General features: G+C 34.7%; 89 protein-coding genes (1 of these 89 running past the window's edge). 73 read left to right on the top strand and 16 right to left on the bottom strand.

What is annotated here, in order from left to right; all coding sequences use genetic code 11:
- Positions 1–877 carry the 3' portion of a hypothetical protein gene (locus ACIEHO_RS11370; protein ID WP_406971757.1) on the top strand. 818 nt of this gene lie to the left of the window's left edge, so the window shows 877 of its 1,695 coding nt (coding positions 819–1,695); the start codon falls outside the window, past its left edge; the stop codon is at positions 875–877.
- An 87-nt stretch (positions 878–964) separates the two neighbouring features.
- Entirely contained in the window at positions 965–1,426 is a 462-nt protein-coding gene (locus ACIEHO_RS11365) for a hypothetical protein (RefSeq protein ID WP_406971755.1), read from the top strand.
- 199 nt (positions 1,427–1,625) lie between these two features.
- Here ACIEHO_RS11365 and ACIEHO_RS11360 read toward each other — a convergent pair whose 3' ends face one another.
- Positions 1,626–2,645, bottom strand: coding sequence for a formimidoylglutamase (locus ACIEHO_RS11360; protein WP_406971753.1), 1,020 nt, complete (start codon positions 2,643–2,645; stop codon positions 1,626–1,628).
- A gap of 109 nt (positions 2,646–2,754) precedes the next feature.
- Here ACIEHO_RS11360 and ACIEHO_RS11355 point away from each other — a divergent pair, with 109 nt between their 5' ends.
- Both ACIEHO_RS11355 and ACIEHO_RS11350 read left to right on the top strand, forming a co-directional pair.
- A complete protein-coding gene (locus ACIEHO_RS11355; RefSeq protein ID WP_406971751.1) occupies positions 2,755–3,639 on the top strand; it encodes a chromosome partitioning protein ParA in 885 nt (294 codons plus the stop codon).
- A 235-nt stretch (positions 3,640–3,874) separates the two neighbouring features.
- Positions 3,875–4,450, top strand: a complete 576-nt coding sequence (locus ACIEHO_RS11350; protein WP_406971749.1) for a Crp/Fnr family transcriptional regulator — start codon at positions 3,875–3,877, stop codon at positions 4,448–4,450.
- A gap of 170 nt (positions 4,451–4,620) precedes the next feature.
- Here the strand turns inward: ACIEHO_RS11350 and ACIEHO_RS11345 are convergent, their stop codons facing one another.
- From ACIEHO_RS11345 to ACIEHO_RS11330, 4 genes are all read right to left on the bottom strand, one after another.
- The gene (locus ACIEHO_RS11345; RefSeq protein WP_406971747.1) at positions 4,621–4,878 is read right to left on the bottom strand and encodes a DUF6952 family protein; all 258 of its coding nucleotides are present in this window, start codon (positions 4,876–4,878) and stop codon (positions 4,621–4,623) included.
- A complete protein-coding gene (locus tag ACIEHO_RS11340) occupies positions 4,859–5,173 on the bottom strand; it encodes a thioredoxin family protein (RefSeq protein ID WP_406971745.1) in 315 nt (104 codons plus the stop codon). The genes ACIEHO_RS11345 and ACIEHO_RS11340 overlap by 20 nt, the downstream gene beginning before the upstream one ends.
- Positions 5,174–5,242: 69 nt before the next feature.
- Complete coding sequence (locus ACIEHO_RS11335; RefSeq protein ID WP_406971743.1) at positions 5,243–5,881, bottom strand: peroxiredoxin; 639 nt, start codon at positions 5,879–5,881, stop codon at positions 5,243–5,245.
- Between the two features lie 193 nt (positions 5,882–6,074).
- Positions 6,075–7,556, bottom strand: a complete 1,482-nt coding sequence (locus ACIEHO_RS11330) for a Na+/H+ antiporter NhaC family protein (protein ID WP_406971741.1) — start codon at positions 7,554–7,556, stop codon at positions 6,075–6,077.
- 95 nt (positions 7,557–7,651) lie between these two features.
- Here ACIEHO_RS11330 and ACIEHO_RS11325 point away from each other — a divergent pair, with 95 nt between their 5' ends.
- Positions 7,652–8,674 (top strand): metal-dependent hydrolase, encoded by a 1,023-nt coding sequence (locus ACIEHO_RS11325; RefSeq protein WP_406971739.1) that lies wholly within the window; start codon positions 7,652–7,654, stop codon positions 8,672–8,674.
- A gap of 3 nt (positions 8,675–8,677) precedes the next feature.
- On the opposite strand, the gene ACIEHO_RS11320 is transcribed toward ACIEHO_RS11325, so the two are convergent.
- A complete protein-coding gene (locus tag ACIEHO_RS11320) occupies positions 8,678–9,877 on the bottom strand; it encodes an aminotransferase class I/II-fold pyridoxal phosphate-dependent enzyme (protein WP_406971737.1) in 1,200 nt (399 codons plus the stop codon).
- A gap of 152 nt (positions 9,878–10,029) precedes the next feature.
- Between ACIEHO_RS11320 and ACIEHO_RS11315 the strand changes: the two genes are divergently transcribed.
- The 9 genes from ACIEHO_RS11315 (at position 10,030) to ACIEHO_RS11275 (ending at position 18,013) form a co-directional block, all read left to right on the top strand.
- Entirely contained in the window at positions 10,030–10,491 is a 462-nt protein-coding gene (locus ACIEHO_RS11315) for an Lrp/AsnC family transcriptional regulator (RefSeq protein ID WP_406971735.1), read from the top strand.
- A gap of 134 nt (positions 10,492–10,625) precedes the next feature.
- On the top strand, positions 10,626–11,114 hold the full coding sequence (locus tag ACIEHO_RS11310) for a CPBP family intramembrane glutamic endopeptidase (RefSeq protein WP_406971733.1): 489 nt from the start codon (positions 10,626–10,628) through the stop codon (positions 11,112–11,114).
- A gap of 68 nt (positions 11,115–11,182) precedes the next feature.
- The gene (locus tag ACIEHO_RS11305; protein WP_406971731.1) at positions 11,183–11,707 is read left to right on the top strand and encodes a hypothetical protein; all 525 of its coding nucleotides are present in this window, start codon (positions 11,183–11,185) and stop codon (positions 11,705–11,707) included.
- 700 nt (positions 11,708–12,407) lie between these two features.
- The gene (locus ACIEHO_RS11300; protein WP_406971729.1) at positions 12,408–13,208 is read left to right on the top strand and encodes a sensor histidine kinase; all 801 of its coding nucleotides are present in this window, start codon (positions 12,408–12,410) and stop codon (positions 13,206–13,208) included.
- An 88-nt stretch (positions 13,209–13,296) separates the two neighbouring features.
- Positions 13,297–13,719: a PaaI family thioesterase gene (locus tag ACIEHO_RS11295; RefSeq protein WP_406971727.1), complete on the top strand. Its 423-nt coding sequence runs from the start codon at positions 13,297–13,299 to the stop codon at positions 13,717–13,719.
- A 2-nt stretch (positions 13,720–13,721) separates the two neighbouring features.
- The gene (locus ACIEHO_RS11290) at positions 13,722–14,837 is read left to right on the top strand and encodes a chorismate-binding protein (RefSeq protein ID WP_406971725.1); all 1,116 of its coding nucleotides are present in this window, start codon (positions 13,722–13,724) and stop codon (positions 14,835–14,837) included.
- A gap of 52 nt (positions 14,838–14,889) precedes the next feature.
- A complete protein-coding gene (menD, locus tag ACIEHO_RS11285; protein ID WP_406971723.1) occupies positions 14,890–16,650 on the top strand; it encodes a 2-succinyl-5-enolpyruvyl-6-hydroxy-3-cyclohexene-1-carboxylate synthase in 1,761 nt (586 codons plus the stop codon).
- A gap of 93 nt (positions 16,651–16,743) precedes the next feature.
- Entirely contained in the window at positions 16,744–17,082 is a 339-nt protein-coding gene (locus ACIEHO_RS11280; protein WP_406971721.1) for a DUF2853 family protein, read from the top strand.
- Between the two features lie 100 nt (positions 17,083–17,182).
- The gene (locus ACIEHO_RS11275) at positions 17,183–18,013 is read left to right on the top strand and encodes a CvfB family protein (protein ID WP_406971719.1); all 831 of its coding nucleotides are present in this window, start codon (positions 17,183–17,185) and stop codon (positions 18,011–18,013) included.
- Here the strand turns inward: ACIEHO_RS11275 and ACIEHO_RS11270 are convergent.
- Positions 18,005–18,430 carry a hypothetical protein gene (locus tag ACIEHO_RS11270; protein ID WP_406971717.1) on the bottom strand — a complete coding sequence of 142 codons (426 nt, stop codon included), beginning with the start codon at positions 18,428–18,430 and terminating at the stop codon, positions 18,005–18,007. The genes ACIEHO_RS11275 and ACIEHO_RS11270 overlap by 9 nt on opposite strands.
- A gap of 253 nt (positions 18,431–18,683) precedes the next feature.
- Here ACIEHO_RS11270 and mnmE point away from each other — a divergent pair, with 253 nt between their 5' ends.
- The 30 genes from mnmE (at position 18,684) to ACIEHO_RS11120 (ending at position 56,710) form a co-directional block, all read left to right on the top strand.
- On the top strand, positions 18,684–20,084 hold the full coding sequence (mnmE, locus tag ACIEHO_RS11265; protein WP_406971715.1) for a tRNA uridine-5-carboxymethylaminomethyl(34) synthesis GTPase MnmE: 1,401 nt from the start codon (positions 18,684–18,686) through the stop codon (positions 20,082–20,084).
- 130 nt (positions 20,085–20,214) lie between these two features.
- Entirely contained in the window at positions 20,215–20,667 is a 453-nt protein-coding gene (locus ACIEHO_RS11260; RefSeq protein WP_235898267.1) for a helix-turn-helix domain-containing protein, read from the top strand.
- A 7-nt stretch (positions 20,668–20,674) separates the two neighbouring features.
- A complete protein-coding gene (locus tag ACIEHO_RS11255) occupies positions 20,675–21,769 on the top strand; it encodes a site-specific integrase (RefSeq protein WP_106688403.1) in 1,095 nt (364 codons plus the stop codon).
- Positions 21,769–22,716, top strand: a complete 948-nt coding sequence (locus ACIEHO_RS11250; protein ID WP_105473072.1) for a DUF6617 family protein — start codon at positions 21,769–21,771, stop codon at positions 22,714–22,716. Before ACIEHO_RS11255 ends, ACIEHO_RS11250 begins: the two co-directional genes overlap by 1 nt.
- 160 nt (positions 22,717–22,876) lie before the next feature.
- Positions 22,877–23,176, top strand: coding sequence for a helix-turn-helix domain-containing protein (locus ACIEHO_RS11245; RefSeq protein WP_036122936.1), 300 nt, complete (start codon positions 22,877–22,879; stop codon positions 23,174–23,176).
- Positions 23,173–23,469 (top strand): helix-turn-helix domain-containing protein, encoded by a 297-nt coding sequence (locus ACIEHO_RS11240; RefSeq protein WP_155087804.1) that lies wholly within the window; start codon positions 23,173–23,175, stop codon positions 23,467–23,469. Before ACIEHO_RS11245 ends, ACIEHO_RS11240 begins: the two co-directional genes overlap by 4 nt.
- The gene (locus ACIEHO_RS11235; RefSeq protein ID WP_406971711.1) at positions 23,456–24,364 is read left to right on the top strand and encodes a BT4734/BF3469 family protein; all 909 of its coding nucleotides are present in this window, start codon (positions 23,456–23,458) and stop codon (positions 24,362–24,364) included. Before ACIEHO_RS11240 ends, ACIEHO_RS11235 begins: the two co-directional genes overlap by 14 nt.
- A complete protein-coding gene (locus ACIEHO_RS11230) occupies positions 24,361–26,112 on the top strand; it encodes a DUF3987 domain-containing protein (RefSeq protein WP_406971709.1) in 1,752 nt (583 codons plus the stop codon). The genes ACIEHO_RS11235 and ACIEHO_RS11230 overlap by 4 nt, the downstream gene beginning before the upstream one ends.
- 155 nt (positions 26,113–26,267) lie before the next feature.
- The gene (locus tag ACIEHO_RS11225; protein WP_331810357.1) at positions 26,268–26,567 is read left to right on the top strand and encodes a helix-turn-helix domain-containing protein; all 300 of its coding nucleotides are present in this window, start codon (positions 26,268–26,270) and stop codon (positions 26,565–26,567) included.
- 6 nt (positions 26,568–26,573) lie between these two features.
- The gene (locus ACIEHO_RS11220) at positions 26,574–29,753 is read left to right on the top strand and encodes an Eco57I restriction-modification methylase domain-containing protein (RefSeq protein WP_406971707.1); all 3,180 of its coding nucleotides are present in this window, start codon (positions 26,574–26,576) and stop codon (positions 29,751–29,753) included.
- Positions 29,754–29,963: 210 nt separating this feature from the next.
- Positions 29,964–30,881: an Abi family protein gene (locus ACIEHO_RS11215; protein WP_406971705.1), complete on the top strand. Its 918-nt coding sequence runs from the start codon at positions 29,964–29,966 to the stop codon at positions 30,879–30,881.
- 17 nt (positions 30,882–30,898) lie between these two features.
- On the top strand, positions 30,899–33,010 hold the full coding sequence (locus ACIEHO_RS11210) for a Piwi domain-containing protein (RefSeq protein WP_406971703.1): 2,112 nt from the start codon (positions 30,899–30,901) through the stop codon (positions 33,008–33,010).
- A 51-nt stretch (positions 33,011–33,061) separates the two neighbouring features.
- Positions 33,062–33,457, top strand: coding sequence for a hypothetical protein (locus ACIEHO_RS11205; protein WP_406971701.1), 396 nt, complete (start codon positions 33,062–33,064; stop codon positions 33,455–33,457).
- Positions 33,458–33,550: 93 nt separating this feature from the next.
- Positions 33,551–37,885: a CusA/CzcA family heavy metal efflux RND transporter gene (locus tag ACIEHO_RS11200; protein ID WP_406971699.1), complete on the top strand. Its 4,335-nt coding sequence runs from the start codon at positions 33,551–33,553 to the stop codon at positions 37,883–37,885.
- A gap of 64 nt (positions 37,886–37,949) precedes the next feature.
- Positions 37,950–39,155, top strand: a complete 1,206-nt coding sequence (locus tag ACIEHO_RS11195) for an efflux RND transporter periplasmic adaptor subunit (RefSeq protein ID WP_406971697.1) — start codon at positions 37,950–37,952, stop codon at positions 39,153–39,155.
- A gap of 2 nt (positions 39,156–39,157) precedes the next feature.
- Positions 39,158–39,571 (top strand): Fur family transcriptional regulator, encoded by a 414-nt coding sequence (locus ACIEHO_RS11190; protein WP_406971695.1) that lies wholly within the window; start codon positions 39,158–39,160, stop codon positions 39,569–39,571.
- Positions 39,572–39,627: 56 nt separating this feature from the next.
- Positions 39,628–39,990, top strand: a complete 363-nt coding sequence (locus tag ACIEHO_RS11185) for a DUF3703 domain-containing protein (protein ID WP_120201175.1) — start codon at positions 39,628–39,630, stop codon at positions 39,988–39,990.
- Complete coding sequence (merTP, locus tag ACIEHO_RS11180) at positions 39,987–40,580, top strand: mercuric transport protein MerTP (RefSeq protein ID WP_406971693.1); 594 nt, start codon at positions 39,987–39,989, stop codon at positions 40,578–40,580. Before ACIEHO_RS11185 ends, merTP begins: the two co-directional genes overlap by 4 nt.
- Positions 40,580–40,786 carry a GDCCVxC domain-containing (seleno)protein gene (locus tag ACIEHO_RS11175; RefSeq protein WP_081653185.1) on the top strand — a complete coding sequence of 69 codons (207 nt, stop codon included), beginning with the start codon at positions 40,580–40,582 and terminating at the stop codon, positions 40,784–40,786. The genes merTP and ACIEHO_RS11175 overlap by 1 nt, the downstream gene beginning before the upstream one ends.
- Before the next feature lie 11 nt (positions 40,787–40,797).
- A complete protein-coding gene (locus ACIEHO_RS11170; RefSeq protein ID WP_406971690.1) occupies positions 40,798–42,759 on the top strand; it encodes a heavy metal translocating P-type ATPase in 1,962 nt (653 codons plus the stop codon).
- 71 nt (positions 42,760–42,830) lie between these two features.
- Positions 42,831–43,244, top strand: a complete 414-nt coding sequence (locus tag ACIEHO_RS11165) for an HYC_CC_PP family protein (protein ID WP_224476888.1) — start codon at positions 42,831–42,833, stop codon at positions 43,242–43,244.
- 109 nt (positions 43,245–43,353) lie between these two features.
- The gene (locus ACIEHO_RS11160; protein ID WP_406971688.1) at positions 43,354–47,058 is read left to right on the top strand and encodes an efflux RND transporter permease subunit; all 3,705 of its coding nucleotides are present in this window, start codon (positions 43,354–43,356) and stop codon (positions 47,056–47,058) included.
- On the top strand, positions 47,058–48,293 hold the full coding sequence (locus tag ACIEHO_RS11155; RefSeq protein ID WP_406971686.1) for a TolC family protein: 1,236 nt from the start codon (positions 47,058–47,060) through the stop codon (positions 48,291–48,293). The genes ACIEHO_RS11160 and ACIEHO_RS11155 overlap by 1 nt, the downstream gene beginning before the upstream one ends.
- A gap of 4 nt (positions 48,294–48,297) precedes the next feature.
- Positions 48,298–50,799 carry a heavy metal translocating P-type ATPase gene (locus tag ACIEHO_RS11150; protein ID WP_406971684.1) on the top strand — a complete coding sequence of 834 codons (2,502 nt, stop codon included), beginning with the start codon at positions 48,298–48,300 and terminating at the stop codon, positions 50,797–50,799.
- A gap of 17 nt (positions 50,800–50,816) precedes the next feature.
- Positions 50,817–51,404: a DUF2911 domain-containing protein gene (locus tag ACIEHO_RS11145; RefSeq protein ID WP_406971682.1), complete on the top strand. Its 588-nt coding sequence runs from the start codon at positions 50,817–50,819 to the stop codon at positions 51,402–51,404.
- A 3-nt stretch (positions 51,405–51,407) separates the two neighbouring features.
- The gene (locus tag ACIEHO_RS11140; RefSeq protein WP_406971680.1) at positions 51,408–52,118 is read left to right on the top strand and encodes a PepSY domain-containing protein; all 711 of its coding nucleotides are present in this window, start codon (positions 51,408–51,410) and stop codon (positions 52,116–52,118) included.
- Positions 52,119–52,120: 2 nt separating this feature from the next.
- On the top strand, positions 52,121–53,893 hold the full coding sequence (locus tag ACIEHO_RS11135) for an efflux RND transporter periplasmic adaptor subunit (RefSeq protein ID WP_406971678.1): 1,773 nt from the start codon (positions 52,121–52,123) through the stop codon (positions 53,891–53,893).
- A gap of 32 nt (positions 53,894–53,925) precedes the next feature.
- The gene (locus tag ACIEHO_RS11130) at positions 53,926–54,420 is read left to right on the top strand and encodes a heavy-metal-associated domain-containing protein (protein WP_051881039.1); all 495 of its coding nucleotides are present in this window, start codon (positions 53,926–53,928) and stop codon (positions 54,418–54,420) included.
- Positions 54,421–55,502: 1,082 nt separating this feature from the next.
- Positions 55,503–55,943, top strand: coding sequence for a DUF6943 family protein (locus ACIEHO_RS11125; RefSeq protein ID WP_406971675.1), 441 nt, complete (start codon positions 55,503–55,505; stop codon positions 55,941–55,943).
- Between the two features lie 125 nt (positions 55,944–56,068).
- Positions 56,069–56,710, top strand: a complete 642-nt coding sequence (locus ACIEHO_RS11120) for a DUF6266 family protein (RefSeq protein ID WP_054724105.1) — start codon at positions 56,069–56,071, stop codon at positions 56,708–56,710.
- Positions 56,711–57,191: 481 nt separating this feature from the next.
- On the opposite strand, the gene ACIEHO_RS11115 is transcribed toward ACIEHO_RS11120, so the two are convergent.
- Both ACIEHO_RS11115 and ACIEHO_RS11110 read right to left on the bottom strand, forming a co-directional pair.
- On the bottom strand, positions 57,192–59,231 hold the full coding sequence (locus ACIEHO_RS11115; RefSeq protein WP_406971672.1) for a glycoside hydrolase family 65 protein: 2,040 nt from the start codon (positions 59,229–59,231) through the stop codon (positions 57,192–57,194).
- 119 nt (positions 59,232–59,350) lie between these two features.
- Positions 59,351–59,776: a doxx family protein gene (locus ACIEHO_RS11110; protein ID WP_406971670.1), complete on the bottom strand. Its 426-nt coding sequence runs from the start codon at positions 59,774–59,776 to the stop codon at positions 59,351–59,353.
- A gap of 234 nt (positions 59,777–60,010) precedes the next feature.
- On the opposite strand from ACIEHO_RS11110, the gene ACIEHO_RS11105 reads away from it, so the two are divergent.
- The 3 genes from ACIEHO_RS11105 (at position 60,011) to ACIEHO_RS11095 (ending at position 63,944) form a co-directional block, all read left to right on the top strand.
- Positions 60,011–61,336: a sugar porter family MFS transporter gene (locus ACIEHO_RS11105; protein WP_406971668.1), complete on the top strand. Its 1,326-nt coding sequence runs from the start codon at positions 60,011–60,013 to the stop codon at positions 61,334–61,336.
- Complete coding sequence (locus ACIEHO_RS11100; protein WP_406971666.1) at positions 61,326–62,933, top strand: glycoside hydrolase family 32 protein; 1,608 nt, start codon at positions 61,326–61,328, stop codon at positions 62,931–62,933. The genes ACIEHO_RS11105 and ACIEHO_RS11100 overlap by 11 nt, the downstream gene beginning before the upstream one ends.
- Before the next feature lie 234 nt (positions 62,934–63,167).
- Positions 63,168–63,944 (top strand): hypothetical protein, encoded by a 777-nt coding sequence (locus ACIEHO_RS11095; RefSeq protein WP_406971664.1) that lies wholly within the window; start codon positions 63,168–63,170, stop codon positions 63,942–63,944.
- Positions 63,945–64,016: 72 nt separating this feature from the next.
- Here ACIEHO_RS11095 and ACIEHO_RS11090 read toward each other — a convergent pair whose 3' ends face one another.
- On the bottom strand, positions 64,017–65,039 hold the full coding sequence (locus tag ACIEHO_RS11090) for a LacI family DNA-binding transcriptional regulator (RefSeq protein ID WP_406971662.1): 1,023 nt from the start codon (positions 65,037–65,039) through the stop codon (positions 64,017–64,019).
- 382 nt (positions 65,040–65,421) lie between these two features.
- Between ACIEHO_RS11090 and ACIEHO_RS11085 the strand changes: the two genes are divergently transcribed.
- The 17 genes from ACIEHO_RS11085 to ACIEHO_RS11005 all read left to right on the top strand — a co-directional run bounded on the left by ACIEHO_RS11085 (position 65,422) and on the right by ACIEHO_RS11005 (position 95,929).
- Positions 65,422–68,451 (top strand): SusC/RagA family TonB-linked outer membrane protein, encoded by a 3,030-nt coding sequence (locus ACIEHO_RS11085; protein ID WP_406971660.1) that lies wholly within the window; start codon positions 65,422–65,424, stop codon positions 68,449–68,451.
- Between the two features lie 11 nt (positions 68,452–68,462).
- Positions 68,463–69,974, top strand: coding sequence for a RagB/SusD family nutrient uptake outer membrane protein (locus ACIEHO_RS11080; RefSeq protein WP_406971658.1), 1,512 nt, complete (start codon positions 68,463–68,465; stop codon positions 69,972–69,974).
- A 147-nt stretch (positions 69,975–70,121) separates the two neighbouring features.
- Positions 70,122–73,442 (top strand): VCBS repeat-containing protein, encoded by a 3,321-nt coding sequence (locus ACIEHO_RS11075; RefSeq protein ID WP_406971656.1) that lies wholly within the window; start codon positions 70,122–70,124, stop codon positions 73,440–73,442.
- Positions 73,435–76,674 (top strand): VCBS repeat-containing protein, encoded by a 3,240-nt coding sequence (locus ACIEHO_RS11070; protein ID WP_406971654.1) that lies wholly within the window; start codon positions 73,435–73,437, stop codon positions 76,672–76,674. The genes ACIEHO_RS11075 and ACIEHO_RS11070 overlap by 8 nt, the downstream gene beginning before the upstream one ends.
- Positions 76,661–77,986, top strand: coding sequence for a vanadium-dependent haloperoxidase (locus ACIEHO_RS11065; protein WP_406971652.1), 1,326 nt, complete (start codon positions 76,661–76,663; stop codon positions 77,984–77,986). Before ACIEHO_RS11070 ends, ACIEHO_RS11065 begins: the two co-directional genes overlap by 14 nt.
- 9 nt (positions 77,987–77,995) lie before the next feature.
- Positions 77,996–78,907, top strand: a complete 912-nt coding sequence (locus ACIEHO_RS11060; protein WP_406971650.1) for a GyrI-like domain-containing protein — start codon at positions 77,996–77,998, stop codon at positions 78,905–78,907.
- 244 nt (positions 78,908–79,151) lie between these two features.
- Positions 79,152–80,804, top strand: coding sequence for a glycoside hydrolase family 13 protein (locus tag ACIEHO_RS11055; RefSeq protein ID WP_406971648.1), 1,653 nt, complete (start codon positions 79,152–79,154; stop codon positions 80,802–80,804).
- Between the two features lie 15 nt (positions 80,805–80,819).
- Complete coding sequence (locus ACIEHO_RS11050; protein WP_406971646.1) at positions 80,820–82,571, top strand: glycoside hydrolase family 13 protein; 1,752 nt, start codon at positions 80,820–80,822, stop codon at positions 82,569–82,571.
- Positions 82,572–82,595: 24 nt separating this feature from the next.
- Positions 82,596–84,731 carry a glycoside hydrolase family 97 protein gene (locus tag ACIEHO_RS11045; RefSeq protein ID WP_406971644.1) on the top strand — a complete coding sequence of 712 codons (2,136 nt, stop codon included), beginning with the start codon at positions 82,596–82,598 and terminating at the stop codon, positions 84,729–84,731.
- A gap of 31 nt (positions 84,732–84,762) precedes the next feature.
- The gene (locus ACIEHO_RS11040) at positions 84,763–86,115 is read left to right on the top strand and encodes an MFS transporter (RefSeq protein WP_406971642.1); all 1,353 of its coding nucleotides are present in this window, start codon (positions 84,763–84,765) and stop codon (positions 86,113–86,115) included.
- 17 nt (positions 86,116–86,132) lie between these two features.
- Positions 86,133–87,365 (top strand): MFS transporter, encoded by a 1,233-nt coding sequence (locus ACIEHO_RS11035; RefSeq protein WP_406971640.1) that lies wholly within the window; start codon positions 86,133–86,135, stop codon positions 87,363–87,365.
- A complete protein-coding gene (locus ACIEHO_RS11030) occupies positions 87,362–89,227 on the top strand; it encodes a trehalase family glycosidase (protein WP_406971638.1) in 1,866 nt (621 codons plus the stop codon). Before ACIEHO_RS11035 ends, ACIEHO_RS11030 begins: the two co-directional genes overlap by 4 nt.
- 6 nt (positions 89,228–89,233) lie before the next feature.
- Positions 89,234–90,421: an MFS transporter gene (locus ACIEHO_RS11025; RefSeq protein WP_406971636.1), complete on the top strand. Its 1,188-nt coding sequence runs from the start codon at positions 89,234–89,236 to the stop codon at positions 90,419–90,421.
- A 33-nt stretch (positions 90,422–90,454) separates the two neighbouring features.
- Positions 90,455–91,675: a multiheme c-type cytochrome gene (locus ACIEHO_RS11020; RefSeq protein WP_406971634.1), complete on the top strand. Its 1,221-nt coding sequence runs from the start codon at positions 90,455–90,457 to the stop codon at positions 91,673–91,675.
- A gap of 62 nt (positions 91,676–91,737) precedes the next feature.
- The gene (locus ACIEHO_RS11015) at positions 91,738–93,108 is read left to right on the top strand and encodes an alpha-amylase family glycosyl hydrolase (RefSeq protein ID WP_406971632.1); all 1,371 of its coding nucleotides are present in this window, start codon (positions 91,738–91,740) and stop codon (positions 93,106–93,108) included.
- Between the two features lie 147 nt (positions 93,109–93,255).
- Positions 93,256–94,182, top strand: a complete 927-nt coding sequence (locus tag ACIEHO_RS11010; RefSeq protein ID WP_406971630.1) for a carbohydrate kinase family protein — start codon at positions 93,256–93,258, stop codon at positions 94,180–94,182.
- Positions 94,183–94,189: 7 nt separating this feature from the next.
- Positions 94,190–95,929, top strand: coding sequence for an alpha-amylase family protein (locus tag ACIEHO_RS11005; protein WP_406971628.1), 1,740 nt, complete (start codon positions 94,190–94,192; stop codon positions 95,927–95,929).
- A 52-nt stretch (positions 95,930–95,981) separates the two neighbouring features.
- Here the strand turns inward: ACIEHO_RS11005 and ACIEHO_RS11000 are convergent, their stop codons facing one another.
- Positions 95,982–96,362, bottom strand: coding sequence for a RidA family protein (locus ACIEHO_RS11000; RefSeq protein WP_406971626.1), 381 nt, complete (start codon positions 96,360–96,362; stop codon positions 95,982–95,984).
- Positions 96,363–96,378: 16 nt separating this feature from the next.
- Positions 96,379–99,141: a putative LPS assembly protein LptD gene (locus ACIEHO_RS10995; RefSeq protein WP_406971624.1), complete on the bottom strand. Its 2,763-nt coding sequence runs from the start codon at positions 99,139–99,141 to the stop codon at positions 96,379–96,381.
- A 165-nt stretch (positions 99,142–99,306) separates the two neighbouring features.
- On the opposite strand from ACIEHO_RS10995, the gene ACIEHO_RS10990 reads away from it, so the two are divergent.
- The 9 genes from ACIEHO_RS10990 (at position 99,307) to ACIEHO_RS10950 (ending at position 110,327) form a co-directional block, all read left to right on the top strand.
- Complete coding sequence (locus ACIEHO_RS10990; RefSeq protein ID WP_406971622.1) at positions 99,307–100,407, top strand: N-acetylmuramoyl-L-alanine amidase family protein; 1,101 nt, start codon at positions 99,307–99,309, stop codon at positions 100,405–100,407.
- Between the two features lie 51 nt (positions 100,408–100,458).
- Positions 100,459–101,421, top strand: a complete 963-nt coding sequence (locus ACIEHO_RS10985; RefSeq protein ID WP_406971620.1) for an MlaD family protein — start codon at positions 100,459–100,461, stop codon at positions 101,419–101,421.
- A 13-nt stretch (positions 101,422–101,434) separates the two neighbouring features.
- The gene (locus ACIEHO_RS10980) at positions 101,435–102,748 is read left to right on the top strand and encodes a 4Fe-4S dicluster domain-containing protein (RefSeq protein WP_406971618.1); all 1,314 of its coding nucleotides are present in this window, start codon (positions 101,435–101,437) and stop codon (positions 102,746–102,748) included.
- A gap of 7 nt (positions 102,749–102,755) precedes the next feature.
- Entirely contained in the window at positions 102,756–103,136 is a 381-nt protein-coding gene (locus ACIEHO_RS10975) for a hypothetical protein (protein ID WP_406971616.1), read from the top strand.
- Between the two features lie 29 nt (positions 103,137–103,165).
- Positions 103,166–103,960: a (Fe-S)-binding protein gene (locus ACIEHO_RS10970; protein WP_406971614.1), complete on the top strand. Its 795-nt coding sequence runs from the start codon at positions 103,166–103,168 to the stop codon at positions 103,958–103,960.
- Between the two features lie 54 nt (positions 103,961–104,014).
- On the top strand, positions 104,015–104,500 hold the full coding sequence (locus ACIEHO_RS10965; RefSeq protein ID WP_406971612.1) for an ABC transporter ATPase: 486 nt from the start codon (positions 104,015–104,017) through the stop codon (positions 104,498–104,500).
- A gap of 116 nt (positions 104,501–104,616) precedes the next feature.
- Entirely contained in the window at positions 104,617–107,535 is a 2,919-nt protein-coding gene (locus ACIEHO_RS10960; RefSeq protein WP_406971610.1) for a glycoside hydrolase family 3 N-terminal domain-containing protein, read from the top strand.
- A 43-nt stretch (positions 107,536–107,578) separates the two neighbouring features.
- On the top strand, positions 107,579–108,718 hold the full coding sequence (gene bshA / locus ACIEHO_RS10955; protein WP_406971608.1) for an N-acetyl-alpha-D-glucosaminyl L-malate synthase BshA: 1,140 nt from the start codon (positions 107,579–107,581) through the stop codon (positions 108,716–108,718).
- 82 nt (positions 108,719–108,800) lie between these two features.
- Positions 108,801–110,327, top strand: coding sequence for a GH3 family domain-containing protein (locus tag ACIEHO_RS10950; RefSeq protein ID WP_406971606.1), 1,527 nt, complete (start codon positions 108,801–108,803; stop codon positions 110,325–110,327).
- On the opposite strand, the gene ACIEHO_RS10945 is transcribed toward ACIEHO_RS10950, so the two are convergent.
- The 4 genes from ACIEHO_RS10945 to ACIEHO_RS10930 all read right to left on the bottom strand — a co-directional run.
- Entirely contained in the window at positions 110,324–110,887 is a 564-nt protein-coding gene (locus ACIEHO_RS10945) for a hypothetical protein (RefSeq protein ID WP_406971604.1), read from the bottom strand. The genes ACIEHO_RS10950 and ACIEHO_RS10945 overlap by 4 nt on opposite strands.
- Before the next feature lie 158 nt (positions 110,888–111,045).
- Complete coding sequence (locus ACIEHO_RS10940; protein ID WP_406971602.1) at positions 111,046–112,962, bottom strand: OmpA family protein; 1,917 nt, start codon at positions 112,960–112,962, stop codon at positions 111,046–111,048.
- Between the two features lie 15 nt (positions 112,963–112,977).
- The gene (locus tag ACIEHO_RS10935) at positions 112,978–113,901 is read right to left on the bottom strand and encodes a PorP/SprF family type IX secretion system membrane protein (protein ID WP_406971600.1); all 924 of its coding nucleotides are present in this window, start codon (positions 113,899–113,901) and stop codon (positions 112,978–112,980) included.
- Between the two features lie 11 nt (positions 113,902–113,912).
- The coding region (locus ACIEHO_RS10930; RefSeq protein WP_406971598.1) for a gliding motility-associated C-terminal domain-containing protein at positions 113,913–115,343 on the bottom strand (1,431 nt) is incomplete at its 5' end.

Below are 115,343 nucleotides of genomic sequence, written 5' to 3'. Positions count from 1 at the left end.
GCACAATTTTAACGATTATATCGAACGTATTTTAATCGGCAAGGGAACGTATATAAGTCCGGAGAAAATGAAAAACCATCCGTATTTAACTCGGCAAAATACACTGGCCGAAAAGGTTTCCAGATTGCAGGCGGAATCATTAAAGTTTTTAGGAGGCTTTAGTGACCCTTTACCTTGGAATATGGAAACGGCCGTTAAGATTCCACAAATGCCAAAAGACCAAAATCAGCAACCTTATGTAACCGATTTTGATTTTTCGGATACGGATTTGAATGCCTACAGTGGGCTTTATCATTGGTTTGGATTAGAACCAGTGGGTGAGGAGCGTACCAGTTTAAGTTTTAGTGTATTTGTTCCCGCTGATGGCACAGATAAATTATACTATTATAATCACGCAGCTAAAAAGCAGGGCTATGCAGGTGTTTCAGCCATGCCCTTAAAAGTGCAGGAATCTCGAAAAGAGTATGATTGGACGGCTAATACCCCCGTAGAGTTTAGGCCGTACATTAAAAATATTGCAGGTAAAAAGCGTATGTTTTTTATGGGTACGGTTTCGGCGATTAGTAAAAATAACGCCAATCAGTTTGATGGTTCGGCAACTCCAGATTTAGTATTGGTGGATAGCGAATACCGTGATGTGGTTTGGATAGATGTAAAACACCCTAGCCAATGGGACAAAACTGTTTACGACCAATTACATGAAGCTTGGAGAGCCAGTGAAGGCATTGGGTACTATTTTGTTGAAGAATTAAAAGAAATTGATTTGGCTAAAACCGTTCAGGATTCTATAGGTAAGGTCATTCCCGTAAAAGATGAAAAAACCGAGTTGTTGGAAAAACTCCAAAAACAAATTGATTCTTTGAAGGCATCAAATTAATTGGTTTGCCCATTTAAAGAGTGTAACAATATCTTTTAATTTTAGACCTATATGTAAAGATTTATTATGGGTTACATGGGGTTTGGCATGCAAAAATGGATTTATTCTAGAAGTCCAAAAAAGAGGCTTTTTGAAAAAAGAAGGCTTCCATCTTTTAACGAAATTCCAAAATACAGCCGAACGTTCTCTTTAAAACCTAACAAAAAAGAAAATAAAGAGCTTAATGGTGTGCTAATTGTTTTAATTGTTGTGGGGTTACTATTTGTTGTATTCAGCTCACTAACTAGTTTTAAGCATTATTCAAATCATCATACCAAACAAGTTGCCCAATATAAAAACTACCGAAATACTAAAGCGTTCGAATTTTTAATGGATTCGGGTAAATCTAGATTGCATCAAGGTAGAATTCTAGATGCTTATTCAGAATTTAAATTAGCTCATAAAATTCATCCTAAGGACAAAGAATTGAATGAAATTTTAACTGAAACGTTGAGTATCCTCTGTGATAGAAATAGTCAATTTTGTAAGGAATTAGATGATTTGTTGTAAAGTAAATAAAACATCAACACCAATCAAATATCGCAATGCTTGTAAAGGCTATTGAGGCATGGCCACCTTTGTTAATGATAAGCTTTTCGGGATTGCTTAAAACCTCTTGATTATAAGCTTCAATATAAAAACCGTTTCCAAACATTCTTTATTTAGCTCATAAAAATCTTTTGAGGACGGTTTGTTAAATGAAATAATATCAAAAGTCGTTGGCTTTTATGAAATCTGTTATTAGGTAGGTAATGAGCTTACCTACTTGGTTTGCGGTTTTTTTTGATGGTGCAGCCTCGCAAATATGGAGGTAAATGGCATTTTTATGTTGGGCGAAGTAATTCACAAAACATCTAGCTTGATTAACAGAAAAGCCGCTAGGTGTCATGGCACTACTAGGAATATTTTCTATGGCATCACAGTCCATTTCAATTCCGAAATTAGTATTGGACACATGATTTAAAGCACGCTCCATTTCTTTTTTGAAGCTGATTATTTTCCTGATTTTTAAATCCTCAAATGTATTATAATCGATATTTTCTTCTTTGTCTAATGTGTTAAAAACTTTTTCTGGTGTATAATTTTCATGAAGTCCAAAAACAAAATAGTTTTCTAAAAATCCTTCCGTATAAGCGTAAGTAAATCCATTTCCACTATGGCGTCCTTCTTCAGCTCTAAAATCAGAATGGGCATCGAAGTTTACTACATTTATAGGGTTGGTTATCCCCAGACTTGTTCCCTTAATGTTTCCGTAGGCATTATTATGTCCACCACCAACAATGATGGGCTTTTTTCCTGCAGCAACAATTTGGTAGATAATATGCGACACGTGCACATCAATTTTCTCAACAATTTTTCGAGCTTTTAAAACATCCTTTTTCTTGAAAGGTTTTAATTTTGATATTTTGTTTAACTCTTCAGTAAAGTCTAAATGTCCTAAAATCAAAACGTCTTTGGCTTTTGTATACGAATTGCTCTGAATGTTTAATAAAAATTTAAGTGTGGCTTCCCAAGCAGCATAAGCTCCTGGTTTTCCGTGATTTGCAAATACGCCAACATCTTCGGGAAGACCTAAAATCACATAGGTAACATCCAAATTATAAAGTTGTTCGTATATATTGGAAATGCTGGTTAATATTTGAACGTGTTGACCAAACTTGGATTCACTGGAGCGTTTGTTTATTAATTTATTGCGCAAAGTGTTATTAAATAAAACCAGTTTATCCATGTCAATTCATAAATTGTTTTGAGTAATAAAAATACAGCATTATTTGTTTATGGCATTATAAAATTATAGATTAAAAAAAATTTAACCTTAACACATTAATTAAAAGATTATGGAAAACAACAAGAGTAGCACAGGGCTTAAAGTAGCTTTGGGTATAGCACTGGTTTTATTTTTAGCTACGGGATTTTACACAATGAACCTGTACAAGAAAAGTAACGAAACCAAAAAAGAACTTACCGAAGAAAAAGAGTTGGTAATGAACGATTTAAACGCCATGGCTAAGCAATATGATGAGGCTATTGGAGAAAATGAGATAGCTAACGCCAATTTGTTAGACGCTAGGTCTCGCATTCAAGGATTGATAGACTCATTGAAGATTTCTGAAACCAATGTAAAGAGCTTGTGGAGGTACAAAAGTAAATACATATCACTTCAAAAAGAAATGGATGTGCTGTTGGCTCAAAATGATTCATTAAGAGTTGAAAATTCATATTTGGCAACTTCATTAGACAGTACGCGTGTACGCTTAGAAGAGCGCAGTATTTTTACAGATTCACTTTTGGTGCAAAACAATGCTTTAGCTGAAGTTGTTGAGAATGCAGCTGTATTAAATACGGTAGGTCTTAAAGGTTTTGGTGTTATTGAAAGAACAACTGGCAAGTTAATACCAACGGAAAGAGCTAGAAGAGTTGATAAAATTAGAGTATGTTTTACCGTGGCCAAAAACGCATTGGTTTCTGCAGGAGATCAAGAGCTTTATGTGCAAGTTATTGGTCCGGGTAATAATATTTTAGGATTAAACGAGCAAGTTCAGTTTGGTGAAAAAACATTAAACTACAGTGTTATTAGTAAGTTTAACTATGAAAATTCAAGTCTTAATATATGCGAATTTGTTACCTCAAAAGGTGATAACGATTATAAAGAAGGACGCTATGTTGTAAATGTATTTAACGAAAAAGACTTGGTGTCAACCTCAGAATTTACTCTGAAGTAAATTATATATTCACTTAAGCTTTAAAAAGCCCCGAACAATATTGTTCGGGGCTTTTTATTTATAAGATATTGATTGTTGTATATACAACTAAACTAGTTTATTCGTAAATTAGAGATAAATTTTAATTAGAATATTAAAAGATGTTATTTTTGCATAATAAAATGTTTTTTAGTCTGAAAGATATCTCTAAAAATTCTATTGCATTTTATAGAACCAACCCATAACCCAATAAAGAATGAATAGTAGCTTTGAATTTTTAAATTCCATTGGAGATGTTTCAGAAGATTTGTTTAGAGAATTACAAGAAATAAGTGAGTTAAAAAAAATTCCATCAGGAACGCAAGTTGTTAAGTTGCATGAAGTTCCGAACAAAGTTTATTTATTGGTTTCTGGAGTTATACGTTGTTACTTGTGCTCAGAATCCGGAAAAGAATATAATAAAAGCTTCTACTTTTCTACATCATTTATGGGGTCACTAACTGCTTTGGTTAAAAATAAACCTTCTGCATTTGTTTTTGAATCCATTACGGAATGTGAGCTTTATGAGGTGGATTTCGGAAAGCTAATGGAGCTATACCAAAGTAACGATGTTCTCAAAACATTTTATAGTAAAGTTTTAGAAATGACTTATATACAATATGAAAAGCGTTTGGTAGATTTAATATCGCTTGATGCGACAGGGCGTTATTTAGAACTTAAAAAACAAAATCCAGATATTGATAGTTTGGTTTCTCAATACCATATTGCATCATATTTAGGAATAACTCCTGTGCAATTAAGCAGAATAAGAAAGAAAATAGGAGGCGATTAACATTTGTTATTTATTTATAGCTACCAAAGATATATATTTGACTCCATTTCCTTTGATTGAAACTTTTAAACAAGAAAGGATTGATAGCTAACCAACCAAAAAAACAGGTAAATAAATTTACCTGTTTTTTTATTGATTATATTCCAAAGCTTTAGGTTGTTATAAAAACATTATTTATCAATAGAACCCATTACTCTTGACATAAAAGTGTTTAAAGCTTCTTTTTTAGGCATACCGTCCTTGGTCATTTTGTTAACTTCCAAAGCACCATACATGTTTGAAATAAGTTCGCCAATAAGATCGAGTTCTTCATCCTTTAAAGAAGAGACTTCTGTTAAAGCCTCTAACGTTTCGATGGTTTCGATGATAAAATCTTCGTCGTTTTCTTCAATAAACTGTGTTAAGTGTTTAATTACCGGTAACTTCATTTACTAAATCTTTTAGAACATCAAACTTATTGGTTTGAACTTGGCTAACAAAGGTGCCGTTTTTAAACGTAGCGAACGTGGGTAAGTTGTCTACTGTAGCCAATTTACGAGATTCTGGGAATTTTTCAGCATCAGCTATTACAAAAGAAGTACCTTCATTTTCGGAAGCTAGTTTTTTAAACTTAGGCTTCATGATTCTGCAGTTACCGCACCAAGCAGCCGAAAACTGAACAACAACCAAATCGTTGCTTGAAACGATTTCACCTAAACTATCTTTTTCTAATTCTTGCAACATAGTTTTTTTATTTTGAAATGCCATTGCCAAACCATGCATTAAGTTGATTAGGCAATGGCTGTTAATTTCTTAGTGACTTGCTAAATACTCAGCAGTAGCTTTGGCATTGGCGTTCATAGCCTCTTTACCTTCTTCCCAGTTTGCTGGGCATACTTCACCTTTTTCTTGTACATGAGTTAAGGCGTCAACTAAACGAATGTATTCGTTTACGTTTCTTCCTAAAGGCATGTTGTTGATGCTCTCGTGTTGCACAACACCGTCTTCATCAATTATATAAGTAGCTCTATAAGTTACATTATCACCTTCAACTTGCACTGTTCCGGTAGCCTCATCAAAAGTTTCGTTAGTAATATCCAAAATATCTAAAATATTAGATAAGTTTCTGTTGCTATCTGCAATGATTGGGTAAGTTACGCCTTCAATACCGCCGTTGTCTTTTGAAGTGCTTAACCACGCAAAGTGAACTTCTGGAGTATCGCAAGAAGCTCCAATAACAATAGTATTTCGTTTTTCAAACTCTGGCAATGCTGCTTGAAATGCGTGTAGTTCTGTTGGACAAACAAAAGTGAAATCTTTTGGGTACCAAAACAATACTACTTTTTTCTTGTTATCTCTTGCTGCTTCAAGAACATTTAATTTAAAAGTGTCGCCCATTTCGTTCATTGCGTCAACGTTTAAATCTGGAAATTTTTTTCCTACTAGTGCCATATTTTAATTATTTTTTTAATTATTAATTTGAAGCAAATCTAGAAGAATAAAAGAGTTGACAAGATAAAGTTTGATTATAAAATTTTATACGACAATAAGGATTACGAATGGATATAAGAAAATAGGTTTTGCTTTATTAATACCACAAAAAATAGCTATTAAAACTAAGGAATTAGAAGATTTTTGCTTGAAATCATGAGAATGCTTTAGAGCTAGGTAGTTGCTTAATTTTAATTTGAAAAGCAGCAAAGAAAAGTGTGGTAATTGGGCTTAACCAATTGAAGATGGCATACATAAAATATTCACCAACACCAACGCCTAGAACACTTGACTGGTATGCCCCGCAACCATTCCAAGGGATTAAAACAGAAGTTACAGTTCCAGAGTCTTCCAAAGTTCTACTTAAATTTTCAGGAGCCAGACCTTTGTCATCAAATGCCTGTTTGAACATTTTTCCAGGAATTACAATAGCCAAGTACTGATCGGAGGCAATAACGTTTAATCCAAAACAGCTTAATACTGTACTAGCAAAAAGACCAAAAATAGAAGAAGCAATTGAAAGTAGTGCTTTGGTTATTCTGGCTAATGCGCCAATGCCATCCATAATACCGCCAAATACCATGGCACAAATAATAAGATAGATGGTCCATAGCATACCGTTCATTCCGCCTGACGAAAAAAGTTCGTTCAGTTTTTCGTTATCAGTTGCTATTTGGGTCTCAGTTAGTATGGAAGTAAATACAGAGTTGATTTTGGTTTCCCCCAGATTAGTCAATACATCAGATTGAAAAATAAAAGAGAAATTTACCGCTAACAAAACACCTGTCGCTAACGCAACCAAAGGTTTAGTTTTTATCAATATTAGGGCAATTACGGCTAAGGGAACCACAAAAAGCCAGGGTGTAATATTGAAGCTTGCTTTTATAGAAGTCAATAAATTGGTTATATCTACATTTCCGGCCGATTCTCCCATTGCACTTAAAATTCCAAATGCTACTAATGTGATTAAAATAGAGGGAACTGTTGTTATGGTCATGTAGCGAATGTGCGTAAAAAGGTCTGTTCCGGCGATGGCAGGAGCAAGGTTGGTAGTATCACTTAATGGTGACATTTTATCTCCAAAATAGGCACCAGAAATAACTGCCCCAGCAATCATTCCATTGTTTACACCCAAAGCGGTTCCAATTCCTACCAAAGCAATCCCAACTGTTGCCGAAGTTGTCCAAGAACTTCCAGTAGCAATAGAAATAATAGAGCAAATAATAACACAGGTTGGTAAAAATATAGTTGGACTTAAAACTTGCAAACCGTAATAAACCATGGCTGGAATAACACCACTAATTAACCATGTGCCTGCCAAAGCACCAACCAGAAGTAAAATTACAATGGGGATAAAAACACTTTTAAGGTTTTCCCAAACTTCGGTAAGTATTCTATGAATTGAAACTTTATTAAAAAAACCAACTACCGCAGCCACTAAGCCTCCAATAAGTAGAATGATTTGATTGGTATATGTTCCTAGCCATTCTTGTCCTTCAACTAAAAAAATGTTATAGGCTAAGAACCCCATTAGTATCATCACTGGAATCAACGCTTCCCAAATATTTAGCTCTGTGTTTTCAATAACATTTTGCTTGTCAGATTTAAATTCAGAAATGTTTTTACCGTTTTCCATTCAATAAATTTTGGTTATGTAATGTTACAACTTTCCCGTAATGTATGCAAATAGCGGCAGTTGTGTACATTTACATTTTGTAATTTAGCATTCAAATGGATTCATTAACTCAAATTGTTTTAGGAGCGGCCTGTGGCGAAGCTGTCTTAGGAAAAAGAATAGGCAATAAAGCTTTGTTGTTTGGTGCTATAGGTGGCACGATACCAGATTTGGACGTATATGTTGGTAATCTGCTTTACGGGAACGAAATTGATGTTATGTTGTTCCACAGAGGATTTATGCATTCTATTTTGTTCGCTGTTTTAGCGGCCTTCATACTTGGATGGGGTATTTTTAAACTTTATGATTCTGGTAAACGATTTGGTGCCACAACTAAGTGGGATTGGATTAGCTTATTTTTTTGGTCGTTATTTACTCATCTTATTCTTGATTGTTTCACGCCATACGGAACCCAACTTTTTTCACCATTCAGCAATTATAGAGTCGCCTTAAATAATATTGCTGTTGCAGATTCCGCCTATACTTTGCCCTTTTTAATTTGTATGATAGTGTTGATGTTTTTTAACCGAACATCAATTAAAAGGAGACTTTGTCTAAAACTCGGACTGGGAATAAGTACTGCATATTTATTGTTTACTATTGGCAACAAACTTTATGTGGATTTGATTTTTAGAAAATCAATTAAAGAGCAAGGGATTGAAATTTATCGTTTTTCGACGCAGCCCACTATTTTCAACAATGTTTTATGGTACGCTATTGCAGAAACAAAAGATGCTTATTTTGTAGCCGATTATTCTTTAATGGACCGAAAAAACCAGTTTTCGAATTTCAGGAAAATACCAAAACATCATGACTTGCTTCAAGAAGAATACAATGATATTAAAAACTTAGCTTGGTTTAGCAATCAATATTTTAGCGTTCATAAAATTAATGAAAGTGAATACCGTTATAATGATTTGCGCTACCCGCTTTTAGATAGTACGGACTCTAACAGTTCAGTGTTTAGTATGTTACTTTTTGTTGAAGATAGTCGATTGGACATGGAACCATTTGAACCTAAATTTGAAAATATAGAAACGGTTTTGTCTGCGTTATGGGAGCGTGTTAAAGGTGTTTAGACGTTATAGAATATTTAGTTCCCTCATACATTGGTTCATCATCTGGTAGGTGCGTTCAATATCTGCATCCAGTCCTATTGAAAATCGAATTAGTCCGTCGCTTAGACCCATTTCCTTTTGCTCATGTTCAGGAATTTCAGAAGAGGTAGAGCTTCCTGGCGCACTAAACAAGGTTTTGTAAAATCCAAGACTTACAGCCAAATATCCTAAATTTCTGTGTTGCATTAGTTCCATGAGTTCATTGGCTTTTTCCAAAGAGCCGACATCAATGGTGAGCATGCCACCAAAACCATATTCATCATTCATCATTTTTTTAAATTGTTGATGCGATGGATGCGATTTTAAACCAGGATAAACGGTTTTTAAACCGTTGGATTCAAATTTTTTTGCTAAGTACAAAGCATTATTGCTATGTTGTTGTATCCTAATATGAAGTGTTCTTAAGTTTTTCAAAATAGAGGCTGCTCTAAGGCTATCCATGGTAGAACCTAAAAGCATCGAAGCCCCGTCATTAACATTTCGAAGTTGGTCAATAAAATCTTGTGTGCCACAAACCACGCCGCTAACGGTGTCGCTAGAGCCATTTATAAATTTGGTTAGACTATGGATGGTTACATGGGCGCCTAAAACTGAAGGAGAGATGGATAATGGCGAAAACGTATTGTCTACCACCAACTTTAAGTTATGTTTTTTAGCAAGATTGGATAATGCTGTAATATTGGCAACTTCCAAAAGCGGGTTACTAACAGATTCGCAGTATAAAACCTTGGTGTTTGTAGTTATGGCGGCTTCAACATCATCTAAATTTGTAATGTCAACAAATGTAGTTTCAATATTAAATCTCGTGGTAAAATTTTTTAAAAATGCATAAGTACCACCATAAATGGTCCTGCTTGAAATCACATGGTCGCCCGCACCACATAATTGCAAAATTACGGCAGTTATGGCGCCCATTCCTGAGGCAAAAACACTGGCTGTTTCGGTATTTTCCATGGCTGCTAAGGCTTGCCCCAAATATAGATTTGAGGGCGAAGAATGACGCGAGTACAAATAACAGCCATCGGCGTTGCCTTCAAAAGTGTCAAACATCGTTTTTGCCGATAAAAAGGTGTATGTTGATGAATCTGAAATAGATGGGTTAACCCCTCCAAATTCACCGAAATACTGTAAGTCTTGTATATGATTTGCTGGTTTGTATGTCATAGCGGCTTAATTTGTTTAAAATTACATTTAATTAGTTTTATAATCAATCCGTATGAATAATTATGGATAATAAATCTAACTATTTAATTATTATTAGAATATTTATTTATAATTTTATTTGATAAGTGTTTAAACATGAAAAATTTTCAATTATGATATTTGATGCTACCGACAAAAAATTATTAGAATATTTGCAGGCCGATAGTAAACAAACTACTAAAGAATTGTCGATTAAATTGAACCTTTCGGTAACTGCTGTTTACGAACGCGTTAAGAAACTGGAAAGAGAAGGCTACATAGAAGGTTATACAGTGCTTGTAAACAAAGAAAAAATCAATAAAAATTTTGTGGTATTTTGCAATGTTAAATTACTGCAGCATAGCCAAGAGTATGTAATTAGTTTCGAGAGAGAAGTTAAGAGGTTAAATGAGGTTTTAGAATGTTACCATATTAGTGGCGATTACGACTATTTGCTCAAGGTTTTGGTAAGCGATATGGCTGCGTTTCGTGAGTTTATGGTGAAAAAATTAACTAACATAAGTCATATTGGGAGTACGCACAGTATGTTCGTCATTAACGCAGTAAAGCATACTACAGTAATTAGTTTTTCATGAGGTCAATTCGATTTAAAACAATAGAATTTTCGATACTTTATATTCTGGTGCCGGCTAGTTTTGTAATCAACTATCCGAATGATATAAAACTTGTTATTGGGTGTTTAGGCTTTCTGTATATCACATATGTTCTTTTGAAAGTAGAAAAAGAAAAATTTAAAATAACAGAGAGGCTTAACTGGGTTCTTTTCTGGAAACAAACGGCTGTTAAGTTTTGCGTTGTGGCTTTGCTTACGTTAGTTTATGTATATGTCACAAACCCGGAATATTTATTTGCTATTATGCTAAATAAACCTAAAATGTGGCTATTGTTGCTTTGTATTTATATCGTTTTTTCCGTTTACCCTCAGGAATTGATTTACAGGACATTTTTTTTTAAACGATACAGCGATTTATTTGAGAATGAGAATCAATTAATTTTTTTCAATGCATTGGTGTTTTCATTAGGACATTTGTTTTTTAGAAATTTTTTGGTTTTGACTCTAACATTTCTAGGTGGTATTATATTTGCACACACTTTCATTAAAACAAAATCAACTGTTTTAGTGTCTATTGAACATGCTCTATATGGTTGTTGGCTTTTCACAGTAGGAATGGGGACAATGCTCGGCTTTCCTGAGTAAAAATACTTACAAACAAAAATATTTTTACTACATTAGTACATCTATAATTAAACTAAAACCCATTTTAAATGAAAAAACTAAGTTACATTATTTTAGGATTTATTATTGGAGCCATTTTAACTTATTTATTTTGTCCCCGGCAGGACGGTGATATACATGCGCTTGATACTAAAATTGTAAAGCCTAAAGGTGTGATTTCGGTTGAAGAAGCCGAAGAACTCAATAATAATTGGACTAAATTCAGAAAAGCTGCCGTAGATTCAGCGGCAAAAAAGCAAGGGCGTAACCAAGATGACCGTTCGGTGTATTGGGATTTAAAAGATGTTAAAGAATACTTAGCATATGCCGAGCATTATTCTGATAGTATTGGTTACAAAATGACGGGTATTCAGGTGTATTTAGGTGTTTATGGAAAAAACGCTGGCCAAAGTAAGAAAGATTTAACTACTATGTTTATGGCGCCAACAGGTAGAATGAAGTCAGACTCAAAAGGAAGTATGATGCCATTTAAAACAAAATTGAGGGTTAATGGCAACCCACGTGTGCCAGCATTGAATAGAGGAAGTGGGGGTGGAGGAGGATATCCTCAATAGTTTTGGAAGAATTTTTTCTAAAGAATTATTCGTTATTAACGCATTCAGTTGAGGCTTTAGCAGCTTTAACTGGGGTTGTTTTATTTAAAAAATTTAAAAGTAGTTACGCAAAATACTTTATATATTTTTTGATTTATGTAGCTGTTTTTGATTCTATCGGTACTTACACACATTATGTATATCCGGGTGCTCCTTTAGAATTTTTTATTGGGACGATTTTTGAGAAAAACCACTGGATATATACAATATTTTGGGGCATAGGGGCTATAATGTTTTATTCTTTTTATTATTTTAAAATATTGGTAACCAAAAGCTTTAAGAAAATCATTATATATGCTAGCACCGTATTTTTAATTGTGTCTGTTGCTCACATTCTATTAAATAGGCATGCATTTTTCAGTACATTTTTCCCAATAATTTCAGTTTTAGGAGCTTTTGTTATTTTAAGTTGCACTGTTTTCTATTTTTTAGAAACATTACTGAGTGATAAAATATTAACCTTTTATAAATCCATCAATTTTTATATTAGTTCCGCTATTTTTATTTGGTGGCTCATTATTACGCCAATTGTTTTTTACGATAATTATTCGAGGTATGAAGCTATGGTCTATGAGAGAGATTGGAACTATATAAGGTTGGAAAATTTGATTTATTTGTTTTCCAATATATTTATGTATTTAACCTTTACTTTTGCTTTTATATGGTGCAAACCGGAGAACGATTAGCAAGTACAGCTGCCGAGCGATATTTATTGGTATATATGATAGCCGTTTTGGTTATTGTAAGTGCCTTAATAGTTGTTTTTTTTGTTGTGTTTTTAAAGAGAAAAAACAAACTTCTTCAGGAAAAAATGGAACAGCAGCGTGCTTTCGAAGCCGAAATAACTCAAGCACAAACGGAAACCCAAGAACAGACATTGAAAAATGTGGGATGGGAGCTGCACGACAATGTCGGGCAGCTGTTGTCGTTTGCCAATATGCAACTTAGTATTTTAAAAATGCAGATGGCCGATGACGTTAAGGAAAAATTTAAAGATACCACAGAAGCCATAAAAGAGAGCTTGGCCGAAGTACGAGCTCTATCAAAAACCTTAAACAACGATGTAATTTTAAACAACGGTTTTGAAAAATCCATTAACAATGAATTAAAACGACTTAAGAAAATGAAATTTGATTCAGCCGAGCTTAACATTATTGGTGAAAAACAAGACTTTGTAGATCGAAAACACGAAATTATCGTTTTTAGGATTCTTCAAGAGTTTTTGTCAAACTCCGTTAAATATTCCAAAGCCAAAAACATTGAAATTGTTTTAGATTATCAACCAAAGGAATTGATAATACTTGCTAAAGATAATGGGAATGGTTTTAATGTTAATGATGTTGAAAAAGGTTCCGGTTTAATAAATATGAAAAGCAGAGCTGCTTTAATAAATGCTAACCTAAATTTGATTTCGAAACCTGGCCACGGTACAAAGCTAACACTTACTTACCCTTTGGTTTAAAAAACATTAATGGCTTTTAACAACACTTTATCAACTATTTTAGTTGTGTTTTGTACATTTACGCTTGCTAAAAAACACAATTATTTTAATGAAATTATCTAAAGAAGTTGTCTTAGAACAAGCCAATAAAGTGTGCAAGAACACCTTAATGGAAACTCTAAACATAGAAATGATAGATTTTGGCAAGGATTACTTGGTTGCGCGCATGCCTGTAAATTCTAAGGTTTATCAACCCGATGGTGTTTTGCACGGTGGTGCTACAGTGGCATTGGCTGAAAGCGTGGGGAGTTTTGCTTCGCAAATTTTTGTTGATACCGACAAGTTTTTTGTTCGTGGTATAGAAATTTCGGCCAATCATTTAAAAAGTGTAAAAGAAGGATTCGTTTATGCTAAGGCGACATTTTTGCATAAAGGCAGAACCACACAATTGTTGGATATTAGGATTACAGATGATAGCGACAATTTAATTTCCATTTGTAAATTATCAACGATTTCCCTGCCTAAAAAGTAATAATGACTTCGGAATATTTTTTTGACCACATCTCTGCACACTTTAGCAAACAATTACCATTTGTAGTTTATAGAAAGCCAAACAGAAAGGGGCTTAAAGCTTTTCTGCAGTCTGATGCAGTATTGTTTTATTCTGATGATTTTACTGAAAAAGGTTTCGTGTTTTCTCCTTTTGATGATTTTGAAAAATCGGTATTGATTCCTTTTGAAAAATCGGAAATGATTTCTGAGACCTATGGAAGTTACGTTGAAACTGAAACATTTCAAAGTATAAATACTCCGAATAAAACTGAAAAACAAAATCATATAAAACTTGTAAAGAAGGGGGTTGATGCGATTAAGCACAATCAATTTAAAAAGGTGGTGCTTTCAAGGACTGAAACAATCGAACTTTCTGAAAGTAATCCTTTAAATATTTTCAAAAGACTTTTAAGTACCTATCCTTCGGCATTTGTGTATTGTTGGTATCATCCTAAAGTAGGGTTGTGGTTAGGTGCGACACCTGAAACTTTAATAAAAATTGAGGATAGCCAGTTTTCCATTATGGCACTAGCGGGTACACAAGATTATAATGGAACACTAAATGTAAATTGGCAGGAAAAGGAAAAACAAGAACAGCAGTATGTCACTGATTTCATTGTTAAGAACCTGCAGCCTTCGGTGGAGCGTTTGCAAGTTTCGGATGTTGAAACCGTAAAAGCTGGTAATTTATTGCATTTAAAAACTATGGTCTCGGCACGATTAAAATCCAATACCTCGTTGAAAAATATTATTGAATCATTACACCCAACACCTGCCGTATGTGGATTACCAAAGACAGTGGCCAAGCAATTCATATTAAAAAACGAAAATTACAACAGAGAGTTTTACACAGGCTTTTTAGGAGAATTGAATATGGACAAAAAAGTTGAACCACGTTCGGGTAAGCGAAATATTGAAAATAGGGCGTATGCTATGAAAAAGAAAAGCACACAGCTTTATGTCAATTTAAGATGTATGCAAATCAAAGATGAAAAAGCAATAATTTACGTTGGTGGGGGTATAACTGAAAACTCTAACCCAGATAGTGAGTGGCGAGAAACACAGCTAAAATCATTGGTAATTAAAAACATTTTATAAGCGTTTTTATTAGCCTTCTAATTTCTTATTTTTGGCTATTGAATAGAACTAAATGACGTATCCAAAAATTCCCCTTGCCCAAACCATTGTTCAATTGTGCAAGGCTAAAGGCGTGAGGCATATTGTAATTTCTCCAGGTAGCCGAAATGCGCCGTTAACCATAGGTTTTACAAATGACGATTACTTTAAGAGTTATAGCATTGTTGATGAACGTTGTGCGGCATTTTTTGCCATAGGCATTGCCCAAAAATCACAAGAGCCTACAGCCGTAGTTTGTACGTCTGGTAGTGCTTTGTTGAATTATTACCCAGCTGTGGCTGAAGCCTTTTATAGTAATATTCCGTTGGTGGTACTTTCAGCTGATAGGCCAAAGCATTTAATAGGTATAGGCGATGGGCAAACCATCAATCAGAAAAATGTATTTGAAAACCATATTTTATACTCGGCTAATTTAAAACTCGATTTAAAGGACGAAAAAAACGTACCGAGCCATGAAGAATTGCCCATTTTTAAAAATCTAGAAGATAGGTTTGAGCGTTTTTTAGGCATTCAAAAGGATATTCAAACCTTTAATGAAGAAGAGATTAATGCGGCTATTAATTTTTCAAAATTAAAAAGGGGTCCGGTACATATTAATGTTCCATTTGATGAACCTTTATATGAAACGGTTGATAAGCCAACAGTTAACCCAAAGTTAATTGATGAACAAGCTAAGCAAAACGATATTGAAGATTATCTTTTAAAATCGTGTTTAGAGGATTGGAATTCGGCGACAAAAAAGATGGTTTTGGTTGGTGTAAATCAACCAAATCAAATTGAAAAAAAATGGCTGGACGAATTGGCTGAAGATGATAGCGTTATAGTGCTTACCGAAACAACCTCAAATTTACATCATCCCAGTTTTTTTCCAAGTATCGACCAACTAATTGCACCACTTACAACCGAAGAGAAAAAAGAACTACAGCCTGATATTTTGATGACATTTGGAGGCTTGATAGTTTCAAAAAAAATAAAGCAATTATTACGCAAGTTTCAGCCCAGACACCATTGGCACATTGACACTAAAACCGCCTACGATACCTTCTTTTGTTTGGAGAATCATATCGAGTCAACACCAAACCAGTTTTTTGAAGCTTTCTTGCCCAAAGTTACCCATTATGTAAAAAGTACATATAAGACAAAGTGGGCAAGTGTAAAACAACGCAGATTAAAGAGGCACAAAGAATATTTAGAACAAATTCCGTTTTCAGATTTTAAGGTGTTCAGCAGTTTGTTAAAATCTATTCCTAGCCATTCTATTTTACAGGTAGGAAATAGTTCTGCCATTCGTTATACACAGTTGTTTAAACTGGATAAAACCTTGGAAGTGTTTTGTAATCGTGGTACAAGCGGTATCGATGGTAGTACTTCTACAGCTATAGGTTGTGCCGTGTCTAGTGCTAAACCAACTGTCTTTATAACTGGCGACTTAAGTTTTCTGTACGATAGTAATGCGCTTTGGAACAATCATATTCCGAAAAATTTTAGGATTGTTGTGGTGAACAACCAAGGGGGAGGTATTTTTAGAATACTGCCAGGGCACAAAAACAGTGATAACTTCGAAAGGTATTTTGAAACCCATCACAAGCATAATGCCAAACATTTGTGTGATATGTATGGTTTTAAATATGAGTCTGTATCAGAGGAAGAATCTTTGGGTTTAGTTTTAAAATCATTTTATCTAAAAGAGGATTGTCCCAAATTATTGGAAATCTTCACCCCAAAAAATGTAAACGACGAAGTGCTTTTAAATTACTTCGACTTCATCAAATAAATATGTGACTTTTAAATTTTTTTGTGTCCAATTACATAGTTACCTTTAAGTGGAGAATAATTAATAGTTTACTAATATTTAAATAAAATTATCATGAGTAAAAGAGACGAACTTATTGTAAAATACGCTGACGATTTAAAAGAAAAATGTGGTGTTAAGGCAGACATGGATTTATTAACCAAAGTAACCATTGGATGTGGTCCATCAATTTACAATGCTGATTCTGCAACAGTTTCTGGGTCGGACGAAAGTGAGTTGGCAAGAGTAAAAAATAACTTTTTAATTAAAAAATTAGGATTGAGCGATGGTCCAGATTTAGATAATGGCATCCAGGCTGTTATGGATCAGTACGGTCAATCTAACCGTAAAAAATACAGAGCCGTTGTATATTACTTATTGACCAAACATTTTGAAAAGGAATCGGTTTATTAAAAAAACCGAATCTATATAAAAGTTTAGGCGGTGCATTTTTTGCAACGCTTTTTTTGTTAGTTTATATGATTATGAAAACCGCTATCGTTACCTTTGCAAAATGATAAAGTTAGGTGAAATTAATACCATGGAAATACTTCGTGAAACTGACCACGGAGTGTATTTGATTGATCAGGATGATGAAGAAGTACTGCTTCCGAATCGTTATGTTCCAGAAAATTTTAAAATTTGGGATAAGCTAGACGTTTTTGTTTATCTGGATAATGAGGAACGGCCTGTTGCCACAACCGATATGCCTTATATTATGAAAGGTGACTTTGCTTTGTTAAGGTGCAATCAAATTACTGATTATGGCGCGTTTTTAGATTGGGGATTGGTTAAGGAATTGTTTTGTCCTTTTAAAGAGCAGGCGTTTAAAATGAAACCCGGCGGGTGGTATTTAGTGCATTGCTATTTAGATGAAAAAACAAGTAGATTGGCCGCATCTAGTAAAACCAACCATTTTTTAGACAATAAAGACCTAACCGTAAAAGAATTTGATGAAGTAGATTTAATTGTGTCGCACCCATCAGATATTGGAATGAATGTTATAGTGAATAAAAAACATTCCGGTTTAATTTTCAAGAATAATATTTTCAGGGATTTAAGTGTGGGCGATAAGTTAAAGGGAATTGTTAAAAAAATACGCCCGGGTAATAAACTGGATATTTCAATTGAGCAAATTGGCTATAGAAACATAGAACCGAATGCCGAAAGAGTTTTACAGGAACTTCAAGATAATAGTGGGTATTTGCCAATAACTGATAAATCTTCACCAGAAGAAATAAAGGAAATAGTTCAAATGAGTAAAAAGAACTTTAAAAAGGCTATTGGGAATTTATACAAGCAACGTAAAATTGAAATTAAACCAGACGGTATTCGTTTAGTTTAAGGAAAAAGGGGTGTTTTTTATTTTTTCCGAAACCTTGATTATGGCCTCGGGTACAGTGTCGTAATCTACTTTTTCCGAAATACAAAAGCTGTTTTCAACCTCTGCATTCATTTTTCCTGCAAGGTCATGCCCTATAACACCATAGGCTCTTAAATTCTTGGCTTGCCTTCTAAAAATAGGTGTATCCATTAAATTTATAGAGTACGAATTTATTCTGTTGGCTATTACTCCATATGGTTTTGAACTTCCAAAGTATCTTAGTAACTCATCAATAATTAAAGCTGAATTATTCATGTCAAAATGCACCCCTTCGTCGAGTTCAACTACAGCAATATGTTCAAAGAAAAAAATGTTTCCCAAATTGTTCTTTACAGTTTTTAAAATTTGATTAGCAAAATTAGACTCAATTATTTTCATCTTATTTCAATGGTACGCAAGACGTGTTAGGGTTAAAAAGTTATTAAGCTTTTAATATTAGGTGTTTTTATTTTATAGAGTAATGCTTTGTTTATAATTGGGTATGTTTTGAGCGTGCAAATGTACTGTGTATGCATAGTGTTTCTAGTTAAAGATTAGTTAAAAAATCTATTTGAAATCAAGCTGTTAAAAATATGCATCCTCAATCTACCTTTTTTAAGTATAGCGTTTCTATTTTAGTATTTTTGCAGTTATGATTAACAATGATACCATAGTAGCATTAGCCACTCCTTCTGGTGCAGGAGCTATAGCCATAATTCGTCTTTCAGGAAATGAGGCTATTGCCATAGCAGAAAAATGTTTTAAATCTGTAAAAAAGAGTAAACTCCTTAGTAAGCAAAAAACGCATACCATCCATTTAGGGCATATTGTTGATGGCAACAAAACGGTAGATGAAGTTTTGTTGTCCATTTTTAAAAATCCCAACTCTTACACAGGTGAAGATGTTGTAGAAGTGTCATGCCACGGTTCAAACTACATTCAGCAAGAAATTATACAGTTGTTTCTGCGAAATGGCTGCCGAATGGCGTCTGCTGGTGAATTTACACTTCGTGCTTTTCTTAATGGTAAATTAGATTTAAGCCAGGCCGAAGCGGTAGCCGATTTAATTGCAAGTGATAATGAAGCTTCTCACCAATTGGCCATGCAGCAAATGCGTGGTGGTTTTTCTTCTGAAATAGCAAAACTTAGGGAAGAGTTAATGAATTTTGCATCCCTGATTGAATTGGAATTGGACTTTGCCGAAGAAGATGTTGAATTTGCTGACAGAACGCAGTTTAAGGAATTAATTGAGCGCATCAGTTTTGTTTTAAAACGATTGATTGATTCTTTTGCTGTTGGTAATGTTATAAAAAATGGTATTCCGGTCGCCATTGTGGGGGAGCCTAATGTTGGTAAGTCCACGTTGTTAAATGCCCTTTTGAATGAAGAACGTGCTATAGTTTCTGAAATTGCTGGAACAACAAGAGATACTATTGAAGATGAAATTTCGATAGGAGGTATTGGCTTTCGCTTTATTGATACGGCAGGGATACGAGAAACCAAAGATATTGTTGAAAGCATAGGCATAAAAAAAACCTTTGAAAAAATAGATCAAGCTCAAGTTGTTATTTATTTATTTGAATCTGATGTGATTTCAAACGATAAAGAGAAAGCAGACAACATTAAGGTTGAAATAGAAAAAATTAAGAATAAGTACCCCCAAAAGCCTTTGATTATACTAGCCAATAAGATAGATAAGTTAAGTGAAAGTGAAACATTGAATATAAAAACTGAAATTGAAAATATCCAATTATTATCTGCAAAAACTGGCGTAGGGGTAGAGGGTTTAACCAATAAACTTCTTGACTTAATTAACACAGGAGCATTACGGAATAACGAAACCATAATTACCAATACGCGCCATTACGATGCCCTTTTAAAAGCTCTGGAAGAAATTGAAAAAGTTAAACATGGTTTGGAAAATGATTTATCTGGTGACTTATTGGCTATTGATATCAGACAAGCGCTTTACCATTTCGGTGAAATTACAGGAGAGATTACAAACGATGACCTATTAGGAAATATTTTTGCAAACTTCTGTATTGGGAAGTAACTTACTTTCTTTTATTTGTTAATCCCTTGTTATTGTTTACTTTATATTATTTTATCTTCTTTTATTTGTTGCTTTTTTGCTCTTTTTTGATTAAATTTGTTGTATATCTGTTGCCTTAAATACGGATTTGTTGCCCAAATCTGTTGGCGAAAATAAAGGCGAAATGATGCACCATAACGCACCACGTTGCACCATTACGCTACATAAAGCACCATTTATGAGCAGTAATTTATTCATTCCTAAAACTTGTAAGCATTGCGGTAATGCCTTCACAGCACGTACAACAGTTACTAAATACTGTGGCGATACTTGTGCAAAAAGAGCCTATAAGGCACGCAAACGTCAAGAAAAAATCCAAGCTACTCTTACTAAAGATATGCAACAGCAAAAACAAGTTGTTGAAGTTCACAATCCTAATGCTGTAAATAACAAAGATTTTTTAAGCGTAACAGAAGCCTCACAACTTATTGGCGTGAGTAGATGGACCATTCAAAGAATGATTCAACAAGGACGTTTAAAAGCAGTTCCTTTTGGTAGAAAGCGTATTGTGGCAAGATGGCAAATAGAAAACCTCTTTAATTAATTCCATTATGAAAGTAACATTAAGACAACGCAAGAAGAACTACAAAATAAGTCTGTATTTAGATTACTATCATAAAGGCAAACGTAAAACAGAATACTTACGCTTATACCTTACACCTAATCCTAAAACCAAAACTGAAAGAGAAGTTAATAAGAAAACCAAACAATTGGCTGAAACTATATGTGCACAGCGACAAATAGAAATTCAAAATGGTATTTATGGTTTTCAAGATATTGAAAAGCTAAAAGGCAGTTTTATTACTTACATCACAGCTTTAGCAGAAAAGAAAAATACAAGCTCTGGCAACTATGGTAATTGGAATAGTATGCTAAAACATTTAAAAAAGTTTTGTCCAACTGATGTTAGTTTTCAAGATATAGACAAATCATTTGTTGAGCGTTTCAAAGAGTATTTAGATAAAGATGCAATAGGTAGAGCAGGTAAGCAATTGTCTCAAAATTCAAAATATTCATATTTCGGGAAATTTTCAGCAGCATTAAAACAGGCTGTAAAGGATGGTATATTAAAAGTAAATCCTGCAAATGGTGTTGAATACTTTAAACAAGGCGAACCTCAACGAGAATTTTTAACGCTTGATGAATTACAAAAGGCAGTTAATACAGAATGTGAACTGCCTATTTTAAAGAATGCTTTTATTTTTTCAGCTTTAACCGGATTACGTTGGTCAGATATTGAAAAACTAATATGGTCAGAAATCCAGCACTCTAAAGAAATGGGATATTATATCAGGTTTAGACAAAAGAAAACTAAAGGTGTTGAAACCTTACCAATATCAGACCAAGCAAGAAATCTATTAGGAGAAAAAGGTAATCCAGATGATAAAGTGTTTGATGGCTTACATTATAGTGCCTGGTCTAACTTAAAGCTACAACAATGGATGATGAAAGCAGGTATTACTAAAAATATAACCTTCCATTGCGCGCGCCATACCTACGCTACCTTACAATTAACATTGGGTACAGACATATATACAGTATCAAAATTATTAGGTCATAAAGAATTACGCACTACACAGATATATGCTAAAGTAATTGACGATAAAAAGAAAGAAGCTGCTAACCGTATTCAACTGGATTTATAATGAAAGGAAGTGTATTTTCAAGTTTGGTTTCTATAACCAATGGCTTACATAGAGATAATAGACAAAAAAAGGATTTTAAATACCTACTGTCTGATTTTAAATTGAATCCAAAAGCCAATAATGCAGTTTTTAAAGTAAACTTTAAAAAGCCTTTAAATGCGAAAAAAGAATACTACCAAAAGCTAATCTTTATTGAAACAGAAAATACAGTAGCATCATTTTCAAAAGAATTTCCCGTAAATGCAACTACACCGGAAAATAAATATAGCTATACTATTCTACTTAATAAATTTGATAAGTACTTAAATGACATTGCAACTTATATCAATAAGAGAGGAATAACAGCAGATTTAAATAATGATGATAATTATATCATAAACTACTTAAAAGTGTCTGCTATAAGATTGTATGCTGAACTACAAGAGCAATACGGTCAGTTTTCAGAAAACACAACATTTTCTATTTCAGAAATTGCAGAAAAATACTTTAATGATGAAACTTTTGATGTTAATGTGATAGAAAAGAGCACCACTAAAAAAGTTGCTACCAAAAAAACATCAAAAACGAAAGCAAAACCAAAGACTTCTTTCGGATATAAAAGTAATGACACTTCAACTTTGCTAACTGTGCTCAAACTGGTAAATCTAAAAATAGATTTGTTAGATAACCGTACAACTGTAGAACAGTTGCACGAACTCTTATTAGCAAAAGATTTCACAAATACAGAATCGCAAATTTATCTTCAATGCGAGACGACACAGTTTAGTTACCTTGTAACAAAACTTAAACCATTTTTTATTTATTTCAATCCTACGGCAATAGAACGTTCTGGAAAATTTGTTACCAAAACAGGTACGCTATTAAAGGCTAATAATCTTCACAAAAACAAAGTTCATAACCCAAAAGAAAAGGAAGAAATAGATAAAATTATCCAACAACTGCAATAAAAAACAGTAAGAATAGTAAGAAACCTTACTGTTGTCTTACCCTTGTTTTACACTCTTACTAAAATCGAGAAGCCAATTTTGAACCTTTGTCCTGTTCTTGAAAACCAAGAATGACATTTGGCCAGATGTCCATTTACTATAAACTAAAATTTTATTAGTTATGGACGAAATATTAGAACGTCTCAAAATTATTGAACAGCACGTTTTAGACAGAAACATTATTGTAAAAAACGTATTGAGCTTCAACGAAGCGTGTAAGTTTTTGGAATTATCACAATCCCATTTATACAAACTTACAAGTACAGGAACCATTCCACATTATAAACCGAATGGAAAGAAAATTTATTTTAACAGAGTCGAATTAGAAGAATGGTTATTAAGTAACCGTGTTGATTCACAAGATGAAATCGAACAGCAAGCTGCCGATTACCTAATTAAGAAAGGAGCGGTGAAGTTATGACTGAAATAATCGATTTAATCTTGGCACTCTCGCAAGATATCAAGGACTTAAAAGCACGTATCGAATTGTTGCGACAATCGAGAGCAGAAGTATTAAAGGATACGTGGATAGACAATCAAGATGTATTGCAGACTTTACATATTAGTAAGCGTACGTTGCAAACTTTAAGAACCAATGGCACTTTGCCTTACAGCAAAGTAAAAGGTAAATTTTACTATAGAGTTGCTGATATAGAGCAATTGCTTCAAGACAACTACTACAACCATAATTTCAAACGAGATGGAAATAAGTAGAGAAGCAATTTTAGACAAAACACATTATGGTTTAAAAATCTATGCCTATGTGTTGAGACAGTATTATCCTAATCAAACAGTCCTTTCTGTAAAAGGAAGGGACTGTGGGATAACTCGAAACCCTTTTAATGGTGGTAAAGTAACCTTACGGATTCATATTGATGGTATTATAGCAACACATAGAGATACAGAATTAGAAGCCTTTAAAGGTGATGTATTCGATTTTGCACAATACCATTTTAGAATAACCGATGAAGAAGAATTATTCCAGAAGATAAATAAAGAGTTACATCTAAATTTAGAAGTCAAGGAAAAAGACGAATTGGAATGGCTTAATGAACCAGACGATACCTGGTATGCCAACTGTAGCTTTTTCAAAGCACCTGTTCGCAATGTATTTCCTTCGGAAACCTTGCAACTGCATCAAGTATTTGCATTAATCACAAGTGATAAATACAAAAGCATTACTGAAGAATTAAGAGCAATTACCAATGTAAAAGAAGCACGTAAATTCAAAGCGAATCGCTTTGATTACGTAACACTTTCAGGAACATTTGAAAAACGAAGCGATAACAATTTGCTAAAGCATTCTAATTTATTAACCATTGATTTTGACCATTTAGAGAATCTAAAAGAGTTAAGAACGCAACTCTTAAATGATGAATATTTTGAAACCGAAATGCTCTTTATTTCACCATCTGGTGATGGTTTAAAATGGATTATTAGAATAGATATTTCAGAAGTATCACATTCAGAGTATTTCACAGCAGTTGCAAATTACATTAAACACAATTATAACATTGAGGTTGACCAGTCAGGTAAAGACGTTTCCAGAGCGTGTTTTTTACCATACGACCCAACAGCCTTTCTACATAAAAGACATCAAGCATTATGACTAAAATATTTAACCCAAAAGATTGGTTAGAAGTTCCTAAAGAGCCAACAAAACCAAAAAGAAACAAGACAATAACTCACGTTATTGCTGTTGCTGATAACGATATTGAAGCCTACATTTCAGCAATCGAGCAATCAGGTACAGACATAACAGGAAGTTATGCCACTTGGAGAGATTTAGGCTTTGCTTTAGCAGAAGAATATGGAGAAACAGGAAGGGATTATTTCCACCGAATAAGTAAAAATTATGCAGGTTACGATACCAAAGAATGTGATGCACAATTTGATAAATGTTTAAACGCAAAAGGACACGGAATTACAATTGCTACCTTTTACCATTATGCACATAATTCAGGCGTCAAACCGCCTAAACAACAGTACAACAACGAAGTTGCAACAAATGTTGTAACGGTTATTGATACACAAGAGCAAGCAATGCCAACGATACCAGAAACGGTATATGAAAATTTGCCACAGTTTTTACAACAAGTTGTAAACCCTGCTAATGGACAGGAAGAAAAGGACATTTTGTTATTAGGTGCATTAACAGCGTTTAGTGCTTGTTTTCCTAAACTCTTCGGAATCTATGACCAACGTAAAGTGTTTTGTAATTTATATCTATTTGTTACAGCACCTGCATCTGCAGGTAAAGGAAGACTTAACCAAATTAAAAATTTGGTAGAACCTGTACACAAGTTAAAACGAGAACAAGCCAAAGTATTAAAACAGCAATTTCAAGCAGAAACAGCTACTTATAATATGAACAAGGGTAAAGATGAAAACTTGGAAAAACCAAGTAAACCACCAGAAAGAATGCTGTTTATTCCTGCCAACAATAGTGTAACAGGCGTATATCAATTAATTTCTGATAATGATGGTAGAGGATTAATTTTTGAAACCGAAGGAGATACATTAGCACAAGCCTTTAAAAGCGATTATGGTAATTATTCCGATGGATTTCGTAAAGCCTTTCATCACGAAACCATAAGTTATTATCGTAGAACCGATAGAGAATATGTAGATATTGAGAAACCGTGTTTATCAACAGTATTATCAGGGACACCAAAACAAGTGGCAACCTTAATACCTAATGCAGAAAATGGTTTGTTTAGTCGCTTTATGTTCTACTATATGAATATAAAACCAACTTGGAAAAACGTGTTTCAAAATAGCAATAAAGTAGGTTTAGACGATTACTACAACCAATTGGGTAGCGAGTTTTTAGAACTGTACAAAACGCTAAAAAACAATCCAGAGATTGAAATACGGTTAACTACAACCCAACAACAGCAATTCAATACGTTTTTTGAATCCTTACAGACCAAATACATCAACCTACAACCCGAAGAGTACATTGCAACAATAAGACGTTTAGGTTTAATTGCGTTTAGGATAATGATGCTATTTACAGCCTTTCGCATTATGGAAGATGGCGATGTAAACACAACTAAAGAATGTGAGGATATAGATTTTGAAAACGCACTAACCATAATTTCAATTTTAGTGAAGCACAGTAGTAAAGTCTTTAATGATTTACCTATTGAGCAAAAAGCAACAAAACGTTTAAATAGAAAAGAACGCTTTTTAGAGAGTTTACCAAAGCAATTTAACAGACAGGAGTATTTAGATTTAGCTACAAATCAGAGCATCCCACACAAAACCGCAGAAGGCTATATGACTAAATTTGTTGATGCAGGATTAATACACAGAGAAGCCCACAACAACTATTCAAATCCTGCAAAGATATAGTTAAGGATTTCGAGGATTTAAGGATATGATTAAATGGATTTCCTCAAATCCTCAACTTCCTCATTACCTGTTAATAACTGTTTATATCTTTTTACTTTCCTTTTGTTTCCTTTTCTTAAATTAGACAAATATTGACAAGTCAAAATATCTCTAAAATGACATTTGGTAATTATATAAGGAAGTTAAGGGAAGAAAAGCAACTATTACTGCGTGAGGTTGCCTCTCAAATGAATATCGATACCGCCTTATTAAGTAAGATTGAACGTGGTACACGTATGGCCAGAAAGGAACAAGTAGAAGATTTAGCAAAGGCATTAAACAAAAGTGAAAGTGATTTACTAAAGTTTTGGATGGCTGATAAAATTGTCAATATGCTTAAAGATGTATCCAACAGTACGGAAATCCTCAAAAAAGTAGAAGAAGAAATTAAGAACTTAACCAACCAAAAAAAGTAGCTTTAAATGGCATTATTTCAAACATCAGTATTAAAAACATATCTGGCGCAACAAGATAATTCAGTAGTAGAGCGTGCCTATAAAAAATATACCAAGTATTTTCATAATGCTACCATTCAAGAGAATATTAAAAACTCTAAAGAAGAGCAATACCAGGCAAAGTTTCTGGACGAGCTGTTTGTCAATGTCTTGGGTTATACGCTAAATCCAAAGCCTAATTTTAATATCACTACCGAGTTTAAAAATCAAAAAGGCGCAGGTAAAGCAGATGGAGCTATTTTAAAGGAAACCAAAGCAATTGGCGTTATTGAGCTAAAGGGAACCAATACCAAAGATTTAGAAAGTATCCGCAAACAGGCATTCGACTATAAAGCCAACCAAAAAGGTTGTGTGTATGTTATTACATCCAACTTTGAGAAGTTGCGGTTTTACATCAATGATGCTACCGAGTTTTTGGAGTTCAATCTTTTTCAATTAGCACCCGAAGAATTTGCTTTAATGTACCTATGCTTACAAAAGGATAACATTCTTAACAATCTACCGTTAACCATTAAAGAAGCGTCTTTAGTAGAGGAAGACAAGATTACCAAACAGTTTTACAACGACTATTCCGTATTTAAACGCGAACTCTTTAGAGACCTCGTAAAACGAAATGCCAAACGCATTAAATCCGAAGCTGTCACATCGAGCGCAGTCGAGATGTCTCAAGAAGCTGACGAACTAAAAGCACTCGAAAAAAACGTAAAATTATCCCTATTCAAAAAATCACAGAAACTCATAGACCGTTTTCTGTTCATTTTCTTTGCCGAAGATAGAGACCTATTACCACCAAATTCAACCATACAGATATTAGATAAGTGGAAAGCCGACATCGATTTTGGTGACGAACGCCCATTATATAATCTCTTTAAACAATACTTTCATTTTTTAGATGAAGGTAGAAAAGGCACAACCTCAAGAGCAGAAATCTATGCCTACAATGGCGGATTGTTTAAACCGGATGCCATTATAGATAGTTTGGAGATTGATGATGATTTGCTGTACAAACACACCTACAAACTCGCTAAATACGATTTTAGCAGTCAAGTAGATGTCAATATTTTAGGTCACATTTTTGAAAACTCACTTAATGAAATTGAAAGCGTTAATGCTGAAATTGAAGGTGGCGAGTTCGATAAACAAAAGAGTAAGCGTAAAAAAGATGGCGTGTTCTACACACCAAAATACATTACCAAATACATTGTAGAAAATACCATTGGTAAACTTTGCCAAGAGAAAAAAGACCAATTAGGTTTTAAGGAAGAAGCCTATTTCGAGATAAAAAAAGGGACACACCAAAACACCAAAAAGCAATTATTAGAGGTTTTAGATAATTACAGAGCGTGGTTACTACAAATCACTATATGCGACCCTGCTTGTGGCTCTGGAGCATTTTTAAACCAAGCGTTAGATTTTTTGATTAAAGAACACCGTTACATCGATGAGCTAAAAGCAAAAGTATTAGGTGGTGGCCTTATATTAAGCGATATAGAAAACACCATTTTAGAAAACAATATTTATGGCGTAGACCTTAATGAAGAATCTGTTGAAATTGCCAAACTTTCACTATGGTTACGCACCGCACAACCACGCCGAAAACTAAACGATTTAAGCAACAATATTAAATGTGGTAACTCTTTAATAGATAGCAAAACCGTAGCAGGAGATAAAGCCTTTAATTGGCATCAAGAATTTCCACAGATTTTCAATCCTACTGTCATTGCGAGCGAAGCGCGGCAATCTCATAATTCAAAAAATGGCTTCGATGTAATTATTGGGAATCCGCCTTATGTAGATATTAAAGCATTAGATAATGTTATAGTTAAACAATTATTTAAGGACTACAAGACTGCTGAAAATAGAATAAATTTATACTCGATTTTCATTGAAAAAGGATTCGAATTAATTAAAGATGGTGGGTTTCTTTCTTATATAAACCCTAACTCAATCTTGGTGAATTCTTCTTATACTAAAATAAGAAAGCTATTGATTGACCATATGACAACTATTGTCAAACTTCCTGATGGTGTATTTAAAGATGCAATTGTTGAAACCATAATATTTGAATTGAGAAAAAACAATAATGAACAGTTTATAAAAACAATTGTTTATCCTAAAAAAGAATCAATCTCTTTTGTTGATAATAACTTATCTAATGATGTGAATAGATTGTCTTGGAAAAATACAGAAAATTGTAATTACAACATTTTTGTATCACAAGAACAACAAAACATTTTAAATAAAGTCGAAAATGATACGGAGCAATTAGGTGATATTGCTGACTTTACATTAGGAATAACGCCTTATGATAAATATAAGGGGCATTCCCAAGAACTTATAAAGAGTAGAGGTTTTCATTCTGAAACCAAGTTGAATGAAAATTATAAGCCTTTAATATCCGGTGCTAATATTATAAGATATTTAGTTACATCTAATATTGATGAATATATACACTATGGTGATTGGCTTGGTGCACCACGAGAAGAAAGGTTTTTTACAAAACCAAGAATTATTGTACGTCAAATAGTTTCTGGTAATCCGCCAAGAATTTACGCTGGCTATACAGAAGAGCCATTATACTTTACTCAAATAGGATTTTCCATTATACCAAATCCAAAGACAATTAATGTAAAAGTATTATTGGCTTTAATAAATTCAAAGCTTTTGAACTTCTATCATAAATATTCTTATTTGGATTTGGAGAAAGAGTTATTTCAAAAAATTTTAATAGCTAATTGTAAAAAGTTTCCAATCTCAAAAAAGTTAATTGAGACAGAAAATGTTGATATGATTTCTTTAGTAAATGAAGTTATTAAATTGACTTTAAATGAATCAGAAACTTTATTAAAGTTCAATAAATATGTTGAGCAAACTTTAAATATTATACTGACCCGTAAACTACAAAGCTGGCACGAATTAGACTTTGCAGACTTTATAAAAGAACTCAACAAAGCCATTAAAAAAGCAGGTGGCACACCGCTTACCAAAAAAGACGAGTTTGAGTGGTTGGAACTCTTCGAGGACAACAAGAAAAAAGCCCAAGAATTACAAACCCAAATCACCCAAACAGAAAAAACAATAGATACTATGGTGTACGATTTATATGGCTTAACACAAGAAGAACGAGAAATAGTAGAAAACACATAGAAATAAATAAAAGTGTCATTGCGAGAGCAACGAAGCAATCTCATAAACAGATAGTAAAAACAAAAAATATGGTAAAAAGTAGTAAAATATGGTATAAAGTTTGTACTTTTGCAGTAACAGTACACACCACGCTACCCATTAGAACAGCGTCCCAGGGTGTGTCTTTTGCTTTATATACCTTCCTTTTGTTAAACAATAATACAACCTTCAATGTTTAGCAAAAAGCCAATTACCATACAACAACAGATTGCTCAATTACAAAAAAGAGGTTTGCAAATCTCTAATGTACCATTGGCAGAAAAATACTTGGCTAATATAAGTTACTATCGTCTTGGGGAGTATTGGTATGTAATGCAAGAAGATAAAGAAAATCACACCTTTAAACCTAATAGCAGATTTAAAGACGTAATAGCATTATATAATTTTGATGCAGAATTACGCCTATTGTTATTTGATGTCATTGAAAAAATAGAAATTAGTTTACGAACCAAACTCATTTATAATCTTTCACACGAAATTGACCCTTGGTGGTTCTGCAATTCAGAGATTTTTATTGATAGATTACAGTTTACACGAACACTTGCAAAAATTGAAGAAGAAATCACCAGAGCAAGAAGCAAGGATATAACTATTAAAAACCATTTTAAAAAACATAAAGACGATTTAAGGTTTCCACCATCTTGGAAGAGTTTAGAACAAGTAAGTTTCGGTAACTTATCAAAACTATATGGTAATTTAACACATAAGGTTAATTCTAAAGATAGTATTGCCCAAGAATTTGGTGCAGTTAACCATACCTATTTACCAAGTTGGTTGCAATCTATTGCACAGATACGCAACTTTTGTGCGCATCACTCACGTCTATGGAATCGTAATCTTCCTGGTACGGTAAAGCTGTTGCCAAAACCACCTAATCCTTGGATTACAGATATAGATAATGTACCAAAACAGCACGAGTTTAGTAAGCTGTATGTACATATGTGTTTAATGAAATATCTATTAAATACCATACAGCCTAACAACCAATTTACAACCCGTTTAAATGATTTATTTATAAAATATCCTAATGTAGACCCTAATGCATTGGGAATGAAACTTAATTGGCAAAAAGAACCTTTATGGCAGTAATTTAAATACGAATACCAATGCAAGAACACCTCAAAACCAACATACTTAACTTTAAATGGCCTAATAGTGCGCCTAACATTTATTTAACTTTAGAGGATATGGAAGGTAGTCATCCTATCCATAAATCCAAATTTTCAAGGCAGATTAAAGAGGTGTTTCCAGATACAGACTTATCTAACACAGACCAAATATTTACAACATTTACAACAGAAATACCAGATGCACCAAGCATTAAGCTAAATTTAGTAGATGGTAGAGAATTAAGAATTTACAAGCAATTCCTTAAACATCAATTAAGAAGCTATTTTAAATCTAAAGACTATATAGTAGTAAAAAACTTCGTTGGTGATGTACAAGTGTGGATGCCTTCAAAAAAAGGGAATACAGCAGACTATAACCTCTACTATAAATTTTCATTTAAAATACAGTTTGCAAAACTCACAGACTTACCAGAGTTAATTGTATCATACGATGGTACTTCAAAAGTCCTTACAACGTCGGTTAAGGATATAGAGGATTCAGAGTTAATAAGGCGTTGTGTATATGGTCAAAAAACGTTCAATTACCAAATGGACCTCGACACAGAGGAAAAACAAGAATTTTACAATGCTATTCAGTTTGACCAAGCATTCCCAATTTTTAGTTTACCATTAGCACGAGCATTAGATATACCTATTGAAGAACCAGTAAGACCAGCCAACAAATACCAAAAGTATGTAGCACTTATTAATAATTTTGCAACCAACTATCTATTTACAGAAGACTTTAAAGCCATATTTCCGTTTAAGAATGATGCGTTTATTGATGTGCCACTCAATCGTATCAATCACATTGACCCACAAGTAGGATTATTAGAATTTGGTAAAGACCAATACGGTAACAAGAAAACCCATTTAGTGCCTAAATTGGCAATGAATAACCTCAACCCTTACAAAAGACCCAACAACCAAAACATTAAGTTTTTCTTTGTGTACCATACGTCACATAAAGAAGCAATTAAAACCTTTTACAATAACCTCAAAACTGGTGTTACTGCGGATAAAAAGTATTTTAAAGGGATTGAAGCTTATGTAAATATCAAGGCTTCAACGTCTAAAGAACATTTTATTGAGTTTGCCAACGAAAACAACCCAATACCAGAAATAACAGAGCAGTTGGAAAACCTTTCGTTTGACCACGATAATGTGCGTTATGCGGCATTCTATTTAAGTCCTTTCGATAAGTTCACACCAAATCCCGAAGACCGAGACATCTATATTCAAATCAAAGAATTGTTTTTAAATGAAGGTATTGTTACACAGGTTGTTGATTATGAAAAAATGGTGGTTAATATCGAGAATCAATACAACTTCCAATTTTCATTACAAAATATGGCGTTGGCTATTCACGCCAAATTAGGTGGCGCACCTTGGAAACTTGCAGTAACCGATAAAAAAGAATTAGTAATAGGTGTTGGTGCATTTACCAATCAAGGTGAAAACAGACGGTATATAGCAAGTGCCTTTAGTTTTCAAAACAATGGCTTGTTTAGAAAGTTCGAGTATTTCGACCAAAGCGAAACAGACCTATTGGCAGGAAGTATATGTAAAGCCATTAGAGATTTTACATCGGTTGCAGAAGCAGATAAAGTAGTCATTCACTTCTATAAGGAAATGAGTTACGAGGAACTAAAACCAATTATTAGAGGGATGCATACATTAGGGTTAAAAATTCCGCTCTACATTTTAAATATCAATAAAACAGAAGCAGAAGATATTATTGCTTACGACCTCAATTGGGGTGAAAAGTTAATGCCTGTAAGTGGCACATACATACGTATTAGCGAAAATCAATTCCTATTGTTCAACAATGCACGCTATCCAAGTGACCGTTTTTATTCAGATACAGATGGTTATCCATTTCCAATAAAAATTAAGGTAAGCAGTCCAGATGAAGATGCTTTTGAAGATGCAGATGTAGTGTTAGAATTATTAACGCAAGTATATCAGTTTAGCAGATTATATTGGAAATCGCTTCGACAACAAAATGTACCAATCACTATAAAATATCCAGAAATGGTAGCACAAATAGCACCACGATTTAATAATGGTGTTCCAGACGATGCTAAAGATGCTCTATGGTTTTTGTAATTAATTTGCACAACCATTGCATTCAATAATTTGTATATTTGCATAAATTATATGAAAATATTCGTTTCCTTATCGATGTCTATTTTGTTCTTTTTTCAAGGGATAAGTATAGATATGGACTTTTGTGGTCCAATTAAAGAAATTTCAAATGTAATTACCCATTATCAAGACCATAAAGTTTATGGAGACTCTTTCCTTGATTATGTAGTTGAAGACTTCATTGACGGCGATTCTAAAAATGGAGAGCATCATCATAACCCAGATAAGGAGAATACACCAGTCCATTCTCATAATCAATGTTGTCATCCTTTAGTGTTAATTATTGCGAACAATAATTTTGCTTTAAACAATCCACAAAAGTTTGAAGAGAAAAAACAATATAATTTACATAAAGTAAACTTCACTTCCAGATATTTGGAATCACTTTTCCAGCCACCAAAAGCTTAATTAAGTTTTTAAAGGATAGCTATATCCCTTTTTAATGTTTTCACTTTCAGGAAAGCATTTGCATTTTTTTTTAACTGAATTAATACATTTTCTATGATTAATAAAATCATTGATTTTTCAATCAATAACAAATTCATTATTGGTTTGCTTACGCTTACCATAATTGGAGCAGGTATTTGGAGTATGACAAAAGTACCAATAGATGCTGTTCCAGACATTACCAATAACCAAGTACAGGTTATTACACAAGCACCCAATTTAGGTACAGAAGATATTGAACAGATTGTAACCTATCCTATTGAGGTGGCAATGAGCAACCTTCCCGATGTACAGGAAATTAGGTCTATTTCTCGTTTTGGCTTATCGGTTGTTACTATCGTATTCGACGATGATATGGGAACCTATCTACCTCGCCAATTAGTAGCTGAAAAACTAAACGAGGTCAAAGAACAAATTCCAGCTGGTTTTGGAGAACCTACTATGGGACCTATTTCAACAGGATTAGGGGAAATTTACCAATACACCTTAAAAGTTGCACCAGAGTATAAAGACAAATACGACATTGCAGATTTACGCTCAATGCAAGATTGGATTGTACAACGTCAAATGGCAATGGTTGAAGGTGTGGTTGAGGTTAACGCCATAGGTGGTAAAATTAAACAATACGAAGTTGCGGTTGACCCAAACGATTTAAACGCAATTGGATTAACCATTACAGATGTGTTTAATGCACTCGAAGCCAATAACCAAAATACAGGTGGTGCATACATCGAAAAAAACCATCAGGCTAATTTTATTCGTGGAGAAGGCTTGGTACGGAGTTTAGAAGACATTAAAAAAATTACGGTAAAAACCGTTAATAATATTCCTGTAACTATTAATGATATTGCAACTGTGCAATTCGGTTCTGCCATACGTTACGGTGCATTAACCCAAGATGGTGAAGGTGAAGTTGTAGGTGGATTGGTGATGATGCTAAAAGGTGCAAATTCCAATGATGTTATTGCCAATGTAAAAGAGCGAATGGCTCAAATAGAAAAATCACTACCAGAAGGTGTCATTATAGAACCTTTATTAGATAGAAGTAAATTAATTGGAGAAACAACTTCTACTGTAACCACAAATCTTATTGAAGGTGCATTGATAGTTATTTTTGTACTTATCTTCTTATTAGGAAATTGGCGAGGTGGTTTAATCGTAGCTTCAACCATACCATTATCCTTATTATTCGCTTTTATTTTAATGAACGTATTCGATGTTTGGGTAAACTTAATGAGTTTGGGAGCCATAGATTTCGGAATTATTGTAGATGGAGCTGTAATTATTGTTGAAAGTACAGTATTCCTAATTGCATCACAAGTCCTGAAAAAGAAACAGCTTACAGCTAAAGAACGAGATAAAGTGGCGTCTAATGCTTCAAAAAAGATGATGAATGCTGCATTTTTCGGTCAGTTGATTATCCTTATTGTTTTTCTACCCATTTTAGCCTTACAAGGTATTGAAGGAAAGATGTTTAAGCCAATGGCGTTGACGTTTATCTTCGCTATGATTGGTGCAATGGTACTTTGTTTAACTTATGTACCAATGATGTCAGCTTTAGTGTTAAGAGCACCAAAAAACGATAAAAAATCCTATGGAGATAGATTTGTGCATTGGGTTGAAGATAAATACCAACCTTTATTGGTTAGAGCATTGCGAAAAGGAAAATGGGTAATTGGTATTGCAGTTGTGTTGTTCGGAATTACAGTCTTTATGTTTTCAAGAATGGGTGGCGAGTTCATCCCACAACTCGATGAAGGTGATATTGCATTTCACGCCATATTAAAACCAGGTAGTTCACTTACCGAAACTATTGAAACCACTACTAAAATAGAGCAAATAGTAAAAGCGAAATTTCCAGAAGTCGATAAAATTGTGAGTCGTATTGGTGTAGCCGAAATTCCAACAGACCCAATGCCAATGGATTTAGCCGATGTTTTTGTGATTCTGAAACCTAAAAGCGAATGGACAACAGCAGAGACAAAAGATGAATTGATTGAGAAAATGAAAGAAGCGGTTGAAATCGTTCCTGGTGTTAATTATGAATTTACTCAACCTATCGAAATGCGTTTTAATGAGTTGCTTGAAGGTGTGCGTGAAGATATTGCCATTAAACTCTATGGTGAAGACATTGACATACTATCCCAAAAAGCTGAAGAAATATCTAAAATTATTGCAGGTACTGAAGGTATTGGAGATATGAAAGCGGAAGCCACAACGGGTTTACCACAAATGACCATCAATTACAACCGGAATAAATTAGCACAATACGGACTTCAAATAAATACGCTCAATCAAACCGTACAATCTGCATTTGCAGGTGGTACAGCAGGTGTGATTTTTGAAGGTGAAAAACGCTTCGATTTAGTGGTGCGTTTAAGTTCTCAAAACCGAAAGGATATAACAGATGTTCAAAACCTGTACATCAATTTACCTTCAGGTGCTCAAATTCCTTTACGTGAAATTGCAGATGTAAGCTACAAAGCAGGACCAATGCAAATAAGTAGAGACAATACCAACAGAAGAACCTATGTAGGTATCAATGTCAGAGGTCGAGATGTAAAATCTTTAGTAACTGAAATAAAATCAAAATTAGATGCACAATTGGAACTACCATCGGGTTATTTTATTCGCTATGGTGGTGCATTTGAAAATCTGGAACGTGCCAGCAACCGATTACAAACCGTTGTGCCTATTGCATTGTTACTCATATTTATTCTAATATACTTTGCATTAAAATCTTTACCACAAACCTTAATGATTTACATAGCCATTCCAATGGCAACCATTGGTGGTGTTGTAGCCTTATGGTTGCGTGATATGCCATTTAGTATTTCAGCAGGTGTTGGTTTTATTGTGTTGTTTGGCGTTGCAGTTTTAAATGGATTGGTAATGATAAGTGGACTTAACGAATTAAAAGACGAAGGAGTAACCAACCTAAAAGACAGAATTGTTGAAGGCACTAAACGAAGAATCAGACCTATTATGCTAACTGCTTTTACAGATGTGTTAGGCTTTCTACCAATGGCGATTTCATCATCAGCAGGTGCAGAAGTACAACGTCCATTGGCAACTGTAGTTATTGGTGGATTATTAACTTCAACTTTGCTAACACTATTTGTGTTACCTATTTTATACCATTGGGTAGAAAATAAATCTTTTACGTTTAAGCCAAATAAAAAGTTAGTAACAGCAACAGCAGTTGTATTATTACTGTTTGGCTTTTCACCACAAAGTAACGCTCAAGAGTTGAATGATACAATTCCCGAAATTTCATTACAGGAAGCTGTTAAACTCGCAAAAAGTAATTATCCATTATTGAAGCAAAAGCAATTGGAAATTACAAAACAAGAGCAATTAAAAGCGACTGCCTATGATTTCGGTACGACTCAAATTTTCACAGGTGGCGAAGAAGTTAATAATGGTAGTGGCATCTATACAACCATAGGTGTTGGTCAATCAAATATCGATGTATTTGGCATTGGTGCAAAAAGAAAATTGCAAGAACAACGCATTCAATTGGCACAAAAAGCCTTTCAACTTTCCGAATTGGAATTAGAATTGGAAGTTAAAAAAGCGTGGTCAAAATGCTATCAAATGAAACGGAACTATAACTTGTATAAAGAACTGGATTCCATTTATTCCAAATTTGAACAAGCAGTAGCTTTAAATTATGAAGTCGAAGCCATTTCTAAATTAGAATATTCGGCAGCAAAAAATCAAGCGTTTCAAATTAAAAATAAAAAAGCGCAAGCCTATAGTGATTACCTTATTGCCTTACAGCAATTCAATTTGTGGTTAGTTTCAGATGATATTTATACAGTTTCAGATGAGTTTGACGTAGTGATGCAGAATGATATGGAAACGTTCAGTATTGAAAACCATCCATTGTACAGTATGTCGCAGAACATTGTAGATGAAGCAGAAGCCAAATATAAAGCTGCAAAGGCAGATAATTTACCGAAGTTCAATCTTCAAGGTGGTTTACAAAAAGTAAATGGCAATTCAGGATTTTACACCTATCAAGCAGGAATTTCAATTCCGTTTTTATCAGGTTCTAACAAAGCACAAGTTAGAAGTGCCAGAATTGATAAAGACATAGCAGAAACCAATGTAGCGTTCAAAAAACAGGAAGTACAATCAAGGTTTGTTCAGGCTAAAGAAAATTATTTCAAATGGAAAACGTCTTGGGAGTTTTACAAAGACCAAGTTTTACCATTAACAAAAGAGCAAAAAACAGGTGCATTACTAGCATACAGAGAAGGCGAAATAGATTATACTGCATTTACGCAGTTGATAAAAGAAGCCATTCAATCGGAACTTGAAGCACAGACTGCATTAGTAAACTATTTAGAAAGCACATTTCAATTACAATATTTTAATCAATAAGACAATGAAGCCCATAATGGGCATTTTGCAAAAAAAAATCAATAACTTGAAATTATTAAAACAGATGAAAAATATATCATATAAATTACTAATCATTTTCTTATTATCCTTATTTCTTTTTTCCTGCGGAAATAAAGAAAATCATAACGAGAATGATGGTCATTCCCACGATGAGGAAGAAAAAACAGAAGTTAATGAAGAACATAATGAAAGCGAAGAAGTAATGCTTTCACAACAACAATTCGATGCTTTAAAAATGAAAATCGATACATTGCCATTACGTAATATGAGCGGTTATGTAGAAGCTAACGGAACGTTAGAAGTACCACCACAAAACGAAGCAGCTATTACTACTGTTGTTGGTGCAAATGTCGTTTCAATTGAAGTGATTGAAGGTGATAAGGTTAATAAAGGTCAAGTAGTGGCTTATCTATCACACCCAAATATTATAAAATTACAAACGGATTATTTAAACGCTTATAGCAATAGCGAGCTTGCAAAGAAAAATTATGAACGTCAACAAAAATTATACGATGCTGGTGTTGGTTCTGGTGCTAATTTCCAGAAAGCAGAAGCAGAATATCAAGCATCAAAAGCAATGGTTAATGGTTTAGAAGCGCAATTAAGAATACTCAACGTTAACACTACATCAGTTCGCAATGGAACAATTGCACAGCGCATAGCATTGCGAAGTCCAATAGAAGGCTTTGTGCAAAAAGTTGAAGTAAAAACAGGTCAATATGTAGAGCCACAAACCGAATTATTTGAAATTGTAAATACGCATCACGTTCACGCCGATTTTATGGTCTTTGAAAAAGATGTCCATAAAGTACAGAAGGGTCAAAGAGTAAACTTTACGGTACAATCTATACCAGATACAGAACTTACCGCAGAAATCTATTCCGTAAGCATAACCTTTGAGGACAACCCAAAAGCAGTTCACGTTCACGCAGAAATAGAAAACAAAAAAGGTAATTTAATTCCTGGTATGTATATTCAAGGTAAAATTCAAGTAGATAATACCCAAACAAAAGCTTTACCAGAAAGTGCAATTATAAAAGAAGGCGAAAGATATTATGTGTTTTCAGTAGAAAAAGAAAATGACGATTGGAGCTTTAAACCTATCGAAGTTGTGTTAGGTACTAAAGATGGTGATTGGGTATCGGTTCAATTTATTGAAGATATAGAAAGTAACACACAATTTGCCTATAACAATGCTTATTACCTTAACGCAGAAATGAAAAAAGGAGAAGCAGAACACGAACATTAATTATGCAGACAATAGAACAATTATTAGAGTCAAAACAAATTCGTATTACAGCAATGCGTTTGCTTATATATAAGTTTCTTGCAGAAAAAGAAATAGCAGTAACATTAAGTGACATTGAAAATGCTTTTGAAAAAGCAGATAGAACTACCTTATACAGAACTATTAAAACATTTGAAGATAAAGGAATAGTCCATCAAATAGACGATGGCACAGGGATAACAAAATATGCGTTATGCGAAGAGGGATGTAATTGTGATATTAAAAACGATTTGCATTTACATTTTCATTGTAATAATTGCAATGAAACCATTTGCTTAACAGAACATAAAATACCTCAAATAAAAGTGCCAAATGGTTTTGTGTCAGAGAATGTAAATTTGGTGGTAAAAGGTATATGTGATAAGTGTAGTGGATAACAAATGCACTTCCATTGCACTTACTATTAAATTACTTTTATCCAAAATTAGTGGATATGAAGTTTAATACTAAAATACCTAAACATATCAAACAGGCTTATATCGAAGAATTAAAACAATACAGTTTCTGTTTAGAAAATAAGCGGTTTGGTAATGCTTGGTTTCATTTAGAACGCAGTCATATAATAGGACAGTCTTATCCTATAGAACATACCTATTCACATTGGCTAATGCTAAAGTTTGGATTTAGACAAAAAGATACTAAAGAAGTATTCGGTCAAATTATTAGATTGCTTGTTGGTGGTTGGAAATCATTTATAAATCACGTTCCTCTTGGTAATACAGGTGGCGCAAACGTACCACCATTAAAACGTATGCCTATTCCAAATGACATTGAAAAAGTATTAGATATAGAATGAAAAATAAATTAGCGGTTACAAGTATCCTAACAGCAATCACAGCTTCATTGTGTTGCATCACACCAGTTTTGGCATTAATTGCAGGAACAAGTGGTGTAGCTTCAACTTTTTCTTGGATAGAACCATTTAGACCTTACTTAATTGGGCTAACAATAGTAGTTCTTCTCTTTGCTTGGTATCAAAAATTAAAACCAGAAAAAGAAATCGACTGTGAATGTGAAACGGATAAAAAACCAAAATTTATTCAGTCAAAAACCTTTTTAGGAGTTGTAACAGTATTCGCAATAGTGATGTTGGCATTTCCATACTACTCAAGTATGTTTTATCCAAATTCAGAGAAACAAATTGTTGTCGTTGATAAATCAAATATCAAAACAACAGAGTATAAAATAAGTGGAATGACTTGTCCCAGTTGTGAAGCTCACGTAAACCACGAAGTAAATAAACTTAACGGAATTGTGAACTCAAAAACATCATACAAGAATGGTAACGCAATCATTGAGTATGACCAAACTAAAACTAATGAATTAGAAATTGAGATAGCAATTAATTCTACAGGTTATAAAGTAACTGATAAAAAAGAAAATTGATGCAAACCATATTAAAATCGGAAATCACTTGCCCTAACTGCGGTCATAAAAAAGTGGAAGATATGCCAACTAACGCTTGTCAATTCTTTTACGAGTGTGAGCATTGTAAAACGGTTCTAAAACCAAACGAAGGTGATTGTTGTGTGTATTGTTCTTATGGTACAGTTCCTTGTCCACCAATTCAACAAAACAAAAGTTGTTGCTAAAACAAAACTAAATGAAAAAAAAGAAAGTCAATTTAAGAGATTTAAAACCAAATTCAGAAGAACAACATTCTCACGATGATGGTCACAATCATAGCAATCCTAAAAGTGTTTCAAATTTAAACACCTATTTACCAGCTATTTTCAGTTTCGTAATGTTAATAGTTGGTATTGCTGTAGATTATTTTGATGCGATTCCTCAATTTCAAGGATGGATTCGTATTACTTGGTACAGTTTGGCATATCTACCTGTAGGATTTCCAGTCGTAAAAGAGGGTTGGAATAGTATTAAAAAAGGTGATGTTTTTACAGAGTTCTTTTTAATGTCTATTGCCACTATTGGTGCATTTATTATTGGTGAATATCCTGAAGGTGTTGCAGTAATGCTATTTTATGCAGTAGGAGAATTATTTCAAAACGCAGCAGTTAATAGAGCAAAAGGAAATATTAAAGCCTTATTAGATGTTAGACCAAAAGAAGCTAATGTATTTCGTGATGGTGATTATATAAGTGTGTCGCCAGAAGCTGTAAATATTGGCGAGAAAATACAAATTCGAGTAGGTGAAAAAATTCCATTGGATGGTATTTTATTATCCGAAAAAGCATCTCTAAACACCGCAGCATTAACAGGCGAAAGCAAACCAGATTCTATTCAGAAAGATGCAAAGGTTTACGCAGGTAGTATCAATTTAGAAAGTGTTGTTGAAGTTGAGGTAACCAACACCTTTGAAGATAGTTCTATTGCGAGAATATTAGACTTGGTTCAAAATGCTACAGCTCGTAAGTCTAAAACAGAATTATTCATCAGACAGTTTGCTCGTATCTACACACCAATTGTAGTGTTTTTAGCTATTGGTGTAACTTTTATACCATACTTTTTTGTAGATGATTATGTGTTTAGAGATTGGTTATACAGAGCATTAATTTTCCTGGTAATATCTTGTCCTTGTGCGTTAGTGATTTCAATTCCATTAGGATATTTCGGTGGATTGGGAGCAACTTCAAAAAATGGAATATTATTTAAAGGTGCTTCATTTTTAGATGCAATGACCAAGATAAATACTTTGGTAATGGACAAAACAGGAACCGTTACCAAAGGTGTTTTTAAAATCAAAGAAGTAAAAGCAATTGGTTGGAATGAAACCGAATTTATGCAATACTTAATGGCGATGGAAGAACAATCCACGCATCCAATTGCTAAAGCCATTTTAGAGTATAAAGCAGAAGGAGAAGATTTTGAAGCACAAGACATTTCTGAAATTGCAGGTAAAGGATTAAAAGGCATTGTAAATGGTAAAACAGTTTTAGTAGGAAATAAAGCCTTAATGACTGCGAATAATATAAATGTTCCAACGGAAACGGAATCTATTGTAGAATCGATAGTATTAGTTGCAATCGATAATCAATTTGCAGGTTATGTAGTCATAGCAGATGAATTAAAGGAAGATGCAAAAGAAACTATAACAGAATTACACAAAGTAGGTATTAAAAAAATTATGATGCTTTCCGGCGATAAAGATTCCATTACCCAACAAGTCGCTAAAGAGTTGAACATCGAAAATGCAAAAGGTGATTTACTTCCAGAAGATAAGTTAAACGAAGTTGAAATATTAAAAAAGAATCCTGAAAATAAAGTAGCATTTATAGGGGATGGTATAAACGATGCGCCTGTTTTAGCAGCAAGTAACGTTGGAATTGCAATGGGTGGTTTGGGTAGTGATGTAGCTATTGAAACAGCAGACGTTATCATTCAAACAGACCAGCCTTCAAAAGTAGTTAGAGCCATTAAAATAAGTCGTTCTACAAGAAAAATTGTTTGGCAGAATATCATTTTAGCGTTTGGAGTTAAAGTTATTGTATTGATATTAGGAGCAGGTGGTTTAGCCACAATGTGGGAAGCAGTTTTTGCAGATGTAGGAGTAGCATTATTAGCAATTTTAAATGCAGTTAGATTACAACGAATGAGTTGGGATTAAGCAGATTATTCAATTAAACTTCTGTTAAACAAAATCAATAGTTGTTAAAATTTCGTAACTTCGCAATCAATATGAAGCAGTTTTTCCATAAAATAATGTCTTTAGCAATGGCTTTTGTAGTGTTATGCTCTACAATGTCATTTACTGTGAATATGCATTATTGTGGAGATACTTTAGTAGAAACTGCTATCTTTCAAAAAGCCAAAGGGTGCGGAATGGAAATGGAAAAGCCTTCAACCGAAGGATGTTCTATTACCAAGAAAAATTGTTGTGATGATGAACAATTAGCAATTGAAGGTCAAGACGAATTACAATTGCAAGTTGACAAAATCTCATTTGAGCAACAGGTATTCATCGCTTCATTTGTTTATACTTTTATTAACCTTTTTGAAGGTTTAGACAATAATGTATCTACTTACGAAGAATATAAACCGCCACTCGTCGTCAGGCAACTCTACAAGATTGACGAGACATACTTAATTTGATTTTTAAACAATAGACTCTTTTATCCTATGACTGCAATGTCGTAAGGATAATTTGCTGTATTCGGTGTTTTTCAAACACCAATGTCTAATTGTTTAATTATCAAAGCCAATGCTAAATAAAAGCATCAAATTTTTAATAGAAAATAAACTCGTAGCAGTTTTATTATTAGTTCTCTTTATAGGTTGGGGAACAGTCAACGCACCTTTCAATTGGGATACAGGATTCTTACCAAGCAATCCTGTTGCTGTAGATGCCATACCAGATATAGGTGAAAATCAACAAATCGTTTTTACCAAATGGGATGGTCGCTCACCACAAGATATAGAAGACCAAATAACGTATCCATTAACCACATCCTTGTTAGGGATTCCTGGAGTAAAAACCATTCGTAGTTCCTCTATGTTCGGCTTTTCAAGTATCTATATCATTTTTGAAGAAGACATAGAATTTTACTGGAGTAGAAGTCGTATTCTCGAAAAACTTAATTCCTTACCAAGTGGTTTATTACCCGAAGGTGTTAATCCTGCATTGGGTCCAGATGCCACAGGATTAGGACAAATATTTTGGTACACGCTTGAAGGTCGTGATGAAAACGGTAATGTAACTGGTGGTTGGGATTTACAGGAATTACGAAGTATTCAGGATTACTATGTAAAGTATGCGTTGTCCTCTGCAAGTGGTGTTTCAGAGGTTGCTTCTATTGGTGGCTATGTTCAAGAATATCAAGTGGATGTAAATCCAGAACTAATGCGTCAGTATAATATTGGATTGCATCACGTTGTAAAAGCGGTTAAGGAAAGCAATAAAGATATTGGTGCACAAACTTTGGAAATTAACCAAGCCGAATATTTAGTGCGTGGTTTGGGTTATGTGAAATCCATTTCAGACATCGAAAATGCAGTAGTCACTTCAGAAGACTATACAGCGATTAAAATTAAGGATATTGGAAAAGTCTCTTTAGGTCCTGCAACACGTAGAGGGCTTTTAGATAAGGAAGGTGCAGAAGTTGTTGGTGCTGTTGTGGTTGCTCGTTATGGTGCAAATCCAATGGAAGTCATCAATAACGTAAAAGAAAAAATTAATGAATTAAGTGCAGGATTACCTTCAAAGGTATTGGCGGATGGTAGAACTTCCCAAGTAACCATAGTACCCTTTTATGACAGAACAGAATTGATACAAGAAACTTTAGGTACACTCAATGAGGCATTGACTTTAGAAATACTTATAACCATTCTGGTCATAATCATTATGGTGTTTAATCTTCGAGCGTCCGTATTAATTTCTGGACTACTGCCAGTAGCAGTTTTAATGGTATTTATAGCGATGAAACTCTTTGGTGTCGATGCTAATATTGTCGCATTATCTGGTATTGCTATTGCTATTGGTACAATGGTCGATGTTGGTGTTATACTATCAGAAAATATAATTCGACATTTAGATGAAGATGATGGCACACAATCCATTAACACGGTAGTTTACAACGCAACAGCCGAAGTATCTGGTGCAATCGTAACCGCAGTAATGACCACCATTATTAGTTTCATTCCTGTATTTACGATGATTGGTGCAGAAGGAAAACTATTCAGACCATTGGCTTTCACAAAAACCTTTGCATTAACAGCTTCTATAATTGTAGCGCTATTTTTAATTCCGCCTTTCGCTGCATTTTTATTCCGAAAGAAAAGCATTAATAACACTTTTAAATATGTTTTAAATGGCGTTTTAATAGCATTGGGAATTGTAGCAATAGTCTATGGATATTGGTTAGGATTGATTTTGATAGCGTTTGGAATTACAGCACTTCTCAATCTTCAAAGTAAGATAACAGACAAGCAAGCTAATCTTATCAATATCATTATTTCGGTATCAGCTATTGTATTCTTGTTAGCAGAATACTGGAGACCATTAGGCATTGATAAAAGCATTTTCTGGAATCTCATTTTTGTTAGTGTTATTTGCTTTGGTTTATTGGGTGTTTTCTCATTATTCATCAAATATTACACACGCATTTTAAAGTGGTGTTTAGATAATAAGTTGCTCTTTTTATCTGTTCCAACTGCTATTGTCATCGCAGGATTTTTCATTATGAAAAATACAGGCAAAGAGTTTATGCCCTCATTAAATGAAGGCTCATTTCTACTAATGCCAACCTCGATGCCTCATTCTGGCGTAGAAGAAAACAAACGTGTTTTACAGCAATTAGATATGGCAGTAGCCAGTATTCCAGAGATTGAAACCGTAGTTGGTAAGGCAGGAAGAACAGAATCAGCTTTAGACCCAGCACCACTATCAATGTATGAAAACATCATTCAGTACAAACCAGAATATATGCTGAATGAAAACAGACAACGTCAACGCTATAAAGTTAATGATGATGGTTTATTTGAATTAAAAGATGGTCGTTTTATTACGAATCCAAATAATTCTGAAAATGTCACTTTGAGCGAAGTCAAAAGGTCTCAATTAATTAAAGACAATGATGGCGAGTTCTACCGTAATTGGCGACCAGAAATACAGTCACCAGACGATATTTGGAATGAAATCGTAAGAGTTACAAAGTTACCAGGTGTTACATCTGCACCAAAACTACAACCTATTGAAACCCGATTAGTGATGCTTCAAACAGGAATGCGAGCACCAATGGGAATTAAAGTTAAAGGTCAAGACTTAAAGCAAATAGAAGCGTTTGGTGTGCAATTAGAAAACATCATCAAGGAAGCTGAAGGTGTTAAAAAAGAAGCTGTTTTTGCAGACCGTATTGTTGGTAAACCTTATTTGTTAATTGATATTGATAGAGAGAAAATTGCACGTTATGGCATTTCTATACAAGATGTTCAAGATGTATTAAAAGTGGCAGTTGGTGGTATGGTATTAACTCAAACGGTTGAAGGTCGAGAGCGATATGGTGTTCGAGTGCGATACCCAAGAGAATTACGAGCAAACCCAACCGACTTACAACAGATTTATGTGCCAGTAGAAAAAGGAAGTCCTGTTCCATTAAGCGAATTGGCAACCATTCGCTATGAACAAGGTCCACAAGTTATTAAAAGTGAAGATACCTTTTTAGTTGGCTATGTCTTATTTGATAAAATGGATGGTTTTGCAGAAGTAAGCGTTGTTGAAAATGCACAAGTACTAATCCAAGAAAAGATAGATTCTGGTGAATTGATAGTTCCAAAAGGAATCAACTATGCATTCACAGGAACGTATGAAAATCAGTTACGCGCAGAAAAAACCTTATCGGTTGTTGTACCGTTAGCATTAGCCATCATTTTCTTAATTCTGTATTTCCAATTCCGTTCTGTAGGGACATCACTAATGGTATTCACAGGTATCGCAGTAGCGTTTGCAGGTGGTTTTATAATGATTTGGCTCTATGGTCAAGGTTGGTTTTTAAACTTCAATTTCTTTGGTGAAAATATGCGAGACTTATTCCAGATGCATCCTATTAATTTAAGTGTTGCAGTTTGGGTTGGGTTTATTGCACTCTTCGGTATAGCAACCGATGATGGTGTAGTAATGGCAACTTATTTAACCCAAACATTCGATAGAAACACACCAGATAATAAAAAGGAAATTAGAGCATCAGTTGTTGAAGCAGGAGAAAAACGTATTAGACCTTGTTTAATGACAACTGCTACTACCATATTGGCATTATTACCAGTATTAACATCTACAGGAAGAGGTAGTGATATTATGATACCTATGGCAATACCAAGTTTTGGTGGAATGTTAATCGCTTTAATAACACTATTTGTAGTCCCTGTTTTATATAGTTGGAAAGCAGAAGTTAAACTTAAAAGAACAGTATAATGAAACATATAAAATCACACATAAAGTCAGTCATTTTTCTTTGTTTTTTAATCTTTGTTCTCAAAGGAAATGCGCAACAATTAGATGTGCTCATTAATGAAGCATTAGATAACAACCCTGAAATTCAAAAATTCGAGTTACAATACAAAAGAGCTTCCGAAAAAGTAAATGAGGTTAATACTATTCCTAATACCGAATTTGGAGTTGGTTATTTTGTAAGTGAACCAGAAACACGAACAGGAGCACAACGCTTTAAAGTATCGGCTAAACAAATGTTACCGTGGTTTGGTACAATTACGTCAAGAGAAAATTATGTGAGTTCGTTAGCGAATGCTAAATATGAAGATATTGTTATCGCAAAGCGAAAACTAATGGCTTCGGTATCGCAATCCTATTATAATTTATACGCCAATAAAGCAAAGCAAGAGGTCTTAACTGAAAACATTAAACTATTAGAAACTTATGAGACGTTGGCATTAACTTCTGTTGAGGTTGGTAAAGCATCCGCAGTAGATGTGTTGCGATTGCAAATGCGTCAAAACGAAATGCAACAATTAAAAGATGTATTGCAACAACAGTTTTTAGCAGAACAAACTAACTTCAATAATCTATTGAATAGAGATAATGATGTTACCGTGAATGTGGTAGATAGTTTAATGATACCTTCAGAAGACTTTGATATTACTTTTGAAAATTTAGCATTACATCCTGAATTACTAAAATTTGATAAACTCTATCAATCCATAGAGCAATCAGAATTATTGAATCAAAAACAAAGCAGTCCAATGATTGGTTTTGGATTAGATTATATCAATGTTGCTGAAAGACCAAATATGGATTTCAGCGATAACGGAAAGGATATTGTAATGCCAATGGTTTCGGTATCTATCCCAATTTTCAATAAGAAATATAAATCCCAAACCAAACAAAATGATTTGCAACAGCAGGAAATTACTGCTCAAAAACAGGAACGTTTAAATGCATTGGAAACGCTTTTAGACAAAGCGAATAACGAACGCATTTCTGCAAGAATAAGTTATGCTACCCAAACCAAAAACCTACAGCAAGCCAAAGATGCAGAAGACATTCTAATAAAAAGTTACGAAACAGGAACCATTGATTTTAATGATATTTTGGATATTCAAGAGTTGCAGCTAAAGTTTCAAATGAACCAAATAGAATCTGTGAAGACCTACTATGTGCAAAGTACAATCATTAATTATTTAATTCAGTAAAACAATGACACACACATATCACATACACGGAATGACCTGCAACGGTTGTCGCAGTCACGTTGAGGAAACACTTTCTAAAGTAGAAGGCGTTTCAAAAGCAACCGTCGATTTAGAAAAGGCAGAAGCTACCATAGAAATGGAATCGCATATTCCTATAGAAAAGTTTCAAGAAGCCTTAAAAAAGGATGGTGATAGATATAGCATTCATAAACAAGGTGAACAACATCAATATTCAAAAGATAAAAAGAAAGTGCAACCCAAAGGAAAAGGCACAGGCACATTTTATTGTCCTATGCATTGCGAAGGCGATAAAACTTATGACGAACCAGGCGATTGTCCTGTTTGCGGAATGGATTTGGTGGAAGAACAAAATCTATCCACAACTTCAGCAGAACAATGGACGTGTCCTATGCATCCAGAAATCATTAAAGACGAAGCAGGTTCGTGTCCTATTTGTGGGATGGATTTAGTACCAATGGAAGCAGATAGTTCAGCAGAGGAAAAAACGTATAAAAAACTTTTAAAGAAGTTTTGGATTGCAACCGCATTCACCTTACCAATTTTTTTAATTGCAATGAGCGAAATGCTCAATAACAATCCATTGTATGATATAATGGTACAAAAAAATTGGAATTGGATTCAGTTTGTTTTATCCATTCCAGTTGTCTTTTACGCTACGTGGATGTTCTTTGAGCGTGCTTATAGAAGCATAAAAACGTGGAATCTCAATATGTTTACGCTCATTGGAATTGGTGCAGGCGTAGCGTGGTCGTTTAGTGTTTTTGGTATGTTCTTTCCAGACGTATTTCCAAGTCAATTTAAAACTGAATCAGGCGCAGTTCACGTTTATTTTGAAGCAGCAACGGTAATTCTAACATTGGTGCTTTTAGGTCAATTGTTAGAAGCTCGTGCACATAGTAAAACCAATTCGGCAGTAAAAGAACTGTTGAAATTAGCACCTAATAAGGCCATAAAAATAGTAGATGGCGAAGAAGTTGAAGTCAGTATTGACGAGATAGAACTTAATGATATTCTAAAAGTGAAACCAGGCGATAAAATTCCTGTGGATGGTGTGATAACTGAAGGCGAAACAACTATTGACGAATCAATGATTACAGGAGAACCTATTCCAGTAAACAAGGCTGAAAATGATAAAGTAAGTAGCGGAACAATTAATGGGAATCAATCCTTTTTAATGAAAGCCGAAAAGGTAGGAAGTGATACGCTATTATCGCAAATCATTCATATGGTTAATGATGCCAGTAGAAGTCGTGCACCTATTCAAAATTTAGCTGATAAAGTTTCGGGTTATTTCGTGCCAGTTGTAGTTATCATTTCGGTACTCACTTTTATTATATGGTCAATTTGGGGTCCAGAACCTGCATACGTCTATGCGTTGGTCAATGCAATTGCAGTTCTCATCATTGCTTGTCCTTGTGCTTTAGGTTTAGCAACACCAATGTCTGTAATGGTTGGTGTGGGTAAAGGTGCTCAAAATGGTGTATTGATTAAAAATGCTGAAGCTCTTGAAAAAATGGATAAGGTAAATACGCTTATCGTTGACAAGACAGGAACAATTACCGAAGGAAAACCAACAGTTGAAACCGTTGGTGCTTTTAATGCTGCTTTAAGCGAAAAAGAAGTGTTACAATACATCGTTTCATTAAATACCAATAGCGAACATCCTTTGGCAAAAGCGACAGTTAAATATGGCAAAGAACACAACGCAGAAATTTTAAAGTCCGAAGATTTTAGTGCAGTCACAGGAAAAGGTGTTGAAGCGACCATAAAAGATAAAAAAGTAGCATTAGGTAATCCTAAAATGATGGAATATGTGAAAGCAGAAATTGCTTCTAAAATGAAAGACGAAGCGAAATCTTACCAAAAACAAGGCAAAACAGTTTCTTATTTGTCAATAGATGAAACCGTCGTTGGATATGTAGTTATAGGCGATAAGATAAAAGAAACAAGTGCTAAAGCCATTAAAGCACTTCAAGATAAAGGGATTGATGTAATAATGCTGACAGGCGATAATCACGATACAGCACAAGCAGTAGCATCAGAACTAAATCTTGCAGATTTTAAAGCCAGTATGCTACCAGAAGACAAACTCAAAGAAGTAGAGAAACTGCAAGAAAAAGGAAAAGTAGTTGCTATGGCAGGTGATGGAATTAATGATGCACCAGCATTGGCAAAAAGTGATGTAGGTATTGCAATGGGTACGGGAACAGATGTAGCGATAGAAAGTGCAATGATAACACTCGTAAAAGGCGATTTACACGGTATTGTAAAAGCAAAAAATTTAAGTAATGCTGTAATGAAGAACATTAAGCAAAACCTATTTTTTGCACTTATCTACAACACTTTAGGTGTGCCTATTGCAGCAGGTGTGTTGTTTCCATTCTTCGGAATATTACTCTCGCCAATGATAGCGGCTTTGGCTATGAGTTTTAGCTCTGTTTCGGTAATAGCAAACGCATTACGATTAAGAACAATTAAAGTATAACTATAAATAAAAAACTAATGAAAAATCTAACCCTATTAATTGTCATAATGCTTACAATAGTGAGTTGCAAAAATGAAAAATCAAGTTCGGAAGAGCAAAAACACAATCATAACTCTGAAACCGAAAAAGTTGAGCAGTCCAAGAAAAAACCGTTAAGTCCACATACCGAAACGATGGCAATGATAGGTGATGCTCATATTCATATTGATTATTCATCACCAGGAGTAAGAGATAGAATCATCTTTGGTGGTTTGGTTGGTTATGACCAAGTATGGCAGGCTGGAGCGCATATGGCGACTTGGATAGAGACCAATAAAGATTTAATCATAAATGGAGAGACCCTACCTAAAGGGAAATATGGTTTTTTTACAATTCCATCAAAAGACGACTGGACAGTGATGATTAATAAAAACTGGGAGCAACACGGTAAAGACGAATATGACGAAAAAGATGATGTAATTCGATTCAAAATAACACCAACATTATCAGAAGAAATCACAGAACATTTAGAATATAAGGTCAACAAAATTGATGATAAAAGCGGAATTATTTCGATGGCTTGGGAAAAAGTTAAAATCGAGTTCCCATTTGCAATAAAAAATTAGAAAATGGTAAACAGGCATACAGCTTTAAAAATTAGAAAAACACACAGGTATTTGGGTCTCTTTTTAGGGATTCAATTCCTGTTTTGGACTATTAGTGGTTTATACTTTAGTTGGACAAACATCGACGAAATACACGGAGACCAATTTAAAAACTTGGACTATCAACCCAAAGCATTTAATAGTTTAATAAGTCCTTCAGAAATGGATGTTCCAGATGGTATAAAGACTATTGAATTAAGAGATATTGATAATGCACCGTACTATTGGATAAATAAAGAGCAATTGTACAATGCTTTAGATGGAATGCCAAAAAGTAGTATTACGCAGGATGAGGCACTCTATATTGCCAAAAACCATATGAAGAGTGGTTTAGAGGTAGAATCTGTTGAGCAAATTACTGAAACTGGAAAACACCACGAGTATCGAGAAAAACTACTACCTGCTTATGTTATCTCATATAAAACAGATGAAGCACTAAAAGCATACGTTTCTGTAAGCGACGGAAAATTTCAAACCGTAAGACATCGTTCTTGGCGTTGGTTTGATTTTTTATGGATGACACATACAATGGATTATGAAGGCAGAGACAATTTCAATACCATTGTTTTGAGAGCCTTTTCACTTTTAGGATTAATAACCGTTTTAAGTGGATTTTTACTATGGTACACGTCTTCACCTTCGATTAGGAAGTTAATTAAAAGAAAAAATAAATAGGAATGAAAAAGTATATAATTTATATCGGAATATTAGTAGTTGGTTTACTATTAGGTTGGTTGATTTTTGGTAATTCGTCAAATGAAAATACAAAACAAAATCAATCTGAATCAGTAAAAACCAATCAAATGTGGACGTGCTCTATGCATCCGCAGATTATGAAACCAGAACCAGGCGATTGTCCTATTTGTGGTATGGATTTAATTCCTGCGGAAAGCGGAAGTGATGGCTTAATGGCAGACCAATTTAAACTAACAGAAAATGCGATGGCATTAGCCAATATTCAAACAACTGTTGTAGGCAAGGGAAATGTTGAAGGCAACACCATAAAGTTATCTGGTAAAATTGCTGAAAACGAAGAAGCCAATGCAGTACAGGTAAGTTATTTCGCTGGAAGAATTGAACGTTTGAATGTGAGTTTTACAGGCGAAGAAGTTCGTAAAGGTCAATTATTGGCAACCATTTATTCGCCAGAACTCTATGCAGCACAACAAGAATTAATCACAGCAGCTTCTTTAAAAGAATCTCAACCTGCTTTATACAAAGCAGTCCGTAATAAATTGAAATTATGGAAACTCTCTGAAAATCAAATCAACCAGATTGAAGAAACAGGAAAAGTAAAAGAAAACTTTCCTGTTTATGCAACCGTTTCGGGTACTGTTACAGAAAAATTGGTAGAGCAAGGCGATTACATCAAACAAGGACAACCCTTATTAAAAATTGCCAATCTCAACACAGTTTGGGGAAACTTTGATGTGTATGAAAATCAGATTGACCGCTTTAAAAAAGGACAGGAAGTGATGATAACAACCAATGCTTATCCTAATAAAGAGTTTAAAGGTAAAGTTGATTTCATTGACCCAGTTTTAAACACGAAAACAAGAACTGTAACCTTACGTGTTGTTTTAAGCAATAAGGACGATGTATTTAAACCAGGGATGTTTGTAACCGCAAATATTGAAGGCAGTACAGCTAAAAATGATGAAGTATTATCAATTCCTGCATCTTCTGTATTATGGACAGGTGAACGTTCTGTGGTATACCTTAAAACAAATCCAGACCAACCTATTTTTGAAATGCGTGAAATTAAATTAGGCAATCAAATTGGTAATGAATATGAAGTTGTAGAAGGTTTATTTGTTGGAAATGAAATAGTGACTAACGGAACATTTACGGTTGATGCAGCAGCACAATTACAAGGCAAAAAGTCTATGATGAATAAAGATGGTGGTAAAGTAATGACTGGACACGAAGGTCATTTAGGTATGGATAACAATGCATCTAACAAAGAAAGTGACCACACTAATATGAATGAGCGTTTGGAAGTATCAGAGAAATTTCAACAACAGTTAAATAGTGTTTACAATGCGTATATCAATTTAAAAGATGCTTTAGTAAAAGAAGATTCAATAAGTACTTCAGCAAACGCAACAACTTTATTAAATAAATTGAACAAAGTAGATATGAAATTGTTGTCAGATAATAAGGCGCATAACCATTGGATGTCATTAGAAGGCGAAATAAAATCTTCTGCAACTTCAATTTCTGAAACGTCCGATATAAAATCACAAAGAGACCATTTTAAACATTTATCATCACATCTAATCAATGCTGTACAACTATTTGGTATCAATGAAAAGGTCTATGTAGAATTTTGTCCAATGGCAGATAACAATAATGGTGCTTATTGGTTAAGCAAAGAAGAAAAAGTAATCAATCCATACTTTGGCGAAGCAATGCTAACCTGTGGTGAAGTAAAACAAGTAATAGAATAATAAATCAAGTAATAACAATTAAATTTTAAACAATGAATTTTTCAAAGAAAAATCACGAACACAAAAACAAAAATGTAATCGACGTGAGTAAAAAAGTAATTTTAAGTGTAGCTGTAATAGCAGCATTAGGTTTAACAAGTTGTAAAAACGAAACCAAAAAAGAAACAGAAACCACAACTACTGAAATGTCAAAAGATATGGCAATGACAGACCTGTCTTTTGGTGTAAGAGGAAATTGCGGAATGTGTAAAAACACTATCGAAAAAGCAGCTAACGGTGTTGAAGGTGTTGCAAGTGCTAATTGGGATGTCGATAAAAAGAAGATTGATGTGTCTTTTGATGATACAAAAACCGATGCAATGGCAATCCATAAAGCAATCGCAGCTTCAGGATATGATACCGAAAAAGTAGCAGGTGATGAAGAAGCATATGATGGTTTACCAGGTTGTTGTAAATACGACCACGAAATGATGATGAATCAATCTGGTGAAGAAGAAAGTGATGACCATTCAAATCACGACCATTAAGCAATAATGAAAGAGTCTTTTTCGGAAGGCTCTTTTTTATTCCCCACAACCCAAAACCCAGTTTTTTCGTACCTCAAAATCCTCTGTCTTTTGTGTTGTTCCGCTCACCTAACAAGTTTAGCGTTTTTTTGTCTTTAAGGTAATAGCATATTACAGCTTTGGTTTTCATAAAATCAAACCAAACTGCAATAAGCTATTCTGTTATTATTATATCATAAAACCCTAAACTCACCCAAGCTATGTTACATAATACAAGTTATAGTAGCAAAAATCCTTTCAAGGGTTTGCTATCGCAGCATTCTTATATTTTCGTAGCTATAACTGGTATTATGTAAAATATCCGCAATTCCAACGCGCAATTCCGAACATTTAACCACATTTTGAACTAACATTAAACATTTAAACATTTTAAGGTTTCTGTTAATTGATAATAATATTCGTTATCTCATTCAAGCTGCACAAAACCATCGTTAAGTCCAAGTATTCCTTACCTCAAGTCTTTGTTTGTTTCATTTCGTTAACAAATATAAAAGTCCACTTTTCCCCACCACCCAAGTCAGCGGTTATAAAAAAATAGGTTTATAAAGTGTAGTGCTACGCCATAGCATATTGCTTTTTCTCGTGCCTCAAAAAAACAAAAAGCTATTGTCTAAAAGTCCTGTATAAGTAGCTTGTTTAAATGCTGTTTTATCAAACAACTATTTAAAATGCTACCCATACAAACGCTTCACCCAACGCTCAGTACGGTACTAAAACCTATTTTTTTAAGTGTTAATTCCCCAGAAAAGTTAAAGGCATTTTCAATCAAGTTTAACTAATTTGAAAATTTAAAATAAAAAAGATGGCAAATATATGTGGCTACCTCTGCCAACCGCACAAGGCTATAAAGGTCAAGCCCTACGGGTTTTGAATAAAACTTTTTTCAAAACCCTTTTTCTTTTGATTTAGTCATTCAATAAAAAAACTTTTATCCAAAAACCTTGACAGCCTAACCCACGCCACAACAACTATGGCTATCTTTTTTCTTTTCAAAAAAAAAAAATGGCGCGAAGCGTAGCGAAGCAATTTTAAATTGGATAGCTATGTCAACTTTTGAACTAAAAACACACCAAGTCGGAAGAACTTACTCAAACCCTCACTTTTTTATACTAAACAAAGGACTAAACAGCGGAAAACCCTTGACAAATCCTTGTCCTAATTGTTTTGTAGTCACAACTTCAACCAAAGAAGAAAAAAACACGCTTTTTCACATATCTATGATGTTGCAAATTGGCGGTTTTTACGCTTACTATTTAAAAGGTAGTGTTATTCCGTTTATCTCGATAGATGATTGTAGAAACACTTTAAAAAACAGTTACATCTCATTTTTTTATAATGAAATTCAGTTGCAAAAGCATATTAATATAGTGTCAGCAATTAGCAAAAAGGAAGCGGAGCTTCATAATATCATTTCAAAAATGGCAGATTTAAAAGTATCTTATATTCAAAGTTTATTTTCTATAATGCAAAAAGAAGCAATCTAAAGCAACAAAATCCATATCAAAAGAATAGCATAAAACTTGCCATATATTTCAGCGGAGGGTACAACTACATTTCAAGTCCGTACCAAGTCCGAACAAAAGTAAGTTTCATTTAAATCATTTATGTTATGGGTAAAATTGCTCAAGGTATTTTAGGAGGGCTTTCAGGTAAGGTTGGAAACATTATCGGTGGAAGCTGGAAAGGAATTGATTACATTAGAATTAAACCTTCAAGTGTAGCCAATCCAAGAACTGTTGGTCAGGTAAACCAAAGAACAAAGTTTACTGCCACTTTAGAATTTTTACAAGCTGTAAAACCTTTTATTAAGTTAGGTTATAAAGGGTTAGCTGTTAAGAAAACAGAATTTAATGCTGCGATGTCGTATGTGTTGAATAATGCGATTACAGGTACAGAACCTAACTTTGTTATCGACTATCCGAACGCTTTAGTAAGTCGAGGAGGTTTATCTGGTGCGTTAAACCCAACGACTGATTTGGCAACAGCTGGAGAAGTAACGTTTGGTTGGGATGATAACTCTGCTGAAGGTAATGCAAATACTACTGACAAGTCTATGTTATTGGTTTACAATCCATCAAAAAGAGAATCTATTTCTTTACTTGATGGAGCAGATAGAACAGTAGGTTCTCAAATTGTTCCAATCCCAACAACTTATGCAGGAGATACTGTAGAGCTATTTATGGCTTTTATTACTGCTGATGGTAGTCAAGTATCAAACAGTATTTATTTAGGCTCTGGTACAGCTAATTAATGCTTGGTGTTTTTTATTATGAAACCGCTCTAATCGAGCGGTTTTTTTTATGCTATATTTGTTGAGCAATTTATTAATAGTTGTTGCTAATCTTCTCTTTTTATATGTTTTTTGTATGCTATTTGTTGCCCAAATGTAATAGTACCAATGGACATAGGGTTAGTTAAATATTGTATCGGAAAGTAACTAATACAAACTACACTCGAATCTAATTTGAAGGGTTCATAAAGGAGTTAATAATAAAAAGCGGTAAGACGGAGCTGTTTGAGGATTTTATTAAACAGTATATCTAGTTTCTTTAATATTAATTTAAAAGAGCCTTTCTAAAAGGCTATAAACAAACGTTATTACGAAAAATTATAATTTCGAAGTAATCTCATAATCAGTAACGTGATTTTTAAAGATTCCTTCACTTTGTTCGGAATGACGACTTTTCACATAACCTCTTTTTTTATACTCAGAGGTTTTCGATTGGGCTATTTTAGTTTTTTATGTAATAATCTTTTTTATCTACCCCAACCCCTTTAATGGTCAAGGATTTCCATTTTTTAGGAATAATAGGGGCCTTTTGGATAATACCATCTTCAGTTAAATGTAACCCGGCAAAACCAAAAAGGACTGTTTGTAGCATTCCTCCAGCTCCAGTAGCAAAATATGGTTCGTGACCCGTTGCGGTTTCAGATAATGCACCAAACGGAGGTCGCTTATTCGGTTCATAACTTTCCTTAAATAATCTAAAGGCATTTTCGGCATCTCCCAATCGGGCATAAATTACCGCAAAAACGGATTTACCCATTGCGGGGCCTTCTCTAGCAAGTTTTGGCTCGTAGTATTTCAAATCTTTTAGAATTGTTTCTTTATCTGAAATAATATTTAGTGGAAATGTTAATAAATTCACATCGGCTTGTTTAATGATGTCGCCGTTATATTGGCTATGCTCCATGGTGGTTCCATCAGTGAATTTGTGAATTTTAATGTTTTCGGCAACCTCGCTCCAAGTTTTGTTTGGGTTTAGTCCCAATTCATTAGCAGCTAAAACTGCAAACTTCAATGCCGTGATTGCCGCACCATTCGTAAAGGCATTATCATCAACATTTGGAGCAAACTCGTTGGCCCCAACCACATTTTTTATGGAATATGACCCATCTTCATTTTTAAAAGCTCGGCTCACCCAATAATTGGCCACCTCTTTTAGCATAGGGTAGCCACGTTCGGTTAACCAAAGTTTATTTTTGGTGACTCTATAATAATTCCAAAAGGCGATGGCCACATCGGCTGTTATATGATGCTCGAAGGTTCCCGTTAGGGCCCAAGCTGGTGTAGCCTCTTCACCGGTATCATCACTTTCCCATGGAAACATAGCACCTTTATACCCAAAATTTATTGCTTTTTGTTTTGCTTTATCCAATCGGTCTGAGCGATAATTCACCAAAGATTTAGAAATGCCCTGGTTTAATAGCAATAATGGTGGGTACATCCACAATTCTGTGTCCCAAAAAATATGTCCGTTATAATTTTGAGATGAAAGCCCCATCGGAGCAATACTTAGGTCGGAATCACCTCTTCCAAAAGCATACAAGTGATAAAGTGCTAAACGCACATCCTGTTGTGATTGTAGGTCGCCTTCAATAACAATGTCTCCTTCCCAAAGGGTTTTCCATAGCGATTTATGTTGGTTTAATAAATCTTCTTTTGGTGTTAAAAGGTTAAAAATTACAAAACGTTCAGATTCTGTTTGGGGGTCGTTAAAATCTTGGGTTGTGCATTGCGATGCTGTCCATGCAAAATTTAAAGAGGCTCCTTTTTTAACTTTATTGCTGAAAGATAATTGATTATTATATTCATCAATTTTATTATGGTGCAATTCTGGCCTTTGGTGTTCGCGACTACTATTAATGTCATGCCAGATAAAAGTACCGGAAGCAGAAACAGTATGGCGGTTTAACCTACTTTTGGCTACTGTTTGCAAAATAGGCATGGTAGTTTCTAGATCTTGCAATATTCTAAAAGTACTAATAGGGTCTTGATATTCACTTGGCGTTGTAATACTTGCAATAGCTTTTACATTTATATCATTTCTGGCTTCAACAGAAATATCCAAATATCCGGCATAGGGTACATTTCTAAGGGCATACATAGTGTATGAAACATTTGCCTTATTTTTGAAATTAAACCGTGTAGTAAACGAAGCTTCTTTCATGTTCAATGTCTGGCTCCAATTTGATATGTTTTTTTCAGATACTACTTCACCATCAATTTCTAATTGAATATCTTGAAAGTTTATACCTTTTAAAATTTTGCTGACACCTAAAACAGATGCTTTATCGTAAACATTGTTCAGTATTATTTGTTCAGTTTTAAAAAGTTTTCCAGAAGGTAAAATGCCAATGCGGCCGTTGGCAACAACAATTCCGGTATAATTTTCAGTTGTTGTTGTGGTGATATTCCAGCCATCATTTTGAGCATTAATTGCTAAGAACGAGGTCATTAAAAATGCTAATAATTTAAATACATTTTTCATATTAATTTTTTTTTGATATGCAGATAAATTCCTGAAAAAATGGGGTTGTCACCTGTCTTAAATGAATGTATTATTCAGTCATTCAAAAAATGGCAATAAAGGGCAATTGCTACTTTAGTTTAATTGAAACGAACAAGCGCTTTCCTTTCTGGTAATTTATAGAGGGTAACAAGTGCCCCAATAATAATGATATTTTTAAAGATATACTGCCCGAGCAAGGTAAATGAAAAAGGGGGTATGGCAAACGCATCCTTAGTAAAAATAAAAAGCGGAACAAAGGTTAATATGATATGAACGAAAGCTAGAATAATTACTTTTTTTCTATAAATATTCATTATCAATAAAAGTCCGACCAAGGTTTCCCAAATAGCCAACAAAATAATTGAAATGTTAGAGGGGATAAGTCCCATGGTGATAATGTCTATGGTGTTTTTTGCCAAACCTTCGGCTGGGCTCAAATGAGGAAAGAACTTTAAAACGCCAAACCAAACATATACAATGCCAACAGTTATTGCCAAAATGTGATTGCTTTTAATTTGTTTCATAATGCGATGCTATTATGGTATGCCTTAAAGGTAAATATTTTCCAAAAGAAAAGTTAATAGTCACCCAAGTTTATATTTTTTTTCAAATTTACAAAATGAAGTAGCGGATTAATGTGGTTAAAAATATCGAAATCGATTTCGATATTGAAATTGTGCATTTTACCAAATAAGGTGTCTTAAAAGGGAAAGATTAATTATTTTACATAACTGTTTTAAAACTAACTAGACTAAATTATGAACAATAAAATTTTGATATGGTCAATAACCGCAGCGTTGGCGGGATTTCTTTTTGGATTCGATACTGTGGTCATTTCCGGGGCCGACAAAAAGTTGCAAGCACTTTGGAATTCGTCTGATGCCTTTCATGGTTCCGTGGTCATGGCCATGGCACTTTGGGGCACGGTTGTTGGCGCTTTTTTAGGTGGGATTCCAACCAATAGATTAGGAAGGAAGAAAACTTTAATCTGGATTGGTCTGTTCTATTTCATTTCGGCAGTCGGTTCAGCTCTGGCGAACGACCCTTACGTGTTTGCTTTTTTCAGGTTTTTGGGTGGCTTGGGCGTTGGTGCGTCAACCATTGCAGCACCTGCTTATGTTTCCGAAATATCGCCTGCTAAAGATAGGGGTAGGCTGGTAGCACTGTATCAATTTAATATTGTACTTGGTATTTTAATCGCCTTTTTATCCAATTACTTGCTTCGGAATGTTGGAGAAAACGCTTGGCGATGGATGATTGGAGTAGAAGCATTTCCTGCTTTTATTTATACGTTGCTTGTTTTTACAGTTCCTAAAAGTCCGCGTTGGTTGATTTCAAAAAACAGAAACAAGGAAGCCAAAAAAGTTTTAGAACTTATAAATCCGGATGGCAATTCGGAACGTTTAATGCAAAACATAAAAGTTGAAAATGAAAGTCATACCTCGGGCGAAAATATCTTTATGAAAAAATACCGGTTCCCACTTTTGCTTGCTTTTTTAATTGCCATGTTCAACCAGTTTTCTGGAATAAATGCTTTTTTATATTATGCCCCAAGAATATTTGAAGAAGCTGGCTTGGGCGAAAGTACCGCATTATTAAGTAGTATTGGCATTGGGGTCACTAATTTATTGTTCACCTTATTGGGTGTATTTCTCATTGATAAATTGGGTAGAAAAATGCTTATGTATATAGGCTCAATTGGATATATCATTTCATTGAGTTTGGTTTCTTTAGCTTTCTTTTTGGACTGGGAAGGCTTAATGGTACCCATATTTTTGTTCCTTTTTATAGCCGCACATGCTATTGGGCAAGGGGCAGTAATTTGGGTGTACATATCCGAAATATTTCCAAACCATTTAAGAGGTTCGGGCCAGGCTTTTGGTAGTTCGGTACACTGGGTTTTAGCTGCGGTTATACCTTCACTTGTACCCATTTTGTTTTCAACGATTGGAGCCGGGGTTGTTTTTATGGTTTTTGCAATAATGATGGTATTTCAATTATTATTTGTAATTTTTATGATGCCAGAAACTAAAGGCATTCCTCTGGAAGAATTAAGTAAAAAACTTATACGAGATGACAAATAGAAAACACAATTACCTACTAATTTTACTTTTTACAGTTTCAGTTTTAACAGTTACCGTAGGATGTAAAAAAAATGAAAATAAAAACAATGTAGAATCTATTTCAGCAACTCATATTGATACTGAAGAAAGACTATACAGGCCAAATTTTCATTTTACGCCTAAGGCCAATTGGATGAACGACCCAAATGGTATGTTTTATTTAAATGGTAAATACCACTTGTATTTTCAATATTATCCTTCTGGAAATGTCTGGGGCCCCATGCACTGGGGGCATGCTGTGAGTGAAGATTTAATTACTTGGGATGAAAAACCAATTGCTCTATATCCAGATGATTTAGGCCTTATTTTTTCTGGAAGTGCCGTTATTGATAAAAATAACACATCAGGGTTTGGAAAAAATGGAGTAGCTCCAATAGTTGCTATGTTTACCTATCATAATATGCAAGGTGAAAAAGATGGTAGAAAGGATTATCAAACCCAGGCTATTGCCTATTCGTTGGATGAAGGCTTTACTTGGACTAAATATGAAAGAAACCCTGTAATTGAAAATTCTGGCATTAAGGATTTTAGAGACCCGAAAGTGATTTGGGACACTAAACGAAGCAAATGGGTTATGGCTTTGGCGGCAGGCGATAAGGTGATGTTTTACAGTTCGCTGAACTTAAAGGATTGGGTCTTAGAGTCAGAATTTGGATCAGACAAAGGAGCACATGGCGGTGTTTGGGAGTGCCCAGATTTATTCCCAATGCAAGTTGATGAAACCAATGAAACCAAATGGGTGTTGATAGTAAGTATAAACCCTGGAGGACCAAATGGGGGCAGTGCAACCCAATATTTTGTTGGTGATTTTGATGGCAAAACATTTACACTGGATTCTAATTTTTCAAATCAGTTGAAAGACCAAAATGCGGTATGGCTTGATTATGGCAAAGACAATTATGCAGGGGTAACGTGGTCTAACATCCCGGAGTCGGATGGTAGAAAATTGTTTATCGGTTGGATGTCTAATTGGGATTATGCCAGGGACGTACCCACTTTTACATGGCGCAGCAACATGACTATTGCCAGAGAATTAAAACTTAAAAAAAATAAGAACAACTTTTATTTGGAAAGTTTGCCTGTTGATGAACTCTATGGTTTAACAAAAAAAACAATTGCCAAGGATTCTATAAGCAACAATGATATTGATGCCCTAATGAGTAATTGTAACATGCAAAAGTTTAGTTTAGAATTCGATTTAAAAGATTTAAAAGAAGAAATTTATAATATACTTTTTTACAATAAGGTAGGAGACACACTAGCTTTAGGTTTAAATAACATTAGCAACTATTACTTTCTTGATAGACAAAAATCTGGAAAGGTTGGGTTTTCTAAAAAATTCGCACCTAGTATTTCTAAAGCTGAAGTGTCAAAAAAATTAAAAACGTTACATATTCAAATTATTTTAGATAAAACTTCGGTTGAGGTTTTTTATGAGAACGGTAAAGTGGTTATGACCGAATTATTTTTTCCTAACCAACCTTTAGATCATTTTTCAATAAGATCCAATGATAAAACCTTTAAAATAGAAAATTTACGGGTTCAGCAATTTGAATAAAAGGTATAAAGTATGAATATCTAAAATATGATTGGGCAATGGGATTCTTCCAAATCTTACTTTTTTAATTTCAACTAAAAAGTTTACAAGCTAAAAAAGTTGTACATTTAATAACGTTTGAACTTCCCCTCTCAAAAACTCAGGCACCATTAGGTGTTGCTCGATTTTAAAATCTATCATTCTTTTCACTTCTAGTTTTGGTAATTAATTTATACCAACCTAAAACCAAAAATTATGAAAAAATTACTAATTATTGCCATGGTAGTTTTATTCTGTGCACCATTGGTGGCACAAGAAAAACTATTTATTGTTTTCGAAATGATGGGAGTGGACAATGAACAAGAGTCCGATTACATGGAAACCGAACAATTCTGGAAAAAAATCCACCAAAAGCGCGTTGAAGCAGGCGATATTATTGGATGGGATTTGTGGGCGTTGCTACCTGGAGGAGAAGACCAAGGGTATCAGTATGTTACCGTAACATTATTTGAAAGTGCCGAAAAGATGTTTGGGGATTCTAATTTGTGGAAACGTGTCAAAGAAGCTTATCCGGATCTGTCAGATGAAGATCTTGACAAAAAAATGCTGAGTTCTGCAAAATCGAGAGATTTGGCCGTTCGAATTTTTATGGAAGAAATAGCAGGGACCAAAGGTGATTTTGATATGAAAGTAGGAACCATTGCCAATATGGATTTTATGAAGGTAGATATGGAAGATTATGGTGCATACGAAAAAGCAGAAATGGAAGTGTTTCAGCCTATGCACCAACAAATGGTTGACGATGGCGAAAAGGGCTATTGGGGCTTATGCCGATTTATGGTGCCAACAGGAAGTGATACTTATGCCTCCCATTTAACCGTTAACATGTTTGAAGATATTAAACAAGCGCTTTCACAAAATACTTCTGGAGGTCAACCAACCGATGCTCAGATGAAAGCTATACAAAAAGGTCTTAAAACACGCGACTTGAAATTTACCTATATGGCTCGCTTAATTGATATGGCCAGATAATTTTAAAAGTAACACACTAATATTTAAGAAAGCGCTCAGAATATTTTGAGTGCTTTTTTTTATCAATGAAAATCAACAAGAATCTCTAATAATTAATTCGGTGTCAATAATAATTTTTTGATGCTCAAAAGGAGCCTCCTTTAACTTACTGTCTATTTCATTAAATAAAATCTTAACCGATGTTTCTCCCATTTTACCGGCGTGTTGGTCTATTGATGATAAAGATGGTGAAATAACTGATGACATAAACCAATTGCTGAAACCAATCAAGGCTATCTGTTCAGGTATCTTAATTTTATTTTCGTTAAAATAATTAATAGCACCAATGGCAAGTAGGTCGTTAACGGTAAATATGGCATCAACTTTATCACCATGGTCTAGAAGCAATTTTTTGGCACTGGTATAACCATCACTAAAATCAGAGTTATTATTGCACAAATAAACCAATGAAGGGTCAAATTCAATATTATTATCCTGTAATGCTTTTTTGTAACCCAAAAAACGATCTATTGAGTTTTGTGGATTTAAATCCCCCCTAAAATGGGCAATCCGTTTGTGCCCTTTGTTAATAAGATAGCATACGGCGTCATAAGCAGCTTTTCTATCGTCGATAACCACTTTTGAACAGTTAATGATTTTCGCAATTTTATCGAAAAGTACCAATGGAATGTGATAATCAATTACTTTTTGCAAATGGCTAAAGTCTCGCGTTTTATTGGACAGAGAAACTAAAATGCCGTCAACCCCTTTGTTTATCAATAAATCGATTTGTTTTTTTTCAAGCTCATAATCTTCATTTGATTGCATGGTTATAACCATATAATTCCTTTTCTCGGCTTCCTTTATAATAGAGTCAATTACTGTAGAGAAAAAGTAATGAATCATAGTAGGAATGATAACCCCAATAATTTTTGATTCATGCTTGCGTAAACCAACCGCAAATGAGTTTGGTACATAATTTAACCTTTCGGCTAAATCTTTAACACGTTTTTTCGTTTTTTCGCTTACATCTGGGTAATCTTTAAGAGCTTTGGAGACTGTTGTAATAGATATACCCAATTGTTTTGCAATATCTTTTAAGGTGGCAGGTTTCATTAGTTGGTTTAGACGATAGTTAGTTTGATATAATGAAAATACAACTTTCATTTTAATAAAGCCATTTTTTCATAAAAATTACTTAATTAAGGTTACTATGAATGGATTAAAAGAAACCTGATTTGTTAAGACTAATGGTATTTGTGAAAACCTATTAAAATTACTATATTAATAAAATATTATATTGAAGAATAAATATATCATATATATAGTACTTATTATTTAAAGTATTATGAAAATCGAAAACGTTTTCGATACTTTTTAAGACTGTTTTTTGGGAATTATTTTAAACAAAGCTGCAATAATTGACATCTTTGTTTACATATTGGTTAAGAGTCTTCACAACCAATATTGACTAAACTTTAAATTAAATAACTTAAACATGAAAAACAATTTATTAAAAAGAATGACGCTTTTGTTCCTTTTGTTGGGCGGAAGTATTGTTTATGCTCAAACCGTTACGGTTAAGGGTGTTGTTTCGGATGCTTCTGGACCATTGCCAGGGGTTAACATTGTGGTAAAAGGAACAACCACAGGAACACAAACAGATTTTGATGGACTCTATACGTTAGAGGATATTGCTTCAAATGCTGTTATTGTGTACAGCTTTTTAGGGTATCAAACCCAAGAAGTTTCTGTGGATGGTCGTACAACTATTAATGTAACGCTTGCCGAAGATGCAGCCCAACTTGATGAGGTAGTAATAGTAGGATATGGTAGTGTTAGAAAACAAGATGCTACAGGAGCCGTTGATGTTGTAAACACTGAAGACTTTAATAAAGGAGTTACTACATCGCCAGAACAGTTACTTCAAGGTAGATCAGCTGGTGTGCAAGTAACAACATCTAGTGGTGAACCAGGTGCAGGTGCTTCAATTAGAATACGTGGCGCGTCATCTGTGAGATCTGGAAATGACCCGTTATACGTAATTGATGGAGTTCCATTTAATAACGATTCGAACTCAGCAGGAAGCAGTTCTGGTGAACTTTCAGGGAATACTAGTGCTAAAAATCCATTAAATTTCATAAATTCTAATGATATAGCTTCTATTTCTATATTAAAGGACGCATCAGCCACGGCTATTTACGGTTCACGAGCGGCGAATGGAGTTATTATTATTACAACAAAGTCTGGTAAACGAGGAGAAGGTAAACTTAACTACTCATTTACTACAACAACTTCAAGTGTTGCTAGAGAATTTGATTTATTGGATGCTTCTGCATTTACTAGCGCAAACCCAAGTGCAAATCAAGGAGGAAGTGTTAATGCATTTGATGAAATATCAAGAAATGCATTAACTACAGAGCATAATTTGTCGTATTCTGGAGGATCAGAATCTGGAAAATACAGAGTGTCTTTAGGTTTACTAAATCAGGAAGGAGTAATTGAAAATACGGGATTGGATAAATATACTTTGAACACTAATATTTCTCAAAAGTTTTTTGATGATGTGGTTGAGCTATCCGCTAGTTTAACAGCATCTCAAATTGAAAGTGAAGCTACGGCATTATCCGAATCCATTGGTGCGGAAGGAGATTTAATGCTATCTGCCCTAAAATGGAACCCGACACAATCTTTCTTTAATCCAGATGGTACTTATTTTCAGAATTCGAATAATCAAAGAAATCCATTGGCATTTTTAGATTATTTTAGTGATAATACTGAAACTACAAAGCTATTTGGTAATGTTAAAGCGAGTTTAAAGTTTACAGATTATCTAAAATACCAGTTTACTTTTGGTTTTGATAGAACTAACACTTTTAGAGGACTTGCTGCATCAAGACTGCTACTTACAAACGTTACAGATGGAAGGGGATATGCCAGCACTCAAAATGCTAGATATACAAATCAATTGTTTACAAATACTTTATCTTTTAATAAAGATGTTAGCGAAAATTTAAATATCGATGCGGTTATTGGCCATACTTACGAAGAATATAGAGGTACTGGAGAAAATGTAACGCTTAGAGATTTCGATTTTGATGACCAAAATTTTTATCTTCAAAACATTTTTGCAGCAAATACAGTTGAGCGAAATGATAGATCTTCAATCTCTTATGACCCAGTAAATAGATTAGTTGGTTTTGTGCCGATATCATTGCAGTCTTTCTTTGCAAGAGGTATTTTTAACATTCAAAGTAAATATATTTTAACAGCTACAGTAAGAGCAGATGGTTCTAGTAGATTTGGTGCGGATAACAAATATGGTTATTTCCCATCGTTTGCATTAGCTTGGAAAATTCATGAAGAAGATTTTCTGCCTGAGGCATTTAGTGAGTTGAAATTTAGAGCAGGTTGGGGGCAAACAGGTAACCAACAATTTAATGCTGAAGCAGCAAGAGAAGTTTTCGCACCACAAGATGGTGGTGGTGTTACCCGATTAAATATCGGTAATTCTGATCTTAAATGGGAAACTACAACACAGTTAAATGTTGGTTTTGACTTTGGTTTTATTGACAATAGATTAACTGGTAGTATTGACTACTTTAGAAAAAACACAGATGATTTATTGTTTAGAGTGCCAGTGGCTCAACCAGGACCAGTAGGTTCGTTCTCATGGGCTAATTTTAGCGATGAAATCATAAACTCTGGTATCGAGATTGGGTTAAACTACCAAGCCATAGATGAAGAAGATTTTTCTTTAGAAGTAGGCGGTAATATATCTTTCTTGAAAAATGAAATTAATGGTAAAGAAGCCTTTGCTAATTTTGGAACGCCTACAGGTGGAGCCGCAGGACAAGGTTTATCTGGAGAGAACTTACAGTTATTATATGATGGGCAACCGTTATATGCATTTTACTTGCCAGTTTTTGAAGGATTTGATTCTAGTGGAACACCTCAATATGCCGATTCAAACGGAGATGGGACTGTTGACACTAATTTCGACCAACCAGGGGGGCAAAGTGACAGAGTCTTTGCAGGAGATCCAAACCCGAATATGAATATTGGTTTGTATGTAAGAGGAAATTATAAAGATTGGGATTTTGCAGTGAACGGTTATGGAGCTTACGGGCATGAGATTTACAATAACACAGCAAATGCATTATTTAGCCAAAGTGCTCTTAACCGAGGCGAAAATGTAATTACTAGTGTAGTTGGAAATGGAGAAGATCCGGGATCTAGCCCAATAGTATCTACAAGATTTTTAGAGTCCGGAGATTTCTTTAGATTATCTAACGCAAGTGTAGGATATACCTTTAATTCTGAAAAATTAGGTAAGTTAGGTAAATATGTGTCAAGTGCTAGATTATTTCTAACCGGACAAAATTTATTTATCATAACGCCTTATAGCGGTTTTGACCCAGAGGTTAATACAAATAGACAAGTAAACGGTGTACCATCTTTTGGAATTGAATACTCAGGCTACCCTAGAGCGCGTTCATTCTCATTTGGAGTAAATTTAAATTTTTAAAAAAAAGAATTATGAAAAAATATTTAATTTTTACGATTAGTGCCGCATTCATGTTTTCGTGTACTAATTTGGAAGAAGATTTAGACGGGCTTTTAGAGGAAAGTGGTCTAGAATCACAAGAAATTGTTACTGGGCAAATTTCATCTGCTTATAATCAATTGCGGTCTTTTCAAAATACTGATTTTCAGTTTGTACTGCAGCAACATCCATCGGATGAAATGGCGGGACCTACTAGGGGAGCAGACTGGGATGATGGTGGTGCTTGGAGAGCTTTGCATTTACATCAGTGGAATTCATCACATCCAAGGATTAATGGTGCATGGGATCAACTTTTAGGTGGGTTATTTGCAGCTATTGATGCATTGAGTAATGAGCCTGACGCAACACAAGAAGCCGTTGCAACTTTTTATGCAAGTTTTTACATGTATAATGCTATCGATTTATGGGGTCAAATACCTTACAGAGAGCCTGGAACTAGCTACGGAGAGCTTCCAATTGTTTTAAAAAGAACTGAAGGCATCGATTTAGCTATCTCACAATTAGAAGCTGTTATGAGTAGTATGCCTACTACATCAGAAAATAATACAGCTAATCGATATGCAGCAGCAGCGTTACTGGCTAAAATGTATTTGAACAAAGCGGTTTACAAAGCCACCGATGAAGATGGGACGCCTCAAGCTGGACCCTTTTCATTCGATAATGCTGATATGCAAAAAGTTATTGATTATTGTGATATGGTTATCGGTGGGCCATTTAGCCTTCAAGCAAATTATTTTGATACATTCTCACCAAACAATACAGCTGCAAGCACTGAAAATATTTTCGTATCAGAAAACGATAATACAACTGGCGGCGAAATTAGAAGACTAGCTTTAATGACCCTGCATTACAATCATAATCCTAGTGGATGGAACGGTTTTGTAGGTTTAACTGATTTATATGATAAATTTGATGCCAGCGACCCAAGAAGAGGTGGTAGTTATACAGGTTTAACTGATGTTTCAGGTTTGAATGCGGGTATATTGGTTGGTCCTCAATTTGACCAAACTGGTAGTCCAATTCTAGATAGACAAGGAGCTCCATTATCATATACTAGAGAATTTGAATTAGCAAATTCTACTGAAGAGAAAGGTATGAGAGTTGTCAAGTGGATCCCTGATTACAACAATTTGGACAGACCTGCCAATGACATGATAATTTTCAGATTGGCTGATGTTGTTTTAATGAAGGCTGAGGCCATGGCAAGAATGGGAGGTGATCCTTCTGGGCCATTAACAGATTTGAGAACAGCAAGAGGTGTTGAAACCGTTTATACAGGAACAACATTGGATGATATTTTGGACGAACGTTCAAGAGAGTTGTATTGGGAAGGCTGGAGACGAAACGACCAAATTCGATTTGGTACCTTCTTAGATCCTGTTCAACAAAAAACTGATACTTCTGATAGATCAAAAATAATATTTCCAATACCGGCTACTGCTTTAAGTGGAAATCCTAATTTGACACAAAATCCAGGATATTAATACTAAGTTTTTATGAGTTAGTTTAGTTTGATTTTTTTGTTAACTTAGTGAGAGGGGGTGGTGGTTCGCCCCCTTTTTTATATCCATAAGTTACAACAGGAAGCCAAATTATGTTATATTGTCCTTAAATTATAAGTCTTCTATATTATGAGCAAAAAGGGAGTGTTTTTCTTTTTCATTGTTGCATTTTTTATGTCTTGTGGCGAAGAATCTAATAATACAAAAATCGATGTATTATTCTCGAACTTAGATTCAAAACAAACAGGTGTGAAATTTACAAACACCGTTGAAAATGGTAAAGAGGTTAATATCTTCACCTATCGAAATTTTTACAATGGTGGTGGTGTGGCCATTGGTGATATCAATAATGACAACCTACCCGATATTTATTTTACGGCGAATCAAGGTCCAAACAAATTATTTCTTAATAAAGGGGATTTAAAATTTGAGGATATTTCAAAATCCGCAAATATTGAAGGTAACAATGTTTGGTCAACTGGTGTCAATATGGTTGACATTAACAATGATGGCTTATTGGATATTTATGTGTGTAATGCTGGTAACGTGGAAGGCGATAATTTAAAAAATGAGCTTTATATCAATAATGGCGACTTAACATTTATCGAACAAGCTGAAAAATATAATCTTGCAGAAAATGGGTTAACGACCCATGCCGCCTTTTTTGATTATGATAAAGATGGAGATTTGGATGTGTATATACTTAATAATAGTTTTATACCGGTTAACTCTTTAAACTATTCCAATAAAAGAGAATTGCGTGCTCAAGATTGGGATGTGCCAAGTTTATTAAAAGGTGGAGGTGATAAATTGTTGCGTAATGATAGCGGAAAATTTGTAGATGTAAGTGATGAAGCAGGAATTTTTGGGAGTTTAATTGGTTTTGGACTCGGTGTAACCGTAGGTGATATTAATAAAGATTCATATCAAGATATCTATGTTTCAAACGATTTTTACGAGCGCGATTATCTTTACATCAACAACCAAGATGGCACATTTACCGAGGCTATTAAAGATTGGACAACCCACACCAGTCAATCATCAATGGGAGCAGATATGGCAGATATTAATAATGATGGCAACCCAGATGTATTTGTTACCGATATGCTACCAGAGCATAATAAAAGAGTAAAAGAAACCACTCAGTTTGAAACCTATGATGTGTACCAACGAAAACAAGGATTGGATTTTGACCATCAATACATGCAAAATAGTTTGCAGCTAAATCTCGGTGATAATTATCTAGCAGAAATAGCCAATCTAAGTGGTGTTTCCAAGACTGATTGGAGCTGGGGTGCCCTTTTGTTTGATATGGACAATGATGGCTATAAAGATATATATGTATGTAATGGCATTTATCATGATTTAACCAATCAAGATTTTATGACTTTTTTCGCTAACGACATTATCCAAAATATGGTGCTTACGGGAGAGAAGGAAGAGGTTTCAAGCATTATAAGTAAAATGCCTAGCAACCCGATTACCAATTATGCTTTTAAGAATTCTGGAAAATTGGGCTTTAGTAATGTTACTGAATCTTGGGGTTTTGACAAGCTTACCTTTTCAAACGGTGCAGCTTATGGTGATTTGGATAACGATGGCGATTTAGACCTTGTTATTAATAATGTGAATCAGGAAGCTTTAGTTTATAGAAATAACGCAGAAACCTTAACTCAAAACAATTATATAAAAATTCAGTTAAAAGGAAAATCACCAAATGGCTATGGTATTGGAAGTAAAATAAAGTTGTTTTCAAATAATGAGGTAATTCTTCAGGAGGTCATTCCGTCAAGAGGTTTTCAGTCATCTGTTGATTATATTCAAACTATCGGAATAGGTGATAAAACCATTGATTCCATTCAAGTTATATGGCCTGATGACACCTTTGAAGTAGTGAAAAAGATTCTTCCAAATAAGAAATATACCTTCAATCAAGAAGAAGCATTAAACAAATACATACCTTCAAGAAAAAAAGGGAAAACAATATTTTCTGAAGTGATAACAAGCATAGAACCTCATCAGGAAAATAATCATAGCGATTTTAATTATGAAGGATTAATACATCAAATGCTTTCCAGAGAAGGACCTACAATTTCGGTTGCCGACGTAAATAATGATGGATTGGATGATATTTTTGTAGGAGGAGCAAAAGGTCAGGTAAGCAAACTATATTTTCAAACCTCTTCAGGGAATTTGACTTCTACTGGGGTACAAGAGTTTGATAAGGATAAAGACCTTGAAGATACCGCTTCTGCCTTTTTTGATGCCGATAATGATGGTGATTTAGACCTCATGGTTGGAACGGGAGGAAATGAAGTAGAAGACGAAAAAAACTATAAAACCAGATTGTATTTGAATAATAGTAAGGGCAATTTTAGTGAAAGTAATTGGTCTATTCAATCTACATTTCATAATGCATCGGTAATTGCGCCCTATGATTTTGACAATGACGGTGATACAGATGTTTTTATTGGAAATAGGAGTGTGCCAGCAGTTTATGGCATTAATGCTAAACAACAGTTGTTGGAAAATGACGGCCATGGCGAATTTAGGGATGTTACCAAAAATAGGGCCTATGCTTTTAATAGTTTGGGCATGGTAACCGATGCCAGTTGGCATGATTTTAATGCAGATGGCAAAAAAGACTTGATTATAATTGAAGATTGGGGAACTCCAAGAATTTTCAAGAATAACGGTAAACAGTTGGTTGAGCTCGAAACAAATTTGAGTGATTTTAAAGGATGGTGGAATGCCATTAAAGTAGCCGATTTGAATCATGATGGATTACCAGACTTGGTTTTGGGCAATAATGGACTAAACTTGCCCTATAAACCCTCAAAGGAAAAACCCATAAAAATCTATATCAACGATTTTGACAATAACGGAACGATAGAGCAAATTTTAACAGAGACCATCGATGGCAAAGATGTGCCTATTATAACTAAACATGAGTTAACCGCCCAAATAGCCTCCTTAAAAAAGAACAATTTAAAATTTTCTGCGTATGCTACAAAATCAATTCAGGAACTCTTCCCTGAAGAAGTTATTTCGCAGTCTATAGTTCGAGAAGTAAATAGGTCTGAAACAGTAGTTGCTTTAAATAATGAAGAGGGTAATTTTACATTAATGCCATTGCCCGCCCAAGTGCAGTTTTCAAGTGTCAATGCCATTGCTGTTTTGGATGTGAATAATGATTCGCATTTAGATTTGGTTTTAGGTGGGAATCAATATAATTTAAAACCTCAGTATTCTAGGTTGGATGCTAATTATGGAAGCTTATTATTGGGTGATGGGAATGGTGTATTTAGTTGGGTGGATTACAACGACTCCGGATTTTTTGTTAATGGCGAGGTCAAGAATATTTCAATTTTAAGAATAAAAAATGAAATCAACATTGTAATAGGTATTAATAGTGAGCAACCAAAAATTTTCAAGTTGAATAATGAATAAATCTGTATTATATATTATTGTTTCCTTAACTTTTTTTGGGTGTAATAATGAGCCAGAAAAACTATTCACTATTTTATCACCAGATGATTCTGGAATCTACTTTAATAATAAACTAAAAGATACTGTTGGCCAGAATATTTTAGATTATTTGTATTATTACAATGGTGGGGGAGTAGCTATTGGTGATGTAAATAATGATGAACTTCCGGATATTTTTTTTACGTCAAATCAAAACCAGAACAAACTGTATTTGAATAAAGGCAACCTAGAGTTTGAAGATATTACAGAGCTTGCCAGTGTAGGTGGAGAAAACGATTGGAGTACTGGAGTTTCAATGGCCGATGTTAATGGCGATGGCCTACTGGATATTTACGTATGTGCTGTTGCAGGCACCAATGGGTTTGTGGGAATGAACGAACTTTATATAAATAACGGCGACCTTACCTTTACAGAACAGGCACAAGAATACGGTTTGGATTTTGACAATTACAGTTCGTCAGCGGCCTTTTTTGATTATGATTTAGATGGCGATTTAGACATGTATTTACTAAACCATGCCATACACACCGAAGAATCATTTGGTAAAGCCAGCATAAGAAATAATAGAACGTATGAAAGCGGTGATAAGCTGCTGCGAAATGATAACAATAAGTTTGTTGATGTAAGTGAAAGTGCTGGAATTTTTGGAGGTGCAAATGGTTATGGCTTGGGGTTGGCTATTTCAGATTTTAATCAAGATGGCTATCCCGATATTTATGTGAGCAACGATTTTCACGAAGACGATTATTACTATCTGAACAATGGAGATGGTACATTTTCAGAATCCTTAAAAGAATATTTTGGGCATGTTAGCAAATTTTCAATGGGCAACGATGCTGCCGATATCAATAACGATGGTTTTACAGATTTAATTACATTAGACATGCTTCCAGAGGATGAAAAAGTTTTAAAATCATCTGTAGGAGACGATAACATACAAATACAAAATTTGCGAACTAAACAGTTTGGCTACCATTATCAATATGCCCGAAACATGGTGCAAATCAATCAAAGGGCAAACAGTTTTACCGAAACAGGATTCTTGAGTAATATTGCAGCTACGGATTGGAGTTGGAGCGCACTGATTGCAGATTATAACCAAGACGGAAATCAGGATGTATTCATTGCCAATGGTATTCCTAAACGGCCAAACGATTTAGATTATATTAAGTATATTTCAAACAGTCAAGTTAAAAAGAAAATTGAGACCACTAATTTAGTCGATAAAGAAGCCTTAAATTATATGCCCGATGGGAAGTTGAAAAACAGCTTTTATAAAGGGGACACAAATTTAAAGTTTAACAACGAAACGGATACTTGGGTAACTCAAAAGGCGTCCTATTCTACTGGTTCGGCTTATGCAGATTTAGATAATGATGGCGATTTGGATTTAGTGACCAATAATATTGATGCACCGGCAACTGTTTATGTTAACAATACCAATTCAAAAAAGAATTATTTAAAACTTCAATTTAAATATCTGGAAAACAATCATTTTGGTATTGGCACAAAAGCACTGTTGTATTATAAGGGAAATGTGCAATCCAAAGAGTTGTTTCTGCAAAGGGGGTTTCAGTCGTCCTCACAACCCATTTTGCATTTTGGTTTGGACACTTTAAAAATAGTCGATTCCATAAAAGTAATTTGGCCAAACAAAACCTATCAAACTTTAAAAAATGTAAGTACAAATCAGGCAATTAAAGTGACTTTTGAAATTGCAAAGCCCTATATATATCAATTAGAAAAAGTTCAAAAACACCAAATATTTTCAAAAGTTGAAGGTAATTTAGGAATCGCATTTAAACATTCAGATAATAATTATATCGATTCCAATAGAAACAAATTAATTCCTTATCAAATTTCCGATAGAGGGCCAGCAGTTGCAGTAGGCGATATTAATAATGACGGGAAGGATGATGTTTTTTTTGGAAATGGCAAGCACGTGCCATCAGAAATATATTTTCAAACGGAAACCGGATTTGAGAAATATGAAGATGAACTTTTAAATGATAATGCCATTGTTGAAGAAAGTTCAGCCATTATTTCAGACTTCAATAATGATGGGAAGAATGACCTGTTAGTAGCTGCTGGAGGTGGTGAGTTTTATGGAAAATCAAAAGCGCTTCAAAATAATTTATACACCATTTCTGAAAACGGAACGGAAGCTTTAAACCTTCCCGAAGGTTTTGAAGATACGGCCGTTGTTAAAGCTGCGGATTATGATGCCGATGGTGATTTGGATATTTTTGTTGGTAATGCCAGTATTTCTAATGACTTTGGGAAAATTCCTGAAAGCTACGTTTTGCAGAATAATGGTGGTCCTTTTGTTAAAAAATCATTAGGCAATTTAGGTATGGTTAGAGATGCCACTTGGTCGGATTTTAATAATGATGGTCAAGTAGATTTAATCGTGGTTGGCGAGTGGATGCAACCTGTATTTTTAGAAAATAATAATGGCGAGTTTATTGATAAAACCAGTAGCTATTTGTCAAGTCAGTTAAACGGTTTATGGCGCGCCATAATTCCTTTTGATGTAGATGCTGATGGTGATTTGGATTACCTGCTTGGAAATTGGGGAACGAATACAAAATTTAAAGCTTCAGAAGAATTTCCAATGTTGATGTATTATTCTGATTTCGACAAAAATTCAAAAACAGAAACCCTACTGGCCGTTGAGAAAAATGGTGAGTATTATACTCTTGAAGGTCTAGATGAATTGAGTTCGCAACTTGTAAGTTTAACGAAAAAGAAGTTTACGGTTTATAAAGATTTTGCTGGAAAACCAATTAATCAAGTTTTTGATAATTCAGTTTTAGCTGGTGCCGAAATTTTTAAAGTGCATACCTTAGCATCAGGGGTTTTAAAGAGCGATAACGGCCAATTTGTTTTTGAGGAATTCAACACGCAGTTACAAGTTGCACCCATAAACAGCTTTGTTAAAGTTAATTTATCAGGAGAAGAGCAAGTGCTTTGTGCCGGAAATTACTTTGGTGTAAAGCCATATCATGGACGATTTGACGGGTTTTTGGGAGCTCTTATTTCAACCAACGATAAAATAAGATTGGGAAATACCCTAGGACTCGATTTTTTCAAAAAAGCCGTAACCAAATTAGAAACAATAACCGTTAATAATAAAAAATACTTAATTGCTGTAATACATAATGATGATGTTCAAATTTATGAAATTAAATAAGGCGTATTTAATACTTATGGGATTTGCAATATTACAAAGTTGCAACACAATTGATGAACCCATTGAAGTGACTTCTGAGAATTATTTTGATTCTATAGACCTCGTTACCGATATTATGATTCATGACGTTTTCTCACCACCCGTAGCAAGTAGGGTATATGTGTATCCTAATATTGCCGCCTTTGAGATTATATCACAAAACAATGAAACTTATAAATCTTTAGCGGGACAATTAACGGGATTAACATCAATTCCAAAAGCAGAAAATCAAAATGTAAACTTGAAAGTTTCGGCCTTGGTAGCACATATGGAATTGAGCAAGACGCTTATTTTTTCCGAGGAAAAAGTAATCCATTTGAGAGACAGCTTATATAAAGTTTGGAACGATAAAAATAAACTTGAATTTGAAGCATCAGAAGTTTATGGATTAAAAGTAGCCAATTATATTAAAGATTGGATGAATGGAGATAATTATAGCCAAACCAGAACGATGCATAAGTTTAATGTTGATACAGATGACCCCTCGCGATGGCAACCAACACCGCCAGCCTATATGGATGGTATTGAGCCGCATTGGATGAAAATAAGAACTATGGTTTTGGATTCTTCATCGCAGTTTAAACCAATTCCTCCACCAAAATTTTCGCTGGAAAAAGATTCACCATTTTACAAAGAACTTATTGAAGTTTACAATGTTAGTGAAGACATTACAAAAAGAGGAGACACCTCTGAAGAAATAGAAATTGCCCAATTTTGGGACTGTAACCCATTTGTTTCGGTTACTCGCGGCCATTTGATGTTTGCAACCAAAAAGATTTCACCGGGAGCCCATTGGATTGGTATTACCAAAATTGCCTGTAGAAATAAAAATCTGGGTTTTAATGAAACAGTATATGCATTTACCAAAGCATCGATTGGTATTTTTGAGGCCTTTATTAGTTGTTGGGATGAAAAATATAGAAGCAATCTGATAAGACCAGAAACCTTGATTAATCAGCATATTGATGAAAAATGGAAACCTATTTTACAAACACCACCATTTCCAGAATATACCAGCGGGCATTCAGTTGTTTCTGGTTCTGCATCAACGGTGCTAACCTCAATTTTCGGGAATAATTTTGGCTTTGATGATGATACTGAGGTGCGTTTTGGGTTACCAATAAGAAGTTTTAAATCATTTAATAGTGCCGCGGATGAGGCGGCCATAAGTAGACTGTATGGAGGTATTCATTACATGGCAGCAATAAAGGAAGGACTTAAACAAGGAAGAAGTGTGGGGCACTTAGTTGCTGAAAAAGTCAAGATGAAATAAATAGGAAGTATGAAGAAAATTATTTTGTCATGTGCTACTATTATTTTGCTAGTATTTATGGGTTGGTACTTTTTTGTTAAGGATTATAATTATAGAATCACCTTTAAAACACATCAAGCTCCAGGAATTATTTATAGTGCTTTATTGGGTTGGAATAATGGAGAACCATTGAACAAAAAAGTAGTGTCAACAACTTCTAAAGTTCCCTTTTCAGAATTAAATCAAGAACTCAATGTTTCAGATTCTATTATCGATATTAAATGGTCAATAGAGCGAAAATCTGATTCTGTTACGAAAGTAACGGCATTTTTAAAGGATGCCGAACATAGTCTTTTTCAAAAATTCAAAATTCCTTTTACCAAAACAGATTTCGTAAAAAGAAGTTTAACTACGGTAAAACATATAAGAGAAGGGCTGAAAACACATCAAACGGAGTATAAATTGTCCTCAGTTGAAGAGGCAATATTTCCTGAAGTAAATTGTGCTTATATCACTTTGAGCTGTAAGTTAAACGAAAAGGCAAAATTAATGATTGCGCATACCATTGATGTTATGAATTACCTTAGAGATAATAATTTAGAATTAAAGGGAGACCCTTTTTTAGAGGTTACCGAATGGAACCTAAATGAAGATTTGATAACCTTCGATTTTTGCTTCCCAATAGCTAAACAATATAGTTATCCGGAGTCAAAACTTATAAAAATCAAAACCATTAAAGAGAAGAAAGCATTAAGAACCATATTCAACGGAAATTATAGAATCTCAGACAGAGGGTGGTTTACTCTGTTGGATTATGCCGATAGAAATAATATTGAAATTGACAACAACCCCATAGAAGTTTTTTTAAACGACCCGCATTCTGGAGGTGTTGAACTTGAATGGGAAGCGGAAATATACCTGCCAGTCAGAACCAAACTGTAGTTTTTTAAATTAAAAAAAAGTGTAAGAAAACTTCGGATAATTTGGTAACTCGAAAACGATTTCGGTCAATCTTTTATACTTTTATCTCAAGAATTCTGCTTGGTAATAAAAAATTAATGAAATTTAAATAGAATTATTAAGAATAATCTAAAAAAACAAAATGAAAAATACGATTCTATTTGTCTTTACGCTATTGTTAATGACTAGTTGTAATGAAATTAAACCAAATAAAACTGAACCTGTTATGAACAAATCTGCATGGTGGAAAGAAGGCGTATTGTATCAAATTTACCCGCAAAGTTTTAACGATTCAAATGGTGATGGTTTCGGAGATTTTAAAGGTGTCATTGAAAAACTGGATTACCTTGAAAGTTTAGGAATCACAATGGTTTGGATGAATCCTTTTTTCGAATCACCGTTAGTAGATAACGGTTATGATGTTAGTGATTATAGGGCCATTCACCCACGTTATGGGACGATGGAAGATTTTGATGCTATGCTGGCTGGTATGAAGGAACGAGGAATAAAGTTTGTCTTAGACGTCGTTGTAAACCATAGCAGTAACCAGCATGAATGGTTTAAGCAGGCCAGTAGCTCAAGAGATAATAAGTATTATAATTATTATCACTGGTGGCCAGCAGAAAAGGGAAAACCACCACACAGGCATAGTCTTTTCGACCCAGAAGGCGGTTGGGATTATGTTGAAGCAACAAACGCTTATTACTTACACACCTTTGCTGAGGCGCAGCCCGATTTAAATTGGGAAAACCCAAAACTGCGTCAAGAAGTTTATGATATCATGAAGTTTTGGGCAAAAAAAGGAGTAGATGGCTTTCGTATGGATGCCTTTCAGTTTGCCAGTAAAGACACAACCTTTCCGGAATTTCCAAAAGGGCACGAAAAAGATTTTATTAAATGGTATGGCATGCGTCCACAATTGCATGATTACCTAAAAGAAATGTACACAGAAGTAATAGAACCGTACGATGTATTTGCCGTAGCCGAGGGGGCAGGAAGCACATTGCAAGATGCTCACGATATTGTAGATGCCGATAGAAAAGAGCTTCAAACGGCTTACCATTTCGAATATGTCGATATGTCCAGAACACCAGATGGTTATGAACTATCTGATTTTAAAGAAGTATTTACAAAATGGGACAAATCTTTTGCCGAGGAAGGTTGGTTGGCTATTTTCCTTTCAAACCATGATAATTCTCGATTGGTAAATCGATTCGGTAACGCTAGTCCTGAATTTAGAAGAGTTTCTACCCAAATGCTCAATACGTTTTTGCTAAGTATGCGTGGTACGCCATATACCTATTACGGGGATGAATTGGGCATGACCAACATAGACATGCCCACCATAGAAGAATATGTAGATATTGATGCCATTGGTAAATTCAAAACAGCATTGGCAAAGGATGAGGATATGGACGAATTTATGGAGGTTCTCAATTACAGTTCTCGTGAAAATGGACGTACGCCAATGCAATGGAATAATTCCATAAATGCTGGTTTTACAACAGGAACACCTTGGAAAAAAGTGAATGAAAACTATAAAGAAATAAATGTTTCAGTTCAAGATAAGGACCCGAATAGTGTATTGAATCATTTTAGAAAAATGGTGAAACTTCGCAAAGATAATAAGGTTTTGGTTTATGGCGCATATGAGCTGTTAGATAAGGATAATGATGAAACTTACAGTTTTACAAGAACTTTAAATAATGAAAAGGTTTTGGTTTTGTTAAATTTCACTGACCATGATTCCAATGTCACCTTGCCCGTAGTTAAAGATATAGACGAAACTCTTATTAATAATTATAATGAACTCAACGTTAACAGTGAAACGGTTACATTAAAACCTTATCAGGCTGTTATTTGTGATTTAAGTAAATAGGCTAAATTGTGTATTATGAAAAAGTATATGTCCATTGTTTTGGCCATTTTAACCTTGAGTGGTTGTATTAAAAAAATGGATAACAATGAAGTACAAAAGGAAATGCCCACAAAAAAATGGTGGAAAGAATCGGTTGTGTATCAAATTTACCCACGCTCATTTAAAGATTCAAATGGTGATGGTATTGGAGATATTCAAGGAATTATATCCGAATTGGATTATTTAGATAAACTTGGAATTGATGTAGTTTGGTTGAGCCCTCACTTCGATTCACCAAATGCAGACAATGGCTACGATATTCGGGACTATCGAAAAATTATGAGTGAATTTGGCACCATGGAGGATTTTGATACTATGTTGGCAGGAATGAAACAACGAGGTATTAAACTAATTATAGATTTGGTTGTAAATCATTCAAGCGATGAGCATGAGTGGTTTAAGCAAAGTATGTCATCAAAGGATAATCCTTACAGAGATTATTATATATGGCGATCGGGTAAAGAAGGCAAGGCACCCTACAATTGGCCATCATTCTTTGGAGGCTCAGCATGGGAACAAGCTGGACCGGACGGAGAGTACTATCTACATTATTTTGCAAAGAAGCAACCCGATTTAAATTGGGAGAACCCAAAATTACGTGAGGAAGTTTATGATATGATGAAATTTTGGCTTGATAAAGGTGTTGACGGTTTTAGAATGGATGTTATAGCGTTGATTTCAAAACCTCATGAATTTAAAGATATGGATTCTACAGGGTTAAAACATCCAGAATTTACATATGCATATGGGCCAAGACTTCATGAGTTCTTAAAGGAAATGAATAGGGAAGTACTTTCTAAATATGATGTCATGACGGTAGGAGAGGCCTTTGGTGGTAGTCCAGAAATGACGATGGAGCTTACTGATGAGCGAAATGAAGAAATTAATCTGGCTTTTTGGTTTGATGCGGCACGTATTGGAAGAGATAACTGGTACCAAAACGATTGGGCATTACCAGAACTTAAAAAATTATTGAACGAACAAAGTAATGTCGATTACAATAACTGGCCAACGATTTTTTTAACAAATCATGATAATCCGCGAACCGTAAGCAAATTTGGAAATGATTCTCCAGAATATAGAGTATCGTCGGCAAAATTGCTAGCTATGTTGCTATTAACGCAACGCGGAACGGCATTTCTGTATCAGGGCGATGAAATAGGGATGACTAATTATCCATTTACTTCCTTTGATCAATTTGATGATGTAGAAATAAAAGGAAATTATCCAAAAATAGTGGCTAGCGGCATAAGTCCTGAAACCTATCTTTCAGAATTGAACAAATCTGGAAGAGACCATGCCCGTACACCAATGCAGTGGTCCAATGAAAATAAGGCGGGTTTTACAAATGGTGATAAAAGCTGGCTTGCTGTAAATCCTAACTATACGGAAATAAATGTTAAAAATAATTTGGAAGACCCTAATTCCATCTTTAATTTTTATAAGAAGCTTCTCGATATACGTCGGGGCAATGATGATTTAATTTATGGAGATTATCAGGATATAGCACCAGAACATCCAGAAATATTTGCCTACACAAGAGCAGGTATAAATAAGACGTACCTAATAATTCTTAATATGTCAAACGATAATGTTCAATTTGACTTAAATCCAATATATAGAAACTATAAACTTGTTATAGCGAATCAATCCATTGACGACAAAACATTTGATGAAATACCCTTAAGTTTAACCCCTTGGGAGGCCAGACTTTATGAAAGTAATTAATAATGATGTATAATAAATAATATTATGAAAAGAGTCAGAATACAATTAGGCATATTGGGTATAGTATTTTTACTTTTAACAGCATGTAAAAAAGGAGAATCTAATTTCACTATTGATTCGCCAGACAGCAATATCTCAGTTGAATTTGCATTGTCCAAAACAGGTCAACCATGTTATATTGTTAACCATAAAGACAAAACGGTTATAGATACTTCGTTCATGAGTTTTGATTTTAAAGATTTACCATCATTAAAAGATAACTTTAAAACCGTTGGGACTTTAACAAATTCAGTTGACGAAACTTGGGAAATGCCTTGGGGCGAACAACTTTCAGTAAGAAATAATTATAATGAGTTAGTTATAAATCTTGAAGAGCAATCTGAATCAAAAAGAAAGTTCAATATTCATTTTAAAGTCTATAATGATGGTGTTGGTTTTAGATACGAATTTCCTGAACAGGAAAACTTGAAAGAGGTTTTAGTTACTGATGAAAACACTCAATTTAATTTAACAGGCGACCATAAAGTATGGTGGATTCCTGGTGATTGGGACATTTACGAGCATTTGTACAGCGAAACTAAATTTTCGGAAATTGATGCACTTTCAAAACAAAACCATGAAAATTTGGCGGCCACTTACATTCCCGAAAACGCGGTTAATACGCCAGTAACTATGAAAACCGAAGATGGTTTGTATTTAAGTTTTCATGAGGCCGATTTAACAAATTATGCGGGTATGACTTTAAAAGTAGATACTGAAAAGTTGGATATGGTAAGTGAATTGGTCGGTTCTGATAGATTAGGCGGAAAAGCAAAGTTAAAATTACCATTTAATACACCTTGGCGTACCATTCAAATTGCCGAAAAAGCAGGCGATTTAATCGAATCTAAAATGATATTAAATCTTAACGACCCTAACGAAATTGGTGATGTAAGTTATTTTACCCCTATGAAATATGTTGGTATATGGTGGGAAATGCATATTGGAAAATCCACTTGGGATATGGAAGGTAGCCAAGATATGAATACATGGACAGAAGGAAAATCGGCAACATCAAAACATGGAGCTACTACCGAAAACGCTAAAAAGTACATCGACTTCGCATCTCAAAATGGTATTAAAGGATTATTAGTTGAAGGTTGGAACACGGGTTGGGACAAATGGCTAGCCTCTGCAGATGACAGAGAAGGGCTTTTTGATTTTATGACACCTTATGCTGATTATAATTTTGATGAAGTTATGGCATATGCCAAAGATAAGGGCGTTGAGGTTATTATGCATCATGAGACATCTGCTGCACCATTGACCTATGAAAAGCAAATGGATGAGGCTTATAACTTTATGAAAGCGAATGGTATCAATTCTGTTAAAACAGGTTATGTTGGTGAAATTATTCCGAAAGGCGAATATCATCATGGACAATGGATGGTAAATCATTACCATAAAGTTTTGGTTGAAGCTGCAAAAATGAAAATTGCTGTTAATGCGCACGAACCCATTAAAGCTACAGGTAAGAGTAGAACATATCCAAATGCCATCGCTAGAGAAGGGTTAAGAGGTCAAGAATTTAACGCTTGGGCTACAGATGGAGGAAACCCTCCAAGTCATTTGCCTACTGTAACATTTACCAGGATGCTTTCGGGGCCAATCGATTTTACTCCAGGAGCTTTTAATATAAAGTTTGATGAGTATAAAAAAGACAATCAAGTTAATACAACCTTAGCGCATCAATTGGCGTTGTATGTTGTGATTTATAGTCCTATTCAAATGGCTTGCGATTTGCCAGAGCATTATATGATGGATGGAAAAGTACATCCGGCATTTCAATTTATTACCGATGTTGGGGTAGATTGGCAACAAACAAAAGTCTTGGATGGAGAAGTCGGCGATTTTGTAACTATTGCCAGACAAGAACGAAAAACAGGAAACTGGTTTGTTGGTGCTATTACTGATGAAAATGAAAGAACAGAATCGATAAAATTTGATTTTCTAGATGAGGGGAAATCGTATAATGCCACGATTTACAAAGATGCACCAAATGCCCATTGGGATAACAATCCGGAAGCCTATGAAATTGAAAAATTGGAATTAACTAAAGATTCAACTTTAGATATAAAACTAGCATCTGGAGGTGGTTTTGCGATTAGCATTATGCAGTAGAAGTGATAAATACCAACTAAACCAAACACATATGAAATTCACAAAACCAACATTGTCTTTCTGGCAAATCTTTAACATGAATGTGGGATTCCTAGGGATTCAATTCAGTTTTGGATTGCAGCAAACAGCCGTAAATCCCATATTTTCATTCTTGGGTGCACATCATGATGAATTACCTTTATTGAACCTTGCAGGTCCAGTAACCGGGTTAATCATTCAACCGATTATTGGGGCAATTTCAGATAAAACGTGGTCACCTCGTTGGGGTCGACGAAAGCCTTTCTTTTTAATTGGAGCTATAATTGGCAGTCTATGTTTGTTTGCCTTCCCTTTTAGTCCCACGCTTTGGTTTGCCGTTGGTTTACTATGGATTTTAGATGTAGGTAATAACATGGCCATGGAGCCTTATCGTGCTTTTGTGGGTGATAAACTACCAAACAAACAATTAAGTTTTGGTTATCAAATGCAAAGTTTGTTTGTAGGTGCTGGAATTGTATTGGCCAATGCTTCTATATTTTTGTTTCAAGATTGGTTTGGGGGTACAGAAGCCGTTGATGAAGGTGTGAAAGCTATTCCTAAATGGTTGTATTATTCGTTTTTTATTGGTGCTGTACTATCGGTTTCAACAATTCTTTGGTCTGTTTTAAAAACCCCCGAAATTCCACCTTCTGAAGAGGAATTTGAAGAAATAAAGAAGCACAATGCAATGCCACTGTCAGAACGCATTAAAACCCCATTCAAGGAAATCGTTGATGCAATTAAGGATATGCCAAAACTCATGTGGAAATTGGCAGCTGTATATTTGTTTCAATGGTACGCTTTATTTGTTTATTGGCAGTTTATAGCACCCATGTTCAGGGAAAGTATGAGTTTTGACGCATCACAAGCTTTAAGTCAAGCCGCAAAAATGAATACCACTTATAATGTGTCTACTATTGTTTTTGCCTTGGCATTGGTACCATTAGCCTTAAAATATGGTGGCAAAAAAGTATATGTTTTTAGTTTGTTTTTAACAGGAATCGCAATGCTTGCCATTCCTCATATTCAAGACCCACTCTTAGTGATTTTGCCTATGATTCTGTTTGGTATAGGTTGGGCTGCTATGATGGGAATTCCCTATTCTATGGTCTCCAAAGTAGTAACACATGAACGGCGTGGCGTATATATGGGTATTTTAAATATGATGATCGTAATCCCAATGGGTATTCAAACATTAACGTTTGGTCCAATAGTAAAAAATCTGCTGGACGATAGTGCTGTTAATGCCATAATTTTTGGTGGTGTGTTTTTTATTATAGCCGGTGTTTTGGCCTTACGAATAAAACAGCCAGCATCTGATGACGATGATGATGCAGCTGCATTAGCCGCAGGCGGAGGTCATTAATACTAAAGTTTAATCAGATGAAAAATTTAGGAATTAAAATATCCATATATCTTAATTATTTTGTGTTTGCTATTCTATTGAATAGTGTTGGCATCGTCATAGAAAAATCAATTGATGTTTACAAAGTGACTGAATCTCAAGCTTCGTTACTTGAGGCTTTTAAAGATTTGCCAATTGCTTTAGTGTCGTTTTTAGTTGCCTCTTTCTTACCGCGTTTTGGTTATAAAAAAGCAATGCTAGTTGCACTGGGGATCGTGTTTTTTGGTTGTTTACAAATGATTTTTGGCAATTCCTTTTTCTATACAAAAGTTTTGTTTTTAACCATTGGGGTTAGTTTTGCTTTAATAAAATTATCGGTGTATTCACTCATAGGAATTTTAACCGATTCTAAAAAAGAACATGCCTCAATGATGAGTTCCATAGAAGGGTTTTTTATGGTAGGTATTGCGTTGGCCTATTTCTTGTTTCCAGCGTTTTATTCTGAAGATGAAAATTCATGGTTAAATGTATACTATTTGCTATGTGCGTTGATAGCAACGTCATTTGTTTTCCTGCTTTTTTCTAAAGTTGAATATGAAGTTGAAGCCATTGGTTCCAGTTTAAAGGACGATTTAAGAGAGTCTATTAAGTTAATGGTTGTACCATTGGTTTTGGTGTTTATTGTTTCGGCATTTTTGTTTGTTATGATTGAGCAAGGCATTATGTCCTGGTTGCCAACATTCAATAAAAAGATATTCAAATTTAGCTCCGTGCTTAGTGTACAAATGGCTAGTATTTTGGCACTTACTTTGGCATTGGGAAGGTTTATTGCCGGGTTTTTAACAAAATATATTAATTGGGTCATTTTAGTTGTTATTTGCGTTATCATTTCTGGCGGTATTTTGGTTTATATTTTGCCGCAATTGCAAGGTGATGTAGAAGCGATTGGCGAAATTTCAAGACTGTCTCAAGTACCGTCATTAGGCTTTATTCTGCCCGTAATAGGTTTGTTTATTGCACCAATTTATCCGCTTTTAAATTCAACGGTTTTAAGTTCGCTCCCCAAAAGTTTGCATTCTCCAATGTCTGGTTTGATTATCATTTTTTCAGCTTTAGGAGGCACTATTGGTTCAAGAATTGTTGGTGAACTTTTTGAAAGTATTGGTGGAGCAAGTGCGTTTTATTTTCTTTTGATACCAATGGGCTTGCTTATAGTTTTTGTTTTGTTAATAGATAGAATGTCGAAAAAGCAAGTTATAGTTGAATCATGATTTTTAATGTACATATCGATGATACCTTAAACAGCTTGTTGCAACAAGAGGATACTGATGGCGATAAAAAAATTACTGTTGAAGATAATGGACCCAAATCATTTGAAATTATTTCCATTGAAGGTGAGAACTATGTTGTAAAAGGTACTTATCAGCTATCTAATTTATTGCAGGAATTGGTGATTTCAAAAATTGAGGGAAAAACAATGTCACAAATTCCCTTGTCCAAAATTGAGGAGCCACCTGTAACCCGGATTTCAAGAATGATTCGTGACTACTATTGGAATGGTTTAACGAGAAGTATGGATGAAACTGGGGTGAAAAACCTTATTGCTGATACTAAAAATGAAACTTTAACTTCAGAAAAACTTCCCATATATATTCCGTTTCAGGATGAATTGGCTTATGGTTACTATAAAAAATTAGAGACAAAACTTCCGATATTAGCATGTAAATTGCCAAATACACTGACCCCAGAATATGTAAAATCAATAAATACTAAACCAGGCATTTTATCCTTAAAATTAGAAGAGATTGACAAGGAAATAAAAGGTGTGCCTTTTGTTGTTCCAGGGGGAAGGTTTAACGAAATGTATGGCTGGGACAGCTATTTTGAATCTATAGGATTAATATTGGATGGCAAAGTTCATTTGGCTAAGGCTATGACTGATAATTTTCAGTATGAAATAGAGCACTATGGAAAAATATTGAACGCCAATAGGTCTTATTATTTAACTAGGACACAACCCCCTTTTTACAGCAGCCTTGTCCGTGAGGTTTTTGAAGTTACCCGTGATAAAAATTGGTTAGCAAGTCATTTAAAAACAGCTATAAAGGAATATAAAATCGTTTGGATGGTTGAAGGTGAGCGACTTACAAAGAATGGGTTAAATAGATATTTAGCCGAAGGCATTGGAATGCCGCCCGAGGCAGAAGAAGGCCACTATGACGCCATTTTAAAGCCATTTGCCAATGAGGCAAATTGCTCAATACAAGACTATGTCCATAAATATCAGAATAACGAAATTCATAATGATTTTTTGGATACTTATTTTCTTCACGACAGAACAGTCAGGGAATCGGGGCATGATACGTCTTACAGAATAGAAGGGAATTGTGCCGATTTAAATTTGGTGGAACTCAATGTTTTGTTGTATAAATACGAACTGGATTTTGCTGAACTGATAAAAGAAGTATTTAGCGATAGTTTTGAAACAGATTCTAAAACATATACTAGCCAATATTGGTTTGAAAGAGCCAATAAGCGAAAATCATTAATCAATATATTCTGCTGGAATGAAAATAGGGGTATGTTTTTTGATTATAACCATATTACAAAAAAACAATCCCAGTTTATAGCCGCTACTACGTTTGTGCCTTTATGGACTAATGTAGCAAGTAAAGAACAAGCTGAAATGTTAGTTAAAAACGCGATGCCACTTTTAAAAGAGAAAGGTGGGATTGCTGGAAGTACTGAGGAAAGCAGAGGTGAAATTAGCGAATCTAGACCTCACAGGCAATGGGATTACCCAAATGGTTGGGCACCGCACCAAATGATGATTTGGAAAGGCTTGGTAAATTATGGTTTTAATATTGAAGCTCAAGAGCTCATATACCGCTGGTTGTTTATGATTACCAAAAGTGCTGTTGATTATAACGGCACTATCCCAGAAAAATATGATGTGGTTGCAGCTACACATAAAGTGTTTTCGGAATACGGCAATGTGGGTACCGATTTCGAGTACATTTCGCAAGAAGGTTTTGGTTGGATGAATGCCTCTTACCAATATGGGCTGTCACTTTTGGAAAGCAAATATTTGAACAAATTAAACAAACTCACAGAGCCAGAATTAATCTTTTAAATTGATATGGGTTCATTAAAACTTATATTATCTAAATCGCGCTATTTTTCTGTGGCTTGGGTGTTTTGTTCTTTAAATATCATGATAGGGACCTGGGTTTTATATATTCCCCATGTTAAGGAAAAATTAAGTTTAAGCGATTCCCAAATTGGTTTTGCTTTATTTTGTTTGGCTTTGGGTATTTTAGTATTTCTTCCTTTGGTACCGTACCTTACCAAGAAAATTGGTTTAGGAAAATATACAATTATTGGTATAGCGCTTTTTGCAATTGCTTTTACTGGCCCATTGATTGCCGATAATTATTTAAGCTTGTGTTTGGCATTATTTATAGTCGGGGTTTTTTCCGGAACTACAGATGTCGCCATGAATGCTTTGGTTTCCCACATTGAAAAAGAAGACCAAAACAATTTTATGTCTTCTGCACATGGTTTTTTCAGTCTTGGTGGCGCTATTGGTGCCATAATAGGGTCGTTTTTAATGGTATATTTTACTAACGCCGTTTATCATATGATACTTATGGCTGCATTGGTTATTTCAATGAATATATATTTATCCAAAAACTACTTTAATATTATCGAAGCCCAAGTTTCCAAGGGAAAAAAAAGTCTCAAATTAACAGCATTAAGTCCGCTATTTATTATTGCTTTTTTAGCTTTTGTAATAATGAGCAGCGAGGGTGCTATTGAACATTGGAGTGCTTTATATTTACTTGAAGTGGTTGCCATACCACAGAAAAACCTTGCCGGATTTGGGTTTGTATTATTTTCAATAACAATGACCATTGGTAGGTTTTTTGGAGATGGGATAAGTTCAAAAATAGGTTCGATTAAAACCATTTTATTTGGCAGTGTTTTGGCAGGCTTCGGATATTTATTAGTGCTGTTTAGCAAATTTGAAGTAACCGTATTGGGTTTTGGTATCATAGGTTTGGGTTTATCTGTCGTCGTGCCTGAATTATTTAGAATAGCTGGAAAAACAAACGGTGTTTCAGCTTCGGCGGGCATCTCATTCGTGTCGGGAATTGGCTTTATGGGTGTTATGGTAGGTCCTGTTGTTTTAGGGTTTATTTCTGATGCCTTTAACCTTAAAATGAGTTTTGTGACTTTATTGGTATTGACTTTTCTGACTGTAATTGTTTCAATTGTAAAACTAAAACGAGATAAAATTAAAAAACTTAAGTTTTTTGGAAAGTAATTTAATTCAACCGCCAATTAGTTCATAAACCTCATGAAAATAGTATATAAATTTCATTGTTTTTTTTTACATGGCACCAATAGACTTATACTGTTAGTGTTTTTTCTAGGTTTAAGTTGCAATAAAACTAAGGATTATTATGAACCTATAATACCTTTGGCTATTCATCACAATGGTATGGAATATATTGGTATGGAAAGCTGTGTAAAGTGCCACAAAGACATTGTGGAAAATCATAAAAATACATCACACTATAATACATCTGCCGTAGCATCATCTAAGAGTATTAAGGGAAGCTTTTCAGACGGAGAAAACATTTTAGGCATTAACCACCAAACTGCTTTTAAGATGCTAATAAGTGATACTGCATTTGTACAACAGTTATATTTAAAAGAAAGCAATGAAATCTTGTACACGGCACCTATGCAAATGGTTATTGGTTCAGGAACAAAAGGACAGTCCTTTTTGGTTTGGGACAGAGATGCTTTATACCAACTACAGGTAAGTTATTTTACTCCAACCGATAATTGGATAAATAGTCCAGGATTTCCTCCAAAACCCGTTCAAGTAAGACCAGTTCCAGGGCGTTGTTTGGAATGTCATACCACTTTTGCTAAGAGGACCGACAGATACTATGACAATAGATTTGATAAAAAAACCTTAATCTATGGAATAGATTGTCAACGTTGTCATGGGGATGTAAAAAGGCATACCCTGCATCACTTAGAACATCCTAAGGATACTATTGCAAAATATATTTTGTCGTTTAAAGATTTAAACCAATCACAACAGTTGGATGCCTGTGCTTTATGCCATTCTGGAATAAGAGAAAAACAGATAAAGGATAATTTTGAATTCATGCTTGGTGATAATCTTGACAAGTTTTCACTTCCTGATTATGATGAATCATCCCTGTATGATTTGGATGTTCATGGTAATCAATATGGATTATTGCAAGCTAGTGCATGCTTTAAAAGGAGTGAAAAAATGAGTTGTTCAACATGCCACAATCCACACAAAAGTAATCGAGGAAATGCAAATTTTTTTAATGATGCTTGTGTAACTTGTCACGGTAAAGATAAGGTTCATAATATTGCAGAAAACGCATTGGCCAAAGAGTTTTCAAATTGCATATCATGTCATATGCCTTTAACAGAAAGCAATGTTATGAAAATTCAGGTCGAAGCTGATAGTTTGGTAGCCGTAAAAGTGCGTACACATTTAATTGGTATATACGACGATATAAATAATTAATACAAAACGATGACTGATAAAATATTTTATCTGTTATGTGTCATTTAAACTGAATATATATTATGAAACATTTTATTTTCCTCTTTTCCTTAATCATTGTTTTATCTGGTTGCAAAAATCAATCAGGTGAAAAGGCCGTTGTTTTAGAACCCGATTCAACTACCAAAGATACATTTCCACAAAAAATACATGGATCCACCATATATGAAGTGAATATCCGCCAATTTACGCCTCAGGGCACGTTTAATGCGTTTGCAAATCATTTACCCAGACTTAAAGAATTAGGTGTTGATGTATTGTGGCTCATGCCAATCCACCCAATAAGTAAAACCAACAGAAAAGGCACTTTAGGAAGTTACTATGCGCCACAAAGCTATACAGATGTAAATCCTGAATTTGGAACGATTGAAGACTTTAAAACCCTCCTTAAAAAAGCACATGATATGGGTTTTTATATGATTCTTGATTGGGTGCCAAATCATACGGGGCGCGACCACCATTGGGTAACGGAACATCCCGAATATTATATTAGGGATAAAGAAGGCAACGTAACTTATGAAGCCATGAGTCCAACAGACGTTTGGTGGGATACAGCCCTTCTTGATAACAGTAAGCCCGAAACACGTAAAGCCATGATTGAAGCGATGCGTTTTTGGGTAGAGTTGGGTATTGATGGATTTAGGTTGGACCATGGTTGCGGAGACAAAATACCGCTTTATCTTTGGGAAGAAGCTAGAGCAGCGTTAGACCCGATTAAAGATTTATTTTGGTTGGCCGAATGTGGGCATGAAACCTTCATTTTAGATGGTAGTTATGCCGATGAATTTGAAGTAATAATGCGTGAAGTTGCTCAAGGCAAACAAAACGCCAATGCCCTGTCTGATTGGATAGACAATGATTTGTTCAAATATGGAAGAACGGCATTGCGCATGACCTACACATCCAATCATGATTTGAATTCTTGGGTTGGTACTACTTTTGAAAGGTTTGGTGAAGGGCATAAAGTCTTTACGGTATTTGTGTTTACGGCCCATGGGTTTCCACTTATTCTGGGCGGACAGGAAGTAGGACTTGATAAGCGACTTGAGTTTTTTGAAAAAGATACTATGCTATGGGATGACCCAAAAAATTTGCAACCATTTTACCAATCACTTGTGAAATTGAAAAAAGAAAATCCTGCAATTTGGGCAGGTGATGCAGGTGGTTTTCCAGTTTCAATTGAAAATAATGACCATGTTGTTGGCTTTGTACGAGAAGTTACTGGGAACAAAGTTATTGGAATTTTTAATTTTTCTTCTGAAAATCAATCGGTTGAAATCAATAATGAGATTGCTTACGGAACATATACAGACTATTTTTCGGGTAAAGCTTATACTATAAATGATAAAACATTAGAGTTAAAACCTTGGGAATACATGGTGTTTACTAAATAGTTTCGGATTTAATAGTGAATTTAGTAATTAGCCGAAAACGTTTTCGTTCAAATATGAAAGGGTTTTTGTTTTCCAAAAATCAGAAATAGGAATTCTAATTGTAAATTAGCTTAACCACTAAATAACTGGGCAATAAATTAATTTAATTTGAAAAATATAGATGTTTTATGTGTTGGAGAAGTGTTGATAGATTTCATTGGGCATCAACATGGCGTTCATATTAACAATACGAGAGATTATCATAGGTATTTGGGAGGTTCACCAGCCAATGTTGCCATGAATTCTGCACGTTTGGGATTAAGGCCAGTATTGGTTTCTACGGTTGGCAATGATGGTTTTGGAGAATATGTTTTTCAGCGTCTTTCCGAAGTAGGGGTTATAACAGATTATGTAAAAAAAATTGATGATAAACCAACTAGTGTCATATTTGTTTCTAGAACCGATGGAACTCCAGACTTCATTCCTTTTCGCAAAGCGGATATTTGCATAACCGAGGATCAAATATCACCAGATGTACTAAAAAAAACCAACATTTTTCACACAACATGTTTTGCCCTTAGTAAAGAACCGGCACAATCTACCATATTGAAAAAAGCCAAAGAAGCATTTGAGTTAGGCTGTAAACTCAGTATAGATGTAAATTATGCAAAAAAGCTATGGAGTAGTCAAGAAGAAGCCCTTAATGTAGTTAAAACGTACTGCCAATTTAACCCATTGATTAAAATTAGCGAAGATGATATGCACCGTCTTTTTGAACAAAGACTACCCCACGAGGACATCTTTGAGTTTTTTCATAACCATGGTGTAGAAACGGTCTGCTTAACCTTGGGGAGCAACGGCGTTAAATTGTCTCAAAAGGGTGAAGAAGTCATTCAATTACCTGCCAAAAAAGTAGAGAAAGTTATGGATGCCACGGGTGCAGGTGATGCCTTTTGGTCTGGGTTTTTGTTTGCCTATGTGAAAGAAAGACCCATTGAAGAGTGTTTAGAGGTTGCATTGCAATTGGCGGCCCTAAAACTTCAAAATGTGGGTAGACTACCAGATAATATCGATATTTTATCCAATCTTTTATAGATATTTCATGCGAGACATAAACAATCATAAGATTTCTAATGGTGTGATGCTTAATGCATATCCGGATAGCATTGGTGAAAAACTAAGCGATACGATTTCAATGTTAAAAAGGCCAGAGTTTAAAGATGTTTTTTCTTTATTCTATGTGTTACCTACTTTTTTTAATAGTGATTTGGATAGAGGGTTTTCTGTGATAGATTACAATTTGAATGATGAACTGGTGTCTAAAGAAGATTTAAGAGCATTGGAAGAACTAAATATCATGCTGAAATTTGATATTGTTCTAAATCATTTATCGGTCGCCTCTCCGCAGTTTAAAGATTTATTGAAACACGGAGAACAATCCAAATACAAAGATTTCTTTATTAATTGGAATGCGTTTTGGGAAGGTCATGGCAAAATGAACTATAATGGTGTTATCATTCCAAATGAAGAATATCTGAGTAAATTATTTATGAGGAAATCTGGGCTTCCCATATTAAAAGTTCAGTTTCCGGATGGTTCGGAACAACCTTATTGGAACACCTTTTATCAAGAAATAAAATACAATAAAATAAGTGCAGACGATTTAAACAAAGTTGAGGGACTGACTTTAGATAATGCAGCATTGATTTGCGATAAAATCAATGCTGCCATTAGCGAAAATCAAGATTTAGCCACCGTAGATTTTGAAAACCTTGGCAAATATAAAAATGAGGTCATCCATATAGTCCATAAAAACAGGTCTTATTTGGGTCAAATGGATGTTAATGCAAAGTCAAAGCTTGTTTGGGATTTTTACGAAGAAACACTTTCTAAGTTAAAAGGTTTCGGCTGTAAAATTCTGCGTCTTGATGCATTTGCCTATTTGCACAAGGAAATTGGCCAGTCAAACTTTTTCAATAAACCAGGCACTTGGGAATATTTAGAGCGAATTAATCAAATAGCACAGAAAAACGACTTAATATTATTACCAGAAATTCATGCGGAATATGGACTAAAACTTCATGATGAAGTTGCCAAGGAAGGTTATAGAATTTATGATTTTTTTCTACCCGGTTTGATGATTCATACCATTGAAAGTGCATCGAGTAAAGCCATCTTAACTTGGGCTAAAGAAATTTTGGATAAAGGCTATAGAACGGTAAATATGCTTGGTTGCCATGATGGAATCCCTGTATTGGATTTAAAAGGTAAAGATGTTAATGGAAATTATCATCAAGGCTTGTTGCAAGATGATGATATTGAATCTATTATGAATCTGGTAATTAAAAGAGGTGGACGCGTTAAAAATCTTTATGATGCCGGAGGAAAAAAAATATCTTATTATCAGGTAAATGCAACATTTTTCAGTGCATTGGGCGAGAATGAGCAAAAATTATTGCTAGCTAGGGCTATACAAATGTTCATGCCAGGAATTCCACAGGTTTGGTATCTTGATGTTTTTGCCGGTAAAAATAACTATGAAGCGGCCGACAAAGGTGGAAGCGGTGGGCATAAAGAAATTAACCGTACAACTTTATCAATTAAAGATATTGAACAAGGGTTAAAAAGAGATGTTGTGAAAAATCAACTTAAAATTCTTAGACTAAGAAATACCCACAATGCATTTTTAGGCACCATGATAATTAATGAAGCCTCTAATACTGAAATTGATATTTTATGGCAAAATAATAATGATTTTGCTCATTTAATAGCGGACTTAGCAACTTATAAACTTCGGGTGACATTTTCTCAAGGAGAAAAAGTTGAAACTTTATTCTTCTAGCTGTGAACAAATGCAATGACTGGTAAGTTGATTTTTTGGCTTGGAAAATGAGCTATATAACAGCAATCATGCTAATTTCAACATTAACGTTTTTGGGCAGTTTGGCCACTTGAACCGTTTCTCTGGCCGGAGCCTTAGCTTCATCAAAATAGCTTCCGTAAACATCATTGATGATAGAAAAATCATCCATATTAGAAATGAATATTGATGATTTTACTACGTTTTCAAAAGTCATATTTGCGGCTTTTAAAACAGCTTTTAAATTTTGCATCACCTGAGTAGTTTCTTCTTTAATGTTGTCTAAAACTAATTTGCCTGTTGCAGGATCTAGAGCTATTTGCCCAGAAATATAAAGCGTGTTTCCGGTTAAAATGGCTTGGTTGTAAGGGCCAATGGGAGCAGGGGCATTTGAAGTGGTTATTACTTTTTTCATAATTAAACTTTTACGATTATAGCCTTAAATCCGGTTGTCGGCGCTTTTCGTATTTAAGGTCTTTAAGCAGACTGGATTTAATGCCAATAAAGAAATTCCATGATTTATATGCGCCAAAAGGGGTCCAACTAAAATTCATACGCCAACTTAATAGGTCTCGCTCAAAACGAAGTTGGGTTGTGGTGAAGCCAAGATTTTTGAAATCGTAACCTGACGATGCACCAACCGACCATTTTTCAGATAGTTTTATGTCTCCTGAAAACATAAGGGAGTGCGAAGATATTTCGCTTTGTCTTCTCGAATTTGAGTAATTAACGGCATAAGCCAACCTTAAACTCCAAGGTACTTTAAAATTGTAAAATTCGCTAGGTGTTTCATCTTCATCCTGATTTTGGTCCTCATCATATGATTGATTGGAAAAATCTTCTGCCACACCAAATAAATCATCGGCACGACCGCCACCCCTTAGGTTTTCATCAATGTTTTTGTCTTTTTCTTTTCCTGAATCACCCTTACTTGAAAACGACCAGCTGGCGTTAATATTTCCTCCGGTAAGTCTAAAAAGGCTGCCACCATTATTAATATTAAATTTGTCAACCCTTCTATTATTGTTATCTAAAGCATAGGGGTCTAGAGTCGCACTAAAATTAACACTCATTTTGTTTTTAAACAATTGAGTGCCTCCATTCATCCTTACAGGGCTCAATTTTAAAGAGTCTGCCGCGAAATTGTATGATGTGCTAAAGTTTAAATTGTTAAGCAGGATTATCTTTTTTGGTTCTGTTGCCGTACTATCTTTATCTCGAACTTTAGCTTCTAAATTATTGGAAACGGAAAGGCCCATTGAGCTTGAAAAATTCTTTCCCGGTGTACCAAAAATACCACCCTCAAAACGGGTATATTCTAACAGTTCCCGCTTCGTGGTACCGTCTGCATCAACAATTTCGTCGGCTTCAAAAGTATCGTAGTATTGGTCGAACGCTGGGTTGATGTTATAACTTATAGAAGGCCTTATAATATGGCGAATGGCTTTTAATTTTCTGTCTTCACCTTCTTTTTCGAAGTTTTTGGTACCATAAATAGTGGTTCCTAAGCTGGTGCTAAAATTATAGGTTCTAAACGAATCGAAACCATTGATCGTTTCAGTAATGGTTTCACCCTCCTCCAGGTCATAAGACTTATTAACCGTTTTAAACGTCCAAACTTCATTAAAACTGGTGCTAGCACTCATACTGAAATACTTAAAAACCTTAAAGTTGGTACTAAGGGGAATAGTGTGCTGAAGCCCTGTTTTGGCATCATCAAACATTTCCTTTTTAAAGAATAGCGAATCGGTGGTTTGAATACGATTCTCACCTCTTAAATTGTACTGAAGATTGATATTTTGAATGAGGCCTTTCTTTGAGCCTGTTTTAGACGCAAAAGGATACATTCTGCCAACACTACCTTGTAAAGTGGGGAGTGTCATATTGATGGACTCTGTATTGGTGTTTTGCGAGTGGGTAGCCGTTAAACTCAGATTAACTTGCGGTTCGCCTTGAAAGGTTTTTGAATACGAAACCGATGACGCTAAGGTATTATTAAGCCTATTACCAACATTAACCTGATTATTTGAAGATTGGTAGTAATTGCTGCTACCCAAGTTCACCGAGGCAGAAAAGCGCGAGTTTGGACTGGCTTTAGAGTCTTGACTGTGAGACCACCTTAAATTGTAAATGGTGCTTTTTGCATAATCAGGAAAACCCCGTTCACTTCGTATTAAACTCTCGTACCTAAAACTAAGGTTGCCATTAAATTTATAGCGTTTTTTATAAGAACTTTCCAATCGCATACCATAACTACCGTTGGTGTAATAATCGCCCAAAACGGCTAAATCTACATAATCACTTATGGCAAAATAATATCCGCCGTTTTGTAGAAAGTATCCACGATCGTTCTGTTCACCAAATGAGGGAATGATAATGCCCGATGTATGCTTTTCACTTTGCGGGAAAAAGCCAAACGGCAAACCCAAAGGTGTAGGAACATCATAAATAAATAAGTTAGCCAAACCGGTTACAATCTTTTTACCAGGAACCACTTTGGCCTTTCGCAGTTTTATATAATATTCAGGGTCTTCAAGATTTTCTGCTGTGGTATACTTAGCATTCTTTAAAAAATAAACCGAATCGTTTTCCTTTTTGGTAACCGAGGCAATTACGGTACCTTCGCCTTGTTCGGTTTTTGAGTTATATATGAGCGCTTTTTTTGTATCTGTATTAAAAATAATCGAGTCTGGCTCAACTACATTAGTGCCTTCTGTTAAAACGGGTTTTTGGGTATATTCTCCGATTGTATCAGTAATACCTTTGGCGAAAACGGTGTTTGTGTTGTAATCTATGGTAATGTCTCCGGCCGAGATATTCATGTCACCATAATCAATGGTTGCCATATTGTACAAGTGCAGTTTTTGCTTTTTTTGGTCGAATCTCGTATAATCATCGGCGTGATAAGTTACTGTGTGCTCTAGAAGTTCTTTTTTAGGTTTTATGGAATCGGTAAGGGTAGAATCTTGTTCTTTTTGCAAAGCAATTTCTGCTAAGGTGCTGTCTGCATTTATAATAGCTCGCTCTTGCGCTACGGGCTTAATTGAATCCTGAGGCTTTTTGATGTCTTGGGCGAAGCTTAACGTGTTGATAAACACTGTAAAACTTAATGCAAAAAGTATTTTAAAGTTGTTTGTACGCAACGCTTTTAAATGTATTTTTGTAAAAGTATGGCTCGGTTTTTGAAAAGCCAAAATTACATATATTTTTCTGGGATTGATTTAATATTCAATTAAAAAATTTAAAATTAAAACCGCGCTTAATTCTACTGGGTAATAAACTGGGTTTAATACCCGTTGTAACAATAAAAACATAAGTAGAATAAGGTTTTTGAGCTGTTCAAAATTATAATGTACCAAATGAAAACGCAACACATATTACTTTTCGTATCTTTTATAGCTTTATTAACGTTTACTTCGTTTAGAACAAATGATGTAAATAATAGAGACAAGTTTGTTGTGGTTCTTGATGCCGGCCATGGGGGCAAGGATCCGGGAAAACCCTCAAAATATGGTTATAAAGAAAAAGATATTGCCTTAAAAATCGTTTTAGAAGTAGGTAGACAGCTTGAGAAAAACCCTGACATAAAAGTAATTTACACTCGAAAAAAAGATGTGTTCATTGAACTTAAAGAAAGGCCTAAAATTGCAAACAAAGCAGAGGCTGATTTGTTTGTTTCCATTCATTGTAATGCGCATCATACTCAAGCTTATGGTACTGAAACTTACGTGTTAGATGTAGGGAATACAAATCGAAATTTTGAGGTAGCAAAGGCAGAAAATGCCGTTATTTTCCTTGAAGAAAATTATGAAGAAAATTATGGAGGATTTAATCCTAATTCGCCCGAATCTCTCTTAGGACTGTCTCTTGTTACGGAGGAGTATACAGACCAAAGTATACTTTTAGCTAGTATTATTGAGAAAAATTTTGTTGGCAAATTAAACAGAAAAAGTAGAGGGGTAAAACAAGCTAGCTTATGGGTTATTCATCAAACGGCGATGCCTAGCGTACTAATTGAAACAGGGTTTGTAACAAACAAGCATGAAGGAGCTTATCTTAATTCAAAAAAGGGGCAAACAGAAATATCAACAGCAATAGCAAGTGCTATTTTTGAGTATAAAAATGGCCTAGCCAATAACGTTGGTAGCTACGAAGCCATACAAAATGAAGGGGTTTCTCAGGAATCCGTTCCTAACGACATAACATTTAAGGTTCAAATTGCTGCTAGTTCAAAATCATTAGAAACTAAACCTTATAACTTTAATGGTTTAAGTAATGTTTCCAAACAAAAAGATGGTAGTTTGTTTAAATATTTTTATGGACAATCTTCCAGCTATAGTAAAGCCCAACAATTTGAAAATGAGGCTAGAAAAAAAGGTTACGGCTCTAGTTTTATCGTTGCATTTAAAGATGGTAAAAAGATAGCCTTGGTCGACGCCTTAAAATCAACTGCAAATTAAAGCCTGTTCTTTTTAAATTTATATTAAATTTGTTTACCAAATCCATATATTTTGAAAATATCAAAAGAAGTAAAAACAGGTATATTAGTAGTTTTAGGAATTGCACTATTTATTTTCGGATTTAATTATCTAAAAGGTCAAAACCTATTCGATAAATCCATAACGCTTTATACCACATACGATAATGTTGAAGGTTTGACCGCTTCAATGCCAGTAAACATTAACGGACTTAACGTTGGGAAAGTTTCAAGAATTACTTTTAAAGAAGATGGCTCAGGAAAGCTTTCAGTTGAGCTTTTAGTAAATAGCGATTTTGCCTTTTCTAAAAACAGTAAGGCTGAATTGTATGAAACCGGACTGATAGGAGGTAAAGCTATTGCCATTGTGCCAGCATTTGATGATGCTGAACAAGCGAAAAATGGTGATTTCCTGACAGGGAGCACAAAAGCAGGTTTGTCCGAATTGGTAAACCGAAGATTGACTCCGTTACAGGAAAAAATTGAAAGAATGATGTTAAGTGCTGATGGGGTGTTAACTAATATGAACGACGTTTTTGATGAAAAAACGAAGAAAAATTTAAAAACCAGTATCGCCGAATTAAGTTTAACCATAAAATCATTTAAAGCTACTTCAGAATCTGTGAATCAGATGGTTGAATCGAATAAAGAAAGTATTGATAGTGTGCTTTTAAATGCGAACAATCTCACTGGAAATTTGGCTAAAATTACTAGCAAAATTTCCGAATCTAATTTGGATGAAATCATAGCAGACCTCGAATCAACATTGTCTAATTTCAACCAAATTATGGGAGGAATGGAAAATGGGAATGGTTCTATAGGGAAGCTTTTAAAAGACGAAGGTTTATACAATAATTTAGAGGGCGCCACTTTACAATTAGAGCAGCTTCTTGAAGACATGAAGCTCAACCCAAAGCGTTATGTTCACTTTTCCTTATTCGGAAAAAAACCTAAGCGTTATGATGCCGAGGGCAACGAAATAGAAGAAGATAATTAATCAATCATTTAATATGGATTATCTCCCCAACGCAATTTTTGCTATTATACTTATACTTGGTATTGGCTTTTTTGCAAGAAATGTTAAGAAACTAGTTCGAAACATTAAGCTAGGACAAGATTTAAGTGTTAGCGATAATAGAGGTGAGCGCTTGCGCAATATGGCATTGATTGCCTTTGGGCAAAGTAAAATGGTACGGCGGCCCATCGCTGGATTACTGCATGTGATTGTTTATGTGGGATTTATTGTAATTAACATTGAAGTCTTAGAAATTATAATCGACGGTGTTTTTGGCACCCATAGAATAGGCCTTAAAGTCTTGCCAGAATCAATATACGGCATATTAATTGGCACTTTTGAAGTTTTAGCCATTTTGGTGTTTGTTGCTGTTATTGTGTTTTGGATTAGAAGAAACGTTATAAAATTAGCGCGCTTCTGGAAAAGTGAAATGACATCTTGGCCTAAAAATGACGGTAATTTCATATTGTATTTCGAAATGGTTTTGATGATATTGTTCTTAATCATGAATGCCACCGATGTTCAATTCCAGCAATTAAATTCGGGCAATATCATTAGTCAACATATAGCGCCTTGGTTTAGCGGTATGTCTGAATCAACTCTACATGTTATAGAGCGTGGTGCCTGGTGGCTACATATTGTAGGCATATTGGTGTTTTTGAATTACCTGTATTTTTCAAAGCACCTACATATTCTACTTGCGTTTCCAAACACATATTATGGAAAGTTAACCCCTAAAGGGCAAATGAACAACCTTGAGGCTGTAACCAAGGAGGTTAAAATGATGATGGATCCAAATGCAGACCCCTTTGCTGTACCTGTTGAAGGTGAGGAAGATGAAATGCCTGCAAAATTTGGAGCAAGTGATGTGCACGATTTAAGTTGGGTGCAATTGCTAAATGCTTACACATGTACCGAATGTGGGCGATGCACCAGCGAATGCCCGGCGAATTTAACAGGAAAAAAATTGTCTCCTCGAAAAATAATGATGGATACCCGCGACCGTTTAGAAGAAGTGGGTAAAAATATTGATGCGAATAAGGGCGAATTTAAAGATGACGGTAAGCAACTCTTAGGTGATTACATTTCAACAGAAGAGCTTTGGGCATGCACCACTTGTAATGCCTGTGTAGAGGCCTGCCCAGTAAGTATTGATCCACTGTCTATAATATTAGAAATGCGTCGATATTTGGTTATGGAGCAAAGTGCCGCTCCAACTGAGTTAAATAATATGATGACTAATATTGAAAATAACGGTGCCCCATGGCCGTATAACCAGATGGACCGATTGAACTGGAAAGACGAGTAAATGAAAAATGAAATATTCAATCACCATAGCAACTATAATTTTTATTTTTTTGGTAGAAAAAGCAGGAGCTCAGGTTGGGTATCAAAAGGATTCTTTACAAATAAAAGTCTATACAGAAATAGATTACAGTAATCGACAGGTAAAAGCAATTCGGGTAAAAAAAGTATTTTGCGATTACTGTACTAAATATCAAAAGGAGCAGATTGCTAACGAGGCATATAACAGGACGTATTTTGCGAGGTACGATAAAAATATTAGACAAGAAAGAGGTAGGTATAGACATGCCTTATATATAAGAATTGCAAAGAAGGATTTTGCAAGGATGCGAGAAGAAAACCTACAGCATGAGCAGGATTCTGTATTAGAAATAAAAGAACAAAAGAATTAAAGATTTCGTCTTTATTAAAAAAATAACTCATGAGCGAAGTGTTAAAAGTGCTAACCATGGCAGAATGTATGGCAGAAGGTAGACAACCTGAAATTTTGTTCTGGGTAGGCTCTGCAGGAAGTTATGATGATAGAGCAAAAAAAATAACAAGAGCTTTTGTGAAAATTCTTAATGAAGCCCAAGTCGATTTTGCCGTTTTAGGAACCGAAGAAAGCTGCACGGGAGACGTTGCAAAACGTGCCGGAAATGAATTTTTGTTTCAAATGCAGGCCGTTGCAAATATAGAAATTTTGAATGCCTATGAGGTAAAGCGTATTGTTACGGCTTGCCCACATTCCTACAATACATTAAAAAACGAATATCCTTCTTTAGGCGGTACCTATCAGGTGCAACATCACACACAATTTATTGAAGAATTAATCAATTCGGGAAAATTAAAAGTTGAAAGCGATACGGCACTCAAAGGAAAACGCATTACATTTCATGATCCATGTTATTTGGGAAGAGCAAATAGCGTATTCGAAGCACCAAGAAACTTGTTGAATATGTTGGGTGTAGAATTACAAGAAATGAAGCGCAATCGCAGAACAGCTTTATGTTGTGGTGCTGGCGGAGCACAAATGTTTAAAGAGCCCGAAAAAGGGGATAAAGACGTTAATGTGTTGCGAACCGAAGATGCCCTTGAAACAAATCCTAGTGTTATTGCAACAGGTTGTCCTTATTGTAACACCATGATGACCGATGGGGTGAAAGCTAAAGAAAAAGAAAACGACATAAGTGTTATGGATGTGGCCGAGTTAGTTGCTAATGCAAAAGGATTGTAATTTTGTTGTTGAATGTAGTTAAGCCTCATTTCTAAACAAATCAGAAATATAAAAATGCTAGTAGATTTTAATAGATTACCAGAAGAATCAAGAGTTTGGATTTACCAAGCCAACCGTTCATTTTCACCAGATGAAATTGAAGAGATTCAACAGAAGCTAAACACGTTTTTAGAAAACTGGACAGCGCATGGTAGCGGATTGCAGGCAGGGTATTTAATTAAATATAAGCGATTTATTATTATCGGTTTAAATCAAAAATTGAATAAGGCTACAGGGTGCTCAATTGATGCCTCAGTAAATTTTATTCAACAATTGGAGAAAGCATATAATGTTGACTTATTGGATAAAATGAACGTATCCTATAAACAAGGTGAATTTGTAGCCTACAAGCCATTATCAGATTTTAGAAAAATGGCAAAAGATAAGGCGGTATCAAAAAACACGATTGTTTTTAATAATTTAGTTACCAATATTGCCGAGTTTAACGAAAACTGGGAAGTTCCTGCAAGCGAGAGCTGGCATAGTAGGTTTTTGAAATAAGTTTTGGTTAACTGTTTCTTTATAAATCTATCTTAAAGTCTTTTTATCTTCTTCTTAAAAACATTATTTTGGCACGGTTATTAGAATATCTAATAATTTCCCTTAATCTATATCTTATGTGTCGAATCTTTTTAAGTCTTTTTCTTTTCTTTTTGGTACTGTTAAGTCAGGCCCAAAGTGAAGTAAATCCGCTTTTGGCTAACGATGCCGAATCCCAAAAAAAGTGGGTAGATAGTGTATACGCATCATTAACATTGAAAGAAAAAGTGGGGCAGTTGTACATGGTGCAAGTGATGTCCAATCAAGATTTACAAACAAAAAACAAGGTTGTAAAACTTATTAAAGACCATCGTATAGGTGGTATTATATACTCAAACGGAGGTCCCTATAGACAGGCAAAACTCAGCAACGAACTTCAAGCCGCTTCAAAAATTCCATTACTGATTGGCATGGATGCAGAATGGGGTTTAAGTATGCGATTAGATTCTACCTATGCCTTCCCATGGAATATGACTTTGGGCGCTATAAAAGATAATAAGTTGGTTGAGCAAACAGGGCGCCAAATAGGTGAGCATTGCAAACGTTTGGGCGTTCATTTTAATTTCGCTCCAGTAGTGGATATCAATACTAACCCCTTAAATCCTATTATAGGAAATAGGTCTTTTGGTGAGGATAGGGATAATGTTACCGTAAAAGCTTCTGCATTTATGAAAGGGATGCAAAGTGCTGGGGTTTTGGCTAATGCCAAACATTTTCCTGGTCATGGCGATACCGACCAAGATTCCCATAAAACCCTGCCAACAATTGGTTTTAATGAAAAAAGAATCGATTCCATCGAACTTTATCCATATAAAAAACTAATAAAGGAAGGTTTGTCCAGTGTTATGGTGGCGCATTTAAATGTACCGAGTTTAGAGCCTCGAGAGGGGTATCCGTCTTCACTTTCAAAACATATAGTAACCGATATTTTAAAGGAAAAATTAGGGTTTCAAGGTCTTATTTTTACTGATGCCCTTACCATGAAAGGTGCGGCCGATTTTAGTGAAACTGGTGCTATTGATCTGGCGGCCTTTTTGGCGGGTAATGACGTGATGCTCATGTCTGAAGATGTTGGTGTTGGTGTGTCAAAAATTATCGAAGCCTACAATAATGGTGATATTAGTGATTCTCGATTAGAACATTCTGTCAAAAAGATATTGATGGCTAAATATAAAGTGGGTTTGCACCAATACGAACCCATCGGGATGTATAATTTATCTAAAGACTTAAACCGAATTAAAGACGATGCATTATACGAAGAGCTTTTGGAAAATGCCATAACGGTTGTGAAAAATGAAAATGACTTGGTGCCTTTTCAGGATTTAGAAACGAAATCTATTGCCTACGTTAAATTTGGGGACGATGACGGTTCACCATTTTACAATGAGTTGAAAAAATATGGGAAAGTTCACCTCATAGAAGACGACAATTTGTTCGGTTTAATAGGCAAGTTAAAACCGTATAATACGGTTATTATCGGTTTTCATCGCTCAAACGAAAGTCCATGGAAATCGTATAAACTTTCAAAACAAGAGCAAGTTTGGATTGACGAAATATCCAAAACCACTACAGTTGTTCTTGATGCTTTTGTTAAGCCATATGCACTTTCAGATTTAAAAAGTATTGATAATATTTCAAGTATAATTGTAAGCTATCAAAATAGTGAGATAGCTCAACAGAAATCTGCCCAATTAATTTTTGGTGCCATTGAGGCCAAAGGCGAACTTCCTGTTTCCATTCAGCCCTATTTCAAACAAGGTACAGGTATTCGGCTTAATGCCATTGAACGACTAGGGTATACCATTCCAGAACGTATGGGGATGAGCTCTTATAAATTGAAAAAAGTGGATTCATTGGCGCAAATGGCTGTAGACTCTATGATGACGCCCGGGATACAGCTTTTGATTGCTAGGAAAGGGAATGTCATTTACAATAAAAATTTTGGTAAGCATACTTATAAGGGCAAAGACAAAGTGTCTTTCGACGATATTTACGACGTAGCGTCGTTAACAAAAATTTTAGCTACCTTACCTTTAGTAATGGAACTAGAAGAGCAGGGCATTGTGTCTTTAGATACAAAACTACCGGAAATCTTACCAGAATACAAAGGGTCAAATAAAGAAGATGTTACGGTAAAAAGCATGCTGTCGCATTATGCCCGTTTACGGCCGTGGGAGCCGTTTTACTATCATACTCTTGATTCGGTTACAAGGCATCCGAGTCCTAAATATTATAGAACAGAACGTAGTGATGACTTTAACATTGAAGTAGCAAAAAACCTTTATTTGCGTACTGATTATCAGGACTCCATTCCTAAAATCATAAAAGATTCAGAGCTACTTTCAACCTTGCGTTACCGATACAGCGATTTTCCATATTATATTTTAAAGAAATTTATTGAGTACCATTACGACAGAACATTAGAGCAATTGGCGCAATCACATTTTTATGAACCTTTAGGAGCCAATTATACTATGTATAATCCATATCATAAGATAAGTGACAAGAAAATTGTTCCAACAGAGGTAGATGATTATTACAGACATCAGGAGGTGCATGGTTATGTGCATGATATGGGAGCGGCTATGCAAGATGGTATTGGTGGCCATGCCGGTGTTTTTAGTAATGCTAACGACGTGGCTAAAATTATGCAAATGTATTTACAAAAGGGTTTTTATGGAGGAAAACGCTTTTTAAAACCTGAAACTATTGAAAAGTTTAACAAGTGTTACTTTTGCCATAAAAACAATAGAAGAGGAATAGGTTTTGATAAACCTCAATTAGGAGACAAAGGGCCAACTTGCGGATGCATATCTATGACGAGCTTCGGGCATTCAGGGTTTACAGGTACTTATGCGTGGGCTGATCCAGAAGAAGAAATTGTCTATGTGTTCTTGGCAAATAGAACTTATCCCACAGCTGGAAAAAATTTATTGTTAAGAAAAAATATTAGGACAGAAATACAACGGCTTATTTATGAAGCGATAGTTGAATAAAATATCCTAAATTGAACAGAAAATAAAAGCTTATATACTAAAAATGAAAATAGGAATTGTTTGTTATCCAACTTTTGGAGGAAGTGGCGTAGTAGCTACAGAATTAGGTTTAGAGCTATCAAAACGTGGGCACGAAATTCATTTTATAACTTACAGTCAACCTGTAAGGCTTGAACTTTTAAGTAACAATGTGCACTATCACGAGGTAAATGTACCCGAATACCCTTTATTTCATTATCAACCTTATGAATTGGCGCTATCAAGCAAATTGGTTGATATGGTTAAGCTCCATCAAATTGAAATAGTGCACGTACACTACGCCATACCGCATGCTTATGCAGCCTTTATGGCCAAAAAGATGCTTCAGGAAGAAGGTATTTATCTACCCATCGTAACAACGCTGCATGGTACTGATATAACTTTAGTTGGTAACCATCCGTTCTATAAGCCGGCCGTAACATTCAGTATCAATAAGTCTGATGCCGTTACCGCTGTATCTAAAAGTTTAAAAGATGATACGCTACGTCTTTTTGATATAAAAAACGATATTCACGTAGTGCCCAATTTTATAGATTTAGAGAAGTATAGAGACCATGGTTTTACCGACTGCGAGAGAGCTATGTTGGCTAAGGATGATGAGAAAATCATTACACACATTAGTAATTTAAGACCCGTAAAACGTGTTCAGGATGTGATTAGTGTTTTTTATAATATCCAAAAAGAAATGCCAGCCAGACTCATGTTTATTGGTGAAGGTCCAGAAAAGGAAAAAGTGGAAATGAGGTGTCAAGAATTGGGTATTTTAGATCAGGTGGTTTTCTTCGGAAAAAGTAATGAGATTGATAAAATATTATGCTTTAGCGATTTATTTTTATTACCATCACAAACAGAAAGTTTCGGCCTTGCTGCTTTAGAGGCCATGGCTTCAGGTGTCCCTGTTATTTCAAGTAATACAGGAGGTATTCCTGAGGTTAATGTACACGGTGTTTCAGGATTTTTAAGCGATGTGGGCGATATTGAAGATATGACCCAAAATGCACTTCATATTTTAAGTGATAAAAACCGATTGAAACAATTTAAGAACAATGCTAGGCAAGAATCTTTAAAGTTCGATTTGCACAGCATAGTTCCAAAGTACGAAGCTATTTACCAAGATACATTGTCTAAGTGTTTGGTTATCTAAATGGTTTAATTCGAGTTAACATTATCACGCATTGAGCTATTGCAATTAGCCGTAAATGTTTAATTTTCTAAAAATTAAACATATGTCAATACTGGGCAATATCATTAAAGGCGTAATAGATTTAACCGACACATTTTCCTCGAAAACAAATCACGTAAAAGCGCAAAAGAAAGTTTTAAATCAACTTCTTGAAACCGCCAAAAATACTGAATTCGGCCAGCAGTATAAGTTTACAGCTATTTTGAATTCAGAAAATAAAGAACAGGCATTTGCAAGTCATGTTCCGTATTTCGATTATAATAAAATGAACAAGGAATGGTGGAACAAGATAAAAAAGCATCAATCCAATATTACTTGGCCTGGGAACCTATCTTATTTTGCTTTAAGCTCTGGCACAACAGGAAAAACGAGCAAAAGGATTCCGGTTACTGACGATATGCTTGAAGCCATCAGAAAATCTGGTGTAAAACAGGTCTTGGCATTAAAAAACTTCGACTTACCATCCGATTTTTTTGAAAAGGAAATCATGATGTTGGGTAGTTCTACAGATTTGAAAAATAACAATAGCTTTTTAGAGGGGGAAATTAGTGGAATAAGTGCTAGTAACATTCCTTTTTGGTTTCAAGGATATTATAAACCAGGTGAAGATATTGCACAAATTGATGATTGGGACGATCGAGTTTTGAAAATAGCCCAACGGGCAAAAGAGTGGGATATAGGTGCGTTAAGCGGTATTCCTTCTTGGATAGAATTAATGTTACAAAAAGTGATTGAATATCATAAAGTAAATGATATTCATGATATTTGGCCCAATCTTCAAGTGTATACATCAGGAGGTGTTGCTTTTGGTCCTTACGAAAAAAGTTTTAAAGCCTTAATGAGAAAGGAGGTTACGGTAATTGATACGTATTTAGCTTCAGAAGGATATATAGCTACTCAAATTAGGCCAGAAACGGATGCTATGCAATTAAATACAGAGCATGGTATTTATTTTGAATTTGTTCCGTTCAAGCCCGAATATATCAATCAAAAAGGGTCTTTAAACCAAGATGCACCTTCAGTTACCTTGGCTGATGTAGAATTAAATCAAGATTACGTACTCATAATAAGCACCGTTAGCGGTGCATGGCGCTATTTAATTGGTGACACCATTGTGTTTACAGATATCGAACTGGCCGAAATTAAGATAACGGGACGAACGAAGTTCTTTTTAAACACTGTGGGATCTCAATTATCGGTAAACAAAATGGATGATGCCATGGGTAATTTAGAGAAAAAATTTTCAATAAAAATCCCAGAATATACTATCTGTGCCAAGCGAGCGGAAGACAATGAATTTTATCACTTTTGGTACTTGGGCACCGACAATAAAAATTTGGACACGAATATAGTGGCGGAGTCTTTAGATGACACCTTGAAAAAGGCCAACAAAAATTATAAAGTAGCTCGAAGTAAAGCATTAAATGGGGTAAAAGTAAAACTTGTAAGTCCAAGTGTTTTTCTTGAGTGGAATGCAAAAAACAAGAAAAAAGGAGGACAGGTTAAAATGGAACGGGTTATGAACGAAGATAAATTTAAGGAATGGGAGCAGTTTGTTCTTGAGAACTAATAGGAGGTAAGTGGTGCTTTTTTTTTATTGGCCATCTCCATAATTTCTTCGGGGGATAAATAATATTTTTGAATCCTTGCTTTATAGTTAGGGGTAATATTGGCATGGTTTAAAATAAAGTTTTTTGTTTTTAGGATATAACTTGCCATACCATTATTCACGGCAAAGGTATCTGCTGCCCTTTCGGCTTCAACAACATGGTTATGGGAAAGCAAATATTTTATACCGAACCAAATCAAGTTTAGCTTGCTTCGATTTTGATAATCCATAATATGCCCTAATTCATGACCAATCCAACCAATCATAATATCCGAAGGTATGTTTCTTGTTAAGAATTTTTTATCCGATATTTTAAAAGTTTCACTTATCAAAATCACATAACTCCTATTTCTTCTAGCTTTAAAAAAGCTGCCGAATTTAGGCTGGGCCTGCATAGTAGATTTTTTTATGTTCTTTTTAAACCTGAATTGTATAGACGTATTTTTTAGCTCCGGAAAATAGCTCAGGGCTTTGCAGGTTTCATTTTCTATTATTTTTGGAATGGTGTGTTTAGGTTTCATTAAACTTAGTATAATGAAAAAATATAAAGTGAATTAATTCAAATAATTAAATTCTTGATGTTATTAATTTTCTTAAATAAAAGCACTGAAGGTACTTCATAAAAAATGCCCACTAAAGTTCACTTTAGTGGGCATAATATTCATATTCAAATAATGGGTTATTCCATTTTTATAATAATAAACTCTGTACGTCTGTTTAACTGGTGGTTGCTCTCTTCACAATTTACACTACCATCACATCCGTTTGTTAATCTGCGTTCGCCAAACCCTTCGTGAGCAGTAATTCTAGAAGCATCTACACCTTTAGAAATTAAATATTCATATGTTGAGTTAGCTCTATCAATAGATAGTTTGTCATTATAGGTTAATGTTCCTCGTGAATCTGTATGTGATTCAATTCTAATAACCATTCCTGGATAAGTTTCATTCATTAGCTTAACAATCTTGTCTAACTCGAATGCAGCATCTGGACGAATATTATGCTTATCGAAATCGAAGTAGATAATACCTAAATCGGCTAATTTAACAACATCTCTTACAGGTGTTAGTTCAAGATTCGCAGTAATTGTTGTTACGCTAGTTTCAATATTTTTAGATGTGAAGTTCTTAACATCATCTTCATATTTCTTTTGACTCGCTGTAATTTTATAGTCTACATCTCTATCAATATTGATTTCGTAATAACCTTCTTCATCGGTCTCCATATAGGCAATTTGCTTACCACTGCCATCTAATAAAGTAATAATAGCATTTGGTACCGGCTTTTTGTTAACAATATCTGTTACTACCCCTTCAACATTCAATAAAGGGACTCTATTATAAGCATAGATATCATCATCTCCTTTGCCGCCAGCGCGGTTTGAAGCAAAATAACCTGTTAAGCCATCTTCATTCATTGTAAATGAAAAATCATCTTTACTGGAGTTTACGGGAACACCAAGATTTATAACATCTACAATTTCACCTTCTTCATTGGCAATAGTTCCAAAAATGTCTAGCATTCCAAGGCCTACATGACCGTCTGAAGAAAAGAACAAGCTACCTTCATTATTTATATAGGGCATACCTTCAGCTCCTGAAGTGTTTACTATATTTCCTAAATTTTCAGGTTCTCCTAAACTTCCATCATCATTGATATTAACGACATAAATATCTGAAGCTCCAACGCCACCTGGTCTGTCGGAAGCAAAATAAAGTTTTTTGTTATCAGGACTTAAAGCAGGATGTTGGGTACTGAACTCAGAATCATTAATTGACAAATCAACAACATCAGTCCAAATACTATCTTTAAGTGTTGCTCTATAAATCTTTACTTGATTAATACCCCTACTATTACTGTCATAAACATTTTTAATAAAGCTGTTTCTTGTAAAATACATGGTATTACCATCATTAGTAATAGCTACAGGGCCATCATGAAAAACGGAGTTTACATCTCCTTTTAATTTTGAAGTATGATCTGCAGGTTCTTTACTATCTTTATTAACAGCATAAACATCTAAGAAAGGTTGTTCATTCCATCCATAAAGTCTTTTAATAGAAACACCTTCATCTCTAGTAGAAGCAAAGTAAATTTTACCATTGTGCTCATAAGCGCCAAAGTCACTTAAATTAGAATTATGATTAAAGTTACTTAAAAAGTACTGTTGCTTTGCGTTAAAAATGTTAGTAATAAAATTACCCTTCTTTAAGTACTTACCGGTGTTTACCACTCCGCCCGAGTCTTTATAACGTTTCATCCATTCTTTAGATTCATCGTATTTTTCAATACCTCTAAGAGCTTGGGCATAGTTATAATAATATTCAACAGGAACATTTGCTTGCTCAACTGCTTTTTTGTAGTATTTGGCAGCGTTTTTAGTATCTCTCATGAGTGCATAACAATCTGCTAAACGTCTAACAACATAATCTTCATTATACTTGTTTTCAAGTAGTTCAAGATAAGTTTCTGTGGCTTTAACAAAGGAGAACTTATTAAATAAGGTATCTGCTTTTTTCTGTTTTCCGTATTGCGCAGAGGCCGTAAAACTCACCGTCAATAGGATACAAACTAATATGTAATTTTTTAATTTCATGGGGTGATTTTTTTATTAGAAATATCTAGGTGATTTTAATTTATTACTCATAAACTTAAATTCGTAGATTAATAAAACTTCATGAGTACCATTCGAATAGTTATTTATATCAGATAAAGGTTTTTCATAAGCATAACCTACGCGTAATTGTCTAGAAACTTGAAAATCAGCAAATCCTCCGAGAGCACCTGTATTTTCATTTATTCTATAAGAGGCTCCCAACCAAAATTTTTCATTGAATAAAAAGTTGGCCGTAAGATCGTAAGACAGTGGAGCGCCATTAGTAGCTTTAATTAGATACGTAGGTTTAAACTTAACCGTTTTGCTTAAGTCAAACACATAACCTCCAGTAAAGTAATAGCTTAATCGCTCTAGTGCTTCAAAACCTTCTTCTTTGTTTCTGTTGGTTTTCAAAACTCTTGGAGCTGATAGTCCAAGATACCATTTATTGGTGTGCCAAAATACACCAAGACCAATATTTGGAGACCACCTATTTTCAATACCTCTAATAGTTGGGTCTAGGTATTCGTAATTTCTAAAGTCTGGATCTAAACTATATTGAGTAAATCCTCCCTTAACACCAAAAGCCAATTTACCATAAACACCTGTTGGAATAGTGTATGAAAAATCACCATAAAGATATGTGAAATTTTCAGGGCCTAAATCATCTTCAATAAAAGATAATCCTAAACCAATTCTATCATTTCTAAGTGGTGTATGAATAGAAAGTGTTTGCGTAATTGGACCTCCATCAAAACCAACCCATTGGCTTCTGTGCAATCCAACAATGCTTAAGGCTTCTCTACTTCCTGCGTATGCGGGATTTATAGAGATGGTGTTGTACATGTACTGAGTGAACTGTGGCATTTGTTGCGCGACAGTAATAGTACAGCTAAACACCGCAATAGCGATTATGTAATATTTTAATAGTAGTTTCATAGGTTAAAGTTTTATTTGGTTCCAACGTAAACAGGACCTGTGAATGGATCCAATCCACTATTTTCTAATGTTATAATATAATAATATGTTCCATTTGGGACTGTATCTGCACCTCCAATAGATGATTTATGAGATTGACCTCTCCATTCACCTTGGCCTTCACCAATAGTATAGTTACTACCGTCAAATATCTGAGCTCCCCATCTATTAAAGATTTGTACTCTAATTTCAAAGCTACAATCTAAAGTAATTCCTGTAATATCAAAACTCTCATTATAAGCATCTCCATTAGGCGTTACAGCTTTAGAAATAACCATATCATCAGAACTACATGGGAATACAACGCAATCATCATTAATTGTAATAGTCACCTCGGTAGTTTCTAAACAACCTGTAGGACTTGTATAAGTATAGCTAAATACATAGTCTCCCAAGAAGTCATTATCTCCATCAATATCTACTAGATTTTCAGGGTCGAACAGATTATTGCCGTCAAAGTTTATGTTGTCTGTTACTCCTGAAACAAATGTCCAGGTAACACCCTCGGTAAAGTCGCTGATATAATCATTTAAATCAATCACACCGTCATCAGAACAGGCATCATCACTTACTTGAGTAATGAACTCATCTACGGTTACCGTAACAATTTGCTCTCTTTCAGTTTCATTACCACATTCATCAACAGCGGTCCATGTTCTTCTGATTTCATATGATTCAGTATCATTAGTGGTATAAATAAACTCTTCGGTAAATTTCACTTCTACATTTTCAGAACAATTGTCTGCAAAACCAAGCTCTGGGGCATCAGGAATAGCATTACAACTTACAGAAATAGTACTAGGGAACTGAGTTACTAATTCTGGTCCTGTAGTATCCACTACTGTAATGATTTGAACTTGATCCTGGGCAGCATTCCCACAGCTATCAGATAAACTCCAGGTTCTTGTTATAATGCGTTCATTAGGACAATTACCATCTGAAATGCTATCTGTGTATGTAGCTTCAATACCAGCAGAACAGTTATCTGCTTCATCTGTAACATCACCTGTTATAGTTAAATCTGCTTCATTATCCTCACAATTTATTGTGATATCTGCAGGGGCAGTAAACGTAGGCGCTGTATTATCAGAAATTGTAATGGTTTGGGTTTGGTCTTCCGCTGCATTACCACAGTTATCAGATAGACTCCAAGTTCTAGTTATAACGAATGTTCCTTCACAAGGACCGGCTATGGGGTCGCTATCTACATAAGTAGCTTGCAGACCTGTAGAACAGTTATCGGCCTCATCGGTTACGTCACCAACATTAGCAACGCTAACATCGAAGTTGCAATCTGCATCTGTAAATATTTCCAGACTAGCAGGCGCAGTAAACGTAGGCGCTGTATTATCAGAAATTGTAATGGTTTGGGTTTGGTCTTCCGCTGCATTACCACAGTTATC

This window comes from Flavisericum labens, assembly GCF_045446075.1.
Classification (GTDB): Bacteria; Bacteroidota; Bacteroidia; order Flavobacteriales; family Flavobacteriaceae; genus Flavisericum; species Flavisericum labens.
This window is presented reverse-complemented; position numbering and strand designations above follow the sequence as displayed.

Excerpts from the sequence above, each read along its gene's own strand:
- ACIEHO_RS11365 (WP_406971755.1), top strand. The coding sequence starts at position 965 with ATGCAAAAATGGATTTATTCTAGAAGTCCAAAAAAGAGGCTTTTTGAA.
- ACIEHO_RS11360 (WP_406971753.1), bottom strand. The coding sequence starts at position 2,645 with ATGGATAAACTGGTTTTATTTAATAACACTTTGCGCAATAAATTAATA.
- ACIEHO_RS11355 (WP_406971751.1), top strand. The coding sequence starts at position 2,755 with ATGGAAAACAACAAGAGTAGCACAGGGCTTAAAGTAGCTTTGGGTATA.
- ACIEHO_RS11350 (WP_406971749.1), top strand. The coding sequence starts at position 3,875 with ATGAATAGTAGCTTTGAATTTTTAAATTCCATTGGAGATGTTTCAGAA.
- ACIEHO_RS11345 (WP_406971747.1), bottom strand. The coding sequence starts at position 4,878 with ATGAAGTTACCGGTAATTAAACACTTAACACAGTTTATTGAAGAAAAC.
- ACIEHO_RS11340 (WP_406971745.1), bottom strand. The coding sequence starts at position 5,173 with ATGTTGCAAGAATTAGAAAAAGATAGTTTAGGTGAAATCGTTTCAAGC.
- ACIEHO_RS11335 (WP_406971743.1), bottom strand. The coding sequence starts at position 5,881 with ATGGCACTAGTAGGAAAAAAATTTCCAGATTTAAACGTTGACGCAATG.
- ACIEHO_RS11330 (WP_406971741.1), bottom strand. The coding sequence starts at position 7,556 with ATGGAAAACGGTAAAAACATTTCTGAATTTAAATCTGACAAGCAAAAT.
- ACIEHO_RS11325 (WP_406971739.1), top strand. The coding sequence starts at position 7,652 with ATGGATTCATTAACTCAAATTGTTTTAGGAGCGGCCTGTGGCGAAGCT.
- ACIEHO_RS11320 (WP_406971737.1), bottom strand. The coding sequence starts at position 9,877 with ATGACATACAAACCAGCAAATCATATACAAGACTTACAGTATTTCGGT.
- ACIEHO_RS11315 (WP_406971735.1), top strand. The coding sequence starts at position 10,030 with ATGATATTTGATGCTACCGACAAAAAATTATTAGAATATTTGCAGGCC.
- ACIEHO_RS11305 (WP_406971731.1), top strand. The coding sequence starts at position 11,183 with ATGAAAAAACTAAGTTACATTATTTTAGGATTTATTATTGGAGCCATT.
- ACIEHO_RS11300 (WP_406971729.1), top strand. The coding sequence starts at position 12,408 with ATGGTGCAAACCGGAGAACGATTAGCAAGTACAGCTGCCGAGCGATAT.
- ACIEHO_RS11295 (WP_406971727.1), top strand. The coding sequence starts at position 13,297 with ATGAAATTATCTAAAGAAGTTGTCTTAGAACAAGCCAATAAAGTGTGC.
- ACIEHO_RS11290 (WP_406971725.1), top strand. The coding sequence starts at position 13,722 with ATGACTTCGGAATATTTTTTTGACCACATCTCTGCACACTTTAGCAAA.
- menD (WP_406971723.1), top strand. The coding sequence starts at position 14,890 with ATGACGTATCCAAAAATTCCCCTTGCCCAAACCATTGTTCAATTGTGC.
- ACIEHO_RS11280 (WP_406971721.1), top strand. The coding sequence starts at position 16,744 with ATGAGTAAAAGAGACGAACTTATTGTAAAATACGCTGACGATTTAAAA.
- ACIEHO_RS11275 (WP_406971719.1), top strand. The coding sequence starts at position 17,183 with ATGATAAAGTTAGGTGAAATTAATACCATGGAAATACTTCGTGAAACT.
- ACIEHO_RS11270 (WP_406971717.1), bottom strand. The coding sequence starts at position 18,430 with ATGAAAATAATTGAGTCTAATTTTGCTAATCAAATTTTAAAAACTGTA.
- mnmE (WP_406971715.1), top strand. The coding sequence starts at position 18,684 with ATGATTAACAATGATACCATAGTAGCATTAGCCACTCCTTCTGGTGCA.
- ACIEHO_RS11255 (WP_106688403.1), top strand. The coding sequence starts at position 20,675 with ATGAAAGTAACATTAAGACAACGCAAGAAGAACTACAAAATAAGTCTG.
- ACIEHO_RS11250 (WP_105473072.1), top strand. The coding sequence starts at position 21,769 with ATGAAAGGAAGTGTATTTTCAAGTTTGGTTTCTATAACCAATGGCTTA.
- ACIEHO_RS11245 (WP_036122936.1), top strand. The coding sequence starts at position 22,877 with ATGGACGAAATATTAGAACGTCTCAAAATTATTGAACAGCACGTTTTA.
- ACIEHO_RS11240 (WP_155087804.1), top strand. The coding sequence starts at position 23,173 with ATGACTGAAATAATCGATTTAATCTTGGCACTCTCGCAAGATATCAAG.
- ACIEHO_RS11235 (WP_406971711.1), top strand. The coding sequence starts at position 23,456 with ATGGAAATAAGTAGAGAAGCAATTTTAGACAAAACACATTATGGTTTA.
- ACIEHO_RS11230 (WP_406971709.1), top strand. The coding sequence starts at position 24,361 with ATGACTAAAATATTTAACCCAAAAGATTGGTTAGAAGTTCCTAAAGAG.
- ACIEHO_RS11225 (WP_331810357.1), top strand. The coding sequence starts at position 26,268 with ATGACATTTGGTAATTATATAAGGAAGTTAAGGGAAGAAAAGCAACTA.
- ACIEHO_RS11220 (WP_406971707.1), top strand. The coding sequence starts at position 26,574 with ATGGCATTATTTCAAACATCAGTATTAAAAACATATCTGGCGCAACAA.
- ACIEHO_RS11215 (WP_406971705.1), top strand. The coding sequence starts at position 29,964 with ATGTTTAGCAAAAAGCCAATTACCATACAACAACAGATTGCTCAATTA.
- ACIEHO_RS11210 (WP_406971703.1), top strand. The coding sequence starts at position 30,899 with ATGCAAGAACACCTCAAAACCAACATACTTAACTTTAAATGGCCTAAT.
- ACIEHO_RS11205 (WP_406971701.1), top strand. The coding sequence starts at position 33,062 with ATGAAAATATTCGTTTCCTTATCGATGTCTATTTTGTTCTTTTTTCAA.
- ACIEHO_RS11200 (WP_406971699.1), top strand. The coding sequence starts at position 33,551 with ATGATTAATAAAATCATTGATTTTTCAATCAATAACAAATTCATTATT.
- ACIEHO_RS11195 (WP_406971697.1), top strand. The coding sequence starts at position 37,950 with ATGAAAAATATATCATATAAATTACTAATCATTTTCTTATTATCCTTA.
- ACIEHO_RS11190 (WP_406971695.1), top strand. The coding sequence starts at position 39,158 with ATGCAGACAATAGAACAATTATTAGAGTCAAAACAAATTCGTATTACA.
- ACIEHO_RS11185 (WP_120201175.1), top strand. The coding sequence starts at position 39,628 with ATGAAGTTTAATACTAAAATACCTAAACATATCAAACAGGCTTATATC.
- merTP (WP_406971693.1), top strand. The coding sequence starts at position 39,987 with ATGAAAAATAAATTAGCGGTTACAAGTATCCTAACAGCAATCACAGCT.
- ACIEHO_RS11175 (WP_081653185.1), top strand. The coding sequence starts at position 40,580 with ATGCAAACCATATTAAAATCGGAAATCACTTGCCCTAACTGCGGTCAT.
- ACIEHO_RS11170 (WP_406971690.1), top strand. The coding sequence starts at position 40,798 with ATGAAAAAAAAGAAAGTCAATTTAAGAGATTTAAAACCAAATTCAGAA.
- ACIEHO_RS11165 (WP_224476888.1), top strand. The coding sequence starts at position 42,831 with ATGAAGCAGTTTTTCCATAAAATAATGTCTTTAGCAATGGCTTTTGTA.
- ACIEHO_RS11160 (WP_406971688.1), top strand. The coding sequence starts at position 43,354 with ATGCTAAATAAAAGCATCAAATTTTTAATAGAAAATAAACTCGTAGCA.
- ACIEHO_RS11155 (WP_406971686.1), top strand. The coding sequence starts at position 47,058 with ATGAAACATATAAAATCACACATAAAGTCAGTCATTTTTCTTTGTTTT.
- ACIEHO_RS11150 (WP_406971684.1), top strand. The coding sequence starts at position 48,298 with ATGACACACACATATCACATACACGGAATGACCTGCAACGGTTGTCGC.
- ACIEHO_RS11145 (WP_406971682.1), top strand. The coding sequence starts at position 50,817 with ATGAAAAATCTAACCCTATTAATTGTCATAATGCTTACAATAGTGAGT.
- ACIEHO_RS11140 (WP_406971680.1), top strand. The coding sequence starts at position 51,408 with ATGGTAAACAGGCATACAGCTTTAAAAATTAGAAAAACACACAGGTAT.
- ACIEHO_RS11135 (WP_406971678.1), top strand. The coding sequence starts at position 52,121 with ATGAAAAAGTATATAATTTATATCGGAATATTAGTAGTTGGTTTACTA.
- ACIEHO_RS11130 (WP_051881039.1), top strand. The coding sequence starts at position 53,926 with ATGAATTTTTCAAAGAAAAATCACGAACACAAAAACAAAAATGTAATC.
- ACIEHO_RS11125 (WP_406971675.1), top strand. The coding sequence starts at position 55,503 with ATGTCAACTTTTGAACTAAAAACACACCAAGTCGGAAGAACTTACTCA.
- ACIEHO_RS11120 (WP_054724105.1), top strand. The coding sequence starts at position 56,069 with ATGGGTAAAATTGCTCAAGGTATTTTAGGAGGGCTTTCAGGTAAGGTT.
- ACIEHO_RS11115 (WP_406971672.1), bottom strand. The coding sequence starts at position 59,231 with ATGAAAAATGTATTTAAATTATTAGCATTTTTAATGACCTCGTTCTTA.
- ACIEHO_RS11110 (WP_406971670.1), bottom strand. The coding sequence starts at position 59,776 with ATGAAACAAATTAAAAGCAATCACATTTTGGCAATAACTGTTGGCATT.
- ACIEHO_RS11105 (WP_406971668.1), top strand. The coding sequence starts at position 60,011 with ATGAACAATAAAATTTTGATATGGTCAATAACCGCAGCGTTGGCGGGA.
- ACIEHO_RS11100 (WP_406971666.1), top strand. The coding sequence starts at position 61,326 with ATGACAAATAGAAAACACAATTACCTACTAATTTTACTTTTTACAGTT.
- ACIEHO_RS11095 (WP_406971664.1), top strand. The coding sequence starts at position 63,168 with ATGAAAAAATTACTAATTATTGCCATGGTAGTTTTATTCTGTGCACCA.
- ACIEHO_RS11090 (WP_406971662.1), bottom strand. The coding sequence starts at position 65,039 with ATGAAACCTGCCACCTTAAAAGATATTGCAAAACAATTGGGTATATCT.
- ACIEHO_RS11085 (WP_406971660.1), top strand. The coding sequence starts at position 65,422 with ATGAAAAACAATTTATTAAAAAGAATGACGCTTTTGTTCCTTTTGTTG.
- ACIEHO_RS11080 (WP_406971658.1), top strand. The coding sequence starts at position 68,463 with ATGAAAAAATATTTAATTTTTACGATTAGTGCCGCATTCATGTTTTCG.
- ACIEHO_RS11075 (WP_406971656.1), top strand. The coding sequence starts at position 70,122 with ATGAGCAAAAAGGGAGTGTTTTTCTTTTTCATTGTTGCATTTTTTATG.
- ACIEHO_RS11070 (WP_406971654.1), top strand. The coding sequence starts at position 73,435 with ATGAATAAATCTGTATTATATATTATTGTTTCCTTAACTTTTTTTGGG.
- ACIEHO_RS11065 (WP_406971652.1), top strand. The coding sequence starts at position 76,661 with ATGAAATTAAATAAGGCGTATTTAATACTTATGGGATTTGCAATATTA.
- ACIEHO_RS11060 (WP_406971650.1), top strand. The coding sequence starts at position 77,996 with ATGAAGAAAATTATTTTGTCATGTGCTACTATTATTTTGCTAGTATTT.
- ACIEHO_RS11055 (WP_406971648.1), top strand. The coding sequence starts at position 79,152 with ATGAACAAATCTGCATGGTGGAAAGAAGGCGTATTGTATCAAATTTAC.
- ACIEHO_RS11050 (WP_406971646.1), top strand. The coding sequence starts at position 80,820 with ATGAAAAAGTATATGTCCATTGTTTTGGCCATTTTAACCTTGAGTGGT.
- ACIEHO_RS11045 (WP_406971644.1), top strand. The coding sequence starts at position 82,596 with ATGAAAAGAGTCAGAATACAATTAGGCATATTGGGTATAGTATTTTTA.
- ACIEHO_RS11040 (WP_406971642.1), top strand. The coding sequence starts at position 84,763 with ATGAAATTCACAAAACCAACATTGTCTTTCTGGCAAATCTTTAACATG.
- ACIEHO_RS11035 (WP_406971640.1), top strand. The coding sequence starts at position 86,133 with ATGAAAAATTTAGGAATTAAAATATCCATATATCTTAATTATTTTGTG.
- ACIEHO_RS11030 (WP_406971638.1), top strand. The coding sequence starts at position 87,362 with ATGATTTTTAATGTACATATCGATGATACCTTAAACAGCTTGTTGCAA.
- ACIEHO_RS11025 (WP_406971636.1), top strand. The coding sequence starts at position 89,234 with ATGGGTTCATTAAAACTTATATTATCTAAATCGCGCTATTTTTCTGTG.
- ACIEHO_RS11020 (WP_406971634.1), top strand. The coding sequence starts at position 90,455 with ATGAAAATAGTATATAAATTTCATTGTTTTTTTTTACATGGCACCAAT.
- ACIEHO_RS11015 (WP_406971632.1), top strand. The coding sequence starts at position 91,738 with ATGAAACATTTTATTTTCCTCTTTTCCTTAATCATTGTTTTATCTGGT.
- ACIEHO_RS11005 (WP_406971628.1), top strand. The coding sequence starts at position 94,190 with ATGCGAGACATAAACAATCATAAGATTTCTAATGGTGTGATGCTTAAT.
- ACIEHO_RS11000 (WP_406971626.1), bottom strand. The coding sequence starts at position 96,362 with ATGAAAAAAGTAATAACCACTTCAAATGCCCCTGCTCCCATTGGCCCT.
- ACIEHO_RS10990 (WP_406971622.1), top strand. The coding sequence starts at position 99,307 with ATGAAAACGCAACACATATTACTTTTCGTATCTTTTATAGCTTTATTA.
- ACIEHO_RS10980 (WP_406971618.1), top strand. The coding sequence starts at position 101,435 with ATGGATTATCTCCCCAACGCAATTTTTGCTATTATACTTATACTTGGT.
- ACIEHO_RS10975 (WP_406971616.1), top strand. The coding sequence starts at position 102,756 with ATGAAATATTCAATCACCATAGCAACTATAATTTTTATTTTTTTGGTA.
- ACIEHO_RS10970 (WP_406971614.1), top strand. The coding sequence starts at position 103,166 with ATGAGCGAAGTGTTAAAAGTGCTAACCATGGCAGAATGTATGGCAGAA.
- ACIEHO_RS10965 (WP_406971612.1), top strand. The coding sequence starts at position 104,015 with ATGCTAGTAGATTTTAATAGATTACCAGAAGAATCAAGAGTTTGGATT.
- ACIEHO_RS10960 (WP_406971610.1), top strand. The coding sequence starts at position 104,617 with ATGTGTCGAATCTTTTTAAGTCTTTTTCTTTTCTTTTTGGTACTGTTA.
- bshA (WP_406971608.1), top strand. The coding sequence starts at position 107,579 with ATGAAAATAGGAATTGTTTGTTATCCAACTTTTGGAGGAAGTGGCGTA.
- ACIEHO_RS10950 (WP_406971606.1), top strand. The coding sequence starts at position 108,801 with ATGTCAATACTGGGCAATATCATTAAAGGCGTAATAGATTTAACCGAC.
- ACIEHO_RS10945 (WP_406971604.1), bottom strand. The coding sequence starts at position 110,887 with ATGAAACCTAAACACACCATTCCAAAAATAATAGAAAATGAAACCTGC.
- ACIEHO_RS10940 (WP_406971602.1), bottom strand. The coding sequence starts at position 112,962 with ATGAAATTAAAAAATTACATATTAGTTTGTATCCTATTGACGGTGAGT.
- ACIEHO_RS10935 (WP_406971600.1), bottom strand. The coding sequence starts at position 113,901 with ATGAAACTACTATTAAAATATTACATAATCGCTATTGCGGTGTTTAGC.